Source organism: Streptomyces sp. RFCAC02, from assembly GCF_004193175.1.
Taxonomy (GTDB): Bacteria; Actinomycetota; Actinomycetes; order Streptomycetales; family Streptomycetaceae; genus Streptomyces.
This window is the reverse complement of the sequence record NZ_SAUH01000001.1, coordinates 572,204-687,546: the sequence shown is the minus strand read 5'-3', so window position 1 is coordinate 687,546 and position 115,343 is coordinate 572,204. Positions and strand designations below refer to the sequence as shown.

The following is a 115,343-nucleotide window of genomic DNA, read 5'->3' as shown; positions in this document are numbered from 1 at the left end:
CATGCTCGGCTCGATGCCGCGCACCAGTACCAGGTCGCGGCGCTTCACCGGCCCGTCCTCCGAGCCGATCCGCACCACGGACAGGCGGGTGGTGGGCCAGGTGATGCGCCGGACGCCGCCGTCCAGCCAGATGTGCGGGCGGTTGACCTGGAAGTCGTAGTAGTCCTCCGCGTCCAGCGCCGCGAACACCTCGCCCTTCCACTCGCGCTCCAGGTGGGCGACGGCCGCCGACGCGGCGTCACCCGCGTCGTTCCAGCCTTCGAACGCGGCCACCATGACCGGGTCAACCAGCTCGGGAACCCCTTCGAGCTCGATCACCCAGCGCCTCCTCCCGGCCGGGACGGGAACAGGCGCCCGACCCCGGCTGACGATGTCTTCGTGCGGCCCCAGCCTACGGCGTGACCGTTCCCGGTCCGCAGTCCTCGTACGCCTGGGGTTCCGGACCGCACGGTACGCACGGGGGGCGCGGCACCGCCGGTCAGGCGCCGAGGAGCCCGGCCACGGCCGAGCGCGCCTCCTCGGTGTCGAGGCCGCGCACCGTCAGGGTCAGGCGGCGGCGCAGCACGTCGTCGACCGTCTCCGCCCACTCGCGGTCCCGCGCGTACACCACCTGCGCGAGGATGTCCGGACCGTCCGGGTGCACGCGCGCGCCGAGCGCCGGGTCCTCGTGCACGAGCCGCGCGACGTCGAAGGCCAGCGACCCGTAGTGGGTGGCGAGGTGACGCGCCGTGTGCTCGTCCATCCCGGCCGGGGGGCGGTCGGCGAGCAGCCGGCGCGCGACGGCGTTCGGGTTGGCGACGCCCGGCAGCGGCACGTGCCGCACGAGGTCCCGGACGGGCGCCATCTCCTCGGCGACCGGGCTGCCGGGCCGCCGCGCGAGCTGCGCGAGGACGGTGCGGCCGATGTGCCGGTACGTCGTCCACTTGCCGCCGGCCACCGACAGCATGCCGCCCTTCCCCTCGGTGACGACGGTCTCGCGCCGCGCCGACTCGACGCCGCCCGGGCCGCCGGGCAGGACGCGCAGCCCGGCGTACGCGTAGGTGATGAGCGAACGGTCCAGGTGCTCGTCGCGCACCGACAGGGACGCCTCGTCCAGGATCTGGCGGATGTCGGCGTCGGTCGCGCGGACGTCCGCCGGGTCGCCCTCGTATGCCTCGTCGGTCGTGCCCAGCAGGAGCTGGTCCTCCCAGGGCAGCGCGAACGTCACACGGTAGGTGTCGACCGGTGTCGCGAGGGCGGCGCGCCACGGCACGGTGCGGCGCAGGACGACGTGGGCGCCCTTGGACAGCCGGACGCTCGGCCCGGCGCCCGGGTCCTCGAGACGGCGCAGGTGGTCGACCCAGGGACCGGTGGCGTTCAGCACGAGGCGGGCGTCGATCCCGAACTCGGCGCCGTCCAGGCGGTCGCGCACGTCGGCACCGGTGACGCGGCCCCGCGTGAAGCGCAGCCCGGTGACCTCGGCGTGGTTCAGCACCGCGGCACCGGACTCGACGGCGGCGCGCACCGTCATCACGGCGACGCGGGAGTCGTTCATCTGGTGGTCGCCGTAGACCGCGACGGCCTTCAGGCCCTCGGTGCGCAGTCCGGGGTTGACGGCCGCGGCGGCGTGCGGCGTGATGACGCGGCCCACGCCGTCGCCGAACGCGGACAGGGCCGAGTACGCGAAGACACCGGCGCCGAGCTTGGCGGCGCCGTGCGGGCCGCCCCGGTAGACGGGGAGGTGGAACGTGAGCGGGTTGACGAGGTGCGGCGCCACGTCGCGGGCGAGGACGCGGCGCTCGTGGTGGTTCTCGGCGACCAGGCGCACGGCGCCCGTCTGGAGGTAGCGCAGGCCGCCGTGGACGAGCTTGGACGAGGCGGACGAGGTGGCGCCGGCGAAGTCGCCGGCGTCCACCATCGCCACCCGCAGCCCGGACTGCGCGGCGTGCCAGGCGACCGACGTGCCGAGGATGCCGCCGCCCACGACGAGGAGGTCCCAGGTCCCCGAGGACAGGCGCTCCCTGGTGTGCGCGCGCCGGTCGGCGCGCTCCCGCGCGGCGGACGCGCCGGCGGTGGTCGTGGCGGTGGTGGTCGCGGTGGCCGGCCCGGCGGCCGGGTGCGGGTTGTTCATTCGATCAGCTCTCCTCGTCCAGCCAGCCCATCGTGCGCTGTACGGCCTTCAGCCAGTACGCGTACTCGCGGTCACGCCTCCCGGCGTCCATCTGCGGCGTCCACTCGGCGGCGCGCCGCCAGTTGTGCCGCAGGTCCTCGACGTTCTCCCAGAAGCCGACCGCGAGGCCGGCGGCGTAGGCGGCACCCAGGCAGGTCGTCTCGGACACCATGGGCCGGACGACGGGCACGTCGAGGAAGTCGGAGATGTTCTGCATCAGCAGGTTGTTGGAGGTCATGCCGCCGTCCACCTTGAGGGTGGTCAGCTCCATGCCCGAGTCCTTCTTCATCGCGTCGACGATCTCGCGCGTCTGCCAGGCGGTGGCCTCCAGGACGGCGCGCGCGATGTGCGCCTTGGTGACGTACCGGGTCAGGCCGGCGATGACACCGCGCGCGTCGGACCGCCAGTACGGCGCGAAGAGGCCGGAGAACGCGGGCACGAAGTAGGCACCGCCGTTGTCCTCGACGGAGGACGCGAGCGTCTCGATCTCCGCGGCGCTGTTGATCAGGCCCATCTGGTCGCGCATCCACTGGACGAGCGCGCCCGTGATGGCGATCGAGCCCTCCAGCGCGAAGACGGGCGGCTGGTCGCCGATCCGGTAGCCGACGGTGGTGACCAGGCCGGCGTAGGAGTTGATCACCTCGGTGCCGGTGTTCATCAGCAGGAACGTTCCGGTGCCGTAGGTGGACTTGCCCTCGCCGACCGAGAAGCACGTCTGCCCGAACAGCGCCGCCTGCTGGTCGCCCAGCGCGGAGGCGACCGGCACACCGTCCAGGGCGCCGCCCTTCGCGGTCCCGTACACCTCGGCGGAGGACCGGATCTCCGGCAGGACGGAGAGCGGGACCCCGATGGAGGCGCAGATGCTCTCGTCCCACTCGAGGGTCCGCAGGTTCATCAGGAGCGTGCGGGAGGCGTTCGTGACGTCCGTGACGTGGACCCCGCCGTTCACGCCGCCGGTGAGGTTCCAGATGACCCAGGAGTCCATGGTGCCGAACAGCAGCTCGCCGCGTTCGGCGCGCTCCTGCAGGCCGTCCACGTTGTCCAGCAGCCAGCGGATCTTGGGGCCGGCGAAGTAGGACGACAGGGGAAGGCCCGTCTGCCGGCGGAACCGGTCCTGGCCGACGTTGCGCCCGAGTTCGCGGCACAGGGCGTCGGTGCGGGTGTCCTGCCAGACGATGGCGTTGTGGACGGGTTCACCGGTGGTCCGGTCCCACAGCATCGTCGTCTCGCGCTGGTTGGTGATGCCGATCGCCTTGACGTGCTCCTTCCCGATCTTCGCCTTCGCCAGGGCGCCGGCGACGACCTCCTGGACGTTGCGCCAGATCTCGGCGGCGTCGTGTTCGACCCAGCCGGGCTTGGGGAAGATCTGCTCGTGCTCCTTCTGGTCGACGGACACGATGCGCCCGTCGTGGTCGAAGACGATGCAGCGGCTCGACGTGGTGCCCTGGTCGATGGCGGCGATGTACTCGCGCTGCTCGTTCGTCAGGGCGGGGTCCTGTGTGTCCGACATACGGCGGCTCCTGTGGAAGACGGTCTCGGGCGGGCCGGGGGAGTGGTCCTTGGATCAGAACAGCGCGGTGTGGATGCCCGCGGCGAGCGCGGCTCCGGCGAGCGGGCCGACGATGGGGATCCACGCGTAGCCCCAGTCGGAGCTGCCCTTGTTCGGCAGGGGGAGGAGCTGGTGGACGATGCGCGGTCCGAGGTCACGGGCCGGGTTGATGGCGTAGCCGGTCGGCCCGCCGAGGGACAGGCCGATGCCGACCACGGTGAGGGCGACGATCAGGCTGCCGGTGCCCGAGAGAGTCAGGCCGTCGTTGAGCCCGACGCTGAGGATGAGCAGGAGCAGGACGGCCGTACCGAGGATCTCGGTCACGAGGTTCTGCACGGCGTTGCGGATCTCCGGCGCGGTGGAGAAGATCCCGAGGACGGGACCGGGCTCGTCACGGGCGGCGGGGCGGCGCTCGTCGGTCTCGGTGACCTCGTCGAACGCCTTCGGCCCCGGCGTGCGCGATCCGCTCTCGACCTCCAGGCTCCGCAGGTGCTCCTGGAAGTGGCCGTAGTACGCGAGCCACATGAGGGTCGCGCCGATGATCGCGCCGGCCATCTGGCCGGCGATGTAGGTGGGCACGTCGTTCCACTCGCCGCTGTCGATGGCGATACCGAGGGTGACGGCCGGGTTGAGGTGGGCTCCGGAGAGCTGCGTCGAGACGTACGCGCCGGCGAGGACACCGATGCCCCAGCCGAAGGTGATCGCCAGCCAGCCGGCGTCGAAGGCCTTCGACTTCTTGAGGATCACCCCGGCGACGACGCCGGTGCCGAGCAGGATCAGGACGGCGGTTCCGACGAGCTCGCCGAAGAAGATATGGAGACTGGACACCCGCGACTCCTTTGTCCTTCGTCCAGGAGAGGTCCTGGTCGCCATCCGTCCATCGTTCGACAATGTCGACCATTGAACGGCAGTTTTCTCCCCGGAACACCCGACGTCAAGAGTCGGACGTCAGGTGAACCGCCGATGTCCCTATTTTCCTGATTTGACCTAGAAGCGCCCGGAGCCGAGGTCGCGGGACACCGCCCGCGCGCAGTCCCGCACGGCCGCCACGAGCCGCGAGCGGGGCTCGTCGCCGGACAGCACCCGCTCCACCGCCCCGGTGATTCCCACGGCGCCGACCGGCATCCGGCGGCGGTCCAGGATCGGCGCGGCGATCGAGGCGACCCCCTCCCAGGTTTCCCCCACATCGCTCGCCCATCCGCGTGACCTGACCGCGTCGAGGCACCGCTCGAAGTCGCCCGGGTCGGTCAGCGTCGCGTCGGTGATCCCGGCGAGCCCCGTCTCCGTGGCGACGTTGTGCGCCACCGGGTCGTACGCGGCGAGCACCTTGCCGAGCGCCGTGCTGTGCAGCGGGTGCATCGCCCCGACCTCGAGCACCTGCCGGCTGTCGTCCGGCCGGAAGACGTGGTGGACGATCAGCACCCCCGTCTGGTGCAGCACGCCGAGGTACGCGCTCTCGCCGCTGGAGCGGGCCAGGTCGTCGGTCCACACCAGCGCCCGCGCCCGCAGCTCGTGCACGTCGAGGTAGCTGTTCCCGAGCCGCAGCAGCTCGGCGCCGAGCTGGTACTTGCCCGTCACCGGGTCCTGCTCGACGAACCCCTCCTGCTGGAGCGTCCGCAGGAGGCCGTGCGTGGTCCCCTTGGCGAGCCCGATCGACGAGGCGATGTCGGACAGGCCGAGCCGCCGCTCGCCCCCGCGAGCAGGCGGAGCACCGCCGCCGCGCGTTCGAGCGACTGAATGGTCCGCGCCATGGGAGGCCGCCTCCTTCGCCGTCCGTCCCTCCGACGTGCTGTCGTTCACGGTCGTCTGCGTGTGCCGTACGCCATGCGCCGTCCGCGTACCGGAGCGTCGTATGACGTTCGACATTGTCGAACACCAGGGGGGTATGCCGATACCCCAGAAGCAGCCATTGAGTCTACGGGCAGCGCCGCCCCGCGCCCGGCCGTCGCACCGCGCCCCCACCCCCGCCGCGGATGCGGTTACGCTGACCTGGTGCGTTCCGTGTCCACGGACGCATAGCCGACAGCCGTCGCACTCCCGGGAGCTTCCCCATGGCCTCGTCCAGCCCTTCCGTCGCCCCCCAGGCCCAGCGGGCCGCCGCCCTCCGCGAGGCGTTCGCCTCGCGCGTCGTCGTCGCCGACGGCGGCATGGGCACGATGCTCCAGGCCCAGGACCCCTCGCTGGAGGACTTCCAGCAGCTCGAGGGGTGCAACGAGGTCCTGAACGTCACCCGCCCCGACATCGTCCGCTCCGTCCACGACGCCTACTTCGCCGCCGGCGTCGACTGCGTCGAGACCAACACCTTCGGCGCCAACCTCGCCGCCCTCGGCGAGTACGACATCGCCCACCGGGTGCAGGAGCTGTCCGAGGCCGGTGCCCGCATCGCCCGCGAGGCCGCCGACGCCCTCACCACCGCCGACGCCCGCCCCCGCTGGGTCCTCGGCTCCATGGGCCCCGGCACCAAGCTCCCCACCCTCGGCCACGCCCGCTACGCCGACCTGCGCGACGCCTATCAGCAGAACGCCGAGGGCCTCGTCGCCGGCGGCGCCGACGCGCTGCTCGTCGAGACCAGCCAGGACCTCCTCCAGACGAAGGCCGCCGTCGTCGGCGCGCGCCGCGCCCTGGCCGCCACCGGCACCGACCTGCCCGTGCTCGTCCAGGTCACCGTCGAGACCACGGGGACGATGCTCCTCGGCTCCGAGATCGGCGCCGCCCTCACCGCGCTGGAGCCCCTCGGCATCGACATGATCGGCCTCAACTGCGCCACCGGGCCGGCCGAGATGAGCGAGCACCTGCGCCACCTCGCCCGCCACGCCGGCGTACCCCTGTCCTGCATGCCGAACGCCGGCCTGCCGGTCCTCGGCAAGGACGGCGCCCACTACCCCCTGACCGCCGCCGAACTCGCCGACGCCCACGAGTCGTTCATCGGCGAGTTCGGCCTCTCCCTGGTCGGCGGCTGCTGCGGTACCACGCCCGAGCACCTGCGACAAGTCGTGGAGCGCGTCCGGGACCTCACGCCCGCGCCCCGGGACCCGCGCCCCGAGCCGGGCGCGGCCTCGCTCTACCAGACCGTGCCGTTCCGACAGGACACCGCCTACCTGGCGATCGGCGAGCGCACCAACGCCAACGGCTCGAAGAAGTTCCGCGAGGCCATGCTGGAGGGCCGCTGGGACGACTGCGTCGAGCTGGCGCGCGAGCAGATCCGCGAGGGCGCGCACCTCCTCGACCTGTGCGTGGACTACGTCGGCCGCGACGGTGTCGCCGACATGACGGAGCTGGCCGGCCGGTTCGCCACCTCCTCGACCCTGCCCATCGTGCTCGACTCGACCGAGCCGGCCGTCCTGCAGGCCGGGCTCGAACAGCTCGGCGGCCGGGCCGTCATCAACTCCGTCAACTACGAGGACGGCGACGGCCCCGACTCGCGCTTCGCCCGCATCGCCCGCCTCGCCGTCGAACACGGCGCCGCGCTGATGGCGCTCACCATCGACGAGCAGGGGCAGGCCCGCACCGCCGAGCAGAAGGTCGCCGTCGCCGAACGCCTCATCGCCGACCTCACCGGCAACTGGGGCATCGCCGAGAGCAGCATCCTCATCGACTGCCTCACCTTCACCATCTGCACCGGCCAGGAGGAGTCCCGCAAGGACGGCGCCGCCACCATCGAGGCCATCCGCGAGCTGAAGCGCCGCCACCCGGACGTGCAGACCACCCTCGGCCTGTCCAACATCTCCTTCGGTCTGAACCCGGCCGCCCGCCTCGTCCTCAACTCCGTCTTCCTCCACGAGTGCGTGGAAGCCGGCCTCGACTCGGCCATCGTGCACGCCGCGAAGATCCTGCCGATCGCCCGCATCGAGCCGGAGCACGTCGAGGTCGCCCTCGACCTCATCCACGACCGCCGCCGCCCCGGCTACGACCCCCTCCAGCGCTTCCTCGAACTCTTCGAGGGCGTGGACGCCCGCTCCATGAAGGCCGGCAAGACGCAGGAGCTGCTGGCCCTGCCCCTGGAGGAGCGCCTCCGCCGCCGCATCATCGACGGCGAGCGCAACGGCCTGGAGGCCGACCTGGACGAGGCCCTCACCGAGCGCCCCGCCCTCGACATCGTCAACGAGACCCTGCTCGCCGGCATGAAGGTCGTCGGCGAACTGTTCGGCTCCGGACAGATGCAGCTGCCGTTCGTCCTCCAGTCCGCCGAGGTCATGAAGACGGCCGTCGCCCACCTCGAACCGCACATGGAGAAGAGCGACGACGAGGGCAAGGGCACCATCGTCCTGGCCACCGTCCGCGGCGACGTCCACGACATCGGCAAGAACCTCGTCGACATCATCCTCACCAACAACGGCTACACGGTCGTCAACCTCGGCATCAAGCAGCCCGTGGGCGCCATCCTCGACGCGGCGCGCGAGCACCGCGCCGACGTGATCGGCATGTCCGGCCTCCTCGTGAAGTCCACCGTCGTCATGAAGGAGAACCTGGAGGAGCTGAACCGCCGCGGCATGGCGGCCGACTACCCCGTCATCCTCGGCGGCGCCGCCCTCACCCGCGCCTACGTCGAGCAGGACCTCCACGAGGTCTACAGCGGCGAGGTCCGCTACGCCCGTGACGCCTTCGAGGGCCTGCGCCTGATGGACGCCCTGGTCGCCGTCAAGCGCGGCGTCCCCGGCGCCACCCTCCCCGAGCTGAAGGCCCGCCGCGTCGCCCGCACGGCGCCCGCCCTGCCGGAGCCGGCCCCCGGCGAGGTGCCCGCCCGCTCCGCCACGGCGACGGACGTGCCGGTCCCCGCCGCGCCGTTCCTCGGCACCCGCGTCGTCAAGGGCATCCCGCTCAAGGAGTACGCCGACTGGCTGGACGAGGACGCCCTCTTCAAGGGCCAGTGGGGGCTCAAGGCGGCCAGGGGCGAAGGGGGACCCGACTACGCCGAACTGGTCGAGACCGAGGGCCGCCCGCGCCTGCGGGGCCTCCTCGACCGCCTGCACACCGGCAACCTCCTGGAGGCGGCCGTCGTCTACGGCTACTTCCCCTGCCACGCCGAGGGCGACGACCTCGTGATCCTCCACGAGGACGGCACGGAGCGCACCCGCTTCACATTCCCCCGCCAGCGGCGCGGCCGCCACCTGTGCCTCGCCGACTTCTTCCGGCCCGCCGAGAGCGGCGAGCGGGACGTCGTGGCGCTCCAGACGGTCACCATCGGCCCCCGGGTCAGCGAGGCCACCGCCGAACTGTTCGCCGCCGACGCCTACCGCGACTACCTGGAGCTGCACGGCCTGTCCGTCCAGCTCGCCGAGGCCCTCGCCGAGTACTGGCACGCCCGCGTGCGCGCCGAACTCGGCATCGCCGGCGACGACCCGGGGTCCCTGACCGGGATGTTCCGCACCGAGTACCGCGGCTGCCGCTACTCCCTCGGCTACCCGGCCTGCCCGGACCTGGAGGACCGCGCGAAGATCGCGGAACTCCTGCGGCCCGAGCGGATCGGCGTGACGCTCTCCGAGGAGTTCCAGCTGCACCCGGAGCAGTCGACCGACGCGATCGTGCTGCACCACCCCGAGGCCAGCTACTTCAACGCACGCTGACCCCGACCGGTCCGGGACGGCCGCCGCTGGTCCGACCGGGTGACGGTCCTCGCGACGTCCGGACCACGGAGACGTAGACTGGCCGATCCGGTTCAGGCCGGCCGCCCCCGCCGGGCGGCCGGCCTTCTGCCCCCATCACGGAGGTGCGCGGATGACGAGTTCCCCTCCCGCCGTCGACACCCGGTCCCCTCGCGGCGCCGGTCCCCAGGCCGTGCTGCTCGACATGGACGGCACGCTGGTCGACACCGAGGGCTTCTGGTGGGACGCCGAGGTCGAGGTCTTCGGCCGCCTCGGGCACGTCCTCGCCGACGAGCACCGCGAGATCGTCGTGGGCGGCCCGATGACCCGCAGCGCCGGCTACCTCATCGAGGTCACCGGCGCCGACATCACGCTGGACGAGGCCCGCGACCTGCTGAACGCCGCGTTCCTCCGCCGCCTGGAACGCGGGGTGCCGCTGATGCCGGGTGCCCGCCGGCTCCTGGCCGAGCTGGCGGCCCACCGCGTCCCGGCCGCCCTCGTCTCCGCGTCCCACCGCGCCGTCATCGACCGTGTGCTGGCGTCGGTGGGCGCGGCGCACTTCGCCTTCACCGTCGCCGGGGACGAACTGGCCCGCACCAAGCCGCACCCCGACCCGTACCTGACCGCCGCGGCCGGTCTCGGCGCCGATCCGGGGCGCTGCGTCGCCGTCGAGGACACCGCCACCGGTGTCGCCTCCGCCGAGGCGGCCGGCTGCCGGGTGATCGCCGTGCCGTCGGTCGCGCCCATCGCCGCCGCGCCGGGGCGCACCGTCGTCGCCTCACTGGAGGAGATCGACATGGCGTTCCTCCGCAGCGTCGCCGGAGCCCCCGCCCCGGCCGTCGCCGCGGACCGCGGCGCTGCGCCCGTCACCCACGCGGCTCCCCGGCCGCACGGTGTCACCGGCCCCGCCGCCTCGCCCGCGGGTCCCTGACGGGGGCCGGCGCGCGTCAGCCGCCGGGGCGCACAAGACCGCTCTCGTACGCGAACACGGCCGCCTGCACCCGGTCGCGCAGCTCCAGCTTGGTCAGCACATGGCCCACATGCGTCTTCACCGTCGTCTCGCTGACGAACAGGTCGGCGGCGATCTCCGCGTTGGACAGGCCGCGGGCCACCAGCCGCAGCACCTCGACCTCGCGCTCGGTCAGCCGGCCGAGCGCGTCGGGGAGGGGCTCCTCGCCCGACGGCAGCTTCTCCGCGTACATGTCGAGCAGGCGCCGGGTCACGCTCGGCGCGAGCATCGCCTCGCCGGCCGCGACCACCCGGATGGCCTGCACCAGCTCGGCGGCCGGCGCGTCCTTCAGCAGGAACCCGCTCGCCCCCGCCCGCAGCGCCTCCACCACGTACTCGTCGAGGTCGAACGTCGTCAGCACCAGCACCTTGGCCGCCCCGTCCTGCCCGGCGCCGGTGATGCGCCGGGTGGCCTCGACACCGTCCATGCGGGGCATCCTGATGTCCATCAGGACGACGTCGGGCTGGAGCGCCCTGACCTGTTCGACGGCCTGCGCCCCGTCGCCGGCCTCGCCGACCACCGTCACATCGGGCTCCGCCTCCAGGAGCATCCGGAAGCCGGTACGCAGCAGCGGCTGGTCGTCCACGAGCAGCACGCGAATGGGCATGGCATGAGCCTTCGTTCCGGGGACCTGGCGGGCGCGGCGCGCCGGTCACCATTCTGGCTCACGCCCCGGCGCCCGCCGCGTCCGGCGCCGTGTCACCGTCCGTCTGCGCCGGCAGGACCGGCAGCGACTGCTGGACGTTCAGCGGATACGGCGGGGGAGTGCCGCCGAACTCCGGGCACCGCTCGCGGTGGTCGCACCACCCGCACAGCTTCGTGCGCCTGGGACGCCAGTCGCCGCTCTCGGTGGCGAGCCTGATGGCCTGCCACAGCGCCACCAGCTTGCGCTCGACGGCCAGCAGGTCGGACTCGTCCGGGTCGTACGTCAGCACGTCGCCGCTGCCCAGGTAGACGAGCTGCAGGCGCGTGGGCACGGCGCCGCGCAGCCGCCACAGGACGAGCGCGTAGAACTTCATCTGGAACAGCGGCCCGTCCGCGTACTGCGGGGCCGGGGCCTTGCCGGTCTTGTAATCCACGATGCGGACCTCGCCGGTCGGCGCGACGTCCACGCGGTCGATGACGCCGCGCAGCCGCAGCCCGGAGTCGAGGCGCGTCTCCACGAACAGCTCGCGCTCCGCCGGTTCGAGACGGGCCGGGTCCTCCAGCGTGAACCACCGCTCCACCAGCGCCTCGGCCTCGGCGAGCCAGCCGGCGAGCCGCTCGGCGTCCTGTTCCTCGCCCGACCCGAACAGCGCAGTCAGCTCCGGCCGCTTCACGAGCAGCCGCTCCCACTCCCGGACGACGAGGGACCGCGCGCGCGGCGCGGCCCGCTCACCCGCCGGCGCGTCGAATACCCTTTCGAGGACGGCGTGGACGACCGTGCCGCGCGTCGCCGCCTCGCTGGGCGCCTCGGGCAGTTTGTCGATCACCCGGAAGCGGTACAGCAGGGGGCACTGCATGAAATCGGCGGCACGGGACGGCGAGAGCGAGTCCGGTGGCCTGGCGATGGGACCGGTCATGGTGCGAACCCTACGGCGCGCCACTGACACTCCGCCGCTTACCATCGACTGCGAGCCCGCAGGCACCGCACGACCGCACCGCACGACCGGCCGGCGGAGCACGGCCGCCGCCGCGTGCGGGGCCCTGGCGACGAGGGGAACTGGTGGCAGACTCCGAGAGCGACCCGAGCACGGGCGCCGGCGACGGCGAAGGCCCGCGGCGGCCGGCGTCCGACGGCCCCCCGGCCGGCGCGCCCGAGACGCCCGGCCCCGGCGGTGCCGACGGGCGCGCCCCCCGCCCGGAGGAGCGCCGGCGCACCGGTCTGACCGGCGGCATCCTCATGGGCCGCGTCTTCGGCGTCCCGGTGTACGTCGCGCCGAGCTGGTTCCTGGTCGCCGCGCTCATCACCTGGTTCTTCGGCAACCAGCTCGACCGCGTCCTGCCGGAGCTCGGCTCCGGCAGGTACCTGGTCTCCCTCTTCTTCGCCGTGGCCTTCTACGCCTCCGTCCTGGTCCACGAGATGGCCCACACCCTCGCGGCCGTCCGCTTCGGCCTGCCGGTGCGCCGCATCCAGCTCCAGTTCTTCGGCGGCGTCTCGGAGATCGAGAAGGAGTCGCCCACGCCCGGCCGCGAGTTCGTGCTGGCGGGCGCCGGACCCCTGCTGTCCCTCGTCCTCTCCGGCGTCTTCTGGGCCGGCATGCTGGTCACCGACGCCGGCACGGTCCCCGGCGTCCTGCTCGCCGGCCTGATGATCTCCAATCTGATCGTCGCCGTCTTCAACCTGCTGCCAGGACTCCCCCTGGACGGCGGGCGCATGCTGCGCGCCGTCGTGTGGAAGCTGTCCGGCAACCCGATGACCGGCACCGTCGCCGCCGCCTGGACGGGCCGCGCCCTCGCCGTCGCCGTCCTCGTCGGCTTCCCCCTGGCGACCCACCTCGGCACCGCGGACGACGGCGCCTCGCTCACCGGCCTCGAGTCCCTCACCGACGCGCTGCTGGCCGCCATCCTCGCCGCCATCATCTGGACCGGAGCCGGCAACAGCCTGCGCATGGCCCGCCTCCGCGAGCACCTCCCCGACCTCAACGCCCGCGCCCTCACCCGCAGGGCCGTCCCCGTCGCCCCCGAGACCTCCCTCTCCGAGGCCCTGCGCCGCGCGAACGACGCCGGCGCCCGCGCCCTCGTCGTCGTGGACCCGGACGGCTCGCCCCTGTCCCTCGTCCGCGAGGCCGGGATCGCCGGCGTCCCCGAGCACCGCCGGCCCTGGGTCCCCGTCGGCACCCTCGCGCAGGACATCGTCGACGGCATGCGCGTCCCCGCCGACCTCACCGGCGAGGGGCTCCTCGAACACCTGCGGGCCACCCCGGCCAGCGAGTACCTCGTGGTGGAGCCCGGCGGCGCCATCTACGGCGTCCTGTCCACCGGCGACGTCGAGCGGGCCTTCATCACCGCCATGGCGCGCCCCGGGCACACCGCGGGCCGCCCGGCCGCGGACTGAGCCCCCACCCGGGTGGACTAGGCTTACCGGCATGTCCGAACCGACCGGTGCCGCCCGCCGTCGCGGGCCCTTCCAGGTCGGGGACCAGGTCCAGCTCACCGACCCCAAGGGCCGCCACTACACGTTCACGCTCGAAGCGGGCAAGAGCTTCCACACCCACAAGGGAGCCTTCCCCCACGACGAGCTGATCGGCGCGCCCGAGGGCACGGTCGTCCGCACCACGGGGAACGTCGAGTACCTCGCCCTGCGCCCCCTGCTCCCCGACTACGTCCTGTCCATGCCGCGCGGCGCGGCCGTCGTCTACCCCAAGGACGCGGGGCAGATCCTGGCCATGGCCGACATCTTCCCCGGCGCGCGCGTCGTGGAGGCCGGCGTCGGCTCCGGTTCGCTGAGCACCTTCCTGCTCCGCGCCATCGGCGACCAGGGCATGCTCCACTCCTACGAGCGGCGCGCCGACTTCGCCGCCATCGCCCAGGAGAACGTCACCCGCTACTTCGGCGGACCGCACCCGGCCTGGCAGGTCACGGTCGGCGACCTCCAGGACAACCTGACCGACACCGACGTCGACCGCGTCATCCTCGACATGCTCGCCCCCTGGGAGTGCCTCGACGCCGTCACGAAGGCGCTGGTGCCCGGCGGCATCCTGTGCGCCTACGTCGCCACCACGACGCAGCTCGCCCGCACCGTCGAGACGATCCGGGAGCACGGCACGTTCAACGAGCCCAGCGCCTGGGAGACGATGGTCCGCACCTGGCACGTCGAGGGGCTCGCCGTCCGCCCGGACCACCGGATGATCGGCCACACCGGCTTCCTGGTCACCGCGCGCCGGCTCGCCGACGGCGTGGAGCCGCCCCGCCGGCGCCGCCGTCCCGCGCCGGGCGCGTACGGGTCGGACTACACCGGCCCCGGCTCCGCGTCGGCCTGACGGACCGTCCGGCGGGGGACCCGGCGTTCCCCGGCGATGTGAGATATGGCACGATGCCGGTCACCTGCGCGGGCCACCCGCCGCGGCGCAGGACCGGCATGGTGTCATCCGATCCCGCGTCCCAGGAGTCCCCCGCGTGCAGCTCCCGGCAAGCCCGGCCGACCCGACGTCCCCCCGCACCCGCCCCTTCCACTGGGTCACCACCGCCATCGCGCTGGCCGCCGTGGTCTGCGCCGCGGCCCTGATCGAACCGTCCGGCGCCACCGCCCGTCCGGGCACCGGCGAGGACGGCGCCGGGCGCCCCGCGGCCGGGCCGGCCGCCGATCCCCTCCCGGGCCCCGAGGCGGACGGCGCCCCGTACCCGCTGGACTGCGGGCCGCTGGCCGTGGTCGTCACGGACCGGGCGGCCGTCGACCTCGACGCGGACGGTGTCGGCGAGACGGTCGCCGTCGTCCGCTGCGACGCGGGGTCCGGCACCCCGCCGAACGGCGTGTACCTCCTGACGGCGCCGGCGGCGGACGGCGCCCCCGCCGACGTCGCGACCCTGGTCGACCCGGCGGAGGGCATGACCGTCCAGCGCCTCGAAGCCGAGGACGGGGGCGTCTCGGCCCGCCTCCTCGGCTACTCGACGCGGGACGTCCCCCGCTGCTGCCCGGACCTGGTCCGCGACGTGACGTGGCTGTGGCGCGACGGCCGCCTCGAACTGATCCCCGACCCGGCGCCGAACAGCGTCTGACGCCCGGCCCGGTCAGGCGTCGGCGTCGGGCCCGTACACCTCGGTGCGGTCGGCCACCCGCCGGACGTGGATGCACTGGCCCGGGCAGTCCTTCACGGACTCCGTCACGTCCCGCAGCAGCGGCAGCGGCACCCGGGCGGCCGCGCCCGGGGTGGTGAGCAGCTCCGCCTCCTCACCGGTTGGCACGGGCGGCTTCACGTAGGCGAGGCCGTCGATGTCCAGCTCGAAGACCTCGGGGGCGTACTGCGCGCAGATGCCGTCCCCGGTGCACAGGTCCTGGTCGATCCAGACCTCGAGCTCTTCGGTCCCCTCGCGCGTGGTCATACGCCCTGCCGTTCCTGATCGGTCCGCATCAAAAGGAGCCATCCCCGCCGGGATTGACCTTCTTCGACGATACAGCGGGCCGCTTTCCCCAGGTGTGGGGTGGGTATTCCCTGGCAAGAGGGAGTGCGCAAGGGTGAAGATCGGACACACCCCGACCGTCTTTGTGATCTAGGGGTTTCGAACTGCACCGGTCCAGGTAGGGTCTGGAAGCGTCCAGCTCCCTCTGGAGGAGGTGAGGACCGTGGTATCCCAGAACGACGACAGCAACCGCGGCGTCCGGCCCGGCAGGGGTCCCGACGACCCGGCCCGGCAGGTGGCCGATCTTGAGCAGGAGATCACCGTCCTGCGCCGAAAGCTGGCCGACTCCCCGCGCCACACGCGCATCCTGGAGGAGCGGGTCGTCGAGCTGCAGACGAATCTGGCGGGTGTCTCCGCACAGAACGAGCGGCTCGCGTCCACACTCCGCGAGGCGCGTGACCAGATCGTGGCGCTCAAGGAGGAGGTCGACCGGCTCGCCCAGCCGCCGTCCGGCTTCGGCGTCTTCCTGTCCGCCGGCGACGACGGCACCGCCGACATCTTCACCGGCGGCCGCAAGCTCCGGGTGAACGTCAGCCCCGGCATCGACCTCGACGACCTCCGGCGCGGCCAGGAGGTCATGCTCAACGAGGCGCTCAACGTGGTGGCCGCCATGGAGTACGAGCGCGCCGGCGAGATCGTCACCCTCAAGGAGATCCTGGAGGACGGCGAGCGCGCCCTCGTGGTCGGCCACACCGACGAGGAACGTGTCGTCAGGCTCGCGCAGCCCCTGCTGGACGCCACCCTGCGCGCCGGCGACGCCCTCCTCCTGGAACCGCGCTCCGGCTACGTCTTCGAGGTGGTGCCGAAGAGCGAGGTCGAGGAGCTGGTCCTCGAAGAGGTCCCCGACATCGACTACACGCAGATCGGCGGGCTCGGCGGCCAGATCGAGCTCATCCGGGACGCGGTGGAGCTGCCCTACCTCCACCCCGACCTCTTCAGGGAGCACGAGCTGCGCCCGCCCAAGGGCGTCCTGCTCTACGGCCCGCCCGGCTGCGGCAAGACGCTCATCGCCAAGGCCGTCGCCAACTCGCTGGCCAAGAAGGTCGCCGAGGTCACCGGCAAGCCAGCGGGCAAGAGCTTCTTCCTCAACATCAAGGGTCCCGAGCTGCTCAACAAGTACGTCGGCGAGACCGAGCGGCACATCCGCCTGGTCTTCCAGCGGGCCAGGGAGAAGGCCGGCGAGGGCACGCCCGTCATCGTGTTCTTCGACGAGATGGACTCCCTCTTCCGCACCCGCGGCTCCGGCGTCAGCTCCGATGTGGAGAACACCATCGTTCCCCAGCTCCTGTCGGAGATCGACGGTGTCGAGGGCCTGGAGAACGTCATCGTCATCGGCGCCTCGAACCGCGAGGACATGATCGACCCGGCGATCCTGCGCCCCGGCCGCCTCGATGTGAAGATCAAGATCGAGCGTCCGGACGCCGAGGCCGCCAAGGACATCTTCTCCAAGTACCTGACGCCCCGCCTGCCGCTGCACGCGGACGACCTCGCCGAGCACCGCGGCAGCGCGGACGCCGCGATCGACGGCATGATCCAGACGGTCGTGGAGCAGATGTACGCCGAGAGCGAGGAGAACCGCTTCCTGGAGGTCACCTACGCCAATGGTGACAAGGAAGTCCTCTACTTCAAGGACTTCAACTCCGGCGCCATGATCCAGAACATCGTGGACCGCGCCAAGAAAATGGCGATCAAGGATTTCCTCGACCACGGCCAGAAGGGCCTGCGCGTCTCCCACCTGCTCTCCGCCTGCGTGGACGAGTTCAAGGAGAACGAGGACCTTCCCAACACCACCAATCCCGACGACTGGGCCCGCATCTCCGGGAAGAAGGGCGAGCGGATCGTCTTCATCCGTACTCTCGTCACCGGAAAGCAGGGCGGCGACACCGGCCGTTCCATCGACACGGTCGCCAACACCGGTCAGTACCTGTAACAGCCGAGCCACCGGTACGGGCTTTCGGCGACGGCTGCGGGGCACGCGAGCGCGCGCCCCGCAGCCGTCGCTTTCCCGGCCGCATTCCGAGAAGGAAAACCGCCGGCGGCGGTCTCCGTATCCGCCCGCCCTCGCCTACGCTTCGACACAGCGGCGGCGGCGACGGGCCGGTGCCGGGGCTCCGCCGGGCAAGGAGGGCCGCATGACTGTACGGCGCGTGATGGGCATCGAGACCGAGTACGGCGTCTCCGTCCCCGGCCACCCGAACGCCAACGCCATGCTCACCTCGTCCCAGGTGGTCAACGCGTACGCGGCCGCCGTGCACCGGGCACGCCGCGCCCGGTGGGACTTCGAGGAGGAGAACCCGCTGCGCGACGCCCGGGGCTTCGACCTCGCTCGGGACAACGCGGACGCAAGCCAGCTCACCGACGAGGACATCGGCCTGGCCAACGTCATCCTCACCAACGGGGCCCGCCTGTACGTGGACCACGCCCATCCCGAGTACAGCGCCCCCGAGACCACGGGGCCGCGCGCCGCCCTCCTGTGGGACAAGGCCGGCGAGCGCATCATGGCGGAGGCGGCCCGCCGCGCCGCCGAGGTGCCCGGCGCCCAGCCGATCCACCTGTACAAGAACAACACCGACAACAAGGGCGCTTCCTACGGCACCCACGAGAACTACCTCATGAAGCGGGAGACGCCGTTCTCGGACATCGTGCGGCACCTGACCCCGTTCTTCGTCTCGCGGCAGGTGGTGTGCGGCGCCGGGCGGGTCGGCATCGGGCAGGACGGCGGCGAGCACGGGTTCCAGCTCAGCCAGCGGGCCGACTACTTCGAGGTCGAGGTCGGTCTCGAGACGACACTCAAGCGGCCCATCATCAACACCAGGGACGAGCCGCACGCCGACGCCGAGCGCTACCGCAGGCTGCATGTCATCATCGGCGACGCCAACCTCGCCGAGGTCTCCACCTACCTCAAGCTCGGGACGACCGCGCTCGTCCTGTCCATGATCGAGGACGGCTTCATCACGGTGGACCTCGCGGTGGACCAGCCCGTGCGCACGCTGCACCGCGTGAGCCACGACCCGTCCCTGAAGGAGCTGGTGACGCTCCGCAGCGGCCGCACGCTGACGGCCGTCCAGCTCCAGATGGAGTACTGCGAGCTGGCCCGCAAGTACGCCGACGAGCGCTGGGGCGCCGACCTCGACGAGGAGACCGCCGACGTCCTGACGCGCTGGGAGGACGTGCTCGGCCGTCTCGAGAGCGATCCGATGAGCCTTTCGGGTCAGCTCGACTGGGTCGCGAAGCGGGAGCTGATGGAGGGCTACCGCCGGCGCGACGGCCTCGGCTGGGACGCCGCCCGGCTCCAGCTCATCGACCTGCAGTACGCGGACGTGCGCCCCGACAAGGGCCTGTACAACCGTCTCGTCGACCGCGGCCGCATCACGCGGCTCCTGGACGAGCGGGACGTGGAGCGGGCCCGGGTCAGCCCGCCGGAGGACACCAGGGCCTACTTCCGGGGCCGCTGCCTGGAGCAGTACGCCGACGACGTCGCCGCGGCCTCGTGGGACTCGGTCATCTTCGACCTGCCCGGCCGCGACTCCCTCCAGCGGGTACCGACGATGGACCCGCTGCGGGGCACCCGCGAGCACGTGAAGGACCTGCTCGACCGCTGTCCGACGGCGAACGATCTGGTCCGTGCCCTGTCCGGCGGCTGATCCGGTCCCGATCCGGGAATCATGACAGTGGTCCCAGCGGTGGACGCGGAAAAAGTCGAGAAGCCGATGTCAGTCCCAGCCAGTAGGGTCTGACCTTGTCACGTCGAACCTGAACATGGGGTGAGGGAGATGGCGACCAAAGACACCGGCGGCGGCCAGCAGAGGGCGTCGCGCACCAACGAGGAAGCCGAGGAGCAGGCGCAGGACGCCGAGGTCTCCGAGGAGCTGAAGGAGCGGCAGGAGGCCCTGTCGGACGACGTCGACTCCGTCCTCGACGAGATCGACGAGGTCCTCGAGTCCAACGCCGAGGACTTCGTCCGCAGTTTCGTGCAGAAGGGCGGCCAGTAGGCGGCCCGCCCGCCGGCGCCGCGCGGTTTCCGCGGCCGATGTGGATCACCGCCGAGGGGCGGGTAGGGTCCGTGCCATAGCCTGCCGCTGCCCCGGCCGTACGCCGGCCGGGGCAGCGGACCGTCCACTCACTGGAAGGAACCCTGTGGCAGCCAACTCCCATGACCAGGGGCGACTCCCGGCGGCCTTCCTCCGGCCGGGCTCCTCCTCGTTCCTCGACTTCCTGACCGACCACGCCCCCGAGCGGCTGCCCGGCCACCGCGCGCTGCCGCCCGTGGAGGGAGTCGTGGAGACGGTGCACGGCACCACGATCGTGGCCGCCACCTTCGGCGAGGGAGTCGTGCTCGCCGGTGACCGCCGCGCCACCATGGGCAACATGATCGCCCAGCGCGACATCGAGAAGGTCTTCCCCGCCGACGAGTACTCGGCGGTCGGTATCGCCGGCACGGCGGGCCTCGCCGTCGAGCTGGTGAAGCTCTTCCAGCTCGAACTGGAGCACTTCGAGAAGGTCGAGGGGCACGTCCTGTCGCTGGAGGGCAAGGCCAACCGCCTGTCCACCATGATCCGCGGCAACCTCGGCATGGCCATGCAGGGCCTGGCGGTCATCCCGCTGTTCGCCGGGTACGACCTGGAGCGCGGCGGCGGCCGGATCTTCTCCTACGACGTCACCGGCGGCCGGTCCGAGGAGCAGGGCTTCGCCGCCGTCGGCTCGGGCTCCATCTTCGCCCGGGGCGCGCTGAAGAAGCTGCACCGCCGCGACCTCGGCGAGCGGGACACGGTGACGGCCGTCGTGCAGGCGCTGTACGACGCCGCCGACGACGACTCGGCGACCGGCGGCCCCGACCTCGCCCGCCGCATCTACCCGATCGTCACGGTCATCACCGAGGATGGCTACCGCAGGCTCACCGAGGCGGAGGTCGCCGAGGTGGTCCGCGCGGTGCACGACGGCAGGCTCTCCCAGCCCGACGGGCCGCAGGCGCCCGTTCTGTAGTGTGCGGTGCCCGGCGGCCCGAGGGCACCGGGCCGAGCGCCGAGCCCCCTGTTTCTCCAGTGACGTCGAAGGGACGAGTAGCCGGTGTCCACACCGTTCTATGTCTCACCCCAGCAGGCCATGGCGGACCGCGCCGAGTACGCCCGCAAGGGCATCGCGCGCGGGCGCAGCCTGGTGGTCCTGCAGTACGCCGACGGCATCGTGTTCGTCGCCGAGAACCCGTCGCGCGCCCTGCACAAGGTGAGCGAGATCTACGACCGCATCGCCTTCGCGGCGACCGGCAAGTACAACGAGTACGAGAGTCTCCGCATCGGCGGCACGCGGTACGCCGACCTCCGCGGCTACACGTACGACCGCGCGGACGTCACCGCCCGTGGCCTGGCCAACCTCTACGCCCAGACCCTGGGCAACATCTTCTCCAGCGCGGCGGAGAAGCCCTACGAGGTGGAGCTGCTGGTCGCCGAGGTCGGTGAGCGGCCGGAGGACGACGAGATCTACCGGCTGCCGCACGACGGTTCGATCATCGACGAGCACGGTTCGGTCGCGGTCGGCGGCAACGCGGACCAGATCAGCAGCTACCTGGGCGAGCGGCACCGTGACGGGATGAGCCTGGGGGAGGCGCTGCGGCTCGCCGTCGACGCCCTCTCCCGCGAGGCCGGCGGCGGGGAGCGCGAGCTGACGGCGGACCAGCTCGAAGTGGCCGTCCTCGACCGGACCCGGCCGCAGACGCGCAAGTTCAAGCGTGTCCTGGGCAGTCGCCTGTCGTCCCTGCTGGCCGGTGACGGCGCGGCGGACGGGGCCGCCGCCGCTGAGGAGGCGGACGGCGAGGAGGCGTAGGCCCCGCCGGGCGCAATCCAGGGACAAGTGCCCCGGGGTTCCCGCCCCGGGGCACTCCCGTGTCCGGTTCCGTCCGACGGGACGCGGGCACCCCGTCAGGCCGTGGCGGGCGGCGGTGCCGTGGAGCCGCGCCGCACCAGGTCGACCGGCAGCACGGTGGTGCCGCCCGGCCGGCCGGCGAGGACGTCGAGCAGGGCGCGCAGACCCGCGGCGCCCAGCTCCTCGGCGGGCAGGCGCACCGTCGTCAGCTCCGGCTCCACGGCGGTCGCGAGCGCCAGGTCGTCGAAGCCGGTCACCGACACGTCCTCCGGGACGCGCAGTCCCATCCGCCGTACCGCCTTGCAGGCCCCGGCGGCCATGGTGTCGTCGTCGCAGACCAGGGCGGTGGGCCGTGGCGTCGCGGCCAGGGCGCGGCCCGCGGCGGCGAGTCCTCCCGCGACGGTGAGCGGCCCCCGTTCCCGGGCGAGCAGGCGTGCGCCGGGCGCGTCGGCGAGCCGGTCCCGCAGCACCCGCGCCCGGACACCGAAGGTCCATGAGGGGACGTCGGCCGCCACGTGGGCGAACCTGCGGTGGCCGAGAGCCAGCAGGTGGTCCACGACCAGGCCGGTGCCGGCCGCGATGTCGGGGTTGACCGTCGCCGCCGCCGGTCCGCTCAGCGGCTCGCTGTCCAGCATGACCAGCGGAAGTCCCCCTTCGCTCAGTTGTTCCAGGGTCTCCACCGCCATGGAGGACGCGAGGACCCCGTCGAGGGTCGCGCTCGCCGAGGCGAACGGGTCGGGAGCCCGGCCCAGGCCCCCGGGCGACGGGTAGAGCACCACGCCCACGTCCGCCGCCGCCGCGACCCCGGACGCGCCGGCGTGCACCCGCGCGAAGAACTCGTTGGGTGCCGCCGGCACCACCACGAGGACCGTCCGGCTCCGGCCGAGCCGCAGGGAGCGCGCGGCCTGGTTCGGCCGGTAGCCCAGCTCACGCGCGGCGGCGCGCACGGCGTCCGCGCGGGCGGGCGAGACGCGGCCGTGCCACCGCTCCCGCAGCACCAGGGAGACCGCCGCCTGCGAGACCCCCGCGCGCCGGGCGACGTCCCGGCTCGTCGGCCGTCCCCCGCCGGCGCGCTGCCCGCCGGTCCCGGAGCGGTCGTCCCCGCCCGTCCCCGTGTCGCCCACGGTGCCCGCGCCTCCCTGTGCCGGTGTCCGTCCCCCGCCGTCCGCCTGTCCCGGAATGAGCGGTCCAGCAGGACGACCATCGTACGTAGAATCATGCGACGTTATACGTAACACTCGCACGCCCCGGCCCGCCGCCGCCGGGGCCTCACCAGGGACTGATGCCATGGCCACGGGCTACCGGGAACTGCTGCGCACACGCCACGCCGTGCGCCTCCTCGCGGGCACTCTCGTCGGACGCCTGCCCAACGGCACGTCCGCCCTCGCCATCGTGCTGTTCGTCCGCGCAGAGGGCGGCGACTACACGTTCGCCGGACTGCTCTCGGCCGCCTACGGGGTGGCCAACGCCGTCGGCCAGCCCGTCCTCGGCCGCCTCGCCGACCTGCACGGGCAGCCCCGCGTCATGCTGCCCGCCGCCCTCGTCTCCGGCCTCGCCATGGTGTCCCTCGCCATCGCGGGCACCGACCCGCCCGCCGTCGCCTGGGCCGCCTGCCTGATCGCCGGCCTCGCCACCCCGCCCCTGGAGGGCGGCCTGCGCGCCCTGTGGCCGTCCGTCCTCGGCAAGGGCGACATCGTCCACCGCGCCTACGCCCTCGACGCCGTGGCGCAGGAGGTCATGTTCGCGACCGGACCGCTGATCGTCATGCTCCTGGTCGCCACCTGGTCCGAGGCGGCGGCCCTCCTCGTGATCAACGTGCTCGGCGTCATCGGCGCGCTCTCCGTCGTCCTGTCGGGACCCTCCCGCCGGTGGCGCGCCGCCCCGCGCGAGGCGCACTGGCTCGGCGCGCTGCGGTCGTCCGGGCTGCTCGCCCTCCTCGCCTGCTTCTTCTTCGTCGGCGGCGCCCTCGGCTCCATCGCCGTCGCGGACGTCGCCTACGCCGAGGACCACGGCGACCAGCTCATCGCGACCTGGCTCAACTCGGGGCTCGCCGTGGGCGCCCTGGCCGGCGGCCTCCTCTACGGCGCGCGGCGCTGGGCGGGCGCGCCCGAGCCACGGCTCCGCCGCCTCACCGCCGCGCTCGCCGCCGGCTACCTCCCCTCGTGCTGGTGCCCGACAGCATCCTCCTGATGACGCTGCTGTCCGTCCTCGCGGGCGTCTTCCTCGCCCCGGCGCTGGCCTGCGCGTTCGTCGTCATAGACCGCCAGGCGCCCTCCGGCACGGTCACCGAGGCGTTCTCCTGGCTCGTGACCGCGTTCGGCGTCGGCTCGGCCGCCGGCACGGCCGTCGTCGGCCCCGTCATCGAACGCTCCTCCGTCGCCGCAGGGTTCTCCGTGACCGGCGCCTGCGGCTGCCTGGCCCTGCTCACGCTGCTCGCGACCGTCCGCGTCCTCACCGGTCGCGACCGCGCCGCCGCCCCCGTCGCGGAATCGCGAAATGATCGAAACGCCGCGCTCGAACCCGGTTTCAGAACAGGGCATCAGGCGTAATGTTCACTCATGGATCGCCGAATCTTCGGGTTGGAGAACGAGTACGGGGTCACCTGTACGTTCCGCGGTCAGCGCCGGCTGTCCCCGGACGAGGTGGCGAGGTACCTCTTCCGCCGCGTCGTGTCATGGGGCCGCAGCAGCAACGTGTTCCTGCGCAACGGTGCCCGGCTGTACCTGGACGTCGGCTCGCACCCCGAGTACGCGACACCCGAGTGCGACAACGTCGTGGAGCTCATCACGCACGACAAGGCGGGTGAGCGCATTCTGGAGGGCCTCCTCGTGGACGCCGAACGGCGCCTGCACGAGGAGGGCATCGCCGGTGACGTCTACCTCTTCAAGAACAACACCGACTCCGCGGGGAACTCCTACGGCTGCCACGAGAACTACCTCGTCGCGCGGCACGGCGAGTTCTCCCGCCTGGCGGACGTGCTGATCCCCTTCCTCGTCACCCGCCAGCTCATCTGCGGCGCGGGCAAGGTGCTCCAGACGCCGCGCGGCGCCGTCTTCTGCGTGAGCCAGCGCGCCGAGCACATCTGGGAGGGTGTCAGCTCGGCGACGACGCGCTCCCGGCCCATCATCAACACCAGGGACGAGCCGCACGCGGACGCCGAGCGCTACCGCAGGCTGCACGTCATCGTCGGCGACTCCAACATGTCCGAGACGACCATGCTGCTCAAGGTCGGCGCCACCGACCTGGTGCTCCGCATGATCGAGGCCGGCACCGTGATGCGCGACCTCACCCTGGAGAACCCGATCCGGGCCATCCGCGAGGTCAGCCACGACATCACCGGCCAGCGCAAGGTCCGCCTCGCGACCGGCCGGGAGGCGTCCGCGCTGGAGATCCAGCAGGAGTACTACGAGAAGGCCCTCGACTTCTGCGAGCGCCGCGGGATGCGCACCGGCCTGACCGAGCGCGTCCTCGAACTGTGGGGCAGGTCGCTGGAGGCGATCCGCGCCCAGGAGCTCGACAAGATCAACACCGAGATCGACTGGGTCATGAAGTACCAGCTCATCGAGCGGTACCGGGCCAAGCACAACCTGACCATGTCCCACCCCCGCGTGGCGCAGATAGACCTCGCCTACCACGACATCCACCGCCGCCGCGGCCTGTACTACCTGCTGGAGCGCAAGGGGCAGGCCGAGCGCGTGTGCAACGACCTCAAGATCTTCCAGGGCAAGTCCGTGCCGCCCCAGACCACCCGCGCGCGGCTGCGGGGCGACTTCATCCGCCGCGCCCAGGAACAGCGCCGCGACTTCACCGTGGACTGGGTGCACCTGAAGCTCAACGACCAGGCCCAGCGGACGGTTCTGTGCAAGGACCCGTTCCGTTCCGTGGACGAACGCGTGGAGAAACTGATCGCCGGGATGTGATCATCGGGCCGTCCGAGGCCGTGCCCGGGAGGTCGTAGGGTGGGGCGGGACCAGCGGGTTCCGCCCCGAACGCCCCCTATGCCGAGTTGGAAACATGACCCCCACCAAACGCGTGGGCCGCATCGCCGCGGCTCTCACCGTCCCCGCGCTCCTGCTCCCGCTGGCGGCCTGCGGCGATTCGGAGCCCAGCGGCCCGGTCGCCACCGTGTCGGGCGACGCGGGTGAACAGCCCGAGATCGACATCGACAGCAAGCAGGTCGGCAGCGACGTCGTGAGCGAGGTGCTCTCCGAGGGCGACGGCGCGGAGGTCGGCAAGGGGGACTACCTCCGGCTCGACGTCCTCGCCCGCACCACCTCCGACAACGAGGACCTCGTCAACACCTGGAGCGCCGGCACGGGTGAGGAGAGCACCGGCGGCGACAACGCCGAGGGGGACGACGAGGAGAGCGCGGACACCCCCCGGCAGCAGGTGACCGCCCAGGCCGGTGAGGACTCGCTGCTCCTCGCCACCGTCACCGAGCCGCTCGTCGGCACCCACGTCGGCAGCCGCGTCATGGTCCAGGGCCGGGCGACCGACATGATCGGGCAGGCCGCCCAGCAGATGGGCCTCGACGAGGACGAGGGCGTCGTGTGGGTCATCGACGTCGTCGCCGCCAGCTCCGTCGACCCGACCTCGCGGGTCGAGGGCGAACAGGCGCCGCCCGACGAGGGCATGCCCACGGTCGAGGCGGACGCCGCCGAGGCGGCCACCATCACGATCCCCGAGGGCGAGGACCCCCCGGAGGAGCTGCGCGACCAGGTCCTCATCCAGGGCGAAGGACCCGAGGTCGAGTCCGGCCAGGCCCTCGTCATCCAGTACACGGGTGTGACCTGGGCGGACGGCGAGATGTTCGACTCCTCCTGGGAGCGGGACGCGGCCTCCGCGTTCCAGATCGGCACGGGCCAGGTCGTCCAGGGCTGGGACCAGGGGCTCGTCGGCAAGCACGTCGGCGATCGGGTGCTCCTGGTGATCCCCCGGACCTCGGGTACGGGGACCAGGACACCAGCACGATCCCCGCAGGCTCCACACTGGTGTTCGTCGTCGACATCATCGGCGTCGCATGACGGGACGCCCCCGGGCGTTCCGCGTCATCTTCGAGCAAGCGCACAGGAGTGATTCGCACGTGAACATCGACAAGCCCGAGGTGGACTTCCCCGGCGGCGAGCCCCCGGCCGACCTGGAGATCAAGGACATCTGGGAGGGTGACGGCCCCGTCGCCGAGGCCGGTGCCCAGGTCTCCGTTCACTACGTCGGGGTCTCGTTCAGCAGCGGCGAGGAGTTCGACGCGAGCTGGAACCGGGGCGCCCCGCTGCGCTTCCAGCTCGGCGGCGGGCAGGTCATCCCGGGCTGGGACCGGGGTGTGCAGGGCATGCGGGTCGGCGGCCGCCGGCAGCTCATCATTCCCCCGCACCTCGCGTACGGGGACCGGGGTGCCGGCAGCGCGATCGGGCCGGGCGAGACGCTGATCTTCGTCTGCGATCTGGTCTCGGCCTGATCCCCGCACGGGGTACGGTGGGGCCCATCCCCTCGGGGGATGGGCCCCGCGGCGTGTCCGGCGCCGCCGCACCGGGTCCCGGGCGGAGAGGGGCGGCACACCGATGGCGATCGCCAAGGCCGAGCGGCTGATGAACCTTGCGCTGTGCCTGCTCGGCACCGGCCGTCCGCTGAACAAGCGGGAACTGCGCTCCTCCATCGAGGCGTACATGGAGATCGACTCCGAGGACGCCTTCAACCGCATGTTCGAGCGGGACAAGGAGGACCTGCGGGAACTCGGCCTCGTCATCGAGACGGTCGAGAGCGTCGACGGCGACACGGGCTACGTCGCCCGCCGCGACCGCAACCAGCTCCCGCCCATCACCCTGGACGCCGAGGAGGCCGCCGCCCTGACGCTGGCCGCCCGCGTCTGGCAGCAGGCCAGGCTCGCCGGAGCGGCCAGCGGCGCCCTGCAGAAGCTGCGCGCCGCCGGCATGCCGCTGGCGCCGGACGAGGTCGGGTCCTACAGCGCGATCGAGCCGCGGGTGCCGGCCGGCGAGGCGGCGTTCGAACCCCTGATGGTCGCCTGCCGGGACCGCAGGCCCGTCACGTTCGACTACCGCAAGTCCAACGCGGCCCGCCCCTCGACGCGCCATGTGGAGCCGTGGGCGCTGGAGTGCTGGCGCGGTCACTGGTACCTGGCCGGCTTCGACCGCGACCGGCAGGCGCAGCGCGTGTTCCGCCTCTCGCGGATCACCGGGCGCGTCAAGTCGCGGCTCGGCTCGTTCACCGCCGACGTCCCCGGGCATGTGGCGCTGCGCGAGGTCGTGGCCCGCTGGGCGGGGGAGGAGCCCACCGGCCAGGCGCGCATCCGGCTGCGCGCCGGCGCGGGCTACCCGCTGCGCGCCCGCGCGAGCGCCGTCACCGAGGCCCCGGGGCTCAGCGGGTGGGACGACCTGGAGATCCCGTACGGACACGGGCTCGACGCGTGGCTGGCCGAGTTCGGCCCCGATGTGATCGTTCTGGAGCCCGCCGAGCTGCGGGCCGACGTGGTGGAGCGGCTGCGCGCCGTCGCCAAGGGCTGACCGAGGGCCGAGAGGGAGACACGACGACCATGGCGACCAGCGCCATCGACAGGACACGGCGGATGCTGTCCCTCGTCACGTATCTGCGCGAGCGCCCCGGCGCACGCGTGGACGAGGTGGCGCGCGCGTTCGGCGTCACCGAGGACGAGCTGATCTCCGACCTGAGCGTCCTGCCCATGTGCGGCACCAGCTTCCGCGGCGGCGACCTGCTCGACATCGACACGGACGGCGAGCACATCTGGTGGCACAACGCGAACGCGGTCGGTGACGGCACCGGCCAGCCGCTGCGGCTCGCCGCCGACGAGGCCACCGCGCTCCTCGTCGCCGCCCGCGCCGTCGCGACCCTGCCGGGGCTGCGCGAGGGGGACCGCAACGCGCTGCTGCGCGCCACCGCGAAGCTGGAGGCGGCGGCCGGCGAGGCGGCGGGCGCCAGTGCCCGGCTCGCCGTCACCTTCGAGTCGGAGGGCGGCGTCTTCGCCGACGTGGACCGCGCCATCACCGAGCGCAGGCGCCTGCGCATCCGCTACTACTCACCGGGCCGCGACGAGCTGACCGACCGCGAGATCGACCCGATCCGGCTGTTCGCGGTCGGCCACACCTATGTCGAGGCGTGGTGCCACCGCTCCGAGGCGCGGCGCACGTTCCGGCTCGACCGGGTGGCGCGCATCGAGCTGCTCGACACCCCGGCCGAGCCGCCGGCCGTCGAGCCGAGGGACCTGAGCGAGGGCCTGGTGCAGCCGTCGCCCGGCGACCCCGAGGCGGTGATCGAGGTCGGCCCCGGCGGGCGCTGGGTCGCCGAGTACTACCCGCACGACTCGGCCGAGGAACTGCCGGACGGCGGGTTGCGCGTCACGCTGCGCGCCTCCGACCCGGCCATCCTGCGCCGGCTCGCGCTCCGCCTCGGCGGCGACGGGCGCATCGTCGCGCCGCAGGAGCTGGCCGACAGCGCGCGGGACGCCGCACGCGCCGCGCTCGAACGGTACGAGACCCCGGACGCGCTGCCGGGCGCCGCCGGGGGAGAGGCGGACTGAGCGTGTTCTGGCCCATGACGCAGGTCGTGCTGGCGTTCGCCGGTGTCGCGGTGCTGGGTGTCCTGGCCGTCCGGGTCGGGATCGAGGTGCGCCGTTTCGCCCGGGCCGTGGCGGACGCGTCGGAACGGATCGAGGACGCCGCGGCCGAGCTGGAAAGGGCCGCCGCCCCCCTCGCCACCGGCGGCGGCGCCGCGTACCGTGCGTACGGTGACCGGAGTGCGGGTGAATAGCCGGATGCCCTGGCATTGATTCGCGTTCACCCCGGCGCGTTAAGATTGCAGCTCGTGCGGACGGTTCGGAATGCCGCCGTCCGGCACGGCGGACGAATTTCCTCCCCGGAAGAAAGTGGACGAGACCATGGGCTCGCTCTCCGTATGGCACATCCTGCTCGTCTTGCTCGTCGTGGTGCTCGTCTTCGGCTCCAAGCGGCTGCCGGACACCGCCCGCTCGCTGGGCAAGTCCCTCCGCATCCTGAAGAGCGAGACCGCCGCCATGAGGAACGACGGCCGTTCCCAGGAGACGGACACCGCCGCGCCCGCGGACCCCGGTACCGCCTCCCGCACCATCCAGGCCGCCCCCGGTGACGTGGCGAGCGCCCGCCCGGTCGAGGAGCCCAGGGGCAGCGCCCAGCAGAACTGACACCCGTGGCCGCCCGTGTGCGCGGGCGCCGCGTGGTCGCGGGCGGGCCGGGCGGCCCGTCCCGCCAGGCCGCCGAGCGAGATGAGGACGTGGGGTGCCCAAGGGCGCGCGGAAGATGAAGGACCCGGAGGGGCGCATGCCCCTCACCGAGCACCTGCGTGAGCTGCGCAACCGGCTCGGGATCTCGGTCCTCGCGATTCTGGTGGTCACCGTCGTCGCGATGTTCTTCGCCAAGGACATCATGGACTTCCTCAGCCGGCCGGTCCCGATCTGTTCCTCGGTGAACGATCCCGATGCCGAGGCCCACCGGTGCGCCATTCTCTCGCAGAACGGCCTGACCGCCCCGTTCGCGACGTATTTCCGGGTTTCCCTGCTGGTGGGGCTGACCGCGGCGTCGCCGGTGTGGCTCTACCAGCTCTGGGCCTTCATCGCGCCCGGCCTGCACCGCCACGAGAAGAAGTACTCGCGCGCCGTCGTCGGGGTGGGGGTGCCGCTGTTCGTCGCCGGCGCCTGCTTCGCGTACTGGCTGCTCGGGCGCGCCGTGCCCGTCCTGCTGAGCTTCAGCGCCCCGGACGCGCAGAACTATGTGTCCATGGAGGAGGTCCTCGACCTCACCGTGCGGATGGCCCTGGCGTTCGGCCTCTCGTTCGAGCTGCCGCTGCTCCTGGTGATGCTCAACTTCGGCGGCATCCTCACGGGCCGGCGGATGCTGAGCTGGTGGCGGTGGATGGTCGTCGGCATCGCGGTGTTCGCCGCGGCGATCACGCCGACGGACCTGATGTCCATGGTGGCCCTCCAGGTGCCCCTCACCGGTCTGTACTTCATCGCCTGCGGTGTCGCGCTGTTGAACGACCGCCGTCGTCGCCGGCGGCTGGTCGAGGAGGAGGAACAGCTCGGCGACGACGAGGCGTCGTCCCTCGACCTCACGCCCAGCACCGTCGAGCCGGCCGAGCGGGTGTCCTCCTCGGCGCTGGACGACGGCGCCGGCGGCCGCTTCGATGACATCACCTGAGCCCCGCAGCGTCGTCCGCCGGCGGGGCGCGCGTGGCCGATGACGTCACGTTCCTGCTGAATCCGGCGGCCGGCCGCGGCCGGGCCGCCGCGCGTGCCCGGGCCGCCGTCGAGGCCCTGCGCGCGGCCGGTACGGCGGTGCGCACCGTGGTGGGGCACGACGCGCGCGACGCCCTGCGGCGGGCGCGGGAGGCCGTAGCGGGCGGCACCCGGGCGGTCATAGCGGCCGGCGGGGACGGCATGGTGTCGCTCGCGCTCCAGGCCACGGCGGCCACATCGACGCCCCTCGGCATCGTCCCCCTCGGCACGGGCAACGACTTCGCCCGTGCCTGCGGACTGCCGGTCCGGGACCCGGCCGCGGCGGGCCGCGCCGTGGCGGCGGCTATCGCGGCGGACCGGTGGCGTCCCGTCGACCTCGGGCGGGTGGGAGAGGTGTGGTTCGGCAGCGTCCTGGCGTCCGGTTTCGACGCCCGGGTCAACGACCGGGGCAACCGCATGCGCCGGCCCCGCGGGCGGCTCCGTTACGACGTGGCCCTCGTCGCGGAGCTGGCGGGCCTGCGGCCCCTGCCGTACCGGATGCGGGTGGACGGCGGGCCGTGGGAGGAGTTCCGCGCGACGCTCGTCGCGGTCGGCAACGGTCCCGCGTACGGCGGCGGGATGCGGATCTGCCCGGACGCCCGGCTCGACGACGGCCTCCTCGACATCACGGTGGTCGGTCCCTGCACGCGCCGGACCCTCGTCGGGGTCTTCCCCCGCGTCTACCGGGGGACGCACACGGCCCACCCGGCGGTCACCGTGCGCCGTGCCCGCGAGGTGGCGCTCGACGTGCCGGACGCGCACGGATACGCGGACGGGGAGCCGATCGGGCCGCTGCCGGTCTCCGCCGTGTGCGTACCCGGCGCCCTGCGCCTGCTGGTGCCGCAGCCGTGAGGTTCCCGCGGGACTCGATCGGGCTTCCCCCGCACGCCGCCCGGTGGCCGGGCGTGGGCCGTCCGGGGCAGGACAGAAATGATCACCGCACTGTCGGAGGCGGCCGGTAGGCTCGTTGGCACCATGACCGACGACATGATGTCCCCCGCCGAGCGTTACTCCGCCGCTCGCCGGCGCGCCGTCGAGCAGGCCACCGCGCTCGCCCCCTTCCGTGAGCTGTACGACTTCGAGCTCGATCCGTTCCAGATCGAGGCCTGCCGTGCCCTCGAGGAGGGCAAGGGCGTGCTGGTGGCGGCGCCCACCGGATCGGGCAAGACGATCGTCGGTGAGTTCGCCGTCCACCTCGCCCTCGCGCAGGGCCGCAAATGCTTCTACACGACGCCGATCAAGGCGCTGTCGAACCAGAAGTACACCGACCTCGTGAAGCGGTACGGTGCCGGCCAGGTCGGCCTCCTCACCGGCGACAACAGCGTGAACTCCGACGCCCCCGTCGTCGTGATGACGACCGAGGTCCTCCGCAACATGCTGTACGCCGGGTCCCGGGCGCTCGACGGCCTCGCCTACGTCGTGATGGACGAGGTGCACTACCTCTCCGACCGCTTCAGGGGCGCGGTCTGGGAGGAGGTCATCATCCACCTGCCGGAGTCGGTGACGCTGGTCTCGCTGTCCGCCACCGTCTCGAACGCCGAGGAGTTCGGCGACTGGCTCGACACCGTGCGCGGCGACACCCGGGTGATCGTCTCCGAGCACCGGCCGGTGCCGCTGTGGCAGCACGTGCTGGCCGGCCGCCGGATGCTCGACCTGTTCGAGGAGTCGGGCGACAAGCGCGAGGTCAACCCGGACCTGCTCCGTCTCGTCCGCACCGAGGGCGCCCGGGGGTACGGCGGCCGTGACCGCGTGCGGGCCTCCCGGGACCGGCGGCGGGCCGCCGACCGGGAGCGCGAGCGGCGGCAGCGGTCGCGCGTGTGGACGCCGAGCCGCGCCGAGGTCATCGACCGGCTCGACGCCGAGGGCCTGCTGCCGGTGATCACGTTCATCTTCAGCCGGGCCGGCTGCGAGGCCGCCGTCCAGCAGTGCCTGCACGCCGGCCTCCGGCTGAACGACCCGGCGGCCCGCACCCGGGTCCGCGAGATCGTGGAGCGGCGCACCGCAGCCATCCCCGACGAGGACCTCCACGTCCTCGGCTACTTCGAGTGGCTGGAGGGCCTGGAGCGCGGCATCGCGGCGCACCACGCGGGGATGCTGCCGGCGTTCAAGGAGATCGTGGAGGAGCTGTTCGTCCACGGTCTGGTGAAGGCGGTCTTCGCGACGGAGACGCTCGCCCTCGGCATCAACATGCCGGCGCGCTCCGTGGTGCTGGAGAAGCTCGTCAAGTGGAACGGCGAGCAGCACGCCGACATCACGCCCGGCGAGTACACGCAGCTCACCGGCCGGGCGGGGCGCCGCGGCATCGACGTCGAGGGCCACGCGGTCGTGCTGTGGCAGCAGGGGATGGACCCGGGGGCCGTCGCCGGGCTCGCCGGCGCGCGGACGTACCCGCTGCGCTCGTCGTTCAAGCCGTCGTACAACATGGCGGTGAACCTGGTCTCGCAGTTCGGCCGGCACCGGTCGCGCGAGCTGCTGGAGACGTCGTTCGCGCAGTTCCAGGCCGACCGGGCGGTGGTCGGGATCTCGCGCCAGGTCCGCAAGAACGAGGCCGGCCTGGACGGCTACCGCGAGGCGATGACCTGCCACCTCGGCGACTTCGACGAGTACGCGCGCCTGCGCCGCGAGCTGAAGGACCGGGAGACGGATCTGGCCCGGCAGGGCGCGGCGCAGCGCAGGGCCGCGGCGGCCGCCTCGCTGGAGCGGCTGCGGCCGGGGGACATCATCCACGTGCCGACGGGCAAGTTCGCCGGGCTCGCGCTGGTCCTCGACCCGGGCACGGGCGCGCCGGGCGGCCGGGGCCGGGGGCCGCGCGGCGGTTTCGACCAGCACGAGGGGCCGCGTCCGCTGGTGCTCACCGCCGAGCGGCAGGTGAAGCGGCTGGCGCTGATGGACTTCCCGGCGCCCGTGGAGCCGCTGGACCGCATGCGCGTCCCCAAGTCGTTCAACGCCCGCAGCCCCCAGTCGCGGCGCGACCTCGCCTCCGCGCTGCGGACCAAGGCCGGGCACTACGAGCCGGGGCGGCACCGCAGGCGGCGGTCGGACGCGGCCGACGACACGGAGATCACGCGCCTGCGCTCGGCGATCCGCGCCCACCCGTGCCACGGGTGCTCGGAGCGCGAGGACCACGCCCGCTGGGCGGAGCGCTACCACCGCCTGCGGCGTGACACCGCGCAGCTCGAGCGCCGCATCGAGGGCAGGACGAACACGATCGCCCGCACCTTCGACCAGGTCGCGGCCCTGCTCACGGAGCTGGGCTACCTGCGCGGCGACGAGGTCACCGAGGACGGGCGCCGGCTGGCCCGCCTCTACGGCGAGCTGGACCTGCTGGCCAGCGAGTGCCTGCGGGACGGTGTCTGGGAGGGGCTCGACCCGGCGGAGCTGGCGGCGTGCGTCTCCGCTCTGGTGTACGAGGCGCGCAGCGCCGACGACGCCCCGGCGCCCGAGGTCCCCGGCGGGGAGGCGCGGCGGGCTCTGGGCGACATGGTGCGGATCTGGGGGCGGCTCGACGCGCTGGAGGAGCAGTACCGCATCGGGCACGTCACGGGTGTGGGGCAGCGCGAGCCGGACCTCGGCTTCGCCTGGCCGGTGCACCGGTGGGCGCGCGGTGAGGGGCTCGACGCGGTCCTGCGGGACGCGGACATGCCCGCGGGTGACTTCGTGCGCTGGTGCAAGCAGGTCATCGACGTGCTCGGCCAGATCGCGGGCGCGGCGCCCGCCGGCGGCACGGTCGCGCGGAACGCCCGGCGTGCCGTGGACCAGGTGCTGCGTGGGGTCGTGGCCTACAGCTCGGTCGGCTGACGGGCCGTACGGGGACGCCGGCCGGCGCCCCCGTACCGCTTCCGCGGCTCCGGTCAGCGCAGCGCCGCGAGGAGCCGCGTCAGGGAACCGCCGAGGCCCCAGCGGCCGGCCAGGGCGTCGAGGGCGTCCGGGTCGCGGGGGGAGCGGGGGACGGCCGCCTCGTGGTCGGGCACGGGGATGTCCCGGGCCACGCGGACGACCCGGGGGGCCGCCGCCAGGTAGGGCGCCGCGGCGGTCAGGCGTGACCGCTGCGCGGGCGTGAGGGCCGAGCGGGGGTCGTCGACGGCGGCGATGATGCCGGCGAGGTCGCCGAAGCGCTCCAGCAGCCGGGCGGCGGTCTTCTCGCCGATGCCGGCCACCCCGGGGAGGCCGTCGCTCGGGTCGCCGCGCAGCAGCGCGAGGTCGGCGTAGCCGGGGCCGTCGACGCCGTACTTGGCCCGCAGGGCGGCCTCGTCGAAGGCGGCGAGCGTGCCCATGCCCTTGACCGGGTAGAGGACCCGGACGCCGCGCGCGTCGTCGACGAGCTGGAAGAGGTCGCGGTCGCCGGTGACGATGTCGACCGGGCCCGTGGCGCGCGTGGCGAGTGTGCCGATGACGTCGTCCGCCTCGTACCCGGGTACGCCGACGCGGGCGATGCCGAGGGCGTCCAGGACCTCCTCGATCACGGGGACCTGCGGGGTCAGGGTGTCGGGGACGGTCTCCGTGTCGGCGCCGCCGCTGTGCTCCTCGGCGACGCGGTGCGCCTTGTAGGAGGGGATGAGGGCGACGCGCCAGGCGGGCCGCCAGTCGGCGTCCATGCAGGCCACCAGGCTGTCGGGACGGTGGTCGGTGACCAGGCGCGCGATGAAGTCCAGCAGTCCGCGCACGGCGTTGACGGGCGTGCCGTCGGGGGCGCGCACGGAGTCGGGCACGCCGTAGTAGGCGCGGAAGTAGAGAGAAGCGGTATCCAGCAGCATCAGGCGTTGGGTCACCTCTGGATCATGCCGCAGCGGCCGGGGGAGCGGGGAGGCGGACATCCACGCGTGGGGCATACAAAAATACTTTTGCTATGCTAAATATTGACCCTTTCTTGACGCACGCTTGACCGACGCATGCCCCGGAGCATGCCGTGTCGGGCTGCCCCGACGCCGAGGAGGAGCCCCCTTGCCGATGACTCCGCTCATCCCCACGTCCCCTCTCCCCCGCAAGGGCGGGTGACGGCGCATGGAACACGCCGACACCCTGCTCGCCATGGGCGGTGCGTTCGTCGCCGCCGCACTGCTCGCCCGCCTCGGCAGCCGCATCGGCCTGCCGACGATCCCGCTGTTCATCCTGGCCGGCATACTCCTCGGCCCCAACACGCCCGGATACGTCCTGGTGGACGACCCGCACGAGCTGGAGATGCTGTCCGCGCTCGGCCTCGTCCTGCTGCTCTTCTACCTGGGGCTCGAATTCCACCTGGACGACCTGAAGACCGGCGGCAGGAAGATGGCCGTCGCCGGCTCCACCTACCTCGCGCTCAACGTCGGGGCGGGGCTGGCGTTCGGCTTCGCCCTCGGCTGGGGCACGTCCGAGGCGCTCGTCCTCGCCGGGGTCCTCGGCATCTCGTCCTCCGCCATCGTCACCAAGATCCTGGTGGACCTCGGCCGCATCGGGAATGCGGAGACTCGTCCGATCCTCGGCATCATCGTGGTCGAGGACATCTTCCTCGCCCTCTACCTCGCCGCGCTCCAGCCGATCATCTCCGGCACCGACGGCGCGGGTGCCATGGCCGCCGACATGGCCAGGGCGTTCGGGTTCCTGCTGCTCCTGGCCGCCGCGGCGCGCTGGGGGACCCGCCTGGTCGGCCGCCTGTTCGCGACCCGCGACAACGAACTGCTCGTCATCTCCTTCCTCGGCGCCGCGGTCCTGGTGGCCGGCATCGCCGAGAAGTTCGGTGTGGCCGACGCCATCGCCGCGTTCATGGTCGGCCTGATCCTCGGCACGACCGACTCCGGCGACCGCATCCGCGAACTCGTGCATCCGCTGCGGGACGCGTTCGGCGCGATCTTCTTCTTCGGCTTCGGCCTGTCGATCGACCCGGGCGACCTGCCCGTCGTCATCTGGCCGGTGCTCGCGGCGATCGCGGTCACCGTCACGATGAACCTCGTCGCCGGCCTGCTCACCGCCCGCGTCTACGGCTTCGGCGCGGGGCCGACCGCCAACGTGGCGACCACGCTGCTGGCGCGCGGCGAGTTCGCCCTGATCCTCGCGACGATGGCGGCCGCGGCGGGCCTCGACGACCGGCTCTCACCGTTCATCGCCGGCTACGTCCTGATCCTGGCCGTCGTCGCGCCCCTGGTCGCCGGCCGTTCCCACTGGCTCGCACGCCTGCTGCCCGGCGGCCGGACCGGCGGGGACGCGGGAGGCCCCGGCGGCGTGGCGGAGGCGGCGCCGGCCCGCGACCCGGAGACGGCACGGGCGGGCTGACCGCCACCCGGCGGGCGCGTCCGTCCGCGGGAACCGGACTCCGCCGTGGCCCGGCCGGGCGTGGTGTGAGATCTTCACGGTCGGCACACAGCGCCGCCGCCCGCACGGGCCGCGCGCACCGGGGTGGACAACGAGGAGAGTGGTCGCCATGGCTACGCCCGCCGGCTGGTACAGGGATCCGGGGTACGCCGGTCCGCCCCCGGAACCGGAGCGCTGGTGGGACGGCCGGGAATGGACGGCCACCACACGGCCGGGCGGGGCCGCCACGGCCCCGCAGGCCGCCGTCACGGCCCCCGTCCCGGCGTACGGCGGGCCGCCCGCCCCCGCCCCCGCCCCCGGGTACGGCTACGGCGACGGGTACGGCGATGGTCAGCCCGCTCCGCCCGCCCCGGCCGGGCGCCGCAAGGGACCCCTCATCGCCGCCCTGGCCGTCGTCGTCGCGCTCGCCGCGGCGGGGACCACGTACGCCGTCTTCTCGGGCGACGACGAGGACGGCGGGAGCGGCGAGGTGACCGCGCACACCTCCGCCCGCGTCGACGGCATCGCACTGCCCCTCATCGACGGCTGGGAGGAGATGTCCGTGGAGGGCGCCGCCATCGTCACCACCGGCCAGTACCCCTGCCCCGAGGACCCGGGCCTGGAGTGCCAGGCCGCCGGCGCGAGCCTCACCACCTACGCCGACACCGCACCCGACCTGGCCCAGCTCGCCACCGCCGACGCCACCGCCCTCGCGGAGAACAGCTACAGCCAGGCGACGTACGGCGAGGTCTCGGCCCCCGAGCAGGTCCTCTCCGAGCCGGTCACCGTCGCCGGCGTCGAGGGCCACCGGGTCCGCGTCCACGTCACCACCGAGAGCGGCATCGGCGGCCTGGTCGAGACGGTCGCCTTCCCCGCCCCGACGGATCGGGGACGATGCTGCTCAACATCACCCTCGACGAGATGGACGACGCCCCGCCCGCGTCGGTCATCGACCTGATACGGGACAACCTCGACGCCGCCTCCACGGGGCCCGGTACCGCCGCATGACCCGGCGACCGTAGAGTGACCCCGTCAAGCGTCGGCAGTGTGCGCCGCGGGGGCCGGGGAGTGTGCGGATGAACACCGAGCGAAGCCCATGGCGCCCCACGCTGCGCCTCATCCCGCCGAGAGCCCAGGGGCGGCCCGGCACGCCGGCGCCCCCCGGCGCCTTCGGCCCGTCCGCCCCGCCCCGGCCGTCCGCCCCGCCCCGCCCCGCGGCGCCGCCCCCGCCCGCCGCGCCACCGCCGCCGGCCGGGCCGCCCGCCGCCCCGGGACCCGCGCGACCCGCCGGCGCGCCCGCCCCGGGACCCGCGCGACCCGCCGGCGCGCCCGCCGCGGGCCGCGCGCGCGGCGCCGCCGTCAGAACCGCCGCCTCCGTCGCCTGCGTCGTCCTCGGCACCGGGCTCCTCGGCGGGGCCGCGGCGGGCGCCTGGCTCAACTCCGACGGCCCGCCCGCCACCACCGTCTTCGCCGAGTCACGCGAACTGTGGCGCGACCTCCCGGTGGACGAGCTGTTCCCGCCCGAGATCGACGCCGCGGGGGCCGGCCCGGGCGGCGCCGACCGCCACTACACCCGCATCGCCGTCGCCCCCGACAGCGACTGCGGCGACGCCTTCGACCCCCTCCTCGCCGAGGTCGTCGAACCGGTCGGCTGCCACCGCCTGATCCGCGCCACCTACACCGACGAGACGCAGACCGGCGTCGTCACCGCCGGTCTCGTCTTCACCGAGGCCGAGCCGGCGGAGATGGCCGCGCTGCACGCCCGCTTCGCCGACGAGGACCTCGCCGACCGCGCCGACCTGCTGCCCCGCACGTACGCCGCGCCCGGCACGGCGGCCGAGGACTTCGGCGACGAGCAGCGCGCCTCCTGGTCGATCGGCGTCGCCGAGGACCTGCCGGTCATCCTGTTCACCGTCAGCGGGTGGGCCGACGGCCGGCCCGTCCCCGAACCGCAGCCGGCCGCCGACGCCACGGCCGAGGGCGAGAAGAGCACCATCGCCCTCGCCGGCCTCGGCCACGACGCCGCCGCGCTCGCCGATGACCTCGACACCCGGCTGCGCGCAGCGGCCGACCGGTACGCCCCGGAGCCCTCATGACGCCCCCGCGCCCCCGCCGCGCCCGCGCCGCCCTCGCGGCGCTCACCGCCGGCGCCGTACTGCTCCCCGGCCTCCTGGTGGCCGCCCCCGCCCGCGCCGACTCCATCCGCGAACAGCAGCAGTGGGCACTCGACGCCATCCACGCCCCCGACGCCTGGGAGACCACGCGCGGTGAGGGCATCACCGTCGCCGTCCTCGACACCGGCGTCGACCCGAACCACCCGGACCTCGCCGGCGCCGTGCTGCCCGAGCACGACCTCGTCGGCATGGGGGCCGGCCCGGGCGACCCGACCTGGGCGGCCCACGGCACCGCCATGGCCGGCATCATTGCCGGCCGCGGGCACGGCGCCGAACGCGGCAGCGGCGTCATCGGCGTGGCGCCCGCGGCCGACATCCTGCCCGTCCGGGTCCTCCTGGAGGAGAACGATCCCGCGCGCGACGAGGCCCGCCGCAGCACCGAGGGCGCCCTCGCCGAGGGCATCCGCTGGGCCACCGACCAGGGCGCCGACGTGATCAACCTCTCCCTCGGCGACGACAGCGAGTCCGCCCATGCCGATCCCGAGCAGGACGCCGCTGTCCGGTACGCCCTGGAGCACGGCGTGGTGGTCGTCGCCTCGGCGGGCAACGGCGGCGACGACGGCAACCCCGTCTCCTACCCGGCGGGTTACCCCGGGGTGATCGCCGTGACCGCGGTCGACCGCAGCGGCGCCACCACCGACTTCTCCACCCGCCGCTGGTACTCCACCGTCAGCGCGCCCGGGGAGGGCGTGATCGTCGCCGACCCCGACGGCCAGTACTACACCGGCTGGGGCACGTCGGCCGCCGCCGCGTTCGTCTCGGGCTCCGTCGCGCTGCTGCTGGCCGCCCACCCGGGACTGACCCCGGCCCAGGTGCGGGACCTGCTCACCGGTACAGCGCAGAACACCCCCGAAGGCGGGCGCGACGACGCGTTCGGCGCCGGCATCGTCGACCCCGCCGCCGCCATCGAGGCGGCGGCCGGCGTCGAGCCCGCGTCCCTCGAACCCCTCGCCGAGCCCTACGGGGAGCGGTACTTCGGTCCGGGACCGCGCCCGGCCGCCGCCGACCCCGGCACCCCGTGGCTCGCCCCCGCCGCCGGCGTGACCGGCGCGCTGCTGCTGCTGACGGCCGTCCTGCTCGTCATCCGCCTCAGACGACGGACCCGGGCTCCGTGGTGGCGCCCTCATCAGTGGTGAGCGCCCCGACCGCGGCCTCGGCCGCCGCCTCGACCGCCGTTATGCCCGCGGCCTGCGTGACATGCCCGTCCGAGACGACCGCCACCAGGTACTGCTCCCCGTCGGCCGTCACGCGGCCGATGCTGTTGATGTCCCACAGGCCCGTCTGCGACCGCGGCAGCCAGCCGTTCTTCAGCTCGAAGGCCGCCTCGTCGGCCGCCGCCGACACACCCCACCGCTGCCCGTCCACGACGGTCGCCATGAGGTCCTGGACGAACGCCCGCGACTGCGCCGACAGCGGCGACGTGGTGCCGTACACGGCGGACAGCAGGGCGAGTTGATCCTCGCTCGTGGTCTGCGTCAGCCCCCAGTGCGCCTCGGGACCGCCCGCCGTCCGGGTCAGCCCGAGCCGCTCGTTCGCCGCGTCGAGGCCGTCGGCGCCGCCTATGGCGCGCCACAGCGTGTCCGCCGCGTCGTTGTCGCTCTGCCGGATCATCACCCCGGCGAGCGACTTCTCCTCCGCCGTCAGCTCACGGCCCTCGTCCTGGGCCAGGAGGAGCAGGGCGGCCAGGATGTCCACCTTCACGATGCTCGCCGTGTCGAACAGGTCCGAGCCGTACACAGCGCTCTGCCCGCTGCCGAGCGCGCATATCGCGACCGACAGGCGCGTCCCCTCGGCCGACGGCGCGTCGAGGAGCGGTGCTATCGCCTCCGCGAGCCGCAGGTCACGGCGGGCGCCGGCCGTCCCGTCCTCGTCCGTCGAGCCACGTGACGGCGGTATGTCCACCCGCTCCAGATCCTTCCCCGACTCGCCGCCCGCCTCGTCCAGGATGTCGGCGGTCCCCACCAGCGCGTCCACCCCGGACCGCACCGCGTCGCTCGTCAGACCGGCCGCGAGCAGCGTCGTCGCGAGCGCCGTGTGCACCACGGCCGAGGGTCTGAACCGGCGCCGCGGGCCGGGGGTTTCACGCCTCATGTCCGCACCGTATCCCGGCCTTCCGCGCACGTCACGGCCACCGTCGTCAAGAACGGGCAACCGGAGGGTGACGCGCCTCACAGCGCACCCGGCCCGCGCGCGGCCCGGAGCCCGGCGGCGCACGCCCCCGCGGCACTAGGCTCGTCGCGTGGCTCTCAAGAACATCCCGCAGCCCGCGTTCGCCGGCGACGACGGCTCCGCCGACCCCGCGCTGCGCCGGGCGCTCGCGGACTGGGCCGCCGACCCGTCCGCCGAACCCGCCCTCCTCACCGCCCTCACCGGCGCGCGTCTCCTCGTCCCGGTCGTCGCCGTCCTCGGCGAGGCGGAGGAGGGCCCCGACGGGCTGCGGCGCGAGAAGACCAGCGACATGGCCGTCCTCACCCTGGCCCTGCCGGACGGCCGGCGCGCCCTGCCGGTCTTCACCGCCACCGGAACGCTCGCCCGCTGGCGGCCCGACGCGCGGCCCGTCGCCGTCACCACCGACCAGGCGCTGCGCGCCGCCGTCCAGGAGAACGCGGGCGCCCTCGTCGTGGACGTCGCCGGCCCCGTCGCGTACGAACTGTCCGGCGCCGCCCTGCGCACCGTCATCACCGCCGGCACCCCGGCCGTCTCGGCGCCCGCCGTCACCGAGGCCGTCACCGCCGTCCTGCGCGGCGAACCCGCCGTGCTCGCGGCCCGGCTCGTCCCCGGCGGCACGGCGGACGGCACCCTCGCCCTCGTCCTCGACCCCGCCGTGCCCGCGGGCACGGCCGTACCGCGCGTCGCCCGCGGCCTGGCCGCCGACCCCGTGCTGCGCACCCACCTCGTACGGGGCCTCGACCTCGCCGTCCTCCCGCCCGGCACGTCCCTGCCGGGCACCCCGACGTACCGCCGCGCCACCTGACGGCCGCGGCCCCGCGCCCGTCACCCGAACGCACCCGCCCGCGTGCGGGGCGCACAGCGCCGCCGGAGACTGCCGGAGACACCCACGTCACCCACGTCACCAACTGTGTCGGCAGCAGGAGGGCGCCATGTCCGCGGAGACCGAAGCGCAGCCGCTCGCGGCCGAGCTGGTCGGAACCCTGATCCTCGTCTTCTTCGCCGTGGGCTCGGCGGTGCTGGCCGGTGAGTTCATCGGCAGTCTCGGCATCGCCCTGGCCTTCGGCTTCACCCTGCTCGCGCTGGTCCAGCTCTTCGGCCCCATATCCGGCGCGCACGTCAACCCCGCGGTCACCCTAGGCATGCTCCTGGCGGGCCGCATGGACGTGCGCACCGCGGTCGGCTACTGGATCGCGCAGTTCATCGGCGCCGCCATCGGCGCGGCGCTGCTCTTCCTCGTGGCCCACCAGGTCCCCGGGCTCAGCACCCACGGCGCGTTCGGCAGCAACGGGTACGGCGACCGCTCGGCCGTCGGGCTCTCGCTCGGCGGGGCATTCGTCTTCGAGGTGCTGCTGACGTTCCTGCTGGTGTTCGTCTACCTCAGCGTCACGCGGGGTTTCACCGCGCGCGGCTGGGACGGCGTCCCGCTCGGTCTCACCCTGGCCGTGATCAACCTCGTCGGCATCCCGCTCACCGGGGCCGGCGTGAACCCGGCCCGCAGCTTCATGCCGGCCCTCTTCGCGGTCGGTTCCGCGATCTCGCAGGTGTGGCTGTTCATCGTGGCGCCCCTCGTGGGCGCGGCGGTCGCGGTGGTCGTGCACCGCCTCGTCCACGCACAGGACGAGGAGTGGCTGAGCGACCTGTCGCGGCTGCGCGCTAGCCGAGCACGGGACCGGTGAACTTCTCGCCCGGCCCCTGCCCCGGCGCGTCCGGCACGGCGGACGCCTCGCGGAACGCGAGCTGGAGCGACTTCAGCCCGTCCCGCAGGGGCGCCGCGTGGTAGGAGCCGACCTCGGGCGCGGCGGCCGTCACCAGACCGGCGAGCGCCGTGATCAGCTTCCTGGCCTCGTCCAGGTCCTTGTGGCGCTCGCCGTCCTCGGCCAGGCCCAGGTTCACCGCGGCGGAGCTCATCAGGTGGACGGCGAGGGTCGTGATCACCTCGACCGCCGGCACGTCCGCGATGTCACGGGTCAGTCCGGTGACGTCGGGCGCTTCGGCGCCGTCGCCGGCGGTGGACGGTGCGGGGGACGGGGACGTGTCGGCGTCGCTCATGCGCCCCACCTTAAGGGGACGGTCGGGGACGTCCCGCCGCCGCTCCCCGCCGCCGTCCGCCCGCGCGGGGGCGCGCCCCCGCGCCACCGCGGTGGTATCGCACGTGGTGTAACCTGGAAGGGACCGGCCGGACACCCATGTGCCCGGCCCGCAAGTGGAGGCTCCGCGCTCCCACCTCCCGGCCCCCCGGGTCGGCAGGTCAATGGTCAGGCTGCGCCCCGCGACACACTGCGGTGGTGCTCCCGGTCTGTGGAGCCCCGCCAGCGTGCCGTCCGGGGCGTTTTCGCGTCTCTCGGGCGGCGGTCCGCAGAAGAACTACCGGCACGGCTGTCCGCCAGGCATCCGTGCGGCGCAACCGAGGAGGCCCCATCAGCGCCGAGCCCCGTATCAACGACCGGATTCGCGTCCCCGAGGTGCGACTCGTCGGTCCCAGCGGCGAGCAGGTCGGCATCGTGCCGCTTGCCAAGGCCCTGGAGCTTGCCCAGGAGTACGACCTGGACCTCGTCGAGGTGGCGGCGACCGCCCGCCCGCCGGTGTGCAAGCTCATGGACTACGGAAAGTTCAAGTACGAGTCGGCCATGAAGGCCCGTGAGGCGCGCAAGAACCAGGCGCACACGGTGATCAAGGAGATGAAGCTCCGGCCGAAGATCGACCCGCACGACTACGACACCAAGAAGGGTCATGTCGTCCGGTTCCTGAAGCAGGGGGACAAGGTCAAGATCACGATCATGTTCCGCGGTCGTGAGCAGTCCCGCCCCGAGCTGGGCTACCGGCTGCTGCAGCGGCTCGCCGAGGACGTGCAGGATCTGGGCTTCGTCGAGTCCAACCCCAAGCAGGACGGCCGGAACATGATCATGGTTCTCGGTCCGCACAAGAAGAAGACCGAGGCCATGGCCGAGGCCCGGGAGGCCCAGGCCGCCCGCAAGGCCGAGCGGCAGCAGGCCGAGCGCCAGCAGCAGGGCGAGCGTCAGCAGCAGGGCAGCGCGACAGCCTGACCCCCTGGCGCGCCCGCCCCCGCACGGGGGCGCGCACCGCAAGTGAAGAGGACGAGGAGAGAACGGCGACATGCCGAAGAACAAGACGCACAGCGGCACCAGTAAGCGCTTCAAGGTCACTGGTTCCGGCAAGGTGATGCGCCAGCGCGCCGGTCGCCGTCACTACCTGGAGCACAAGTCCTCCACGCTGACCCGCCGCCTCGCGGGCACGACGGAGACGGCCCCGGCGGACGCCAAGAGGATCAAGAAGCTTCTCGGCATGTGAGCCGGGCGCGTCCGGCGGCCGACCGTGCCGCCACGCGCCCCGCACCGACCGGGACCCATCCGTTTCCGGGCCGCGCGCACGTTCCGCGGCCCCGCTGCAAGGAGTACTCACGTGGCACGCGTCAAGCGGGCGGTCAACGCCCACAAGAAGCGCCGGGCGGTCCTCGAGCAGGCCAGCGGCTACCGCGGCCAGCGCTCCCGCCTGTACCGCAAGGCGAAGGAGCAGGTCACCCACTCCCTCGTCTACAACTACAACGACCGCAAGAAGCGCAAGGGCGACTTCCGGCAGCTGTGGATCCAGCGCATCAACGCCGCCGCCCGCGCCAACGGCATCACCTACAACCGGTTCATCCAGGGCCTGAAGGCCGCTGAGATCGAGGTGGACCGCAAGATGCTGGCCGAGCTCGCGGTCAACGACCCGAACGCGTTCGCGGTCCTGGTGGAGACGGCCCAGAAGGCCCTCCCCAGCGACGTCAACGCCCCCCGGGCCGCCGCCTGAGCGAGCGACGCCCCGCGTCGCCCCGCACCCGCACCGGACCCGCAGGCCCCCGGCCTGCGGGTCCGGTGCTTCCGGCGCCGGCTCCGCCCGCTGCCGCACCCACCAGGGAAGGTGTACGAGTCCATGGGCCGCCCGGCCGACCCGCTGATCTCCCCCCGCTCCCCGCGCGTCACCGCCGCCCGGCGCCTCGCCAAGCGCAGCTTCCGCGGCAAGGAGCGCCGCTTCCTCGCCGAGGGCCCCCAGGCCGTGCGGGAGGCCGTCGGACATCGCGCGGACGACGGGGGCGCCACCCTGGTCGAGCTGTTCGCCACCCCGGAGGCCGCCGGCCGGCACGGCGACCTCCTGGACGCCGCCGCCGCCGAGGGCGTCCCCGTGCACCTCGCCGACCCCGCCGTGGTCGACGGGATCTCGCAGACGGTCACCCCGCAGGGGCTCGTCGGCGTCTGCCGCTTCCTCGACCGCCCGCTGGCCGCCGTGCTCGCCGCGCGGCCCCGCCTGGTCGCCGTCCTCGCGCACGTCCGCGACCCGGGGAACGCCGGCACCGTCCTGCGCTGCGCCGACGCGGCGGGCGCCGACGCCGTGATCCTCACCGACGCGTCGGTCGACCCGTACAACCCGAAGGCCGTGCGCGCCTCCGTCGGCAGCCTGTTCCACCTGCCCGTGGCCATCGGCGTGCCCGTGGACGAGGCCGTGCGCGGTCTCGCCGGCGCGGGCGTGCGGGTGCTCGCCGGCGACGGCGGCGGCGACCGCGACCTCGACGCCGAGCTGGACGCCGGCGCCATGGGCGGCCCGACCGCCTGGATCTTCGGGAACGAGGCGTGGGGCCTGCCCGAGGAGACCAGGGCGCTCGCCGACGCCGTGGTCCGCGTCCCGATCCACGGCAGCGCCGAGAGCCTGAACCTCGCCACCGCCGCCGCCGTGTGCCTGTACGCCTCGGCCCGCGCCCAGCGCGCCCCCGGCGGCTGCCGTGCGACCGGGGCCTGACCCCGCCCGCCCGGTGTTCACGCCCCCGGCGGGGAAGGGATCAACGGCACCGGGGCCGCGCACCGCCGGGCACTCGCCGGCCCGCGCGGCACACACAGGGTGACCCGTACGGGGAGAGGGGCGAACGGGCATGGTTTCCGCAGCCGGCGCGGAGGAGCGCGACCTCCGTCCTGACGAGCTTCCCGACGGTCTCGTCGTCGCCGACGACCGGGGCCTGGTCACCTGTTTCAACGCGGAGGCCGTCCGGCTCACCGGCATCGCCGCCGCCACGGCCATCGGCGCGCCCATCGACCGCGCGCTGCCCCTGGAGGACCCCGAGGGACGCCGCTGGTGGCGGCTCACCGACCCGTACGGCGGTCTCGCCACGCGCTCCGGGCAGCCCGAGCGCATCCTGCGCCTCCCCGACGGCCGGACCGTGCTCGTCACCGCGCGCTACGTCCGGGTCCGCCCGGCGGGGCCGGTCAGCCGGCTCGTCGTCGCCCTGCGCGGCACGGCCGCCCGGCGCCGCTCCGAGCGCACCGAGGCCGAGCTGGTCGCGACGGTGGCCCACGAGCTGCGCTCCCCCCTCACCTCCGTGAAGGGCTTCACCGCGACGCTCCTCGACAAGTGGGACCGCTTCACCGACGACCAGAAGCGCCTGATGCTCCAGACCGTCGACAGCGACGCCGACCGCGTCACCCGCCTCATCACCGAACTGCTCGACGTCTCCCGCATCGAGTCCGGCCGCCTGGAGCTGCGCCGCGAGCCGGTCCGGCTCGACGAGTCCGTGCGCCGCCATGTGGCCGGCCTGACGGGCGGCGGCCTCCCGGCCGACCGGTTCGAGCTGCGCCTCGCCGACGGGCTGCCGTGGCTGTGGGCCGACCCGGGCAAGCTCGACCAGGTCCTCGGCAACCTCCTGGAAAACGCCTTGCGCCACGGCGGCGGCACCGTCACCATCACCGTGCGGGCACTCCCGCCGACCGACGACCGCCCCGAGGGACTGGAAACCACCGTGAGCGACGAAGGCGCCGGCATCCCGGAGGATGTCATGCACCGGGTCTTCACGCGTTTCTGGCGCGGCGGTGCGCGGGGCGGCACCGGCCTCGGCCTGTACATCGTCAAGGGCATCGTGGAGGCCCACGGCGGCACCGTGTCCGTCGGCCGCTCGGCGCGGGGCGGCGCCCGCTTCCGATTCACCCTGCCCGCGGGCCTCCCGGCGTTCCTCGCCTGACCCGGCCGCCGGCCGGGGACCGGACGCCGTGGTGGCCCCGCGGGCGGCCACCGCTTACCGAGTCCCCCGCGCCCCCGCTTAGACTCGGTCCTCGGGCACCCCGGGGCGCGCAGCGGGGCGTCAAGCCAATCGGAAGCACGGGAAGAGATGTCGGCACCCAACAAGTCGTACGACCCAGTCGAGGTCGAGGCACTGAAACCGGAACGCATCGACGCCGCGCGGGACGACGCGCTGGCCGCGTTCGCCGCGGCGGAGAGCCTCGACGCCCTGCGCGAGGCCAAGATCGCCCACACCGGCGACCGCTCGCCCCTCGCCCTCGCCAACCGCGAGATCGGCGCCCTCCCGCCGCACGCCAAGGCGGACGCAGGACGGCGCGTGGGCCAGGCCCGCGGCGCGGTCGGCAAGGCGCTCGCGGCCCGGCAGGCGGAGCTGGAGGCCGAGCGCGACGAGCGCGTCCTCGTCGAGGAGGCCGTGGACGTCACCCTCCCGTACGGCCGGCGCCCCGCCGGCGCCCGGCACCCCCTCACGACGCTCTCGGAGCGCGTCGAGGACATCTTCGTCGCCATGGGCTACGAGGTCGCCGAGGGACCCGAGGCGGAGGCCGACTGGTTCAACTTCGACGCCCTCAACATCGGCCCCGACCACCCCACGCGCACCACCCACGACACGTTCTTCATCGCGGACGGCGGCGACCCCGGCCGCGAGGGCCGCACCCCGGGCGACGAGGCGGGTCTCGTCCTGCGCACGCACACCTCGCCCGTGCAGATCCGCACGATGCTGACGCGCCGCCCGCCGCTGTACGTGATCTGCCCCGGCCGCGTCTACCGCACGGACGAGCTGGACGCCACCCACACCCCGGTGTTCAACCAGGTCGAGCTGCTCGCCGTGGACGAGGGCCTGACGATGGCGGACCTCAAGGGCACCCTCGACCACATGGTGCAGGAACTGTTCGGCAGCGGCCTGACGACCCGGCTGCGCCCGAACTACTTCCCCTTCACCGAGCCGTCCGCCGAGATGGACATGGTCTGCTTCCGCTGCCGCGGCGCCTCCGTCGGCGACCCGGACCACCCCTGCCGGACCTGCTCGAGCGAGGGCTGGATCGAGCTGGGCGGCTGCGGTGTCGTGAACCCGCGGGTCCTGGTGGCCTGCGGCATCGACCCCGACAGGTACAGCGGCTTCGCGTTCGGCTTCGGCCTGGAGCGGCTGCTGATGTTCCGCCACAACATCGTGGACATGCGAGACATGATCGAGGGTGACGTGCGGTTCACCCGGCCGTTCGGGATGGAGATCTGATGCGCGCCCCGCTTTCCTGGCTGCGCGAGTACGTGGACCTGCCGGCCGGCACGACCGGCCGCGACGTGGCGGAGCGGCTCATCTCCGCCGGTCTCGAGGTCGAGACGGTCGAGCGGCTCGGTGACGGCCTCACCGGCCCGCTCGTCGTCGGCCGGGTCCTCGCCATCGAGGAGCTGACCGGGTTCAAGAAGCCGATCCGCTACTGCCAGGTCGACGTCGGCCGGGCCAACGGCACCGGCGACCCGCAGAACATCGTCTGCGGCGCGAGCAACTTCGAGGTCGGCGACAAGGTCGTCGTCATCCTGCCCGGCGGCGTGCTGCCCGGCGGTTTCGAGATCTCCGCCCGCAAGACGTACGGCAAGGTCTCCGAGGGCATGATCTGCTCCGTCCGCGAGCTGGGCATCGGCGACGACCACGACGGCATCCTCGTCCTGCCGCCCGAGCACGAGGCCGGCACCGACGCCATCGAGCTGCTGGAGCTGGTGGACGAGGTCCTCGACATCGCCGTCACCCCCGACCGCGGCTACTGCCTCTCCCTCCGCGGCCTCGCCCGCGAGACGGCCACCGCGTACGGGCTGCCGCTGCGCGACCCGGCGCTGCTGGACGTGCCCGCGCCGAACGGCGAGGGCTACCCGGCACGCGTCGACGACCCGGCGGGCTGCGACCGCCTCGTCGTGCGCGCGGTCACCGGCGTGCGCCCCGGCGCGCGCTCGCCGCTGTGGCTGACCCGCCGCCTCCAGAAGGCCGGCATGCGCCCCATCTCGCTGCCCGTCGACATCACGAACTACGTGATGCTGGAGATCGGCCAGCCCCTCCACGCCTACGACCGCGCCCGTCTGACCGGCCCGCTCGGCGTACGGCGCGCGGCGGCCGGGGAGCGGCTGACCACGCTGGACGACGTGAAGCGCGTCCTCGACCCCGAGGACCTCGTGATCACCGACGACAGCGGCCCGGTCGCGCTCGCCGGGGTCATGGGCGGCGCCGACACCGAGATCGCCGACACCGAGCCGCTCCCCGAACCGCTCGTCGGCGGCACCGGTGTGACCGGCACCACCGACATCGTCCTGGAGGCCGCGCACTTCGACCAGGTGGCGATCGCCCGCACCTCGCGTCGTCACAAGCTCGCCAGCGAGGCGTCCCGCCGCTTCGAGCGCGGCGCCGACCCGGAGGCCGCCGCCGCTGCCGCGCAGCGCGCGGTGGACCTGCTGGTCCTCCTCGGCGGCGGCACCGCCGACCCTGGTGTGACCCAGGTCGGCGGCGCGCCGGCCGGGCGGACGATCACCGTCCCCGCCGACCACCCCGACAAGGTCGCCGGCGTGACCTACGGCCGCGAGACCGTCGTCCGCCGCCTCCAGGAGGTCGGCTGCACGGTCACCGGCAGCGACGTGCTGACCGTCGCGCCGCCGAGCTGGCGCCCGGACCTGACCGACCCGAACGACCTCGCCGAGGAGGTCGTCCGCCTGGAGGGCTACGCCGCCCTGCCGTCCCGGCTGCCGCGGCCGCCGGCCGGCCGCGGCCTGACCCCGCGGCAGCGGCTGCACCGCAGGACGGGCCGCGCCCTCGCCGGCGCCGGCTACGTCGAGGCGCAGAACTACCCGTTCGTCGGCGAGGCCGGCCTCGACGCCCTCGGCCTGCCCGCGGACGACGCGCGCCGCCGCACCGTCCGGCTCGTCAACCCGCTGGACGACACGGAGTCCGGGCTGCGCACCACGCTGCTCCCCGGCCTGCTGGAGGCCCTGCGGCGCAACCACGGGCGGGGCGCGCAGGACGTCGCCCTGTTCGAGACGGGCCTCGTCTTCCTGCCCTCGGGCAACGAGCCGCCGCCCTTCCGGCCCGCCGTGACCGCACGGCCCGGCGACGACGAGATCGCCGCCCTCGACGCCGCGCTGCCCCGCCAGCCGCGGCACGTCGCGGTCGTGCTCGCCGGCGCGCGCGAGCCGCAGGGCTGGTGGGGACCCGGCCGCCCGGCGGACTGGGCGGACGCCGTCGAGGCGGCCCGTACGGTCGCCGCCGAGGCGGGGGCCGACCTCTCCGTCGAGAACACCCAGTACGCCCCCTGGCACCCGGGCCGCTGCGCGGCGCTGTACACCGTCGTCGACGGCGAGCGGACGCTCGTCGGACACGCCGGCGAACTGCACCCGCGCGTCATCAAGGCCCTCGGCCTGCCCGGGCGGACCTGCGCGATGGAGGCCGACCTGGACGCGCTGGAGCGCGCGGGCACCGGGGCGATCGAGGCGCCGCGCGTCTCGTCGTTCCCCGTGGCCACCCAGGACGTGGCGCTCGTGGTGGACGGCTCGGTGCCCGCCGCCGCGGTCGAGGCGGCGCTGCGCGACGGCGCGGGCGAGCTGCTGGAGTCGGTGCGGCTGTTCGACGTGTTCACCGGGGAGCAGCTCGGGGAGGGGCGCAAGTCCCTCGCGTACACGCTGCGGTTCCGCGCCCCGGACCGGACGCTGACGGCGGACGAGCTGACCGCCGCGCGGGAGGCGGCGGTGGCCGTCGCCGCCCAGCGCACGGGGGCCGCCCTGCGCGGCTGAGCCGCACCGCCGTCCTCACAGCACGCCGCTGCCCCGCCGGGGTCACCGCCCGGCGGGGCAGCGGCGCGTCAGGCGCCCGGCAGCGCGCGGGCGGCGCGTCGTGTGGTGAGGGGGCGCATCAGGTCGCCGTGCGCCGCCAGGCGCGCCGGCAGATCGCCCAGCCGGATGTCGAGGTCCGCCGGGTTGGCGCAGGCGGCGACCTCGTCCCAGGTCACGGGCGCCGACACGGTCGCCGCGGGGCGGGCGCGCAGCGTGTAGGGCGCGGCCGTGGTCTTGCGGGCGGCGTTCTGGCTGTGGTCGATGAAGACCTTGCCCGGGCGCAACCGTTTCGCCATGAGGGCGACCGCGAGCTCGGGCAGCTCGGCCGCCGCCCGCGCCGCGAGGTCCTTCGCGTACGCCGAGGCGCGCTCCGACGGCACCGGGCGCAGGGCGCACAGCAGGTGGAGACCCTTGGAGCCCGACGTCTTCGGGTAGGCCGTGAGGCCGTCGGCCACCAGCCGGTCGCGCAGCCACAGGGCGACGCGGCAGCAGTCGACGATCGTCGCGGGCGCCCCCGGGTCGAGGTCGAGGACGAGCCGGTCGGCGGTGCCGGGGGCAGGTGCCCGCCACTGCGGGGTGTGCAGCTCGGTGACCATGTTCGCGACCCAGACGAGGGCCGGCAGGTCCTGTACGACGATCTGGCGCATGGTGCCGCCGCCCGACCGGGGGACGTCCGTCGTCATCACCCAGTCGGGCGTGCCGGGCGGGACGTTCTTGGTGAAGAAGCGCTGGCCGTCCGGCCCGTCGGGATAGCGCAGCAGGCTGAGCGGCCGGTCCCGGAGATGGGGGAGGAGGACGGCGCCGTGCGCCGCGTAGTGGTGGATCACCTCGCCCTTGGTGGTGCCGTCCGGATAGATGACCTTGTCGAGGTTCGACAGGGTCAGACGGCGTCCCTCGACCGTGACGACAGGCATACCCTGAGACTGGCACGAACGGGGCGAACGGGACAAACGTGCCCGCGACGGCCGGGTGGGCCGGACGGGCGAGAGGAGTCGTGTGATGCGCACGATCTGGAAGGGATCGATCTCCTTCGGCCTGGTGACGATCCCCGTCAAGGTCGTCAGCGCCACCGAGAACCACTCCGTGTCGTTCCGCCAGGTCCACACCGCCGACGACGGCCGCATCCGCTACCGGAAGGTGTGCGAGCTGGACGGCGAGGAGGTGAGCGGTGACCAGATCGGCAAGGGCTACGAGACGGCCGACGGAACCCTCGTCCAGGTCACCGACGAGGACCTGTCGATGCTGCCCCTGCCGACCGCGCGCACGGTCGAGATCCTCGGGTTCGTGCCCGTCAGCAGCATCGACCCGTACCAGCTCGACCGCTCCTACTACCTGACGCCCGACACCGGCGCCGCCAAGCCGTACGTGCTCCTGCGGGAGGCGCTGCGGCGCGCCGACAAGGGCGCCGTCGCCAAGCTCGCGATGCGGGGCCGGGAGACCCTGGCCCTGGTGCGGGCGCTGGAGGACGACGTCCTCGGCATGCACACGCTGCTGTGGCCGGACGAGATCCGGCCCGCCGAGGGGCTCGCGCCGACCGAGCGCGTCACCGTGCGCGACGCGGAGCTCGACCTCGCCGACACGCTCATGGACACCCTGGGCGAGGTGGACATGGCGGACCTGCACGACGAGTACCGCGAGGCCGTCGAGACACTGGTCGACGCCAAGCTCGCCGGTGTCGCCCCCGAGCACCCGGCGGAGGCCGCCGAGGGCGGCGGGCGGGTCGTCGACCTGATGGCGGCCCTGGAGGACAGTGTGCGGCGGGCGCGGGAGGGGCGCGGCGAGGGCGAGGGGCAGGACGAGGGCGCGGACGCCACGGTGACGCGGCTCCCCGAGGGCGGCAGGAAGCGCACGTCCGCGAAGAAGACGGCGGGCGGGAAGGAGCAGGGGAAGAAGACGGCCGCGAAGAAGAGCGGTGCGAAGAAGAGCACCGCCAAGGGCGCGGCCGGCAAGGACGGCGCGAAGAAGGCGCCGGCGAAGAAGGCCGCGAGCGGGCGGCGCCGCGCGTCCTGAACCCGGACGGCCGGGCCGTCAGCCGTACGCGTAGAAGCCGGCGCCGGTCTTCCGGCCCAGATGGCCCGCCGCCACCATCCGCAGCAGCAGGGGCGGCGGCGCGTACAGCGGCTCCTTGTACTCCTGGTACATGGACTCGGCGATCGACGCCACCGTGTCGAGACCGATCAGGTCGGCCAGCTTGAGCGGCCCCTGCGGATGGGCGCAGCCGAGCTCCATGCCCTGGTCGATCGCCTCGCGGCCCGCGGCGCCCGACTCCAGCATCCGGACCGCCGCCAGCAGGTACGGGATGAGCAGCCCGTTCACCACGAACCCGGAGCGGTCCTGCGCCCGGATCGCGTGCTTCCCCAGGACGTCGGTGACCAGGCGCTCGGCGCGCCGGACGGTCTCCTCCGACGTGGTGAGGGCGGGGACCAGCTCCACCAGGCGCTGGACCTGCGCCGGGTTGAAGAAGTGGATGCCGAGCACCTGTGCGGGGCGGGTCGTGGCGACCGCGAGATTGACCAGCGGGATGGCCGAGGTGTTGGAGGCGAGGATGGCGTCGGGGCGGGCCACCACCTGGTCGAGGAGGTGGAAGATCTCGGTCTTGACCGGCTCGCTCTCCACGACGGCCTCGATGACGATGTCCCGGTCGGCGAACTCGCCGAGGTCGGTCGTGAACGTCAGCCGCTCCAGGGCGGCGTCCCGCTCGTCCGCCGTCGCCTTGCCGCGCTCCACGGCGCGGTCCAGGGAGTTCACGAGACGGGTGCGGCCCAGTTCGAGCGCCTCCCCGGTCGTCTCCGCCACGCGCACGTCGAGCCCGGCCCGCGCGCTCACCTCCGCGATGCCGGCGCCCATCTGGCCGCAGCCGACCACCCCGACGCGTTCGATGCCGTTCACACCGTGTCCCTTCACTGCTCGTCGCCTCGGCTCTGCCGCAGGGACGACCGTACCTCCGCCGCGGGCCGGGGAGGACCGGCCGGGACCGGTCCTCCCCGGACGCGCGGTGGCGCGCGCGGCGCGTGCGGCGTGCGTCAGGGCGTGCCGCAGGGGCTGCCGTCCACCTCGAACGCGGTCGGCGCGGTGTTGCTGCCCGTCCAGCTCGCGAGGAACCCGACGGTCGCCGACGAGCCGGGGGAGAGGGTGGAGTTCCACGCCGCCGGGGTCACGGTGACGCCGGCGCCCGACTGGGTGAACGAGCCGTTCCACATCTGGCTGATCTGCTGGCCGGCGGGGAAGTCCCAGGTCAGCTCCCACGCGCTGAGGGCCGTGTCACCGGTGTTGGTGAGCGTCACCTCGCCCTGGAAGCCGCCCTGCCACGAGCCGGTCACGCGGTAGGCCACCGAGCAGGCCGCGTCGGACGGCTCCTCCGGGTCCTCGGGGTCCTCCGGGTCCTCGGGGTCTTCCGGGTCCTCGGGGTCCTCCGGCTCGCCGCCCTCGTCCGCCTCGTCCGTGTCGCCGTAGATCACGCCCCGGCCGTTGGTCGATATGTAGACGCGGCCGAACGTCTTCGGGTCGCCCGTGATCGACGCGCCCGTCCACGCCCACTGGTGCTCGTCGTCGTTGATCCGCACCCAGCTCGCCCCGGCGTCGGTCGAGCGGTAGATGCCGCGCACGCCGTCGACCACGCCGCTGCTGTACAGCGTCAGGTACGCCGCGCCGGACGCGGCCCTGCCGAAACCGATGTTGTCCGGCTCGATGTCCCCCACGCGGGTGAACGTCGCGCCCGAGTCCGTGGAGCGCCACAGGCCGCCGGCCGCGCCGGCCAGCCACACGTGGCCCGCCCTGCCCGGCACGGTCGCGAAGTACGTGCTCTCGTCCGGCAGCCCGCTCGCCGCCGACGCGGTGAACGTCGCGCCGCCGTCCGTGCTGACGTAGAACGTGCCGGCCGCGAAGCCGTAGAACACGTCCGGATCCACCCGGTCCGCCTCCACGCGGGCGCCCGCCGGGATGCCCTGGGACGCGGTCCAGGAGTTGCCGTAGCCCACGGTGTAGTGGACGCCGGTGCCCTCGGGGCTCCACACGAAGCCGCTCGCGTCGGCCGCCGCCGCGACCGTGCCGCCGTGCGCGCCGCTCGGGGCGGTGCCCTGGAACCAGTTGGCGCCGCCGTCGGTCGAGAAGCCGACGGTGGGGGCCGTGCTCTCGCTGACGTGGTTGCCGACCCGGACGACCGTGTTCGGGTTCAGCTCGGCGAAGTCCAGGCTGGTCGTCGTGCCGAACACCGGGAACTGGTCGGACGGCACCGATTCGACGTCCGTGTGCCGGAAGCCGGCGACGTCCGCGAGGCCGCTGAGCAGCTCGGCGCCGCTCGGCGGGCTGGCGAGGTCCTGGACGGCGGTCTCCTCCAGGCCGTCCACGACCGGGCGGATCGTCAGCGTCTCGTCGCGGTCCCAGTTCGTCAGCTCGTCCGTCCCGTACAGCGTCGCGCCCGTGCCGTACAGCATCCGGTCGGAGTCGAACGGGTCGATCTCCAGGCCCTCGGTCATCCAGCCGAGCTTCGGTGTCGTCTCCGGCGGCTGCGGCTGGGCGTTGAGGTCGAGCCAGGGCACCTCGGAGATGTCGATCGTGTAGCGCTTGGACTGGTTCGGGTAGCTCGTGAACTCCCAGGCGCGCGTCCAGGTGGCGCCGCCGTCCGTCGAGCGGAAGAACTGGGTGTCCGGCCACCAGGAGCTGTAGGCGCTCACCATCAGCGTGCCCGGGTTCTGCCGGTCGACGGACAGGCCGCTGAAGCCGAAGTACCGGTCGCTGCCGGCGGCGACGGGGGAGATGTCGGTCCACGCGCCGGTCGCGGTGTCCAGCCGCCAGACCTCGCCGTCCGTCCCGGCGTACGGGCCGGCGTCGTCGCTCGTGGCGATGTACAGCGACCCCGTCTCCTCGTCGAGGACGCCCTTGTGCGGCAGGAAACCGGTCGGCTGGCCGGGGACCGGCTGCCAGGTGGCGCCGGCGTCGGTCGAGCGGTAGACGCTCTCCTCCAGGTCGGCGACGCCCGCGTACAGCGTGGGCGTCGGGCTGCCGGCCGAGCCGGAACCCGGGTCGAACGTCACCCATACGACGCCGATCGGGTCGCTCTGGTAACCGGTGGTGTCGGCGGGGTCGGGGGCGTAGTCGCCGGGGTTGGGGAAGGAGGTGACCTCGGACCAGGTGACGCCCGCGTCCGTGGAGCGCCACAGGCCCTCGCCGCTGGGGGCGCCGAAGTAGAGGATGTCGTTGTCGTTGGGGTCGACGACCAGGCGCTCGCCCATGCCGCGGCCCGGCATGTTGCCGCCGACCTTGAACGGCAGGGGCGTCGTCTCCCAGGTCTCGCCGCGGTCGGCGGAGCGCAGGATGGCCCCGTTGTCCGGATCCCAGTCGTTGGTGTAGCTGCCGACGGCCGCGTACACCCGGTCAGGGTCCACGGGGTCGGTGGCGAGGGACGCGACGCCCGAGTAGCCCCAGTCGTCCCAGTCCACGTGGTCGAGGAGGGGGACCCACTCCTGCGCCGGCTCGTTCCAGCGGTAGGCGCCGCCGATGTCGGTGCGGGCGTAGACGAGGTCGGGTTCACTGCGGTTGAAGACGACGCTTGGCACGAAGCCGCCGCCCCGGATCTGGACGTTGTCCCACGTGTAGGCGGGTGCCGCGGCGGCCGTTTCCTGGACCTCGGTCCCGGCCCGGCCGTCAGCCGTCGCCGCGGGCACTCCGGCGGTGAGCAGTCCGCCGGTGAGGGCCAGGCCGGCCACCAGGGCCGCCGCCGGTCTCACTCTGCGCACGATCGCGCTCCTCTCCGTACTCGGCCGCCGCACGGCGGCAAGGGGGTGGTTGGGAGGGAAGGGAGAAGTGAAGTGCGGTGAAGAGGGGAAGGCACACTGCTTGGGAGCGCTCCCAGATGCGCGTGGCGATGATGCTAACTGTCGAATGTTGTTCGCATAAGGGGTGTGTCACACAGGTGTGACGCCGAGGTGTCCGCCACTCTGTGCGGGGTAGGGCTCACCCGACAGGACGACAGGGGGTTCACGATGCGTCATCTCACGCGCCGTCATCTCGGTGCTTCGGCGATCGGCCTGACGACCGGCGCGCTGATGCCGGGTCCGGCGCGCGCCGTCGCGCCCTCCCGGCGCCACCGCGGCTCGTCCGCCACCGCGACGCGCGGCATGTGGATCGCCTCGGTGAGCAACATCGACTGGCCCAGCGCACCCGGCCTCCCGGCCGAGCAGGCCAAGGCCGAACTGGCCGGCCTGTTCGATGTGGCGGTCGCGCGCGGGCTGAACACCGTGGTCCTCCAGGTCCGGCCGACCGCCGACGCCTTCTGGCCCTCGCCGTACGAGCCGTGGTCGCAGTGGCTGACGGGCGTCCAGGGGCGCGATCCCGGCTGGGACCCCCTGGCGTACGCCGTGGACGAGGCCCACGCGCGCGGCCTGCGGTTGCACGGATGGTTCAACCCGTACCGCGTCGCGTTCCACGCCGACCCGGGGCGGCTCGCGTCCGGGCACCCGGCGCGGGAGCACCCGGAGTGGACCGTGACGTACGGCGGCCGCCTGTACTACAACCCGGGGCTCCCCGAGGTCCGCGCCTTCGTCGAGGACGCCGTCACGGACGCCCTCGACCGCTACCCGCTCGACGGCGTTCACTTCGACGACTACTTCTACCCGTACCCGGTGGCGGGCGAGGTCTTCGACGACGACGCCGCCTTCGCCGCGCACGGCGGCGACTTCGACGACCGCGGCGACTGGCGCCGGCACAACACCGACCTCCTCGTCCGGGGCATGGCGGAGCGCGTGGCGCGGACGCGGCGCGGGGCGGCGTTCGGCGTCAGTCCGTTCGCGGTCTGGCGCAACGAGTCCACCGACCCGCTCGGCTCCGCCACCCGCGCCGGCGTCCAGACGTACGACGACCTGTACGCGGACGTGCGCACCTGGGTGCGGGAGGGCTGGATCGACTACGTGGTGCCGCAGGTCTACTGGAACATCGGCTTCGAGGCGGCCGACTACACGACGCTCGTGCGGTGGTGGTCCGACGTGGCGTGCGGGACGGGCGTCGACCTGTGGATCGGCGAGGCGGTCTACAAGGTGGGCGACCCCGCCCAGCCCGCCGCGTGGCAGGACCCGGCCGAACTCTCCCGCCACCTCGACGTGTGCGCCGAGCACCGCGAGGTCTCGGGGAACATCTTCTACTCCGCGTCGCAGGTCGCCGCCGACCCGCTCGGTGCCATGACCCGCGTCCGCGAGGACCACTACCGCCGCGGGCACTGAGCGGCGGCCCGGCGCTCCGGGGAGGCGGCCACCGGGCCGGTCCCCGCGACGGACGGCGTGGCGCCTTGGTCCGGGGCCGCCGGGGTGAACAGCGCTCGCCAGGCTGGGTCCGGGTGCGTGCGGGCGGCGGGAGGATGGGTCCGTCCGTCTCGTCCCGGCCGGCCTGTCGGCCACGGCCGCGCCGTCCGTACGCCTGTTCTGGCGCGGAGGGTGTCAGGGGGAGGCTGCCCGGCAATCGCGCCGGGTGGGATTCACGGCCAGGCCCTCCGCGCAGTCCGTGTTCCGTACGCGGAGCAGCGGCGGGTTGGCGACCGAGCGGCGTCCGCGCCTCATGGCCGCCCCCGCCGGGTCACGGCGCGCCGAGTGGTGCCAGGATCTCGTGGAACGCCCGGCGCGTGTCGCCCCTGCGGTCCAGGACGGCGAAGACCACCTGCTCGAAGACGCCCGCGAACTCGCCCCGCAGCAAGCGGGCGAACATCCCCGCCACCACGGCGGGTTCGTTGCCGAAGACGCCGCAGCCCCACGCGCCGAGCACCAGCCTGGTGTGCCCGTGGTGCGCGGCGGCCGCCAGGACGGCCCTGCCCCGGGACGCCAGGACGTCCGGCACGAGCGGCAGGTCACCGGGCCGGTCCCGTTCGAGCATGCGGCGGTTCGGCGCCGCCGCCGTCAGGAAGGCCACGGGCACCGGCGCCGGCAGCCAGCCGCCGCCGTCGTCGCGGTACACCGGCACGTCGGGCGCGTAGATCAGGCGGTCGCTGTACAGGACGTCGCGCTGCGCGCGGTGGAACGCGTAGAACTCGGGGCAGCGCACGAGCGCGTCGTACAGCGCGCCGGCACGCGCCAGGTCCTCCTCCTGCGAGCGCGCGCCGTTGAGCACGCCCCCGCCCGGGTTGCGGGCGGACGCGAAGTTCAGCGCGGCCACGGTGGGCGCCCCGGGCGGGGTCGCGGCGGCCAGGCGCCGGGCGGCGCGCAGGGTGCTCTCGTCCGTCACCTCGACACTCGTGCGGTGGCGCGGTGCGTCGGGGACGGGGAGGGCGCGCAGCTCGTCCGGGAGGTGCAGCCGGACGCCGGCGCGCATCAGCGCGAGGGGCGCCGACAGATCGACCCGCCGCCCCTCGTGGACGTACCAGCCGCGTTCGAACGCGGCACGCGTTTCGGCGAAACGTTCACGCATGGCCCGCCACGCTACCCCGGCGGCATCCGACCCGCCCTCGTTTTCCCGAACTGCCTGGTGAGCGGCCCGCGGTGATCCTTGCGAGCGCTTTACGCCGAGGCTGTGGTCCCGTCCATCGAATACTCGTACGATCCCGTCATGCTGGTGACGCTGATAGCCGCTGCCCGCACCTCCTCCGTGCTCGACGCCCGGTTCGACGACGACCGTCCGCTCGACATCGACGCCTGGCGCGGCCTGGAGCGCGCCATCCCCGCGCTCCTGCCGCTGACCACCGCCGAGCTGCGGTACTGCTCCCCCTCGCCTGCGGCCCGGCAGACCGGCGAGGCACTCGGTCTCGCGCCGCTCGCGCAGCCCGCCCTGCGCGACTGCGACATGGGACGCTGGCGCGGCCGCACCCTGCGCGAGGTGACGGAGCGCGAGCCGGCGGCCGTCGATGTCTGGCTCGCCGATCCGCGGTCGGCCCCGCACGGCGGCGAGCCGCTGCTCGCGTTCGTCTCCCGGGTCGGCGGCTGGCTCGACACGCGGCCCGTGGACTACGACCCCCGCGTCGTCGCGGTCACGGAGCCGTCGGTGCTGCGCGCCGCCGTGCTGTACGCCCTCAAGGCGCCCCCGCAGGCATACTGGCGCACGGAGGTCGGTCCGCTGTCGGTCGTCAGCCTCAGCGGCGGGCGCGGGCGGTGGAGCCTGCGGCTCGGCTGACGCCCGGGGCGGCCGGCCACTGGTCCGAACGGGTTCCCTTCCCTCCCGGGCGGCGTGTCGGTGACGCCCGGTAGTCTGCCCGCCATGACAGCACCTTCGAACACCCCGCCGGGCTGGTACGCCGACCCCCGGGGCATCCCCAACCAACTCCGCTGGTGGGACGGCGGCCAGTGGACGGAGCACACGCACGCCGGCGCAGCTCCCGGTCAGGCCACCCCGCAGGCGCCCCCGCAGAGCACCCCGGACCAGCAGGCGAGGGTCCAGCAGCAGGTCCAGCAGAAGGCCGGTCTCGTCCCGGGCGGCGTGGGCGGCGGCACCCTGTTCACCGAGCCCGTCCTCGTGGTGAACCAGAAGGCCAAGCTCATCGAGGTCACCAACGAGTACAGCGTCTTCGACCAGCAGGGCCGCACGATCGGCTCGGTCGTCCAGGTCGGCCAGGGGTTCGTGCGCAAGGTCGTGCGCGTCCTCAGCAGCCTCGACCAGTTCCTGACGCACCGTCTGGAGATCCGCGACGTCCACGGGCAGCCGCAGCTCCTGCTCACGCGTCCGGCGAAGTTCATCAAGTCCAAGGTCATCGTGACGCGTCCGGACGGCCAGCCGGTCGGCGAGATCGTCCAGCAGAACGCCATCGGCAAGATCCACTTCTCCATCGAGTCCGGTGGGCAGCAGATCGGCGCCCTCCGCGCCGAGAACTGGCGCGCGTGGAACTTCGCCGTCACCGACCACACCGGTGCCGAGGTCGCCCGCATCACCAAGACGTGGGAGGGCCTGGCCAAGACCATGTTCACCACGGCGGACAACTACGTCCTGCAGATCCACCGCCAGCTTCCCGACCCGCTGCTCAGCCTCGTCGTGGCCACGGCGCTGACGGTGGACACGGCGCTGAAGCAGGACGCGCGCGGACTGGGCTGAACCACCGGCACGTTCCCCGGCGGCCCCCACCCGGCCGGCCGCGCCTCGCGCACCTCGCACGGCGCGGGCCGGCCGCGCCGCCGTCCCACCGCTCCCGCCACCGACCGGATCGACGTGACACGCACCCGCCGGCCCGCCCCCGGCCCCCTCGGGCGATTCCTCCTGCCCGCCTACGCCGTGGGTTTCGCCGAGGGCACCTGCGCGCACGTCCTCGACCTGATCCGCGGCGGCATCCACGTGTACGCGGGGATGGCCGCGGTCATCCAGGTCCTCTTCCTCGGCCTCACCGTCCTCGATCCGCTCGTCGTCGTCCTGCTGTTCCGGCGCCGCACGCGTTCGTCCGGCGTGGTGCTGGCGGCCGTCGTCATGGCGCTCGACGTGACCGCGAACTGGATCACCTGCTGGCCCGTCGTGCGGGCGGACCCCGGGTGGCTCCTGCGGCCCGTCGGGCTGCTGCCGATCACCCTGTTCGGCCTCCTCGTCCTGGCCACGGCCGTCCCCCTGCTGAGGGAGCGGCGGGAGCCGGCCGGCCGTCCCGTCCGGTAGGGGCGTCCTTCAGCCCCGGCCGGGGCCGCGCGGCGCGGGGGAGGCTCCGCCGGCCGGCCGCACGCGGGCGAGCTTCTCCGGGTTGGTGACGATGTAGACGTCGGACACCCGGTCCCCCTCCGGGGTGAGGTCCATGACCATCACCGCGTACGGGGTGCCGTCGGCGAACACCACGGCGCCGTCGTCCCCGTTGACCCGCCGGTACTCGACGTCCATGGCGTCGGTGCGCCCGGCGGCGTGGCCGGCCAGCAGGCGCGCGGCCTTCTCCCGACCGCGCACCGGGCGCGGCCCCGCCCCGCGCCGCAGGCCCCCGCCGTCGATCCACACGGTGACATCGGGCGCCAGGGTCTCCAGCAGGGCGGCCAGGTCGCCGCCGAGCGCCGCGCCGACGAACCGTTCGGTGGCCTCCCGCCGTACGCGCGGGTGGGCGCGGTAGCGGGGCCGCCGTGCCCGGACGGCGGCGCGCGCCCGGTGCGCCAACTGCCGTACGGCCGCGGCGCTGCGGTCCAGCATGACCGCGATCTCCGTGTGCGGGTAGCCGAACACCTCGTGCAGGACGAACACCGCACGCTCCAGGGGCGTGAGCGACTGGAGCACGACCAGCAGCGCGAGGGACACGGAGTCGGTCCGCACCGCGTGGTCGGCGGTGTCGGGGGCGGAGCCGTCACCGGCACCGCCGACCAGCGGTTCGGGCAGCCACGGGCCGACGTACGTCTCGCGGCGCCGGGCGGTGGCCGCCTGCCGGGCGAGGGCGTGGTGCACCGCGACGCGCACGAGGTAGGCGCGGGGGTTCCCGATCGGCGCGGCCGACGGCCCCCGGGTGCGCCCCGACCAGGACAGCCACGTCTCCTGCAGCACGTCCTCCGTGTCGTCGACGCTGCCGAGCAGGTTGTAGGCGACCGAGAAGAGCAGTTCGCGCGCCCCGACGAAGACGGTGGTCGTGGCGTCGTCCCGGTGTGCGGTGGCGTCGTCGTGTACGGCTGCCATGAGGGCTCCTGTCGTGCGGCGGTCACACCTGAGAGGGACGCGGGCGGCCAGGATGTGACGTCCCGCGCGGGGATGTGACACACGTCACGGCGGCCCGGTCACGTCCCGCTGCCGAACGCCTCGCGCCGCAGCAGCCGGAGCAGCGTGGGCGTCCCCTGCGTCGTGCGTACGTCGAGGAACGCGCCCGCGTGGCGGTCGTCGCCGGCCTCGCGCAGCAGCGCGTGCGCGAGGTCGGCGCGGGAGGTGAAACGGCCGGGCAGCCGGCGCGTCGCCGTCTCGTAGGCGCTGACGGCCGGGGCGTCGAACAGCCCGGCGGGCCGGACGACGGTCCAGGTGTGCCCGCAGGCGCGCACGATCTCCTCCATCCGCCGCATGTCGTCGTACACCGTGCGCCCGATGAAGCGCGCGACGGACGGCTCGACGACCCGGCGGAACAGGAAGCCCTCGCCCGGCGCCGGCACGTCGAAGAGCACGGTGGAGGTGACGCAGACCAGGCGCGGTACGCCGTGCCCGGTCATGGCCCGGACGATGTGCGCGGCGCCCGGCGAATAGACGGTGACGGGGGCGCGGCCGAACGGGACGCCGAGCGTGGAGATCACCGCGTCCTGCCCGGCCACGGCGCCGTCGACGGCGGCGCGGTCCGCCACGTCCGCCCCGGCCACCCGCAGCCGCGGGTGCGTCAGGGGGAAGGCGCCCGGGCGCCGGGTGACGGCGGTGACGGTGTGCCCGGCCGCGACGGCCTGCGCGGTGACCTGGCGCCCCGTCGGTCCGTTCGCTCCGAAGATGACGAGCTTCACGTTTCGCTCCCCTCCTGCTGCGGCAGTTCCGCCATGGAGAGGGGCCGGGCGCCGTCGGGTGTGACATCCGGCCGGGCGGGTCAGCCCCTCAGGCCGAGGTGCACGCCGCCGCTGGCGTCGAGCACCTGACCGGTGATCCAGCGCCCGTCGTCCGAGGCGAGGAAGGCGACGGCGTCCGCGATGTCCGCCGCGCTGCCGAGGCGGGCGAGGGCGGTGCCGCCGGTGATGAACTCCACGAGGCCCGGGGCCTCGAAGACGGCCCCGTTCGTCTCGGTCCTGGTGGCGCCGGGGGCGACGGCGTTCACCGTGATCCCGCGGGCGCCCAGCGCGCTGGCCAGGGTCATCGTCATCGTTTCGAGGGCGCCCTTGCCCATCGCGAAGGACGTCTGGCCCGGATTGGCCATCCGGGTGGCGACCGAGGTCATGGTGATGATCCTGCCGCCGTCGCGCAGCAGCGGCAGCGCCCGCTGGACGATGAAGTACGGCGCCCTGACGTTCACTGCGAAGAGGCGGTCGAACCGCTCGGGGGTGTCCGTCTCGATCGGGCCGCCGGGTGCGGCGGCGGCGTTGTTGACGAGGATGTCCAGCGGCCGTCCGGCCAGCCCGCGCTCCAGACCGGTGAACAGGGCGTCGATGTCCCCGTCCGTGCCCAGTTCGGCCCCGACGGCGAAGGCGCGCCCACCGGCCCGCTCGATCCGGGCGACCGTCTCGCGCGCCGCCGCCTCGCCGCTGCCGTAGTGCACGGCGACCTCCGCGCCGTCGGCGGCGAGACGTTCCGCCACGGCCCGCCCGATGCCCCGCGACGCCCCGGTCACCAGTGCCGTCCTGCCGTCCTGTCCACCCATGGCGCACCCCTCATTGTTAGTCACCATCAATCTGGTAGTGACTCACAGAAAGATACGGTGTCACGCATGAATGGGGAAGGGCCGAGCCTGCGCGAACGCCGGCGGGCGGAGACGCAGCGCATGGTCCAGTCGCACGCGCTGCGCCTGTTCGCGCGCCACGGCTACGACGCGACCACGGTGAACGATGTCGCGGAGGCGTCCGGCGTCTCGGCGATGACCGTCTACCGGCACTTCCCCACCAAGGAGGACCTGGTGCTCCACGGCCGGTACGACGGGGTCGTCGCGGCCCGGGTCGCGCAGCGGCCCGCCGATGAGCCCCTGGTGCGCCGGATCGGGCGGGCGCTGGTCGAGACGGCCCGCACGGCCGCCGGTGACGGCTCCGGGGAGGGTGTGTCGCCCGAGGGGCGCCTGCTGCTCGCCCGCCTCCGGCTGATGATCGACACGCCGGCACTGCGCGCCCGTCACCTGGACAGTCAGTTCGCCACGCAGAAGGCCATCACCGGCGCCCTGCTCGGGGAGGCGCCGGACCCCGAGGCGGAGTTCCGCGCCAACGCGGTCGCCGGCGCCGCTCTGGCCGCGATGCACGCGGCCCTGGTCCGCTGGGCGCGGGAGGACGGGCGTCCGGACCTTCCCGGCCTTGTCGCCGCGGCCCTGGGTGCGGCCTTCGGCGGCGATTTCGAGTGACGCCGGCCCGCCGGTGACCGGTGCGGGGCGGCCGCACCGAGGGGCGGCGCCGCCGTCACTCGGCGGGAGCGCCGCCGACGAAGGTCCGCTCCGGCGGGGACGCCACCAGTTCGACCATGGTGCCGGCGCGGACGGTGTCGCCGAGGACCCGTACGACCGCGTCGGTGAGGCCGGCGCCGAGGCGGGCCGTGATCCGGTCGGCGTCGGGACGGTCGAACACGCCCGCCCGGACGCCGAGGACCACCGAGACGTGGGTGTCCACGGCCTCGCCGCCGTGCGCGAAGCGCCCCGCGGGGACCCCCGCCAGGCGGATGCTCACCAGATCGCGTGCCCAGGCGCCGTAGACGTCGGCGATCGCGTCGGTCAGGGCGGTGATGAGCGCGGGCTCCTTACCGGACAGCCGGTTCTCCGGGGCGTGGACGGTCATGTGCGGCATGGCGGACCCGTTCTCTTTGACAATAAAGGCTTTGGGTTGAAAGGTACGTGAAGGGGTACCGGAAGTCCAGGGGGAGGGGCGCCGATCGACGGCGCTATCGTCTGCCCGGTGGAGATCGAATCCCTTCTCGAAGACCTGGACAGCGGCGACGCCGCCCGCGTGGAGAACGCCGTCGCACGGCTGACGGAGCGGGCCGGCACCGTCGTGCCGGCGCTGTTGCGGGGCGTCGCGGGCGCGCGGTCGACCGAGGACATGCGGCCGGTCATGCGCGCCTTGCGGCACATCGGTCCGCCGGCGTTCGACGCCGTGGTGGCGGCCTGGCGCCAGAAGGAGGTGTCGGACCGGCACGCGAACTGGCTCCTCGGGGTGTTCGACGAGCGCTGTGCCGAGCAGTACGCGGCGCTGGCGGCCGATCCGGGCCGGGGTGCCTCGGAAAGCGGTTTCGAGGGGCTGACCAGGCTGCGGGTGGCGTCCGACGCCGGGTTGCGGGCGCTGGTGGGCCGCTTGGCGCCCGGCCGGTACGTCCCCTACCGCGCGTCCGCCTACGCCCGCATGCTGCACGACTCCGCCCGGCCCCGGCTGCTCGCCATGCGCCGCGACCCGGCCGTGTCCCCGGCGATGCGGCGCGGCGCGATGGCGGCGCTGGTGGCCGGCGGCGGCACCGACGCGCTCGACGACCGCGATCGTGCGGTGATCGAGAGGCTCATACGGATCAAGATCCTCGACGAGACCCCGCGGCTTCCGTCCTCGACCCTCAGCGGGTGGTGGATGGCCGTGCCGGGCGCGTCGTACGAGGGGATGTTCGATGCGCTGGGGCTGCACGACCGGCGGCCCGTCACCGCCGCCGCCGGCGTCGCGGCGGTGGAGGAGCAGCCGATCCGGGTGCCCGGACCCGGCGGCACGTCACGCGGCGTGGGCAGGGTCTTCGTCACCCCCGAACTGGACGGCTGGCGCCTGCTCTTCGGCCCCTTCGCCCTGCTCGTCGGCGCCTCGTGGGACGAGATGGTGGCGACGGTCGAGCGGGTCAGCGCCCACTGCGGCCGGGCGCAGTTCTTCTTCCTGGACGACGCCGCCGGGTCCGATGTGTGGATGGTCGCCGAGAACGGCCGCGTGATCCGTCGGTACGCCGCCGAGGACGACCCGGAATGGGTGGGCGACCCGCTGCCGTGGGAGACCCTCGCGGCCGACGACCCGGACATCGACGCCGAGTACGACGAGGCCCCGGCGGAAGCCGGCACGGCGGGCGCCAGGACCGCCTGCCGGTACCTGTCGGTCGACCCGGGCGAGGTCGGCCCGGACACCGAGGTGCGCGGCCACGGCTGGCTGGCCCTCACTGCGCCCGGCGTCGGTCACGGAGCGTTCCCCGGGATCCTCCGCATCTGAGCCGGCCCCGCCGGGCGGTGCTCAGCGGACCCGGATACGCAGCGCCTCAGCCGTCGGGCTCCGCTCCGCCCGCGGCGCGCAGACCTCCCGCAGCCGCCCCTCGGGCAGCCGCGACAGGAGTATGCCGGGGATGCTGTCCTCCCGGGTGACGAGCACCGCGCCCGAGATGTGTTCGGCGAGGGCCAGGGCGCCGGGACGGCTGAGCGGGGTGATGGACAGGCCGACGGCCTCCAGCGGGATCAGCGTGTCCACGATGTGCCAGACCCCCGCGTCGATCTCGTCGTGGACGAGCGCGCGCGGCACCAGGGGGAAGTCGGTCGTCACATACGTGTGCTCGTCCGCCGGGAACTGCGCGTGGGTGAGCCGCTGATGGTCGTCCGAGGCGGGGTCGATCCCGATGCGCGGGCGGGACGGCAGGTCGCGCCGGCCCACCACGACCAGGCTCCCCGGGGCGTAGTAGGTGCCGGGGCCGACCGGCAGGACGAGCCGTCCGGAGCCGGCCGTGACCAGGTCCTCGGCGGCGCCCGCGGACATGACGGCGATGTCCGCCTCGCCGGTGTCCACGGCGGCGAGCCGGGCCGCGGCGCCGCCCACCAGCCCGATGGTGGTGGTGGCGCCCGACCCGGCGAACACGTCGGCGACACCGCCGGCGATCGACACGGACTCCGCGGGGGACGAGGGCGGCAGCAGCACGTGCACGGGCGCGAGACGTGCCGCCGCCCACAGCCGCGCGGTGTCCATCTCGGTGACGAACGTCCCCTGGTGGCCCCGGGACACGAGACCGACCGCGCCGCCGCCCCGCAGGTCGCGGAAGGCCTTCTGCACGGTGCCCGAGCCGATGCCGAGCCGGTTCTGATACTCGGTGGTGGTGGGCAGCCGCCCCGCGACTCCGATGCGGAGGATGTCGCGGGCGATGGCCTCAAGCGGGGTGTCCCCGGCGGATTCACTCATCGATGCCAACGTTTTCCCGACCTCGCGTGGGCATCCGCGCCCGGTGTGCGCGGCGGGTCCGCTCAGGCCAGCAGCTCCTTGGCCGCGTCGACCGGCTTTCCACCGTGCACGATAGCGCTCAGCGCCGTGAGCACCTTCTCCGGCTCCGCCGCGCGGAAGACCCGGCGGCCGAACATCACACCGCCCCCGCCCGCGGTGACCGCCCGGTGGGCGAGCGAGAGCGTGTCCAGCGGGTCGTCCCCGCCCTTCCCGCCGGCGAGCAGCACCGGGACGTAGGTGCTCCCGGTGACCTCGGCCCACGCCTCCGCCGACCCGGGCCACAGCGCCTTCACCAGGTCGGCGCCGATGTCCGCCGAGATGCGGCAGTACATGCTCATCACGGCGGCGGACAGCGCCTCGGGGTCGTCGCCCTCCAGGGCCGAGCGCGGCTCGATGATCAGGCCGATCCCGAGCCGCTCGCAGTCGCGGGCGATCCGCGCGTTGCGCTCGATCTCGGCGCGCTCCAGCCGGCTGTCGCGCTGGCCGACGTAGAGGTAGGTCATGACCGCGTCCACGCCGGCCGCCGCCACCGCGTCGAGATCGGCGAGCTGGGCCAGCACCCCCTCGCCCCGCCCGTCGCGGCCGGGCGTGTAGATGCCGCGCGCGTGGTTCTTCCAGTCCAGGTGGAGGACGAGGGCGGGCCGGTCGCGGCCGGTGAACGTGTCCTCCAGCAGCGGCAGCATCCCGGGGGTGATCATGACGCCGTCGGCGGCGCGCAGGCGCGGGAAGGCGGAGCGGATCTCCGCCGTGGTCCGCAGGCCGGCCGGGGGGCCGCTGTTCACCCCGTGCGAGGCGGCCACGACGACAGCGCGTCCGCTCTCGGGGCGTACGAGACGTCCCAGGCGGATCTTCTTGCCGGTTCTGGCGTCCATGACACTCCAGGATTCGTTCGAGCGTGCAGATTGCAGAAAACTGAATACTGAGCCTAGGATGTGTCCCACCGGGTGTCAACCGACCGCCCCGCACGACGGACGCCGGCCGCGCGCCCGCCGTCCGTCCGGCCCGCCCCTCACTCCTGGAGTCACCCCATGGCCGATCTCGAAGCCGCTCTCGCCCTCATCGCCGGGGAGCTGGACGCGGAAGCCGTGCGCACCGACGCCCCGGCGCTGGCCGCGTCGAGCCACGACTCATGGCCCCTGTCCACCAAACTCGCGCGCCTCGACGTCCACGACCACCGGGCCGACGCCGTCGTCGCCGTCACCGACGCCGGGCAGATCCCCGCCGTCCTCGCCGCCGCCGCCCGCCACGACATACCGGTGACCGTCCGGGCGCTCGGCTCCTCCGTCACGGGCCAGCCGCTGCCGGTGCGCGGCGGCATCGTCCTCGACGTCTCGGGCCTCCCCGCCACCTGGCAGCTCGACACGGAGAACATGACGGTCGACGTCTCCGCCGGGTACAACGGCGGCCGACTCGAGGACGAGCTGCGCACCCGCGGCTGGACCCTCGGCCACTCGCCCCAGTCACTGCACCGCTCCAGCGTCGGCGGCTGGCTCGCGACGCTCGCGACCGGCCAGTTCTCCTCCTACTACGGCGGCATCGAGGACCTCGCGGTCGCCTACACCGTGGTCCTCGCCACCGGCGAGGAGCTGCGCCTGTCCGCCTCCCCGCGCGCGGCGATGGGACCCGACCTCCGCCGGCTCTTCCTGGGGTCGGAGGGCACCCTCGGCGTCATCACCGCCGTGCGCCTCAAGGTCTTCCCCCTGCCCGAGACCCGCCTGCTGGAGACCTACGAGCTGCCCGACGTGGCGCAGGGCGTCGCCGTGCTGCGCGCGCAGGCGGCGGCCGGGCTCCGCCCGTTCCTCCTGCGCCTCTACGACCCGGCGGAAGCCCGGCACGCCCTGCGGGACGAGACGCTCACCGCGCCCGTGCTGTTCGCGGGCACGCAGGGCCTCACCGACATCGCACGCGCCGAACTGGCCGCCCTCACCCGCATCGTCGAGGAACACGGCGGCAAGGCCGTCGGCGCCGGAGGCGCCGAGGCGTGGATGGAGCGCCGCTTCGACTTCTCCGGCGTCGAGAACCTGCTGGCCGAGGACGGGGGCTTCGCCGAGACCATCGAGGTGGCCCACACCTGGAGCCACGTCCTGCCGCTGTACCGCGACCTGACCGAGAGCCTCGCCCCCCTGGCCGACGAGGTGCTCGCCCACTTCTCCCACGTCTACACCCAGGGCACGTCGCTCTACCTCATCCTCCGCGGCCACGCCGCGGACGACCGCGCGGCCGTCGAGCGGCTGCGCACCGTCTGGGCCACCGCCATGGACGTGTGCCTGCGCCACGGGGCGGAGCTGTCCCACCACCACGGCGGCGGTCTCGCCCGTTCCCCGTACACCCGCCGTTCGCTCGGCGCCTCCCACCTGCTGCTGCGCAGGCTGAAGGCCGCCCTCGACCCCAACGGCACCCTCAACCCCGGAAAACTCGGGCTCTAGGAAGGCGCCAAGAACAATGTGGTTCCTTGGTATCGACATCGGTACGACGCACGTGAAGGTCGTCGGCGTCACCGCTGACGGCACCGTGCTGCCGGCCGAGCGCCGCCGTACCCCCGTCAGGCTCCACGGCGGGCTCCCGTTCCACCACGCCGAGGACGTGTGGCGCGAGACGGCCGACCTGGTCGCCCAGTACGCGTCCGGCACGGCCGCTCCGCACGGCGCCCTGGGCGGCGCCTGTGTCGCCTCCTTCGGCCAGGAGGAGTCGGTGGCCGTGGACGCCGCCGGCCGCGAGGTCCACCCCTCGCTGGCCTGGTGGGAGACCGGGCACGGCGGCGCCCTCGCCCCGGGCGTCGCCGAGTGGTTCGACTCGCCCGAGCACTACGCCGTCTCCGGCATGCGGCTGCGCCCGAACCAGACCCCCGCGCGTCTCGCGCACCTGCGCGCGCACGACCCGGACGCCTGGGCACGGACCGCCCGCTGGGTCGACTTCGGCACCTACACCATGTGGCGCCTGACCGGGCGCTGGGCGGCCGCCTCGTCCCAGATCACGCACAGCCAGCTCTTCGACCTGGCCGGCCTGGTCCCCGACCGGCCCAGCATGGACGCGCTCGGCGTCGAACCCGGCCTGTTCCCCGACGTCCTGCCGACCGGCGCGCCCCTCGGAGAGATCACGCCCGGCGCGCTGGGGGTGCGCCTCGCACCGGGAGCCACCGTGCACGTCGGCGGGCACGACCAGGTGATCGCCGCCCGGGCCGTCGCCGCCGCGCTGGCCGACGCGGAGGGGGCCGGGGAGGCTCCCAACGTCTTCGACTCCATCGGCACCTCCGAGTACCTGATGGTCACCACCGGCATCTGCCGTCCCGGCCGCCGCGCCTACGACCTGGGAGTCGACCACGAACGCTCCTGGCTCGCCGACGGCTACGTCCTCGGTCACCCCGTCCCGTCGGGCAAGATCATCCAGCTCCTCGCCGAACTCTTCTTCGCCGGCGACTTCGACGCGCTGTTCGGCACCCTCGGCGGTGAGGCACGCGCCCTGCCGTCGCTGCGGATGACCGTCTCCGCCATGGACGACACCGACCAGGGGCTGCTTTCCCTCGACGGCATCCCCGCCGGGGCCACCCCCGCCGACATCGCCCGCCTGTGCCTGGACACCATCGGCGACCGGGTGCGAGGCACCGTCACGGCGCTGTGCGAACTGGCCGGCACGCGCCCGCGGTCCGTCGCCCTCATGGGATCCCTGTTCCGCAGGCCCGAGATGGTGGCGCACCGCAGGTCCCGGTGGGACACGCCCCTGCGCGTGAGCGAGCTGGCCGAGCCCGTCGCCACCGGAGCCGCGCGCATCGCCCTGGAACGCGCCACCGACCGGGAAGGTGCCCGATGACCGTCGCCATCGCCTCGCTGAACACCGCCGTCGAACGGCACCTCACCGTGGACGGGCACCGGCCCGGCAGCGTCCACCGCCTCGCCGCCGACCGGACCCTGGCCGGCGGCAAGGGCGTCAACGTCGCACGCGTCCTCACCCAGCTCGCAGCGGCGGGCGCGCCGCCGGCCCGGCCGCACCTCTTCGGCTTCCTGGGCGGCCCGACCGGGCGCCTGGTCGCCGAACTGCTCGGCGGCGAGGGCCTGGAGGGCACCTGGCGCCCCAGCGCCGGGGGCACCCGGATCTGCGAGGTGCTCGTGGACCTCGCCGACCCCGAGGGCGCCACCGTCTACAACGCGTCCGGGCCGCGCATCGCGGCCGCGGAGCTGGCGGACCTCGAAGAGACGGTCGCGCCCCTGATCGCCGATGCCGGCGCGCTCGTCTGCACCGGCAGCCTGCCGCCGGGAGTCCCGGACGACTTCTACGGCCGGCTCATCACCGCGGCCCGCCGCTCGGGGACCCTCAGCGTCCTCGACGCCCACGGTCGGGTCCTGCGCGCCGGCGCCGCCGCCGGGCCCGACATCGTCAAGGTCAACCGCGACGAACTCCTCGGCGCGGGCGGCGGATCGGAGCACGGCCCGGTGCCGGGCTGGCTCGGCGCCGGCGTCCGGTGCGTCATCGTCACCGACGGCGCGCGCCCGACCCGCGCGCTCACCCCCGACGGGTGGTACGAGGTGACGGCCCCCGCCGTCCCCACCCGCAGCGCCGTCGGCTCCGGGGACGCCTTCTGCGCCGGCCTCGTCCACAGCCTGGTCACCGGAGATCCCGGCACCCCCTGGCGGGACCACCTGCGGTTCGCCGCCGCCTGCGGCGCGTCCAACGCCGCGTCCCTGACCGCCGGGCTGGCACCCGACCAGCCCCCCGCGGCCCTCATCGCCCGCGCCGGGATCACCGGCACGCCACCGGGCACCGACGGACCGGCGGCCTTCCTCGCGCCGCCCCGGCCCTGACCCCACCGCGCCCCGCGCGGAGCCACGGAACAACGCCGTTTCGGCCACTCACCTCGGAGGTCATGGTGGACAGCACCACCCGGTCACGGACCGGCCACATGAAGAACGTCGTCCTGATCACGCTCATCACCGCCGTCGGCGGATTCCTCTTCGGATTCGACAACGGTGCCATCTCCGGCTCCACCGGCTTCCTCCAGGAACGCTTCGGGCTCGGCTCCGGCGGCATCGGCTGGGTCACCTCCTGCATCATCGTCGGCTGCATCATCGGGGTCGTCGTCGCCGGCCGGCTCAGCGACCTCGTCGGCCGCAAGAAGGTCCTCCTCGCCACCGCCGTCGTCTTCCTCGTCGGCGCCGTCGGCGAGGCACTCGCCCCGAACGTGGACATGCTCGTCGCCGCGCGGATGCTCGTCGGGATCGGCATCGGCATCGAGACCACCATCGCCCCGCTGTACATAGCGGAGGTCGCGCCCTCCCACCTCAGGGGCCGCATGGTGTCGTTCAACCAGTTGTTCAACACCGTCGGGAACCTGGTGGTCTTCACCGTCAGCGCCCTGATCTCCCGGGCCAACAGCGAATCCTGGAACGTCGAGCACGGCTGGCGCTACGTCTTCGGCGTCGGTGTCGTCCCCGCCGTGCTGTTCTTCTGCCTGCTGTTCATCGTCCCGGAGAGCCCCCGCTGGCTGATCGGCCACGGCAGGGAGGACCTCGGCCGCGCCGTGCTGAGGAGGATCAACCCCACCGACCGGGACGCCGACCGGCAGTTCGACGAGATCAGGGCGACCCTCGGCCAGGAGGGCGGCGCCGGGCTGCGGGACCTGTGGGCGCCCCGGCTCAGGAAGGCCCTCGTCATCGGCTTCGGCGTCGCGCTCTTCCAGCAGATCACCGGGATCAACGCGATCTTCTACTACGCCCCCGAGGTCTTCAAGGACGCGGGCCTGGAGACGAACGACGCGCTCTCCAGCACCGTCCTCATCGGGGTGACGCTGGTCCTCGCCACCCTGGTGTCCCTGTGGATCGTGGACCGGGTCGGACGCCGCACCCTGCTGCTGTTCGGCGCCACCGGCATGACCATCACGCTGGCGTGCACCGGGCTCCTCTTCCGCGCCGCGTCCCCCAACCCCACGCTGCTGCTGGTCTTCATCCTCGGGTACGTCGCCGTCTTCGCGGTGTCCTTCGGCACCGTGGCCTACATCATCATCTCCGAGATCTTCCCGAGCCATGTGCGGGGAGTCGCCGCTTCCGTGGCCACCTTCGCCCTCTGGGGCGGCAACTACCTGGTCTCCCAGTTCTTCCCGGTGCTGGTCGACCACATAGGTTCCTCCGGGACCTTCTTCATCTTCGCCGGCACCTCGCTGGTCGCCCTGGTCTTCACTTTCAGCATGGTCCCGGAGACGAAGAACAAGACGCTGGAGGAGGTCGAGCGCGAGCTGTACGGCACGGGGCCGGCCCTGCCGGCCACCGGGACGATTCCCAGGCAGCCCTGACGAGTCCGGGGCGGGAGACCTCTCCCGCCCCGACCCCGGGGGCGGCGGGACCGTGGCGGGGACCGCAATGTCGATTGCATAAAACTGTGGCGCTACGTATAGTCATGCCATCGATTGCGAAGGAGGCGATGGCAGTGCGTGCTGCGGTGGCGGGAGCGAGCGGCTACGCGGGGGGCGAGATCCTCCGTCTGCTGCTCCAGCACCCCGAGGTCGAGATCGGTGCCCTCACGGCACACTCCAACGCCGGCGCGGCCCTCGGGGCCAGTCAGCCCCACCTGCTCCCGCTGGCCGACCGCGTCCTCGAACCCATGACCGCCGACACCCTCGCCGGCCATGATGTCGTCTTCCTCGCTCTCCCGCACGGCCAGTCCGCCGCCGTCGCGGAACAGCTCGGCGACGGGGTCCTCGTCGTCGACTGCGGCGCCGACTTCCGGCTGCGGGACGCCGCCGAGTGGGAACGGTTCTACGGCTCCGCGCACGCCGGCACCTGGCCGTACGGCCTCCCGGAGCTGCCCGGCGCCCGCGACGCCCTGCGCGGCACCCGGCGCATCGCCGTCCCCGGCTGCTACCCCACCTCCGTCACCCTCGCCCTGTTCCCGGCCTACGCCGCCGGGCTCGCCGAGCCGGAGGCCGTCGTCGTCGCCGCGTCCGGCACATCGGGCGCGGGCCGCGCCGCCAAGCCGCACCTGATCGGCAGCGAGGTCATGGGCGCGATGAGCCCCTACGGAGTCGGCGGCGTCCACCGGCACACCCCCGAGATGAGCCAGAACCTCTCGGCCGTCGCGGGCGAACGCGTCACCGTGTCGTTCACGCCCACCCTCGCGCCGATGCCCCGCGGCATCCTCGCCACCTGCTCCGCCAAGGCACGGCCGGGGGTCACGGCGGCGGCGCTGCGCGAGGCGTACGCGAAGGCGTTCTCCGGCGAGCCGTTCGTCCATCTGCTGCCCGAGGGGCAGTGGCCGACGACCGGCGCCGTCGTCGGCTCCAACACGGCGCACGTCCAGGTCGCGCACGACGCGTCCGCCGGGCGCGTCATCGTGATCTGCGCCATCGACAACCTGACCAAGGGCACCGCCGGCGGCGCCGTCCAGAGCATGAACATCGCCCTCGGCCTCCCCGAGGAGCTGGGCCTGCCCGCGACCGGGATCGCCCCGTGACGGTCACCGCCGCCAGGGGCTTCCGGGCCGCGGGCGTGGCGGCCGGTCTCGCGGAGGGCGGCGTCCCCGACCTCGCGCTCGTCGTGAACGACGGCCCCGGCTCGGCCGCCGCCGGCGTGTTCACGGCCAACCGGGTCCAGGCGGCGCCCGTCCTGTGGTCCCGGCAGGTCCTGGCCGGCGGCCGGGTCACCGCCGTCGTCCTCAACTCCGGCGGCGCCAACGCCTGCACCGGCCCCCTCGGCTTCCAGGACACGCACGCCGCCGCCGAGCACGCCGCCGCCGTCCTCGGCCACAACGCCGCCGAGACCGCCGTCGCCTCCGCCGGCCCGCTCGGCGTCCGCCTGCCCATGGACCGGCTGCTGCCCGGCATCGACCAAGCCGCCGCCGCGCTGTCCCCGCACGGCGGCGACCGGGCCGCCCTCGCCATCCGCACCACCGACGCCGTCCCCAAGACGGCCGTCGCCGAACGCGACGGCTGGACGGTCGGCGGCATGGCCAAGGGCGCGGGGGCACTCGCCCCCGCGCTCGCCACCCTCGTCGTCGTCCTCACCACCGACGCCGACATCGACCCCCCGGCCCTCGACCGCGCGCTGCGGGCGGCGACCCGCGCGACGTTCGACCGCGTCGACGCCGCCGGCTTCGTCTCCACGAACGACACGGTCCTGCTCCTCGCCTCCGGCGCGTCCGGCACGATTCCGGACGAGGACACGTTCGCCGAGGCCGTCCTCGCCGTGTGCGCCGACCTCGCGCGGCAGATCGTCCAGGACGCCGATGGCGCGGGCAAGCACCTCCGCGTCGAGGTGACGGGCGCCGCCAGCGAGGACGACGCGGTCGAGGCCGCCCGCGCGATCGCCCGCAGCGGCGGCGTCAAGAGCGCCGCCCACCGCGAGGAGACGGGCGGCGGCTGCGTCCTCGCGGCCATCGGCACGGCGTCCGCCGCGTTCGAACCGCACCGCCTCGCCGTCGCCGTCAACGGCGTGCCGGTCTGCCGCGACGGGCAGGTCGTCCCCGGCCACCCCCCGGTCGACCTGCGGTTCCGCGAGGTCCGCATCACCGCCGACCTGGCAGCGGGCGACGCGTCCGCCACCGTCCTGACCAACGACCTGACCGCCGACCACGCCCAGGAGAACGGCGCCCACCGCTCATGACCGCAGCCGGTACCACCCGCAAGCACACCGCCCTCCCCAAGGCACGGATCCTCATCGAGGCCCTGCCCTGGCTCACCCGCCACCACGGCAGGACCGTCGTCATCAAGTTCGGCGGCAACGCCATGGTCGACGAGGAGCTGAAGGCCGCGTTCGCGCAGGACGTCGTGTTCCTCCGGCACGCCGGCCTGCGGCCCGTCGTCGTCCACGGCGGCGGTCCCCAGATCAGCGCCCAGCTCGACCGCCTCGGCATGACCTCCGAGTTCAAGGCCGGCCTGCGCGTCACCACGCCCGAGACGATGGACGTCGTCCGGATGGTCCTCGCCGGCCAGGTGCAGCGCGAACTCGTCGGCCTCCTCAACCGCCACGGCCCCCTCGCCGTCGGCATGACCGGCGAGGACGCCCACCTGATGACCGCCGTGCGGCGCTTCGCCGACATCGACGGCGAACGCGTGGACATCGGCCGCGTCGGCGACATCACCGCCACCGACACCGGCGCCGTCGAGGCGCTGCTCGCCGACGGCCGCATCCCCGTCATCTCCTCCATCGCCCGCAGCGCCGACGACCACCACGTCTACAACGTCAACGCCGACACCGCGGCCGCCGCGCTCGCCGCCGCCCTCGGCGCCGAGACGCTCATGGTGCTCACGGACGTCGAGGGCCTGTACGCCGACTGGCCCGCGAGCGACGAGGTCATCAGCCGGCTCACCGTCGGGGAGCTGGAGAAGCTGCTGCCCGACCTGTCCAGCGGCATGGTGCCGAAGATGGAGGGCTGCCTCCACGCCGTGCGCAACGGGGTCCGCACCGCCCGCGTCATCGACGGGCGCGTGCCGCACTCGATCCTGCTGGAGATCTTCACGGACGAGGGCATCGGCACGATGGTCGTCCCCGACGAGCCCGCCCCCGCCACCGACGCCATCCACGAGAACGGAGCCGAGCCGTCATGAGCAACGAGTCGCTGACCGCGCGCTGGCAGGGCGCGCTGATGAACAACTACGGCACCCCCCGCATCCCTCTCGTGCGCGGCGAGGGCGCCCGCTTCTGGGACGCCGACGGCACCGAGTACACCGACTTCGTCGGTGGCATCGCCGTCAACTCCCTCGGTACGGCGCACCCCGCGGTGGTGCGGGCGGTCTCCGAGCAGGTCGCCACCCTCGGCCATGTCTCCAACCTGTTCATCGCCGAGCCGACCGTCGCCCTCGCCGAGCGGCTCATCGCCCTCACCGGCCGCGCCGGCCGCGCGTTCTTCTGCAACTCCGGCACCGAGGCGCTGGAGGCGGCCTTCAAGATCGGCCGGCTCACCGGACGCACCCACATGGTCGCCACGCAGGGCGGCTTCCACGGCCGGACGATGGGCGCTCTCGCGCTCACCGGCCAGCCCGCGAAGCAGCGGGGCTTCCAGCCGCTGCCCGGCGACGTCACGCACGTGCCGTTCGGCGACGTGGCGGCCCTGCGCGCCGCCGTCACGACGGACACCGCCCTCGTCGTGCTGGAGCCCATGCAGGGCGAGAACGGCGTCGTCGTCCCGCCCGCCGGCTACCTGACGGCCGCACGCGAGATCACCCGGGCCACCGGCACGCTCCTCGTCGTGGACGAGGTGCAGACGGGCATCGGGCGCACGGGCCAGTGGTTCGCCTGCCAGGCCGAGGGCGTCGAACCCGACGTCATCACCCTCGCGAAGGGCCTGGCGGCCGGCATGCCGATCGGTGCCGTCCTCGCCTTCGGCGACGCCGCCGACCTCATCGCGCCCGGCGGTCACGGCACGACCTTCGGCGGCAACCCGGTGTCCTGCGCCGCCGCCCTCGCCGTCCTCGACACGATCGAGTCCGAGGGGCTGCTCCAGCATGTGAAGCGGACGGGCGAGCGTCTGCAGAACGGGATCAGGGACCTCGGCCACCCGCTGGTCGCCGGCGTCAGGGGCGCGGGCCTGCTGATCGGTATCGTGCTGTCCGAGCCCGTCGCGCCGCAGGTGCAGCAGGCGGCCCAGGACGAGGGTTTCCTCGTGAACGCCGCCGTGCCCGGCGCCGTACGGCTCGCGCCGCCCCTGATCATCGGCGACGCGGAGGTGGACGCGCTGCTCGCGGCGCTGCCCGGCATCCTGGACCGGGCGGCCCACGCGGCGAACGGCAGATGACCCGGAGGGGGAGCATGAGCGAGGATCGGCGGCCGGTGGAGGACACACCCCGGAACCCTGCGGCCGGCGGCCCGGCCGTACCGCAGACGCGGGCGGCGAGGCACCGCCGGATCGTGGACATCCTCAACCGGCTGCCGGTGCGGTCGCAGAGCCAGCTCGCCAAGCTCCTCGCCGACGACGGGCTGAGCGTCACCCAGGCGACGCTCAGCCGCGACCTCGACGAACTGGGCGCCGTCAAGATCCGCAACTCGGGCGGCGAGCTGATCTACGCCGTCCCGAGCGAGGGCGGTTTCCGCACGCCCCGCGCGCCGCTGGGGGAGTCGGCGAAGGAGGAGCGGATGGCCCGCCTGGCCGGTGAACTCCTCATCTCGGCCGAGGCGTCGGCGAACCTGGTGGTCCTGCGCACGCCGCCGGGCGCGGCGCAGTTCCTGGCCTCGGCGATCGACCAGGCGGAGGTGCACGACATCCTCGGCACGATCGCGGGCGACGACACGGTGCTGCTGATCAGCCGCGACCCGCTGGGCGGCCAGTCGCTCGCCGACCACCTGCTGCGCCTGGCGCAGCGGCAGAAGGAAGAGCCCGTGCCCTGACGGGCGGCCGCACGCGCTGCCCCGGCGGCGGACGGTCGTCACCCCGCCCGTCCCGGGGGCCGGTGCACGGCGTGACGTCCGCCGCGCGGCGCCCCTGCGGTCCGGATCCGGCCGGAGCCGGGGACCGTGGCGTCCGTGCCATGCACCGGGGGCGAGCGGGTCCTCCTGCGCGGCACGCCCGAACATGTCCGACACCGGCATCCCGGCCGGGCGGCGCCGCGATGACGGCTGCCCCGTGCGGTCCGCGCGGGGCTTCCGAACGACCCGGCGGCCGGGAACCGGGGCGGACGCGAGGACCGGCCCGTCGCCGCTCCGCCGGGCGCGGACCGGCCGCATGGCACGCACCAGAACGTATGGCCGCAGCCATGACGCTTCTTCGCCCGGCGGTGGTCGGGGCTCCCGGGCGGGTCAGCATTCGACGGGCCTCCCGCCCGGTCGCGGTGCGGCGCGCCGGCGCGGGGGTGAGGGGCGGGGCCGGCCGGGACGCGTCTTCCTCGTGGGCCGCCCGGGCGGCAGGGTGCCCGCGCCCGCCGGTCAGTGGTCCCGCCGGGTCGCCAGGCGGGCCAGCGCCGCCAGGCGTTCGCCGGCCGCCGGTTCCGGGGCCGCCGAGGCCAGGTTCTCGAGCGCGAGCCCCAGCTCCTCGCCCGCGGCCTTCTCGGCCCAGGCGCGGCCGCCCGCCTCCTCGACCAGCGCCGTCAGCTCCGCGACCTCCGCGGCGTCGGGCTCCGTCCCCCGGTCCGCGGCGGGGAGCGCGTACCGCTCGGCGAGCCGGCGGCCCGCCGCCGTCCCGAGTCGAGCGCCGCCACCACCGGCAGGGACTTCTTGCGCACCGCGAGGTCGGCCCCGGCGGGCTTGCCGGTCACCCGGGGGTCGCCCCAGATGCCGAGCAGGTCGTCCGCGAGCTGGAACGCCATCCCCAGGTGCGTGCCGAACCGCCGCAGCGCCGCCACCTGCGCCTGCGTCCCGCCGCCCCACAGCGCCCCGAGCGCGCACGAGCAGCCCAGCAGCGACGCCGTCTTCCGCTCCGTCATGGCCAGGCACTCGGCGAGGGTCACGTCCGCCCGGGTCTCGAAGTCGATGTCGCTGCGCTCGCCCTCGATGAGCTGCATCGTGGCGTCCATCAGCCAGCGCAGGCCGGTGATCTCGCGCTGTCCCGCGCCCTCGTCCGTCAGGACGCGGCCGGCGTGCGTGAGCAGCGCGTCGCCGGCGAGGAGCGCCGCGGGGGACCCGAAGACCGTCCACGCCGTGGCCCGGTGCCGGCGCGTCGTGTCGCCGTCGAGGATGTCGTCGTGGAGCAGGGAGAAGTTGTGCACCAGTTCCACCGCCACGGCCGGGGGGAGCGCCGCGCCCGCCTCGCCGCCGACCGCCTCGGCGCACGTGAGGACGAGGGTCGGGCGCAGCGCCTTGCCGCCGGGGTCGTCCGTCGGGCGGCCCTCGGCGTCCGTCCAGCCGAAGTGGTACGACGCGACGCGGGCCACCGGCTCCGGCAGGCGCCCGACCCACGTCCGCAGGGCGGGGTCCACGAGCGCGCGGCCCTGCGACAGCGCGGCCCGTGCGGCGGCCTGCGGCTCCTCGGCGGTGTGCGGTGCTGTGGTCATGACGAGACCTCGTTTCCTGGCGATCCCGGCCCCCGCGCGGGACCGGCAGGGTGGCGTCGCCGCCCAGACTGGCCGGTCCGCCGCCGCGCGGGAACGGTGCGCGCGCCGGCCCGTCCCGTCCCGTACGGCGTCGGCGCGGCCCGAGCGGCCCGCCCCGTGCGCCGCTGACCAGGAGATCCCCGGTGGCCATGGCACGCGGCCAGACGTCCGCGCCCCTCACCGAAATCACCCGTACGGATGAGCGCGCGGGGCCGCTTCCGCGCGCCCGCCGTCCCGGCCGTCACATGGGCGGCTGGTGCAGCCCGAAGGGCGACCCCTGGTCGTCGCGGCACAGCACGAACCGCCCGAAGCGCGACTGGGATCCGGGGTCGCCGTCCATCGCCGAGCTCTCCACGGAGCCGCCGAGGTCCGCGACCTTCGTCAGCGCGGCGTCCATGTCGTCCACGGGGAAGAAGACGACGGGCGCCGCGCCCGCCTCGCCGCCGTGCAGCCCGCCCGGGACGCCCATCCCCGACACGATCAGTCCGTCCCCGCCGGGGCCCGGCACGAAGCTCCAGCCGAAGAGTCCGGCGTAGAACGTCCGGGCGCGCGAGACGTCCGCCACGCCGAGTTCGATGAACGGGACCCCACCGGGCATGTGAGGGCTCCTTCCGCCCGCGCTTCATGACGGGAGTCACATTAACCAGCACGCACGGTGATCGACCCGGGGACGCGCGCCCGGCACGGGTGGCCGGATTGACGAATCATGCAGAGCGCCGCATACTTATTCTGGTCAGTGCATGAATGCTAAGGAGAGACCCGTGACCGAGCGCGTCGTCCTCGCCTATTCCGGCGGTCTGGACACCTCTGTCTGTATCGGCTGGATCGCCGAGGCGACCGGGGCCGAGGTCGTCGCCGTCGCCGTCGATGTCGGCCAGGGCGGCGAGAGCCTGGATGTCATCCGCAAGCGCGCACTGGCCTGCGGCGCCGTCGAGGCGGAGGTCGTCGACGCGAAGGACGAGTTCGCGGCCGAGTACTGCCTCCCCGCGATCCGCGCCAACGCGCTCTACATGGACCGCTACCCGCTGGTCTCCGCGCTCTCCCGGCCGCTGATCGTGAAGCACCTCGTGGCCGCGGCCCGGAAGCACGGCGCCGGCACCGTCGCCCACGGCTGCACCGGCAAGGGCAACGACCAGGTCCGCTTCGAGGCGGGCATCTCCTCCCTCGCCCCCGACCTCACGTGCATCGCCCCCGTCCGCGACTACGCGATGACCCGTGACAAGGCCATCGCGTTCGCCGAGGACAAGGGCCTGCCGATCGCGACGACCAAGAAGTCCCCGTACTCCATCGACGCCAACGTCTTCGGCCGCGCCGTCGAGACCGGCTTCCTCGAGGACATCTGGAACGCGCCGATCGAGGACATCTACGAGTACACCGAGGACCCCGCCGCCGCCCGTGAGGCCGACGAGGTCGTCATCACCTTCGCGCAGGGAGTCCCGGTGGCCGTCGACGGCCGCGCCGTCACCCCGCTCCAGGCCGTCCGGGAGCTGAACGAACGCGCCGGCGCCCAGGGCATCGGCCGCATCGACATGGTCGAGGACCGGCTCGTCGGCATCAAGTCCCGCGAGGTCTACGAGGCTCCCGGCGCCATCGCCCTCATCACCGCGCACCAGGAGCTGGAGAACGTCACGGTCGAGCGCGAACTCGCCCGCTACAAGCGCCAGGTCGAACAGCGCTGGACCGAACTGGTCTACGACGGCCTGTGGTTCTCGCCGCTCAAGCGCGCCCTCGACGGCTTCGTCGACGAGGCGAACCGGCACGTCAGCGGAGACATCAGGATGACCCTGCACGGCGGCCGCGCCGTCGTCACCGGCCGGCGCTCCGAGGAGTCCCTGTACGACTTCAGCCTCGCCACCTACGACACCGGCGACACCTTCGACCAGTCCCTCTCCAAGGGCTTCATCGAGATCTTCGGCCTCTCCGGCAAGATCGCGGCCCGGCGGGAGCAGGGCCGGTGAGCGGCGACGTCCGCCTCTGGGGCGGCCGGTTCGCCGACGGACCCGCCGCCGCGCTCGAGGCACTCAGCGCCTCCGTCCACTTCGACTGGCGGCTCGCCCCCTACGACATCGCGGGCTCCCGCGCCCACGCGCGCGTCCTGCACCGCGCCGGGCTCCTCACCGGCGACGAGCTGACCCGCATGCTGGAGGGCCTCGACCGGCTGGCCGCCGACGTGGCCGACGGCTCGTTCACCGGGACCGTCGCCGACGAGGACGTCCACACCGCGCTGGAACGCGGCCTGCTGGAACGCCTCGGCCCCGACCTCGGCGGCAAGCTGCGCGCCGGCCGCTCCCGCAACGACCAGGTCGCCACGCTCTTCCGCATGTACCTGCGCGACCACGCGCGGGTCATCGCCGGGCTCGTCGCCGACCTGCAGGAGGCGCTGGTCGCGCTCGCCGAGGCCCACCCCGGCGTGGCCATGCCGGGCCGCACCCACTTCCAGCACGCGCAGCCCGTCCTGTTCGCGCACCACGTCCTGGCGCACGTCCAGGCGCTGTCCCGCGACGCGGAACGGCTCCGGCAGTGGGACGCGCGGACCGCCGTCTCCCCGTACGGTTCGGGCGCGCTGGCCGGCTCCTCGCTCGGCCTCGACCCGGAGGCGGTCGCCGCCGACCTCGGCTTCGAGGGCGGTTCGGCCGCCAACTCCATGGACGGCACGGCCGCCCGCGACTTCGTCGCCGAGTTCGCGTTCATCACGGCCATGATCGGCGTGAACGTCTCCCGGATCGCCGAGGAGATCATCGTGTGGAACACGAAGGAGTTCTCCTTCGTCACGCTGCACGACGCCTTCTCCACCGGCAGCTCGATCATGCCGCAGAAGAAGAACCCGGACATCGCCGAGCTCGCGCGCGGCAAGTCGGGCCGCCTCATCGGCAACCTGACCGGGCTGATGGCCACCCTCAAGGCCCTCCCGCTCGCGTACAACCGCGACCTGCAGGAGGACAAGGAGCCCGTCTTCGACTCCTGCGACCAGTTGGAGGTCCTGCTGCCGGCCTTCACCGGCATGCTGGCCACCCTCACGGTCAACACCGAGCGCCTCGAACAGCTCGCCCCCGCCGGCTTCTCCCTGGCCACGGACATCGCCGAGTGGCTCGTACGGCAGGGCGTCCCGTTCCGCGACGCCCACGAGATCGCCGGCGAGTGCGTCAAGGTCTGCGAGACCGAGGGCATCGATCTCGACGGGCTGACGGACGAGCAGTTCGCGAAGATCTCCGCCCACCTGACGCCCGAGGTGCGCTCCGTGCTCACCGTCGAGGGCTCCCTGGCGGCGCGCTCGGCGCGCGGCGGCACCGCGCCGTCCGCCGTCGCCGTGCAGCTCGGCGAGGTGAAGGACGACCTCGCGGCCCAGCGCGCCTGGATCGCCGCCCGGCCGCCGCTGGCCGGCCCCGCGGCCTCCTGAGCCGCGGGGCCGACCGGCCCGCACGTCACGGCCTGCGCCGCTCCCCGGGGTAGCGCAGGCCGATGCGTTCCCGCGCCGCGTCCAGCGTGCGCATCACCGCGAGGGTCCCCTCCAGCGGGACGAGCGGCGACTCCGTCGCACCGGCCCGCAGGCAGCGCCCCACCTCGGCCGCCTCGTGCACGAACGAACCCGCGGGCCCCTCGCCCGTGAACTCCTCCGGCGCGCGGCCCGGCCGGTGCAGCACGAACCGCTCCGGGTGGAAGAAGCCGCGCGGGATCTCGATGCGGCCCGCCGAGCCGGTGACCGCGGCCACCTGCGCCGTGTCGGCGACCAGCGAGCACGTCAGGGCCGCGACCGCGCCGCTGTCGTACCCGAGGAGCAGGCCCGTGTTCGTGTCGACGCCGTCGCGCAGGTGCGCCCATGCCGTCACCTCGGCCGGCTCGCCGAGCACCAGGTGCGCGAACGCCACCGGGTAGACGCCGAGGTCGAGCAGCGCGCCGCCGCCGAGCGCCGGGTCGTACAGCCGGTGCGCCGGGTCCCACGGCACGTCGATGCCGAAGTCGGCGTGCACCGACCTGACCTCGCCGATCGCCCCGTCGCGCACGAGCTCCGCCATGCGGCGGATCGCGGGGTTGCAGTGCATCCACATGGCCTCCATGAGGAAGACACCGCGCTTCCGGGCCAGTTCGACCAGCGCGACGGCCTCGGCGGCGTTGAGCGTGAACGGCTTCTCGCACAGCACCGCCTTGCCCGCCTCCAGACACAGGCGCACCGCGTCGTGGTGCGCGCTGTGCGGCGTGGCGACGTACACCGCGTCGACGGACGGGTCGGCGGCCAGTCCGTCCCAGCCGCCGTACGCCGCCGGTATCCCGAACCGCTCGGCGAACGCCCCGGCCGACGCCGCCGACCGCGAGGCGACCGCCACGAGTTCCGCGTCGCCCTCGGGCAGTTCGGCCAGTTCACTCGCGAACTTGGCCGCGATCCCGCCCGTCGCGAGAATCCCCCACCGCACCGGCCGCCCCTCCGCGACCACGCCGTTCACACCCACGCGCACCTCTCCCGCACCGGCCACCGGACCGATTGTCAGTGGCGTCTCCTACAGTTTCGATCATCGCAGGGAAGCACGAGCCTCAGGGGAGGGCCGGCATGGGCTGGATCAGGGCGGGCGACTACGAAGTGGCCGTCGACGTGGGGGAGGAGGGCGCGTCGGCGGCGCGCCTGATGTGCCGCAACCGTGCCGGCCGGCTCCTCAAGTCCGTCCCCGCGAAGATCGCCGACGACCCGGCCGTCGCGCAGCTCCGCTCGCTCACCGAGTGGCTCGCCCGGCACGAGCGCGAGTGCCTCGCCACCGCGGAGCGGTGGATGATCCGCTCCCTCCCCGTGCCCACCGCCGTCCTGGTCCGTGTCTGGCCCGACCCGGCCTGGCGTGCGGCGCTGCGCGACCTGGTGGTCACCGACCCCTCGGGGACCGTCACCGGGTTCCTGCGCGACGCCGACCCGGAGCGCGGCGTCGGCCTGGTCGATCCGGACGGCGACACCGTGCGGACCACCGCCGAGACCCTGCGCATCCCGCACCCCGTCCTCCTCGACGACCTGGAGGACCTGCGGGAGTTCGCCGCCGAGCTCGATGTGCGGCAGGGCGTCGGGCAGCTCCACCGGGAGGTCTGGCGCCGCGAGAGCGTCGACCCGGCCGCCACCGCCGTCACCACCTGGGCGGGCGCCCGCTACACCCAGCTCCGCTTCCTCACCGGCCGCGCCGTCTCCCTCGGCTACCGCGTCCGTGGCGGCGAGGCCGTCTGCACCGTCCACGAGGACGGCCGCACCGTCGAGGCCCGCGTCTGGATCGGCGACTACGAGGGCTACGGCGAGACCGAGACGGGCGCCCTCACCTGGACCACTCAGGACGGCACCGCCGTCCGCCCCGCCGAGGCCGGCCCCGTCGCCTGGTCCGAGGGCATGCGCATGGCCGCCGCGCTGCACGCCGGCCGCGACACCGACACCCCGGAGGACGCCCGATGAGCGCCACCCATTCCCTCGACGCGGGTGCGATCCTCCCGGCGGACGCCCCCGGGGACGACGACACCGACACGCTGACCGCCCGCGCCTACCGGCACCCCGCGCTCGGGGAGCGGACCGTCGTGCGCCTCGTCCCCGAAACCCTGGGCGAGGCCGAGGACCTCGCCCTCGACTTCCTCGGCCTCACCCGCGAGGGCGCGGCGCCCCCGGTCGGCCGGGTCCGCCGCGAGTCGCTCGGCTTCCCCGCCTGGGCACTCGTCAACGACCCCGCCAACGGGCACCACGCCCTCGCGCTCGTCCAGGACATCGAGCGCCTCTCCCGCCTCGCCGCCGGCCGCGCCGGCGCGGCCAAGGACGGCTTCGACGAACTGGCGGAGCGCCTCGGCAGGTCCGCGCCCCATTTCCTGCCCACCTTCCACGAGCAGGCGGCCCGCGTCTTCCTCGCCCACGACAACACCCGGTACGCCGCCACCTTCTTCGCGAAGGCCCGCACCGCGGAGCGCGTCCACGGCCTGCCCGTCGACGAGGAGCGCCAGCGCGCCGTGTTCCTGGAGTTCGCCCACGCGGGCGCGCTCACGGCGGGCGCGCTCAAGGACTACGTGCGGGGCCTCGGCGAGCGCCTCACGCCGGCCGCCGCCTGGGAGCAGTTCCGCCGCCTCACCGTCGAGCGCTGCGCCACCGGGCTGCCGCCGTACGCCTCCCTGCCGGCCGACGCCCGCAGGCTCATGCGCGCCGCCGGTCTCGACATCGCGGCGGAGGAGCGCGCCCTGGCCGCCGACCTCGTCGCCTCGCCGGCCGCCGAACCGGCCCCGCGATCCTTCTGGGAGGGCTACCGCCACCGGATCGCCGAACTCGGCGCCGACCGGCCGGACCTGCGCGCCCGGCTACTGCGGATCACCCCCTCCGGCCTCACGTCGGAGGCCGACCGCGGGGACGCCCTGTGGCTCGGCATCCTCGCCGACAGCGGCGCCGAGGCCCTGCTCACGGACGCCCCGGCGCCGGCGGAGGCCGCCGGGGACACCGCCCCGGCCGCCGCCGAATGGCTCGCCCGCTGGGCGGGCCATCTGGCCGGAGGCTGGTCGACGCCGCCCCGCTCACCGCTCACCCACGCCCTCGCCGGCCGGATGGCCGCCCGCCTGCGCGCCGAGGGCCGGCCGGTCGACCTGGTCCACGGACGCGCCCGGCACGCCGTCGACATCGAGCTGCTGGACATCTGCCTGGCGGCCGGTGTCCCCGTGGCCGATCCGCGGCCCGGCCTGCGCCTCACCCTCGACCGGTGGTTCGACGCCCCGCCGGGGGAGCGGCGCGACCTCGCGGCGGTCGCCGCCGACCCCCGGTTCGCGCCCCTGCTGTCCGAGGCCGTCGGCGACACCGCCGGGCACCGCGAGCGGGCGAGGACCATCGCCGCCCACCCCGTGCTGCGCGGCGTCCTGCACGACTGGCTCGCCCGCCGCGTCGCCGAGGCGGAGGCCGCGCGCGGCCTGCCCGGCGCACGGGCCGCCGTCGACACGGTGCTGTCGTTCGCGTCCGTCGCCGCCGAGGTCAACCCGGAGGCCGTCGCCTCGCTCACCGCCCGCGACCTGACGCCGCTCCTCACCAGGACCCTGCGCGCCGGCATCGCGGACGAGCTGGGCTGGCCCGCCCTGGAGGAGGCCCTGACCCGGTTCGGACCGGCTCCCCGCTTCGGCCACGGCCAGGGCGCCGTCGCCGTGACGGAGGCGTGGCCCGCGCTGATCCTCGGCGACACCACCAGGGCCGTCGTCGTCGGCCCCGACCGCGTCCTCCTCGACCACGAGGTCCGCATCCCCGACCCCCTCACCTGGGAGCGGCCCGCGTTCCACTGGGCCGGCGGCGAACTCCTCGTCACCTGGTGGCACCGCGGCGAGCACCGGGCCTACTGGTCGGCCCGCCCCGACGACGTCTTCCCCCTGGGTGAGGGAGGGCGCCACGGCGGCGCCGGCACGTCGGTGTCCCTCCCCCTGCCGGACGGCGGGCGCACCACCGGCGGCAGGCCCCTGCACCCGGGCGACACCACCCTGCCGGAACGCCACCCCGTCATGAGCGACGGCACCGGGCACTGGCTGCTCGCCCCGGGGGAGCGGGCCACCGGCTGGCGGCGCGAGTGGCAGGAGTTCGATCCGGCCACCGGTGCGCGGGGGCGCGCCTCCCTGCCCGCCTTCATCGCCGGCGGCGTCGCGGACGGCGAGCAGCTCGTCCCGGAGGACTGCTTCCTCGTCCCCCTCCCGCCGGGATACGAGCACACCCCTCTCGGCACGGACGGCCGCCTCATCGGCCGGTGGGTGCGGCGCCACCCCTCCGGCACGCTCACGAGCACGGGAGTCGACGGCACGACCGTCACCCTGGCGGGGCGGCGCGGCGCCGGCAGCCGCGGCCCGACCCCGGTCGGCCGGCTGCGGCTGCCGGGCGGCGCCGAGCCGGTCCTCACCGTCGGCGGCACCGCCGCCACCCTCCTGGCCGGGGCCGACGCGGCGGACGGCGCCGTCGGCAGCCTGCAGATCGGCTCCCCGGGCGGGCAGTTCGCCGCCGGGACGCCCCTGGTGCCGCCCCTGCCCTTCTGGAACGCGCTGCGGCACAGGGACGAGGCGGGCTCCTCGGCCCTGCGCGCCCTCACCGACCGGGACAGCGAGCGGCTCGTCGCCGCCGTCCGCGACGCCGCGGCCGCGCGTGACCGCGCCGAGCGCGAGGCGCGGGAGGCCGGGCGGGACATCCCGCCGGCCGAACGCACCGCCGCCCGCGAGGAGGCGCTGTGCGCGGCGGTCGCCGCGGTCCTGCCGGCCGTCACGCACCCCGCGCTCCGCCTGGGCGTCGCCGGCATCGCGGTCGTCGCCCTCCGCCTGCAGGAGGCCGTCGGCAGGCTCACGGCCCCCCGCGGCGCGGCACGGCCCGCCGTGACCGGCATGTTCGAGGAGCACCGCCCGCCGCACGGCACGAACGACCTGATCAGCGCCGCGGCGGGGGGCCTGGTCGGCGGCGGCCTCGCCGGCTACTGGAGCCGCGGCGGATGGCAGGTCATCCAGCAGGCGCTGGCCACCGCCCGCATCCTGTCCGGCGACCCCGCGACGGGCAGACCGCTCCCCGAGCGGCACCGGACCGACGTCCGCGCCGGCGGCTGGCGCACCGACGAGGGGACCGGCCCCGCCACCGGCGCGGACTGGCCGCCGCTCCTCGCCTCGCTCCCGGCCCTCGCGTACCGGGCGACCGCCCCGGGCCTCCCGGACGACCAGCGCGAGGCCCTGCTGCTCCTGCTGTCCGCCTGCGCCGGCGCACCGCTCGCGGGCGATGCCCCGCTGCGCGCCGTCGACCTGGCCGAGCCAGGCACCGCGCACCAGCGCGGCGGACAGGTCCTGCGCCACGGCGACCGCACCGTCGTCATCCTCAGCGCCCGCCGCACCGACCGCCTGGGCGACCGGACGGTCTGGTCCGCGCTCGACCACGACCCGAGCGGCGCCTTCGGACCCGTCGCGCACTTCTCGGTCGCCGCCGAGCGCAGATTCGCACCCCGGCCGTCCGCCGAGCGGCTCGCCGGCACCGTCCGTCTCGTCCGGGACAAGGGGCCGGCGCCGTGGCGCCCCGACGCGGTGGACCGCCTCGCCGGGGCCACCGGCCTGGGCGTGTGGCAGGCCACCCTGCTGCTCGCGGCGCTCCCGCAGGAGGCCCCCGCGCCCGTCCTCGCCACGTTCGGCCTGAAGGCCGGCCAGGCCGACACCGCACGCCTCCTCCTGAACGGCTTCGCGGCGGCGGTCGTGGAGTCCGTCGGGGCCCTCCTGCCGGCCGATCCGGAGGAGCTGTGGCGCACCGGCCCCGACACGGCCGCGGCCGCCCGGGCGTGGCGTGAGCATGCCGGGGACGGCGTCGCCGTCCCCGAGGAGGCCGCGCTGGAGCTGCGCCTCGACGGCACGGCCGCCGCCGTCCTCAACCCGGCCGCCACACCCTGGCTCAGCCGCACCAGCCGCCAGCGCATGGCGGACCACGCCACGCCCACCGCCGATGACCCGGCGGCGATACCGGGGCGCGGTCAGTTGGCCGGCGCGGTGCGGGCCATAGCGGGCCTCGCCTACGCCCTGCCGTACGGCCACCCGGCGCGCGCGGCCCTGCCCGGTGCCCTCGACGCCGTCCGCCGCAGGCTGTCGGACCCCGGCCTCGTCCTGGACCTCGACATCGAGTGGACCGACAAGGGCGCCCCGACGGCGCCGCACCTCCGGGCGGCCCACGGCCTGCCCGGCACGGGCGGCGCCGCCACCGACGGGCTCACCCCTGTCGGCGAGGCGTTCGTCGTCTTCCCCTGGCACAGCGGCACCGAGGCCACCTGGCTGCGCCCCGCCGGCATCACCGGTCCCGACGACCCGGCGCTCGGCCTCATCGAGGGGCTCATCGGCCCGCACAGCAGGGCGCACGAGGCGCTCGGCGCCCTGCGCGCCCTGCTGGGTGACGACCTGGAGGCCGCCGTCCGGGCCGACGCCGGTCCCGGCGTGCCCGGGGGCCATGCGCAGGACCCGACGCTCAGCGTTCCCGAGCTGGTCGCCGAGGTCGCCGCCACGCACGGCATCGGCGAGGACGCCGCCGCCCTCTACCTCCAGCTCCTCGCCCTGCCCGACCCCACGGACCGCAACCGCGCCCGCTGGACCGGCTGGCGCCCGGCCCGCGCCCGGCGCGCCGCCGCCGAGCTCGCGGAGACCGACCTCGTCGTCACGGCCCAGCGGTCCCGCGCCGGCCGCCGACTCTTCCTGCCCGGCGGCTGGCTCGACCTCCGCGCGCCGGCCCTCCCGCTGGAGACGTGGAAGTCCGCGCTCCACCCGGTCCCCGCCTCGGCACGGGCCGTCCCGCTCATCCCGGTGCCCCGCCTGTTCGCCCGCGCGTGGGAGCGCGTCACATCCGGCGACGCACCCGCCTACGAGGAACTCGTCACCCGCGCCACCCGGAAGGCCCGCCGATGACCACCGCCGCCACCACGACCGGCCCCGTCCGGCAGAACACGCCCCCCGAGGAGCGGTACGCCGCCGAACTCGCCTTCCTCGCCGCCCACGACACCGGCGCCCGGCCCCCCGGGTGGCGGCTGACGCCCCGCGCGGTCGTCACCTTCGTCATGGGCAGCGCGGGCGAGGCGCTGACCCTGCCCGCCGGCGCACCGGCGGGCGGGGACGTGCCCGGGCGCATGGAGATCGCGCCGAAGTTCGTCGGCGACCGTGCCCTGGTCGAGCGCTGCGTCATCACGCTCGCCGGGGAACGCGGGCTCCTCCTCGTCGGCGAGCCGGGCACCGCCAAGTCGATGCTCTCCGAACTCCTCGCGGCCGCCGTGTGCGGCACCGGCGCCCTGACCGTCCAGGGGACCGCCGGCACGACCGAGGACCAGCTCAAGTACGGCTGGAACTACGCCCTCCTCCTCGCCCAGGGGCCGTCCCGGCGCGCCCTGGTGCCCTCGCCCGTCCTCTCGGCCATGACCTCGGGCGCCGTCGCCCGCGTCGAGGAGATCACCCGCTGCCTGCCCGAGGTGCAGGACGCCCTGGTCTCCCTCCTGTCGGAGCGCCGCGTCGCCGTCCCCGAGCTGGCGGGCACCGACGACGCGCACGTCCACGCCGCCCCGGGCTTCACCCTCATCGCCACGGCCAACCTGCGGGACAAGGGCGTCTCCGAGATGTCCGCCGCCCTCAAGCGCCGGTTCAACTTCGAGACCATCGGCCCCATCGCCGACGCGGACGCCGAGGTGGCCCTCGTCCGCCGTCACTCGCGGGCCGCCGTCGCCCGCTCCGGCGCCCCCTACCAGGTGGACGACGCGGTGCTCGAAGCCCTCGTCACGGCCTTCCGCGACCTGCGCGACGGCCGTTCCGCCGAGGGCTGGGACGTCGAGCGCCCCAGCACCGTGATGAGCACGGCCGAGGCCGTGGCCGTCGCCGGCTCGCTCGCCCTGGCCGCCGCCTACTTCCCGAGCGAGCGGGACGTCCTGACGCTCCTGCCCGGCCACCTGCTGGGCGTGGTCCGCAAGGACGAGCCCGCCGACGCGGCCCGGCTGCGCGGCTACTGGGACTCCGTCGTCCGCCGCCGCGCCGAGCACGGCGCCGCCACCTGGCGCACCCTGTGGGACCTGCGCGCCGCACTGGAGGACTGACGGCCCATGACCACAGCCGAGAGCCCGGCGGGGACCGGCAGCACCCGGGCCGCCGACCCCGGGGCACTGCCCGGGACGGCGGACGAGGCCCTGCGGGACCTCACCGACCCGGCCGGACCCCACCTCATCGGCGTACGGCACCACGCGCCGTCGCTGGCCGCCGTCATGCCGCACCTGCTGACCGCCGCCGCACCGGACGTCCTGCTCGTCGAACTGCCCGCCGAACTCCAGGAATCGCTCGGCTGGCTCGCGCACGAGGAGACCCGCGCCCCGGTCGCCCTGGCGGCCGTCCCCGACGGCGGCGGGGCGCAGGACCCGGCGTTCTACCCGTTCGCCGACTTCTCGCCCGAGCTGGTCGCCCTCCGCTGGGCCGCCCGGCACGGGGTGCCCGTCGTGGCCGCCGACCTGCCGCTGGCCGACCCGGCCTGGCGCCGCCCGCCCGGCACGGGCGCGCCGCCGGACGGGTCCGCCGCGACGCGCCCCGGGCTGCGCCAGGCGCTCGGCGCCCGCCTCACCGGCCGCCGGGGCGACGACCTGTGGGACCGGCTCGTCGAGGTGGCCGCCCCCGGCTCCCGTCCCGAGGCCGTGCGCCGCGCCGCGCTGCTCACCGGCTGGGCGCTGCGCCGCGACACCCTCCACGGCCCCGGCCACGACCCGCTCGACCTGCACCGCGAGCGGTGGATGCGCGAGCGCGTCACCGAAGCGGCGGCGGGCGGCCGCCGCGTCACGGCGGTGGTGGGCGCCTTCCACGCGCCGGCGCTCACGGCGCGCGCCCTCGCCCGGCACACCGCGCCCGACCCCGTACCGCCGGCGCCGTCGACCGTCTCGCTCATCCCGTACACCTACCCGCTCCTGGACGAACGGTCCGGCTACCCGGCCGGTATCCGCGACCCCGAGTGGCAGCACCTCGTCCTCGACGCGGCCGGTGACCCCGCGGCCCTCCACGACGCCCTCACCCGCACCGCGGTCCGCGTCTGCGCGCGGCTCCGCGCCCGGGACCACCCCTCGGGCCCGGCCGACGCCACGGAGATCACCCGGCTCGCGACCGACCTGGCCGCCCTGCGCGGCCTGCCCGCCCCCGGTCGCGGGGAGCTCGTCGAGGCCGTGCAGACCGTCCTCGCCCAGGGTGAGCCCCTCGGCCGGGGACGCGCCGTCTCCGCCGCCCTGGAGGACGTCCTGGTCGGCACCCGCACCGGCACCCCGGCGCCCGGCACACCGCGCGGCGGGCTCGGCCCGGCCGTGGAGGCGGAGCTGACCGAGCTGGGACTGCCCACCACGCCCGCCCCGGACACGGGCCGCGACATGCGGCTCGACCCGGCCCGCTCCCCGCTGGACCGCCGCCGGGACACACTGCTGCGGCGCCTGGCCGTGTGCGGCGTCCCCTACGCGGAGGAGCGCCAGGTCACCGGCCCCGGCGGCACGGAGGCCCTGACGACCCGCTGGCAGATCCGCTGGACGCCGGCGACCGAGGCGATGCTGACGGTCGCCTCGGTGCGCGGTGTCACGGCGGCCCAGGCGGCGGAGGGCACCCTGCGGGAACGCCGCCGCGCCGAGCTGGAGGCCGGCGGCCCCACGGCCGAGCAGGTCCTCACCGGGCTCGACCTGGCCGCCGGCTGCGACCTCGGCCCCCTCACGGCCGAACGCCTCACGGAGCTGCGCACGGTCCTGCCGGCCACCGGCACCCTCGCCGAGCTTCTGACGGCCCTGTCCCTGCTCGACCGGCTCACCGCCGCGGGCCGCGTCCCGGCCGGCCGCGACGGCATCGCCGACCTGCTGACCACCGCCGCGATCCGCAGCCTTCCCGGCCTCGCCGGCTCGACGGATCCGGCCGACGCCCGCGCCCTCGTGGAACTGGCCCACCGCGCCGACACGTTCGGCGGCGGGCTGCGTCTCGGCGGGGAACTGGCCGCGCTCGCCACCGACGGTTCCCCCCTGATGCGCGGCGCGGCCGGCGCGGTGCGCGTCCTGCTGGGCCTGCACACCCCGGCGGCCCTCGGCGGCCGCGTCGCGTCCTGGGTGGACGCGGCGACCGACGCCGACACCCGTGCCGCCCTCACCCAGCGCCTCACCGGGCTGCTCACCGCCGCGGGACCGCTGCTGGAGACGGCCCCCGCCGCCCTGGAGCCCCTGCTCGGCCGTGTCGCGGAGCCGCCCGACCCGTACTTCCTGTCCCGGCTCCCCGCGCTGCGCGGCGGTTTCGACACGCTGAGCCCGGCCGCCAGGGACCGTCTCCTGCGGACGGTGGAGGAACGCGTCGGCGGATCCCTCGTCCCCCTGACCGGGACGGACCCGGCGGCGCTCGAACAGTGGACCCGCGCCGACCTGGCGGCCCGCCGGGCGCTGGCCGCGCTCGGCCTGCTGCCGGCCACGGCGGACGGGCCTCCGGCGGAAGCGGGTGAGCACGGGGCGGCCCCCGGCTCGTCCTGTGCGCCGGCCGGCGTGCCGCGGACCCCCGGCGGGGGGGAGCCGCCGGTGCCCGGGGAACGTCCGGCGGAGCCCGACGGGCCGCCCGGTCGGACCTCCGGACGCCAGGGGGACGAGGGTCCGCCGCACGCGGTGTGCGGCCCGGCCCGTTCGGCGACGGCTGAGGTGCCGGCCGGTGCCGGCGCGTCCGCCGGTCCGGCGCATGAGCGCCTGCCGGACGGGGACGCGCGTGCGGCGGTGTGCGGCCCGTCCTCGCCGGCGGCGGGGGAAGCACCGGCCGGTGAGGAGCCCGGTTCCTTCGGGCCGGCCGGTCCGGCGCGCGGGCGCCTCCCCGGCGCGGTCCCGGCAGCCCGCCCTCCGCACGGCCCTTCGGCTCCCGGGGCCGTGGTGGCGGGGGAGGTGCCGGAGCGTCAGGAGACCGCCGCCGGCGACGTCCTCGCCGGCCCCCGCGTCCTCGCACCGCCCGATCGCTGGCGGCTCGTCCTCGGCCGCGGCTCCGACCGGCTCGCGCCCGCCGCCGCGCCGTTCGCCACGGCACTCGACGAGCTGTACGGCGCCGGCCGCGGCGAGGGCGCGCGCGGCGACCTCGGGTACGGCCGGGGCGGCGGCCGCGAGGCCCCGTACCCGGGAGTCCGCGCCTGGGCCGAGGAACTGACGGCCCTCTTCGGCCCAGGCGTCCGCGAGGAGGTCATCGCCGCCGCGGCCGCCGCCGGCCGCGGCGACGCCGCCCTCGCCCTCGACCCCGACCACGTGCGGCCGTCGGTCGCCCTCCTGCACACCGTCCTGCGCCAGGCAGGCGGCCTCCCCGAGGCCCGTCTCGCCGCGCTCCGTCCCCTGGTCCGCCGCCTCGTCGACGGCCTCACCCGCGAGCTGGCCACCCGGCTGCGCCCCGCCCTCACCGGCGTCACGCTGCCCCGCCCGAGCCGCCGGCCGGGCGGCCGGCTCGACCTCGCCGGCACCCTGCGGGCCAATCTCCCCACCGCCCGCCGCGACCCCGACGGAACGGTCCGGATCGTCCCGGAGCACCCCGTCTTCCGCACCCGCGCCGCCCGCTCCGCCGACTGGCGGCTCATCATCCTCACCGACGTGTCGGGCTCCATGGAGCCCTCCACCATCTGGTCCGCCCTCACGGCCGCCGTCCTCGCCGGCGTCCCCGCCCTCAGTACCCACTTCCTGGCCTTCTCCACCGAGGTCGTCGACCTCACCGGACATGTGCACGACCCGCTCGCCCTTCTCCTGGAGGTACGGGTCGGCGGCGGCACCCACATCGCCGCCGCCCTCCGCCACGCCCGCACGCTGATCACCGCGCCGGCCCGCACCCTGGCCGTCGTCGTCAGCGACTTCGAGGAGGGCTACCCCCTCGCCGGACTGCTCGCCGAGACCCGGGCGTTCGCCGGCACGGGCGCCCACCTCCTGGGCATCGCCGGCCTGGACGACACCGGCTCGCCCCGCTACTCCACCGCCGTCGCGTCCCAGCTCGTCTCCGCCGGCATGCCCGTGGCCGCCCTCAGCCCGCTCGAACTCGCCCGCTGGGTCGGGGAGAAGATCCGATGAACGCACCCACGCCCGCTTCCCCGCCCACCGCGGCGCCACTGCCCGCCGTCACCCCGGAGGTGACCGCCGCCCTCGTCGCCGCACTGTCCCCCCGGCTCCGCAAACGCCTCGACGCCGCCGCCGCGAGGATCGGCGCCCGGCCGGTCACCCGTGACGGCGACACCGTGCGCGTCGCCGTGGACGACGAGGTCACCCTCACCCTGCACGCCCCCACCGGGACGGTGACCGCTCCCGAGGCGATCCGGTGCGGCTGCCTCCTCGCCCCCGACTGCGTCCACCGCGCCGCCGTCGCCACCGCCGCGCCCCTCGCGCACGACACGGCCGGCCCGCCCGCCGACGGCGGCGGCGCCGACCCGGCCCCCGCCGACACGGCCGCCACCGCTCCCGAGGAGACGGCCACGCCCGCCCAGGCCGCCGCGGCCCGCGCCCTGTGGGACGCGGGGAAGGCCGCGCTGGAAGCCGGCATCGACGGCGCCGGCGCCGTCCTCCAGGCCGAACTCCTCGGCGCCGCCCACACCGCGCGCCTCGCCGGCCTCCACCGCCCGGCCACCGCCGCCGTCACCGTCGTCGGCCGGCTCCGCGCGGCCCGCGCGGGCGACCCCGCCCACCGCCTCGCCGACCTCACCACGGCCCTGCGCGACCTCCTGCTCACCGCCCACGGCGTCCCCGGTGCCCGGGGCGCCGGCCTCGCCGCCCTGCGCGGCACCGCCCGCCGCCCCTACACACCGAAGGGCTCGCTCCGCCTCTACGGGCTGTTCACCGAGCCGGTCGTCGCCGACACCGGGCACGCGGGCGCCGTCACCTGGACGGCGGACGCCGAAGGCCGCCTTTTCAGCGTCACCGACGTCCTGCCCGGCGGCCCCGAGCGCGCCGTGGCCGCCGCCGCCCGCACCGTACGGCTCGGCGACACGGCCCTCACCCACGCCGAGCTGTCCCGCGCCGGCCTGATCGTCTCCGGGGCCACGGTGTCCCCGGACGCCCGGCTCGGCGCCGGCGCGGCCGTCCGCGCCGCGCGGGCGGCGGGCGCCGGCTGGGCCGCCCCGCCGCTCGACCGGCTGTGGTCCGAGCCGCCCTCGGCGCAGGCCGGACGCGCCCTCGCCGCGCTCGCCCTCCCCGAGGGCGAACGGCCGCCGGGCGCCGGGCTCCTGTTCCTCGACGCCACCGTCCTCGGCCCGCTGCGCGAGACCGGCGGTGACGTCCTGGCCGTCGCGTGCGGCGGCCTGACCGTCCGCGCCGTCCCCGCCACGGGCCACCCGTCGCTCGCCGACCGCGACAACCTCCGCCTCCTCGCGTCCGCGCCCGGTCTCGGCCTCCGGATCATCGGCCGCCTCGTACCGGCCGACCACCCGCGGCTGGCCCTGCTGGCGTTCGGGGTCCCGCCCGGTGGTGGCACGGCCCTGCGCACGCCCGACCCCGAGGCGCGGTTCAACGCGGGCCACGACCGCCTCGTCCGCGGCGACATCCCGCAGACCGTGCCCGCCGCGCCGCCCCTCGCGACACGGAGCGACCGGCCGCCCCTGCACGTCCTCACCCGCAGGACGGACCAGGCCGTCACCGCGGGCCGCCGCACCCTCGCGCTCCCCGGACGCGACGGCGCGGACGCCCGCGCGCTGCGTGCCGCGGGGCTGGCCACCGGCGCCCTCCTCCTCGACGAGCTGCTCGACGCCGCGACGCACCGCGGCCGTGACGTGTTCGGCCGCCTCCTCCCGGCCGACGCCGACCGCTTCGCCCGCGCCTGGCTGGCCGCCGCGGCCTACGCGGACGAGACGTCCCGCGCCCTGTGCGCCGCCTCCTGGGCGGAGCCGGCCTAGCCGCGGGCGGGGGGGCGGCCCCGACACGGCCCCGCCCGCCCCGGGTACGGTGAACGCGCAGTACCACCGCCCACAGCAGAGGTCCCCATGGCGTTCTCCCGTTTCCGTCCCGAGGCCACCCCCACCGCCCGGATCGGCCTGGGCCTGGCCGCGGTCGGCCGTCCCGGCTACATCAACCTGGGCCGCGCCCGGGACCTCCCCGCGGACCGCACCCCCGGGGCCATGCGCGACCGCGCCCACGCCCTGCTCGACGCCGCGTACGCCCAGGGCGTGCGCTACCTGGACGCGGCCCGCTCCTACGGCCGCGCCGAGGAGTTCCTCGCCGGCTGGCTCGCCGCACGCCCCGACGCCGCGGGGGACGTCGTCGTCGGCAGCAAGTGGGGCTACACCTACACCGCCGACTGGCGCGCCGACGCCGAGGTCCACGAGGTGAAGGACCACGGCGCCGCGACGTTCGACCGGCAGTACGCGGAGACCGGCCAGCTCCTCGACGGCGCGCTCGACCTCTACCAGATCCACTCCGTCACCCCGGACAGCCCCGCCCTGACCGACCGGGCCGTCCTCGGCCGCCTGACCCGGCTCGCCGCGTCGGGCGTCACGGTGGGCCTGTCCACGAGCGGCCCGGCGCAGGCCGACGCGATCCGCGCCGCGCTGGAGGTCACGGTGGACGGCCGCCCGCTGTTCGGCACGGTGCAGTCCACGTTCAATGTCCTGGAGCCCTCGGCCGGCCCCGCCCTCGCCGAGGCGCACGCCGCCGGGCTCACCGTGATCGTGAAGGAGGGCATGGCCAACGGGCGCCTCGCCGCCGACAGCGCACCGCCCGAGGTGCGCCGTGTCGCCGAGGCGCACGGCACCGGCCCCGACGCCGTCGCGCTGGCCGCGGTGCTCCACGAGCCGTGGGCCGGCGTCGTGCTGTCCGGTGCGGCGACGACCGGCCAGCTCACGGCGAACCTGGCCGCCGCCCGCCTGCGCCTCACCCCGGACGAGCGGGCCGCCCTCACCCGGCTGGCGGAGCCCCCGGCCGCCTACTGGCAGACGCGCGCCGCCCTGCCCTGGACGTGATCCCGGGGAGGACGGCGCGGCGGCACGGCGTGCCGGTGGACGGCGGGGGAGAGGCCCAGCGCCCGGTCAGGCGGCCTTCGCCTTGGTGGCGTACATGTCGACGTACTCCTGGCCGGAGAGCCGCATCACCTCGGTCATCACCTCGTCGGTGACGGCGCGCAGCACGTAGCGGTCGCGGTCCATGCCCTCGTAGCGCGAGAAGTCCAGCGGCTGCCCGAAGCGGACGGTGATCCGGCGGCCCCGGCCGATGCGCGGCAGCCCCTTGCCGCCCGGCTGCACCCGGTCGGTGCCGATCATCGCGAACGGCACCACCGGCGCGCCCGTCATCAGGGTGAGGCGCGCGATGCCCGTACGCCCCCGGTACAGGCGCCCGTCCGGCGAGCGCGTGCCCTCGGGGTAGATGCCGAAGACGTGCCCCTCCTCCAGGACGCGCCGGCCGGTCATCAGCGCCGCGACGCCGCCGTGCCCGCCGTCCCGGTCGACGGGGATCATGCCGGATGCGGTGAAGAACCACGCCATGGCCCAGCCCTTGAGGCCGCGCCCCTTGACGTACTCGTTCTTGCCGATGAAGAAGACCTGCCGCTTGCTGATGAGGGGCAGGATGACGGAGTCGATGAACGTGAGGTGGTTGCCCGCGAGGATCACGGGGCCGTGGCCCGGTACGCGTTCGATGCCCTCGACCCGTGGGCGGAAGAGCAGCCTCAGCAGCGGGCCGACCAGCACCTTCATGAGGACGAATCGGGACAACTTCCCCTCCGGGTCTTTCCTGTGCGCACGCGGCACGGTGTGCCACCAGGACGATACTCGCGCGTCCGCCCGTCTCGCGCACGGGGTTCACGCGGTTGATACTCGATTTCGCAGCCGACGTGTCCGGTCTGTAGCGGTATGTCGGGCACGTGCTCACGCCACGGGGAGTCCCATGAGCGCTCACCGCCCCCGCCGACGAGCCGTCCTCGGCGCCGCACTCGCCGGCACCGCCGCCGCCCTGACCGCGGCCCGCACGTCCGCCCCCGCGGCGGGCGGCCCGCCGGTGCCGGCCGGCCCGCCCGGCCGTGACCCGGACCGCACCGGTCTGGCCACCCTGCGCACGCCCGCCGTCGTCGCCCACCGCGGCGCCTGCGGCTACCGCCCCGAGCACACCATCGCCGCCTACACCCTCGGACTCGATCTCGGCGCCGACATGATCGAGGTGGACCTCGTCGCGACGAAGGACGGCCGCCTCGTCTGCCGCCACGAGAACGAGATCGGCGGCACCACGGACGTCGCCGAGCACCGCGAGTTCGCCGGCCGCCGCACCACCCGCACCGTGGACGGCGAACGCCTCACCGGCTGGTTCACCGAGGACTTCACGCTGGAGGAGCTGAGGACCCTGCGCGCGGTCGAACGCCTCCCCGGCCGCCGCCCGGGCAACACGCGGTACGACGGCCGCTGGCCCGTCCCCACCTACGACGAGGTCCTCGACTGGGCCGCCGACGAGGGCCGCCGCCGCGACCGGCAGGTGTGGGTGTGCACCGAGACCAAGCACTCCGCGTACTTCCGCTCGCGCGGTCTGGAGATCGAGGAGCCCCTCGCCCGCACCCTGCGCCGCCGCGGCCTGGCGGGCGCCGACGCGCCCGTGGTCGTCCAGTCGTTCGAGCCGGCCGCCGTCCGCCGCATCGCACGCCTCACCGACAACCCGCGCGTCCTCCTCATCGACGGCGAGGACGGCGAGGGCGGCCGCGGCGGCGGTGGGAGCACGGACGACCCCACGACGCCCGAGGCCCTGCGCCGTACCGCCCGCTGGGCCCACGCGATAGGCCCCTCCCTCGACCTCGTCCTCCCGCCCGGCGACGCCGACGGCACCGGCCGCCCCACCCGCCTCGTCGCCGACGCCCACGACGCGGGGCTCCTCGTCTTCGGCTACACCCTCCGCGCCGAGAACGCCTTCCTGCCCCCCTCCTTCCGCCGCGGCGACGACCCCGACCGCCACGGCGACGCCCTCCGCGCCGCCCGCGCCTACTACGCCACCGGCATCGACGGCCTCTACGCCGACCAGCCCGACACCGCGCTGCTGGCCGCCACCGACCTCCGCCGTTCGCCCGAGTCGTGAAAGTCACAGGTGAGTTGGGGCCGACGCATTCCCTCAGCGACCGGTTGCGAGCAGAATGCTCACGGCGCAGGTCAGCACCGCGCCGTCAGGGCAGCCGCCGGCCGAACGCGTCACCCTCGATTCCCGCACGGCCGGCCCGGACACCTCACTTGGAGGCGTGCACACACATGGGCATGAGCGTCACGATCGACACCGCCACCGACCAGGACGCGGAGCAGATCCTCAAGCTCCAGTACCTCTGCTACCAGCCGGAGGCCGAACTGCGCGGCGACTACACCATCGAACCGCTGACCCAGACCCTCGCCGCGCTGCGCGCCGAGATGCGCGGGACCGTCGTCCTGGCCGCCCGCCTGGGCGCCGAGGTCGTCGGATCCGTCCGGGGCACGGTCGACGCGGACGGCACCGCCGCCATCACCCGCCTGATCGTCCACCCCCGCATGCAGCGGCACGGCCTCGGCGGCCGGCTGCTCGTCGCGATCGAGGACCGCCTCGCCGCCGAACGGGCCGCGGCGCGCTACCGCCTGCGCACGAGCCACCGCGGCGCCGACAACCCCCGCCTGTACCGGCGGCTCGGCTACGTACCGGTGGCCACCGAGGAGGTCGCCCGCCACCTGCGCAGCGTGACCATGGAGAAGGAGGTCACGCTCGCCGCCGCCTGACCGGCTCCGACTCACGAGGCCCGCCGCACTCCGGCGGGCCTCGGTCGTTCACCGCGCGGCGTCGGCCCGTTCGCCGGTCCTGCCGCCCGCCGGCGCCGCGGCTCCCGCCCGACGCAGCCACAGAAGCCCCGCCACCGGCAGCACCACCGGCAGGAACAGGTAGCCGCGCCCGTAGTCCGACCACACGGTGGCGTCGGGGAACGCGGCGCCGTCCACCAGCGTCCAGGTACCGACGGTCAGGACGCCCACGAGTTCCGCCGCGCAGCACACCAGCGCGAGCCGCCGCGCCCCCTCGCCGCCCCGCACGAGCGACACGGTGATGAACGCGTACACCAGCGCCGCGACCGCCGACAGCACGTACGCGAGCGGCGCCTCGTCGAACTGCGCCGACAACTGGAACGCCGAACGCGACGCCGCCGCGACCGTGAACACGCCGTACAGCGTCACGAGCAGCCGCCCGGGGCCGGTCGCCAGCCCGGCCCGCGCCGCCGGGGCGCCAACGCCGTTCTCAGCCACCGCTCACACCCCCCGCCCAGATGTCGCCGAGCCGGATCTGCAGCACCGCCAGCACGAGCGCGCCCGCGGCCACCGTGGCGGAGCCCCACCGCGTCCGCTCGCTCAGCGACACGATCGCCACGACCGGCAGGCACAGCACCACCGCGACCAGGTACGAGACGAACACCGCCGTCGAGTCCCCGTCCGGACGCTCACCGCGCGCGAGCTGCACCGCGGCCACCCCGAGCTGCACCAGCGTCAGCAGCAGCACCACGGCCATGCCGATGTAGTGCCAGTCCTTCACGGCCTGGTCCCTGACCGCCGCGTACGCGCACCACGCGGTCAGCAGCAGCGCGGCCACGGCGACCGCGACCGTCAGCGGGGCAATCATGCCCCCGACTCTACGGGGCACCCGGCCCGCCGCCGCGCCCGGGTCCCGCCTCCCACCGGCGCCCACGTGGTGTTGACCACAGCCCCGGGACCGGGCACCTGCCCCAGGGGGAACGTCTGTTTTACTGGGGGGCATGACCACGACGAGCACACGTCAGCAGACGGCCGAGGCAGCGCTCATGCCCGGTGCTCGTTGTATGTGTCGAATGTGCGGCTGCTGAGGTCACGCCTTCCCCCAGGCCCGCGCGCCCCTCGCCGGCGCCCCTCACCCCATGCCCCGCAAGCACGGCCCCGCCGTGCCCCGGTGCGCCTTCCCACGCCCGCCGGGCCGCCCCGCGACAGTGACGGACATCCTGTGATCACCACCACGGACCTGACGAAGGTCTACCGCTCGCGCGACCGCGAGGTCACCGCCCTGGACGGCGTGAACCTCCATGTGCGCCCCGGCGAGGTCTTCGGCGTCATCGGCCGCAGCGGAGCCGGCAAATCCACCCTCATCCGGTGCCTCAACCTGCTGGAGACCCCGACCTCCGGCACCGTCACGGTCGACGGCCAGGACCTGACCGCGCTCGACACCCGCCGCTCCCACCGCGCGGGCCGCCCCCTGCGCGAGGCGCGCACCCGCATCGGCATGATCTTCCAGCACTTCAACCTGCTGACCTCCCGCACGGTGCGTGGCAACGTCGAACTGCCCCTGGAGATCCTCGGCCTCACCCGCCGCGAGCGGGCCCGCAAGGCCCATGAACTTCTCGACCTGGTCGGTCTCGCCGACAAGGCCCGCGCCTACCCCGCCCAGCTGTCCGGCGGCCAGAAGCAGCGCGTCGGCATAGCCCGCGCCCTCGCCGGCGACCCGAAGGTCCTGCTGTCCGACGAGGCGACCTCCGCGCTCGACCCCGGGACCACCCGCTCCGTCCTGCGGCTCCTGCGCGACCTGAACGAGCAGCTCGGACTCACCGTCGTGCTGATCACGCACGAGATGGACGTCGTGAAGGCCGTCTGCGACTCGGCGGCCCTCATGGAGGGCGGCCGCGTCGTGGAGTCCGGCACCGTCACCGACCTGCTGGCCACGCCCGGCTCCCGCCTGGCGCACGAGCTGTTCCCCGTCGCCGGCGGCAGCGCGCGCGCCGCCGACGACGCGGCCGGGACGGACGACGCCGGCACGGTCGTGGACATCACGTTCCACGGCGAGTCCGCCGGCCGGCCGGTCATCTCGCAGCTCTCCCGGACGTTCGACCTGGACGTCTCGATCCTCGGCGCCGCCATGGACACGGTCGGCGGCCACCAGGTCGGCCGGATGCGCATCGCGCTGCCCGGCACCCCCGGCGACAACGCCCCGGCCCTCGCGTTCCTGCGCGAACGGGGTCTCACCGTCGAGCGGCCCACCGGGACCGCGGACCTTGCCCCCACGCCGGCCGAGGACGTGCGCGACACCGCCGAAGAAGAGGGAACGACCCGATGACCTGGGACGAGATGCGGCCCCTGCTCGAACAGGGCACGATCGACACCCTCTACATGACCTTCTGGTCCACGCTGATCGCCCTCATCGGCGGCCTCCCGCTCGGCGTCCTCCTCGTCCTCACCGACCGGGGCGGCCCGCTGCGCAACGCCGTCGTCAACAAGGTCATCGGCGTCGTGGTCAACATCGGCAGGTCCCTGCCGTTCATCATCCTCATGGTCGCGCTGATCCCCGTGACCCGCTCCATCGTCGGCACGGCGATCGGCCCGACGGCCGCCATCGTGCCGCTGGCGATCGGCGCCATCCCGTTCTTCGCCCGCCTCGTCGAGACGGCCGTGCGCGAGGTCGACCACGGCCTGGTCGAGGCCGTCCACGCCATGGGCGGCGGCACCTGGACCGTCGTGCTGAAGGTCCTCCTGCCGCAGTCGCTGCCGTCCCTCGTCGCCGGCCTGACCACGACCTTCATCGCCGTCATCGGCTACTCCGCCATGGCCGGCGCGGTCGGCGGCGGCGGCCTCGGCACCCTCGCCCTCGTCTACGGCTACCAGCGCTTCGAGGAGGGCTTCACGCTCATCACCGTCGTCGTCCTCGTCGTCATCGTCACGGCCGTCCAGCTCATCGGCGACGGACTCGTCCGCCTCCTGGCACGCCGCGAACGGACCTCCTGACCGGCACCACCCGGGCGCGACCCGCCCCCACGACCCCCGTTCCCTCACCGATCCATCCACGGGACAGAAAGGCACTTTTCGTGCGTACCTCCATCAAGAGCGCCCTCCTCGGCACCGCCGCGACCGCCCTCACCCTGAGCCTCGCGGCCTGCGGCACCGACTCCGACCCGGACACGGGCGGCGGCGACAGCGGCTCCGGCGGGCAGAGCGACCTCTCCGAGCCCCTGACCGTCGCGGCCACCCCCGTCCCGCAGGCCGAGATCCTCGAATTCGTCCGGGACAACCTCGCCGAGGACGCCGGCCTCGACCTGCGCGTGCAGGAGTTCACCGACTACGTCCTGCCCAACACCGCCGTCGAGAGCGGCGAGGTGGACGCCAACTTCTTCCAGCACAAGCCGTACCTCGACGACTTCAACGCCAACCAGGGCACGGACATCGTCCCCGTCGTCAACGTGCACCTCGAACCGCTCGGCCTCTACTCCAACTCGATCACCTCCGCCGACGAACTCTCCGCCGGCGACACCATCGGCGTGCCCAACGACGCCACCAACGAGGCCCGCGCCCTCCAGCTCCTCGCCGACAACGGCGTCATCGAGCTGGCCGAGGACGCCGGCGCCGACGCCACCCCGGCCGACATCACCGACGACCACGGCATCGAGTTCGAGGAGATCGAGGCCGCCTCGCTGCCCCGCTCCCTGGACGACCTGGACGCCGCCGTCATCAACGGCAACTACGCCATCGAGTCGGGCCTCGCCCCGGCCGAGGACGCCCTGGTCCTGGAGGCCGCCGAGGGCAACCCGTACGCCAACTTCCTCGCCGTCAAGAGCGGCAACGAGGACGACCCCCGCATCCAGGCCCTCGCCGAACTCCTCAACTCCGACGAGGTGAAGCAGTTCATCGAGGACACCTACGACGGCTCCGTCATCCCGGCGTTCGGCACCCCCGCCTCCTGACCCCGTCCCCGCCCCGGCCGCCGGCACACCCGGCCGCCGGGGCGGGCACCCGGCGCCGCGCCCGTCCCGGCCATGCTGCATGCTGTCCCCTCAGACCCAAGGCCATGGAGAGGCGCATGACTTCCACCTTCCCCGACATCTCCATCAGCACGGAACGGCTCGTGCTGCGCCCGTTCGAGGAAGCCGACGTCCGCGAACTCGTCGACATGATGAACGACGAGCTGACCGTCTCCTGGACCTCCGTCCCCCACCCGTACACCCTCGACGAGGCGCGGCTGTGGATCACCCGCGTCGCCCCCTCCGAACGCCTGGAGGGCCGCGGCATCGTCCTCGCCGTCACCGAGCACCTCACCCACCGCCTCGTCGGCGTCATCCACCTGTCGAACACCAACTGGCGCGCCCGCACGACCGAGGTCGGCTACGTCGTCGGCCCGTGGGCGCGCGGCGAGGGCTACGCGGCCGAGTCCGTCCTCGCCGTCGTCGAGTGGCTCTTCCGCGACCAGCACTTCGAGCGCCTCGAACTCCGCACCGCCGCGGGCAACACCGCCTCCCAGCAGGTCGCCCAGAAGGTCGGCTGCATCAGCGAGGGCATCCTGCGCAACGCGGCCATAGTCCGCTCCCGCACCGAGGACGGCGGCTGGGCCGACATCCGCACCGACCTCATCGTCTGGGGCCTCCTGCCCGAGGACCTGGAGGACCACCCGGTCGCCTGACGCGGCGCGGTAGGCTTCGGGCCGACCCCGCCCGCGACGCCCCCGGGAGCTGCCCGCCCATGGCCGACCGCGTCACCGTGATCGGATGGGACGGCGCGCCCCTCACCCCGGCCGCACACTCGGCCCTCCGCGCCGCCACCCTCGTGGCGGGCGCACCCCGCCACCTCGCCCTCCCCGACGTCCCGGCGCACGCGGAACGCGTGACGCTCGGCAGTGTCGCCGTCGCGGCCCGCCGCGTCGCCGCCCACCGGGGCACCGCCGTCGTCCTGGCCGACGGAGACCCAGGCTTCTTCGGCGTCGTCCGCGCCCTGCGCGACCCGGTGCACGGCCTGGAGGTCGAGGTCGTGCCGGCCGTCTCCTCCGTCGCCGCAGCCTTCGCCCGCGCCGGGATGCCCTGGGACGACGCCCGCGTCGTCACCGCGAACCGCCGCACGCTCCGCCGCGCCGTCAACGTCTGCCGCGCCCACTCCAAGGTCGCCGTCCTCACCTCACCGGGCGCGGGTCCCGCCGAGATCGCCCTGCTGCTCGGCCCGGTGCACCGGACGTTCGTCATCTGCGAGGCCCTCGGCACCGACCGCGAACGTGTCTCCGTCCTCACCTCGGACACCGTCCCGCGGCGCCAGTGGACCGATCCGAACGTCGTCCTCGTCATAGGGGGCGCGGGCGTCGGCCGCGAGGGCGACGGGAGCTGGCTCGCCGGTGCCGATCCGGCCGCCGTCCCCGAGCCGCGCGGCTGGGGGCTCGCCCCCGCCGCCTACGGCCCCCTCGCGGCGCCGCCGCCCCGGCTCCCCGGCACGCCCGGCGGGGACTTCGCCGACCGGCCCGGTGACAGTCCCCGCCTGCGGGCGCTCGCCCTCGCCGCGCTCGGGCCGCGCACCGGCGACCTGATGTGGGACATCGGCACCGGCGACGGGCTCGCCGCCGTGGACGCCGCCCGCTTCGGCGCCGCCGTCGTCGCCGTCGACCGGGACGCGCGGGCCTGCGACCGCGCCGACGCGCTGGCCCGCGCCCTCGGCGTCCACCTGCACGTCGTCCGGGGTGCAGCGCCACAGGTGCTCCAGGACCTGCCCGAGCCGGACATCGTCCGCGTCGGCGGCGGCGGCCCCCGCACGCTCGCCGCCTGCGCCGACCGGCGCCCGCAGCGCATCGTCACCCACGCCGTGACGCGCGACGGCGCCGAGGTGGCCGACCGGGTCCTCACGGGCGCCGGGTACGCCGTCGAGTGCACGCTGCTGCAATCGGTCGAACTCTCCACCGGCGACTGGTCGGAACGCGGACGCGCCGTCTGCTTCCTGCTCACCGGCGCCCGCCCGTCCGGCTCCCGTCGGGCGCCCGCGCACCCGTGACCGGGGCGCCGTCCATCCCGGGTAGGCTGATGGACTGTTGTGCCGCCGACCGGACGTGAGGGATTCGCCCGCCGATGTCCGGTCGGGGGAGACCGCGTGAAATGGGCCGAATGAGGCGCCGTGTGAGGGGCCGTGTGACAGGCGAGGTGGACGCGTGACGGACTCCGGCCGGCTTCCCGAGGGGGGAGCGCAGGAGCAGCCGGGCAGCCGGCCCGGGCAGAACGAGCAGCCGGTGGTCCCGGCCGCCCCGTTCTCCTTCCCCGGCCACCCCGACGAGGCGGTCGACGCGGACGACGAGGAACTCCTCATGCCGGGTGCCGCCGGCGCCTGGGGCGATGCCACGGTGGCTCCGCGCCCCGTGACGCAGGCCGTTCCGCGCCCCGTCGCGCCCAGGACCGCGATGCCGACCGAGCCGGAGTACCTCGATGTCGCCGCGGCGGCCGAGGCGGGTGCGTGGCAGCAGCAGCCGGCCGGCGGGCAGCAGGATGCCGCGGCGCCGACCGCCGTACGGCCGCCCGCCGTCGCGCAGCCGTCCGTCCCGGAGCCGGTGTCCGCCGCACCGGAGCCCGTGCCGTCCGTCCCGGAGCCGGTGTCCGCCGTGCCCGAGCCGGTGCCCGCGCCGGTGTCCGCCGCACCGGAGCCGGTCCCCGCCGTGCCCGAGCCCGTGCCGTCCGTCGCGGAGCCGGTGTCCGCCGTGCCCGAGCCGGTGCCCGCGCCGGTCCCCGCCGTGCCCGAGCCGGTGCCGTCCGTCGCGGAGCCGGTGCACGCCGATGCCGAGCCGCCCGCCGAACCGCAGGCCCAGCGGACGCCGTTCGTCATGCCGCCCGCGCCCGCCGAATCGGTTCCCCAGCCCCAGCCCCAGCCGGTGGTGCCGGTGGCCGAGCCGGAGCCGGGGGACGCGGCGATCGCGTTCGCCCCCGCCGCGCCCGAGCCCGTGCCGTCCGCCCCGGAACCGGTCGTGCCGCCCGCCCACGAGCCGCCGCCCGCCCCGGAGTTCGCGGCCGGACCGGTCCCCGCCGAGCAGACCGCCGTCGCGCAGGAGACCGCCGCCGAGCCGGTCGGTGTCCCGGAGCCCGCTCCCGTGGCCGTGCCCGCCCCGGAGGCGACCGCGGCCGAGGCACCCGTCCCCGAGCCGGCGCCGGCGCCCGTGCCGCAGCAGCAGCCCGACGAGCAGCCCGAGCCGGACCCGGCCCCCGTGCCGCCGGTCGTCCAGGTGCCGGCCCCCCGGGCGCCGGAGCCCGCCCCCGAGCAGCCCGCGGCGCCCGCGGACCCGGCACCCGCTGCCCCGGCCACGGCCGACACCCCGCGCCCCCCGGCGCCCGGCTACCCGGCGTCGGAACGCGACGCCGTCCACCGCCTCATGCGCGAACGCCGCGACATCCGCGACGGCTTCCGCCCCGACCCCATCCCGCACGACGTGCTGCTGCGCGTCCTCGAAGCGGCGCACACGGCCCCCACGGCCGGACTCGCCCAGCCCTGGGACTTCGTCATCATCCGCTCCGAGGAGACCCGCCGCGCCGTCCACGAGCTGGCCGTCCGCCAGCGCGACGCGTACGCCAAGTCGCTCCCCAAGGCGCGGGCCAAGCAGTTCAAGGAACTGAGTGTCGAGGCCGTCCTCGACACCCCCGTCAACATCGTCGTCACCGCCGACCCCACGCGCGGCGGCCGCCACACCCCCGGCCGGGACGTCCAGCCCCAGCTCAGCCCGTACTCCTCCGCCCTCGCCGTCGAGAACCTGTGGCTCGCCGCCCGCGCCGAGGGGCTCGGCGTCGGCTGGGTCGGCTTCTTCGACGAGACGGAACTGGTCAGCACCCTCGACCTGCCGGGGCACCTGGAGATCGTGGCCTACCTGTGCGTCGGCTACGTGGACGCCTTCCCGGAGGAGCCCGAGCCGGCCGCCCCCGGCCGCGGCGCACGCCGCCCCCTGTCGTGGGCCGTCCACGAGGAGGCGTACGGCCGCCGCGCCCTGCCCGGCGCCGAACCGCACGATCTGCTCAGCGAGACCCTCGCCGAGATCCGCCCCCTCGACGCCCAGGCCCTCGGCGAGGCGTGGGAGCGGCAGAAGCGGATGACGAAGCCCGCCGGCGCGCTCGGCGCCCTGGAGATCATCTCCGCGCAACTGTGCGGTCTGTCGCGGAGCTGTCCGCCGCCGGTCCCCGAGCCCGCCGCCGTCGCGATCTTCGCCGGCGACCACGGGGTCCACGCCCAGGCCGTCACGCCGTGGCCCCAGGAGGTCACCGCCCAGATGGTGGCCAACTTCCTCGGCGGCGGCGCCGTCTGCAACGCGTTCGCCGCCCAGGTCGGGGCCGAGGTGTGCGTCGTGGACGTCGGCGTGCGCGGCGACCTGCCGGGCGCGCCGGGGCTCCTGCCGCGCAAGGTGCGGCCCGGGACGGGTGACATCACCGCGGGACCCGCCATGTCGCGCGAGGAGGCGCTGCGCGCCGTCGAGGTGGGCATCGAGACGGCCCGCGACCTCGTCGCCGCGGGCAACCGCGCCCTCCTCACGGGGGAGATGGGCATCGCCAACACGACGGTCTCCGCCGCCCTCATCGCCGCCTTCACCGGCGCCGAGCCGGCCGAGATCACCGGCCGCGGCACGGGCATCGACGACGACACGCACGCCCGCAAGGTGGACGTGGTCCGCCGTGTCCTCCAGCTCCACCAGCCCGACGCCGCCGACCCGATCGGCACCCTCGCGGCCGTCGGCGGCCTGGAGCACGCCGCGCTCACCGGGTTCATCCTGGGCGGCGCCTCCCTGCGGGTCCCGGTCATCCTCGACGGCATCACGGCGGGCGCCGCCGCGCTCGCCGCGCGTGCCCTGTCGCCCGAGGCGGTCGCCGTGTGCGTCGCCGGCCACCGCAGCGCGGAGCCCGGCCACCTCGCCGCGCTCACGGCACTCGGCCTGCGTCCGCTGGTCGACCTCGACCTGCGTCTCGGCGAGGGCACCGGCGCTCTCCTCGCGCTGCCCGTCGTGCAGAGCGCGGCCCGCGCGATGCGCGAGGTCGCGACGTTCGACTCGGCGGGCGTGACCGACAAGAACTGATCCTCCCCGCCCCGCCGTAAGGTGGGGCAGCAAGCCGCTCCGACGCCGCAGCGGCGTGTGGCCCGCCCGCGCCGCTCCGGCGTCCCGCGCCGTGGCGGGCAGCCGACCGGAACGAGCCGCCAAGGAGCCGCACCACCGATGTCCGAGCATCCCGCCTACCCCGTGGGGCTGCGCCTCGCCGGCCGCCGCGTCGTCGTCCTCGGCGGCGGCACCGTCGCCCAGCGCCGCCTGCCCGCGCTGCTCGCCGCCGGCGCCGCCGTCCGGCTGATCGCCCCGGAGGTCACCCCGTCCGTGCAGGCGATGGCCGACGCGGGGGAACTCGACTGGCAGGCCCGCGGCTACCGCGACGGCGACCTCGCCGACGCCTGGTACGCCCTCGTCGCGACGGACGATCCCGCCGTCAACGCCGCCGCGTCCGCCGAGGCCGAGCGGCACCGCGTGTGGTGCGTCCGCAGCGACGACGCGGGCGCCGCCACCGCGTGGACGCCCGCGACGGGCCGCAGCGAGGGCGTCACGGTCGCCGTGCTCACCGGCCGCGACCCCCGGCGCTCGGCCGCCGTCCGCGACGCCGTCGTGGAGGGGCTGCGCGACGGCACCATCGGCGCGCCCCGCCACCGCGACCGCGTGCCCGGCGTCGCACTCGTCGGCGGCGGACCCGGCGACCCGGACCTCATCACGGTCCGCGGCCGCCGCCTGCTCGCCCGCGCCGACGTCGTCATCGCCGACCGCCTCGGCCCCCGCGACCTCCTCGACGAACTGCCGCCGCACGTCCGGGTGATCGACGCGGCGAAGATCCCGTACGGCCGCGCCATGGCCCAGGACGCCATCAACGCCGCCCTCATCGAGCACGCCCGGGCCGGCCGCAGCGTCGTGCGCCTCAAGGGCGGCGACCCGTTCGTGTTCGGCCGGGGCATGGAGGAGGCGGCGGCGCTCGCCGCCGCCGGGGTGCCCGTGACCGTCGTGCCGGGTGTGACGAGCGCCGTCTCCGTGCCCGGCGCGGCCGGCATCCCGGTGACGCACCGGGGCGTCGCCCACGAGTTCACGGTCGTCAGCGGCCATGTCGCGCCGGACGACCCGCGGTCCCTCGTGGAGTGGCCCGCGCTCGCCGCCCTGCGCGGCACCCTCGTCGTCCTCATGGGCGTCGAACGGCTCGGCGCCATCGCCGACACCCTGATCCGCCACGGCCGTTCGCCGGCCACCCCGGCCGCCGTCGTCCAGGAGGGGACCACCCCGGCCCAGCGGCGCGTGGACGCGCCCCTGTCCGAGATCGCGCGCCGCGCGGCGGACGCGGGCATACGGCCGCCGGCGATCATCGTGATCGGCGACGTCGTGGCGGTCGGGGCATGACCGGCCCCGTACGGGTCACCGACCCGTCCGATCCCCGCCTCACGGACTACACCGATCTCACGGACGTCGCCCTGCGCCGCCGCAGGGAGCCCGCCGAGGGCCTCTTCATGGCCGAGGGCGAGAAGGTCATCCGGCGTGCGCTCCAGGCGGGCCACCCGATGCGCTCCATGCTGCTGACCCCGCGCTGGGCGGACGCCATGGGTGATGTCATCGACGCGGCCGGGGCGCCCGTGTACCTGGTGGAGCCCGAGGTCGCCGAGCGCGTCACCGGCTACCACGTGCACCGCGGCGCGCTGGCCGCCATGGGCCGCCGCCCGCTGCCCGAGCCGTCGGCCCTGCTGGCGTCGGCGCGCCGCCTCGCCGTCCTGGAGGCCGTGAACGACCACACCAACGTCGGCGCCGTGTTCCGCGGCGCAGCCGCTCTCGGCCTCGACGGCGTCCTGCTGTCCCCGGACTGCGCCGACCCCCTGTACCGCCGCGCGGTGAAGGTGTCGATGGGGGCCGTCTTCTCGCTGCCCTACGCCCGCCTCGACCGGTGGCCGCAGGGCCTGCGGGACGTGTCCGCCGCCGGGTTCCAGGTGTTCGCGCTCACGCCCGCGCCGGACGCCCGGGACATCGCCGAGGTCGCGGCCCGCACGCGGGGCGAGCGCGTGGCCGTGCTGCTCGGCGCGGAGGGGCACGGGCTCACCGACCGCGCCCTCGCGGCGGCCGACGCCCGGGTCCGCATCCCCATGGCGCACGGCATCGACTCGCTGAACGTCGCGGCGGCCGCGGCCGTCGCGTTCTACGCCCTGGGGGCCGGGGCGGCCTGATCAGCCCGCCGCCCGGCCCGGCTCACATCGGCCCCTGGCACCCCTGCGCCGCGGCGATGCCGAGGGCCACCAGGATCGTCACCGTCACGAAGACCACGAGACGCTGCCGCAGCAACCGCCGGTCCGCTCCCGCGCCGGGGCGCGGCCGGGGCTGCGGCCGCTCCGGGCGGCGCGGCCCCGGCGCCGGCGCGGGCCGGTCGGGCCGCACGCGCCCCGCCGGGACGGCGACCCGCCGGCCCGTGCCGCGGGCCTCCCGCGTGGCGATCTCCTTCAGCCGCAGCGAAAGCTGGAGGGTGCTGGGACGTTCCTTCGGCGACTTGGACAGGCAGGCGCGCAACAGCGGGGCCAGGGCCGCCGGTACGCCCTCCAGGTGCGGCTCCTCGTGCACGACGCGGTACAGCATCACCTCGGAACTGCCCTGCCCGAACGGCGAGTCCCCGAGCGCGGCGTACGCCAGGGTGGCGCCCAGCGAGAAGACGTCGGTGGCGGGCGTGACGCCCTGGCCGCGGACCTGCTCGGGCGCGAGGAAGCCGGGGGAGCCCACCGCCGTGCCGACGTGCGTGAGGGTGCTGGCGCCGGTGGCCCAGGCGATGCCGAAGTCGATGATCCGCGGCCCCTTGGGCGACAGCAGGATGTTGGACGGCTTCAGGTCGCGGTGCACGACGCCGGCCTCGTGGACGGCGACCAGGCCCTCGGCCAGCGCCGCCCCGACCGCGGCGGTCTCGGCGGCGGACAGCGGCCCGTCCTCGGCCACCTTGTCGTGCAGGGAGGGGCCGGGGACGTACTGCGTCGCGAACCACGGTTTGGGCGCGTCGAGATCGGCCGCCACGAGCCGTGCCGTGCACCCGCCGCGGATGCGCCGCGCCGCCGACACCTCCCGGGCGAACCGCGACCTGAACTCCTGGTCCTCGGCCAGTTCCGGTCTGATCACCTTGAGCGCCACCCGCTGCCCGCGCCGGTCGGAGCCGAGGTACACCACCCCCATGCCGCCGGCCCCGAGCCGCCGATGCAGCCGGAACGCGCCGATGACGCGCGGATCCTCGCGCCGGAGCCGCACCATCGCCATGTCCACCTCGCTGCCCCGTCCTTGTGATGTGCCACAGCTTACGGACTGTGCGGGCCGAGCAGCGATAAGGCCGCGCGCGGTGAACCCCGACGCGCGCCCCCGGGGGAACCCGGAGACACCGGCGGACGTGTCCACCCTGGGGAGTAGCCCCGTGGACGCCGACTCATCCTGGGGGAGGCCCGTGATCGGTACGCGGGACTGACGCCCCGGCAGTGCCCGTGCGCCTACTGTGGTGATCACGCGGCGGGCGCAGCACTCGTCCCCCGAGGTCACCCGCCCGCCGCCCCGATTCGACGACAGGAGAGGCGAGATGGCACAGACCGCGGTCGGCGCCGGCACCGGCCGGGCGCCCCGGCGTCACCCCCTGGTGGCGGCGGCGATGGTGCTGCCGCTCGCTCTCGTCCTGGCCGTCATGACCGGCGGCGCACAGGCCGTCGTCACACAGGCGTCGTCCGTGGCCGGCTCGCTGGGGCGCTGAGCGCGCCCCGGGGCCCGGGAGAGCGGCCCGGGCCGGGGACACCGGTACGAACCCCGTGGGGACGGGGGTAACGGCGGACGGCATATGTGCCCGGGGTGGCTGGGGAGCCACCCCGGGCACAGCGTTGTGCTCCGGGCGCGCTGCCCGGGGAGCGGACATGGCCGTGGGGCCGGAGGAAAGCTTCCCTCCGGCCCCACGGCCATGCCTCACTGTGCTGATGGTGCGCGATACTGGGATTGAACCAGTGACCTCTTCCGTGTCAGGGAAGCGCTCTCCCGCTGAGCTAATCGCGCGGGTGGACCCGAAGGTCCCGTGGACGATACTGGGATTGAACCAGTGACCTCTTCCGTGTCAGGGAAGCGCTCTCCCGCTGAGCTAATCGTCCTCCGAGGTGGAGACGGGATTTGAACCCGTGTAGACGGCTTTGCAGGCCGTTGCCTCGCCTCTCGGCCACTCCACCGCATGGGGGTCGGACCCCCTTCGAGCGGACGACGAGACTCGAACTCGCGACCCCCACCTTGGCAAGGTGGTGCTCTACCAACTGAGCTACGTCCGCAGGTACTGCCGTCACCCGGGCCGTTTCCGCGGCCCCCGGCGACAGTCATGAACTCTAGCGGATTCACCGGGAAGCTCAAACTCGGTACCCTCCCGGCCACCTAGACTCGCACGCGTGATCGATCTTCCGCCGCTCGCGCGGCTCGGCGGCCGTGTCGCCACCGGACTGCTGGACGTCACCCGGGACCCGGCGGCCCTGGAGTCCCGCGGATGGTGGGCGGTGGTCGCCGGGGACGACGGGCCGCCCGTGTGCGCCCGGTTCGCCGACGTACG

Annotated in this window: 97 protein-coding genes, 4 tRNA genes and 2 pseudogenes (2 of these 103 running past the window's edge); 70 read left to right on the top strand and 33 right to left on the bottom strand. The window is 74.6% G+C overall.

The genetic code is table 11. The annotated features are described in order from the left end of the window. From EMA09_RS02985 to EMA09_RS02965, 5 genes and pseudogenes are all read right to left on the bottom strand, one after another. Nucleotides 1–318, bottom strand: the beginning of a protein-coding gene (locus tag EMA09_RS02985) for a PAC2 family protein (RefSeq protein ID WP_129838611.1). 675 nt of this gene lie to the left of the window's left edge; only the first 318 of its 993 coding nucleotides appear in the window; its start codon is at nt 316–318; its stop codon lies off the left edge, out of view. Between the two features lie 160 nt (nt 319–478). Next, nucleotides 479–2,110, bottom strand: coding sequence for a glycerol-3-phosphate dehydrogenase/oxidase (locus tag EMA09_RS02980; protein ID WP_129838609.1), 1,632 nt, complete (start codon nt 2,108–2,110; stop codon nt 479–481). A 4-nt stretch (nt 2,111–2,114) separates the two neighbouring features. Beyond that, nucleotides 2,115–3,659 (bottom strand): glycerol kinase GlpK, encoded by a 1,545-nt coding sequence (gene glpK / locus EMA09_RS02975; protein WP_129838607.1) that lies wholly within the window; start codon nt 3,657–3,659, stop codon nt 2,115–2,117. A gap of 54 nt (nt 3,660–3,713) precedes the next feature. Further along, a complete protein-coding gene (locus EMA09_RS02970; protein WP_129838606.1) occupies nt 3,714–4,526 on the bottom strand; it encodes an MIP/aquaporin family protein in 813 nt (270 codons plus the stop codon). A 159-nt stretch (nt 4,527–4,685) separates the two neighbouring features. Continuing rightward, nucleotides 4,686–5,449 (bottom strand): annotated as a pseudogene (locus tag EMA09_RS02965) (IclR family transcriptional regulator). 300 nt (nt 5,450–5,749) lie between these two features. Between EMA09_RS02965 and metH the strand changes: the two are divergent. Together metH and EMA09_RS02955 are read left to right on the top strand one after the other, a co-directional pair. After that, nucleotides 5,750–9,262: a methionine synthase gene (gene metH, locus EMA09_RS02960; RefSeq protein WP_129838604.1), complete on the top strand. Its 3,513-nt coding sequence runs from the start codon at nt 5,750–5,752 to the stop codon at nt 9,260–9,262. A gap of 151 nt (nt 9,263–9,413) precedes the next feature. Next, a complete protein-coding gene (locus tag EMA09_RS02955) occupies nt 9,414–10,211 on the top strand; it encodes an HAD family phosphatase (RefSeq protein ID WP_129838602.1) in 798 nt (265 codons plus the stop codon). 16 nt (nt 10,212–10,227) lie between these two features. On the opposite strand, the gene EMA09_RS02950 is transcribed toward EMA09_RS02955, so the two are convergent. Next, nucleotides 10,228–10,896, bottom strand: coding sequence for a response regulator transcription factor (locus EMA09_RS02950; RefSeq protein WP_129838600.1), 669 nt, complete (start codon nt 10,894–10,896; stop codon nt 10,228–10,230). 58 nt (nt 10,897–10,954) lie between these two features. Beyond that, nucleotides 10,955–11,851, bottom strand: coding sequence for a RecB family exonuclease (locus EMA09_RS02945; RefSeq protein ID WP_240796207.1), 897 nt, complete (start codon nt 11,849–11,851; stop codon nt 10,955–10,957). 143 nt (nt 11,852–11,994) lie between these two features. On the opposite strand from EMA09_RS02945, the gene EMA09_RS02940 reads away from it, so the two are divergent. The 3 genes from EMA09_RS02940 (at nt 11,995) to EMA09_RS02930 (ending at nt 14,987) form a co-directional block, all read left to right on the top strand. Then, on the top strand, nt 11,995–13,326 hold the full coding sequence (locus EMA09_RS02940; protein WP_240796206.1) for a site-2 protease family protein: 1,332 nt from the start codon (nt 11,995–11,997) through the stop codon (nt 13,324–13,326). Nucleotides 13,327–13,357: 31 nt separating this feature from the next. Further along, entirely contained in the window at nt 13,358–14,251 is an 894-nt protein-coding gene (locus EMA09_RS02935; RefSeq protein ID WP_129838596.1) for a tRNA (adenine-N1)-methyltransferase, read from the top strand. Nucleotides 14,252–14,387: 136 nt separating this feature from the next. Then, the gene (locus EMA09_RS02930; RefSeq protein WP_129838594.1) at nt 14,388–14,987 is read left to right on the top strand and encodes a hypothetical protein; all 600 of its coding nucleotides are present in this window, start codon (nt 14,388–14,390) and stop codon (nt 14,985–14,987) included. Nucleotides 14,988–14,999: 12 nt separating this feature from the next. Here the strand turns inward: EMA09_RS02930 and EMA09_RS02925 are convergent, their stop codons facing one another. Continuing rightward, nucleotides 15,000–15,311, bottom strand: a complete 312-nt coding sequence (locus EMA09_RS02925; protein ID WP_129838592.1) for a ferredoxin — start codon at nt 15,309–15,311, stop codon at nt 15,000–15,002. A gap of 241 nt (nt 15,312–15,552) precedes the next feature. On the opposite strand from EMA09_RS02925, the gene arc reads away from it, so the two are divergent. The 5 genes from arc to prcA all read left to right on the top strand — a co-directional run bounded on the left by arc (nt 15,553) and on the right by prcA (nt 21,209). Then, nucleotides 15,553–17,319: a proteasome ATPase gene (gene arc / locus EMA09_RS02920; protein WP_129838590.1), complete on the top strand. Its 1,767-nt coding sequence runs from the start codon at nt 15,553–15,555 to the stop codon at nt 17,317–17,319. Between the two features lie 202 nt (nt 17,320–17,521). Further along, entirely contained in the window at nt 17,522–19,033 is a 1,512-nt protein-coding gene (dop, locus tag EMA09_RS02915; RefSeq protein WP_129838588.1) for a depupylase/deamidase Dop, read from the top strand. A gap of 129 nt (nt 19,034–19,162) precedes the next feature. Then, entirely contained in the window at nt 19,163–19,381 is a 219-nt protein-coding gene (locus EMA09_RS02910; protein WP_129838586.1) for a ubiquitin-like protein Pup, read from the top strand. 145 nt (nt 19,382–19,526) lie between these two features. Beyond that, nucleotides 19,527–20,372, top strand: a complete 846-nt coding sequence (prcB, locus tag EMA09_RS02905) for a proteasome subunit beta (RefSeq protein ID WP_129838584.1) — start codon at nt 19,527–19,529, stop codon at nt 20,370–20,372. An 84-nt stretch (nt 20,373–20,456) separates the two neighbouring features. Beyond that, a complete protein-coding gene (prcA, locus tag EMA09_RS02900; RefSeq protein WP_129838582.1) occupies nt 20,457–21,209 on the top strand; it encodes a proteasome subunit alpha in 753 nt (250 codons plus the stop codon). Between the two features lie 95 nt (nt 21,210–21,304). Here prcA and EMA09_RS02895 read toward each other — a convergent pair whose 3' ends face one another. Continuing rightward, nucleotides 21,305–22,372: a LacI family DNA-binding transcriptional regulator gene (locus EMA09_RS02895; RefSeq protein WP_240796205.1), complete on the bottom strand. Its 1,068-nt coding sequence runs from the start codon at nt 22,370–22,372 to the stop codon at nt 21,305–21,307. Between the two features lie 163 nt (nt 22,373–22,535). Between EMA09_RS02895 and EMA09_RS02890 the strand changes: the two are divergent. The 11 genes and pseudogenes from EMA09_RS02890 (at nt 22,536) to EMA09_RS02840 (ending at nt 34,323) form a co-directional block, all read left to right on the top strand. After that, a pseudogene (locus EMA09_RS02890) lies at nt 22,536–23,797 on the top strand (MFS transporter). Nucleotides 23,798–23,806: 9 nt separating this feature from the next. Next, complete coding sequence (pafA, locus tag EMA09_RS02885; protein ID WP_129838578.1) at nt 23,807–25,168, top strand: Pup--protein ligase; 1,362 nt, start codon at nt 23,807–23,809, stop codon at nt 25,166–25,168. Nucleotides 25,169–25,262: 94 nt separating this feature from the next. Continuing rightward, nucleotides 25,263–26,324, top strand: coding sequence for an FKBP-type peptidyl-prolyl cis-trans isomerase (locus tag EMA09_RS02880; protein WP_240796204.1), 1,062 nt, complete (start codon nt 25,263–25,265; stop codon nt 26,322–26,324). Nucleotides 26,325–26,331: 7 nt separating this feature from the next. Beyond that, nucleotides 26,332–26,703, top strand: a complete 372-nt coding sequence (locus EMA09_RS02875) for an FKBP-type peptidyl-prolyl cis-trans isomerase (protein ID WP_129838576.1) — start codon at nt 26,332–26,334, stop codon at nt 26,701–26,703. 103 nt (nt 26,704–26,806) lie between these two features. Further along, nucleotides 26,807–27,766: a WYL domain-containing protein gene (locus tag EMA09_RS02870; protein ID WP_129838574.1), complete on the top strand. Its 960-nt coding sequence runs from the start codon at nt 26,807–26,809 to the stop codon at nt 27,764–27,766. Nucleotides 27,767–27,795: 29 nt separating this feature from the next. After that, nucleotides 27,796–28,797: a WYL domain-containing protein gene (locus EMA09_RS02865; RefSeq protein WP_129838572.1), complete on the top strand. Its 1,002-nt coding sequence runs from the start codon at nt 27,796–27,798 to the stop codon at nt 28,795–28,797. Between the two features lie 2 nt (nt 28,798–28,799). Continuing rightward, complete coding sequence (locus tag EMA09_RS02860) at nt 28,800–29,027, top strand: hypothetical protein (RefSeq protein ID WP_129838570.1); 228 nt, start codon at nt 28,800–28,802, stop codon at nt 29,025–29,027. Between the two features lie 127 nt (nt 29,028–29,154). Further along, nucleotides 29,155–29,436, top strand: a complete 282-nt coding sequence (gene tatA / locus EMA09_RS02855) for a Sec-independent protein translocase subunit TatA (protein WP_129843795.1) — start codon at nt 29,155–29,157, stop codon at nt 29,434–29,436. 94 nt (nt 29,437–29,530) lie between these two features. Beyond that, entirely contained in the window at nt 29,531–30,448 is a 918-nt protein-coding gene (gene tatC / locus EMA09_RS02850; RefSeq protein ID WP_129838568.1) for a twin-arginine translocase subunit TatC, read from the top strand. Nucleotides 30,449–30,480: 32 nt separating this feature from the next. Continuing rightward, nucleotides 30,481–31,377: a diacylglycerol kinase gene (locus EMA09_RS02845; RefSeq protein WP_129838566.1), complete on the top strand. Its 897-nt coding sequence runs from the start codon at nt 30,481–30,483 to the stop codon at nt 31,375–31,377. Between the two features lie 123 nt (nt 31,378–31,500). Further along, nucleotides 31,501–34,323 carry a DEAD/DEAH box helicase gene (locus EMA09_RS02840; protein WP_129838564.1) on the top strand — a complete coding sequence of 941 codons (2,823 nt, stop codon included), beginning with the start codon at nt 31,501–31,503 and terminating at the stop codon, nt 34,321–34,323. A gap of 53 nt (nt 34,324–34,376) precedes the next feature. Here the strand turns inward: EMA09_RS02840 and EMA09_RS02835 are convergent, their stop codons facing one another. Beyond that, nucleotides 34,377–35,294, bottom strand: coding sequence for a 5'-3' exonuclease (locus tag EMA09_RS02835; RefSeq protein WP_129838562.1), 918 nt, complete (start codon nt 35,292–35,294; stop codon nt 34,377–34,379). Nucleotides 35,295–35,553: 259 nt separating this feature from the next. Between EMA09_RS02835 and EMA09_RS02830 the strand changes: the two genes are divergently transcribed. From EMA09_RS02830 to mycP, 4 genes are all read left to right on the top strand, one after another. Continuing rightward, entirely contained in the window at nt 35,554–36,771 is a 1,218-nt protein-coding gene (locus EMA09_RS02830) for a cation:proton antiporter (protein ID WP_129843794.1), read from the top strand. A 148-nt stretch (nt 36,772–36,919) separates the two neighbouring features. Then, nucleotides 36,920–37,747, top strand: a complete 828-nt coding sequence (locus EMA09_RS02825) for a DUF2510 domain-containing protein (protein ID WP_129838560.1) — start codon at nt 36,920–36,922, stop codon at nt 37,745–37,747. A 118-nt stretch (nt 37,748–37,865) separates the two neighbouring features. Next, entirely contained in the window at nt 37,866–38,885 is a 1,020-nt protein-coding gene (locus EMA09_RS28160; protein ID WP_168220628.1) for a hypothetical protein, read from the top strand. After that, nucleotides 38,882–40,099 (top strand): type VII secretion-associated serine protease mycosin, encoded by a 1,218-nt coding sequence (gene mycP / locus EMA09_RS02820; RefSeq protein WP_129838559.1) that lies wholly within the window; start codon nt 38,882–38,884, stop codon nt 40,097–40,099. Before EMA09_RS28160 ends, mycP begins: the two co-directional genes overlap by 4 nt. Here the strand turns inward: mycP and EMA09_RS02815 are convergent. Next, the gene (locus tag EMA09_RS02815) at nt 40,053–41,054 is read right to left on the bottom strand and encodes a serine hydrolase (protein ID WP_129838557.1); all 1,002 of its coding nucleotides are present in this window, start codon (nt 41,052–41,054) and stop codon (nt 40,053–40,055) included. The two genes, mycP and EMA09_RS02815, sit on opposite strands and share 47 nt — an antisense overlap. 148 nt (nt 41,055–41,202) lie before the next feature. Between EMA09_RS02815 and EMA09_RS02810 the strand changes: the two genes are divergently transcribed. Then, the gene (locus EMA09_RS02810; protein WP_129838555.1) at nt 41,203–41,937 is read left to right on the top strand and encodes an SseB family protein; all 735 of its coding nucleotides are present in this window, start codon (nt 41,203–41,205) and stop codon (nt 41,935–41,937) included. A gap of 127 nt (nt 41,938–42,064) precedes the next feature. Next, nucleotides 42,065–42,811: an aquaporin gene (locus EMA09_RS02805; protein WP_129838553.1), complete on the top strand. Its 747-nt coding sequence runs from the start codon at nt 42,065–42,067 to the stop codon at nt 42,809–42,811. On the opposite strand, the gene EMA09_RS02800 is transcribed toward EMA09_RS02805, so the two are convergent. After that, complete coding sequence (locus tag EMA09_RS02800) at nt 42,789–43,184, bottom strand: DUF1844 domain-containing protein (protein ID WP_206305886.1); 396 nt, start codon at nt 43,182–43,184, stop codon at nt 42,789–42,791. The two genes, EMA09_RS02805 and EMA09_RS02800, sit on opposite strands and share 23 nt — an antisense overlap. A 344-nt stretch (nt 43,185–43,528) precedes the next feature. Between EMA09_RS02800 and infC the strand changes: the two genes are divergently transcribed. From infC to pheT, 7 genes are all read left to right on the top strand, one after another. Continuing rightward, nucleotides 43,529–44,179: a translation initiation factor IF-3 gene (infC, locus tag EMA09_RS02795; protein WP_129838551.1), complete on the top strand. Its 651-nt coding sequence runs from the start codon at nt 43,529–43,531 to the stop codon at nt 44,177–44,179. A gap of 70 nt (nt 44,180–44,249) precedes the next feature. Continuing rightward, nucleotides 44,250–44,444 carry a 50S ribosomal protein L35 gene (rpmI, locus tag EMA09_RS02790; protein WP_086161503.1) on the top strand — a complete coding sequence of 65 codons (195 nt, stop codon included), beginning with the start codon at nt 44,250–44,252 and terminating at the stop codon, nt 44,442–44,444. Nucleotides 44,445–44,555: 111 nt separating this feature from the next. Next, nucleotides 44,556–44,942 carry a 50S ribosomal protein L20 gene (gene rplT / locus EMA09_RS02785; protein WP_052850732.1) on the top strand — a complete coding sequence of 129 codons (387 nt, stop codon included), beginning with the start codon at nt 44,556–44,558 and terminating at the stop codon, nt 44,940–44,942. Between the two features lie 123 nt (nt 44,943–45,065). After that, nucleotides 45,066–45,926: an RNA methyltransferase gene (locus EMA09_RS02780; protein WP_129838549.1), complete on the top strand. Its 861-nt coding sequence runs from the start codon at nt 45,066–45,068 to the stop codon at nt 45,924–45,926. A gap of 130 nt (nt 45,927–46,056) precedes the next feature. Next, nucleotides 46,057–47,136 carry an ATP-binding protein gene (locus EMA09_RS02775; protein WP_129838547.1) on the top strand — a complete coding sequence of 360 codons (1,080 nt, stop codon included), beginning with the start codon at nt 46,057–46,059 and terminating at the stop codon, nt 47,134–47,136. A 147-nt stretch (nt 47,137–47,283) separates the two neighbouring features. After that, the gene (gene pheS / locus EMA09_RS02770; protein WP_129838545.1) at nt 47,284–48,429 is read left to right on the top strand and encodes a phenylalanine--tRNA ligase subunit alpha; all 1,146 of its coding nucleotides are present in this window, start codon (nt 47,284–47,286) and stop codon (nt 48,427–48,429) included. Beyond that, nucleotides 48,429–50,963, top strand: a complete 2,535-nt coding sequence (gene pheT / locus EMA09_RS02765) for a phenylalanine--tRNA ligase subunit beta (RefSeq protein WP_129838543.1) — start codon at nt 48,429–48,431, stop codon at nt 50,961–50,963. The genes pheS and pheT overlap by 1 nt, the downstream gene beginning before the upstream one ends. A gap of 68 nt (nt 50,964–51,031) precedes the next feature. On the opposite strand, the gene ligD is transcribed toward pheT, so the two are convergent. Next, a complete protein-coding gene (gene ligD, locus EMA09_RS02760; protein ID WP_129838541.1) occupies nt 51,032–51,916 on the bottom strand; it encodes a non-homologous end-joining DNA ligase in 885 nt (294 codons plus the stop codon). An 85-nt stretch (nt 51,917–52,001) separates the two neighbouring features. Between ligD and EMA09_RS02755 the strand changes: the two genes are divergently transcribed. Continuing rightward, on the top strand, nt 52,002–53,012 hold the full coding sequence (locus tag EMA09_RS02755; RefSeq protein ID WP_129838539.1) for a Ku protein: 1,011 nt from the start codon (nt 52,002–52,004) through the stop codon (nt 53,010–53,012). 18 nt (nt 53,013–53,030) lie between these two features. Here the strand turns inward: EMA09_RS02755 and EMA09_RS02750 are convergent, their stop codons facing one another. Both EMA09_RS02750 and EMA09_RS02745 read right to left on the bottom strand, forming a co-directional pair. Beyond that, nucleotides 53,031–53,891, bottom strand: a complete 861-nt coding sequence (locus tag EMA09_RS02750) for a 3-hydroxybutyryl-CoA dehydrogenase (RefSeq protein ID WP_129838537.1) — start codon at nt 53,889–53,891, stop codon at nt 53,031–53,033. 134 nt (nt 53,892–54,025) lie between these two features. Beyond that, entirely contained in the window at nt 54,026–56,740 is a 2,715-nt protein-coding gene (locus EMA09_RS02745) for a cellulose binding domain-containing protein (RefSeq protein WP_346655864.1), read from the bottom strand. A 243-nt stretch (nt 56,741–56,983) separates the two neighbouring features. Here EMA09_RS02745 and EMA09_RS02740 point away from each other — a divergent pair, with 243 nt between their 5' ends. After that, a complete protein-coding gene (locus tag EMA09_RS02740) occupies nt 56,984–58,216 on the top strand; it encodes a family 10 glycosylhydrolase (protein WP_129838535.1) in 1,233 nt (410 codons plus the stop codon). 349 nt (nt 58,217–58,565) lie between these two features. Here EMA09_RS02740 and EMA09_RS02735 read toward each other — a convergent pair whose 3' ends face one another. Continuing rightward, nucleotides 58,566–59,390 carry a TIGR02452 family protein gene (locus EMA09_RS02735; RefSeq protein ID WP_129838533.1) on the bottom strand — a complete coding sequence of 275 codons (825 nt, stop codon included), beginning with the start codon at nt 59,388–59,390 and terminating at the stop codon, nt 58,566–58,568. A 138-nt stretch (nt 59,391–59,528) separates the two neighbouring features. On the opposite strand from EMA09_RS02735, the gene EMA09_RS02730 reads away from it, so the two are divergent. From EMA09_RS02730 to EMA09_RS02720, 3 genes are all read left to right on the top strand, one after another. Beyond that, nucleotides 59,529–60,089, top strand: a complete 561-nt coding sequence (locus EMA09_RS02730; protein ID WP_129838531.1) for a histidine phosphatase family protein — start codon at nt 59,529–59,531, stop codon at nt 60,087–60,089. A gap of 84 nt (nt 60,090–60,173) precedes the next feature. Further along, the gene (locus tag EMA09_RS02725) at nt 60,174–61,001 is read left to right on the top strand and encodes a phospholipid scramblase-related protein (RefSeq protein ID WP_129838529.1); all 828 of its coding nucleotides are present in this window, start codon (nt 60,174–60,176) and stop codon (nt 60,999–61,001) included. Between the two features lie 114 nt (nt 61,002–61,115). After that, nucleotides 61,116–61,547, top strand: a complete 432-nt coding sequence (locus EMA09_RS02720) for a hypothetical protein (RefSeq protein WP_129838527.1) — start codon at nt 61,116–61,118, stop codon at nt 61,545–61,547. A gap of 9 nt (nt 61,548–61,556) precedes the next feature. On the opposite strand, the gene EMA09_RS02715 is transcribed toward EMA09_RS02720, so the two are convergent. The 3 genes from EMA09_RS02715 to EMA09_RS02705 all read right to left on the bottom strand — a co-directional run bounded on the left by EMA09_RS02715 (nt 61,557) and on the right by EMA09_RS02705 (nt 64,176). Next, a complete protein-coding gene (locus EMA09_RS02715; protein ID WP_129838525.1) occupies nt 61,557–62,534 on the bottom strand; it encodes a sigma factor-like helix-turn-helix DNA-binding protein in 978 nt (325 codons plus the stop codon). Between the two features lie 98 nt (nt 62,535–62,632). After that, a complete protein-coding gene (locus EMA09_RS02710) occupies nt 62,633–63,331 on the bottom strand; it encodes an SDR family oxidoreductase (RefSeq protein ID WP_129838523.1) in 699 nt (232 codons plus the stop codon). A gap of 80 nt (nt 63,332–63,411) precedes the next feature. After that, on the bottom strand, nt 63,412–64,176 hold the full coding sequence (locus EMA09_RS02705; RefSeq protein WP_129838521.1) for an SDR family oxidoreductase: 765 nt from the start codon (nt 64,174–64,176) through the stop codon (nt 63,412–63,414). 66 nt (nt 64,177–64,242) lie between these two features. Between EMA09_RS02705 and EMA09_RS02700 the strand changes: the two genes are divergently transcribed. Further along, nucleotides 64,243–64,860 (top strand): helix-turn-helix domain-containing protein, encoded by a 618-nt coding sequence (locus EMA09_RS02700; protein WP_129838519.1) that lies wholly within the window; start codon nt 64,243–64,245, stop codon nt 64,858–64,860. 55 nt (nt 64,861–64,915) lie between these two features. On the opposite strand, the gene EMA09_RS02695 is transcribed toward EMA09_RS02700, so the two are convergent. Further along, nucleotides 64,916–65,296: a hypothetical protein gene (locus EMA09_RS02695; protein ID WP_129838517.1), complete on the bottom strand. Its 381-nt coding sequence runs from the start codon at nt 65,294–65,296 to the stop codon at nt 64,916–64,918. A 108-nt stretch (nt 65,297–65,404) separates the two neighbouring features. Here EMA09_RS02695 and EMA09_RS02690 point away from each other — a divergent pair, with 108 nt between their 5' ends. Beyond that, entirely contained in the window at nt 65,405–66,679 is a 1,275-nt protein-coding gene (locus EMA09_RS02690) for a hypothetical protein (protein WP_129838515.1), read from the top strand. A gap of 21 nt (nt 66,680–66,700) precedes the next feature. Here EMA09_RS02690 and EMA09_RS02685 read toward each other — a convergent pair whose 3' ends face one another. Continuing rightward, nucleotides 66,701–67,630, bottom strand: a complete 930-nt coding sequence (locus EMA09_RS02685; RefSeq protein WP_129838513.1) for a YhfZ family protein — start codon at nt 67,628–67,630, stop codon at nt 66,701–66,703. 62 nt (nt 67,631–67,692) lie between these two features. Next, nucleotides 67,693–68,541: a hypothetical protein gene (locus EMA09_RS02680; RefSeq protein WP_129838511.1), complete on the bottom strand. Its 849-nt coding sequence runs from the start codon at nt 68,539–68,541 to the stop codon at nt 67,693–67,695. Between the two features lie 156 nt (nt 68,542–68,697). Between EMA09_RS02680 and EMA09_RS02675 the strand changes: the two genes are divergently transcribed. The 9 genes from EMA09_RS02675 (at nt 68,698) to EMA09_RS02635 (ending at nt 78,975) form a co-directional block, all read left to right on the top strand. Then, entirely contained in the window at nt 68,698–70,095 is a 1,398-nt protein-coding gene (locus EMA09_RS02675; RefSeq protein ID WP_129838509.1) for an FAD-binding oxidoreductase, read from the top strand. Between the two features lie 16 nt (nt 70,096–70,111). Continuing rightward, on the top strand, nt 70,112–71,476 hold the full coding sequence (locus EMA09_RS02670; protein WP_129838507.1) for an FGGY family carbohydrate kinase: 1,365 nt from the start codon (nt 70,112–70,114) through the stop codon (nt 71,474–71,476). Then, a complete protein-coding gene (locus EMA09_RS02665; RefSeq protein ID WP_129838506.1) occupies nt 71,473–72,465 on the top strand; it encodes a PfkB family carbohydrate kinase in 993 nt (330 codons plus the stop codon). Before EMA09_RS02670 ends, EMA09_RS02665 begins: the two co-directional genes overlap by 4 nt. Before the next feature lie 62 nt (nt 72,466–72,527). Next, complete coding sequence (locus tag EMA09_RS02660; RefSeq protein ID WP_129838504.1) at nt 72,528–73,949, top strand: sugar porter family MFS transporter; 1,422 nt, start codon at nt 72,528–72,530, stop codon at nt 73,947–73,949. Between the two features lie 128 nt (nt 73,950–74,077). After that, nucleotides 74,078–75,106 carry an N-acetyl-gamma-glutamyl-phosphate reductase gene (argC, locus tag EMA09_RS02655; RefSeq protein WP_129838502.1) on the top strand — a complete coding sequence of 343 codons (1,029 nt, stop codon included), beginning with the start codon at nt 74,078–74,080 and terminating at the stop codon, nt 75,104–75,106. Next, entirely contained in the window at nt 75,103–76,254 is a 1,152-nt protein-coding gene (argJ, locus tag EMA09_RS02650) for a bifunctional glutamate N-acetyltransferase/amino-acid acetyltransferase ArgJ (protein WP_129838500.1), read from the top strand. Before argC ends, argJ begins: the two co-directional genes overlap by 4 nt. Further along, the gene (gene argB / locus EMA09_RS02645) at nt 76,251–77,198 is read left to right on the top strand and encodes an acetylglutamate kinase (protein WP_129838498.1); all 948 of its coding nucleotides are present in this window, start codon (nt 76,251–76,253) and stop codon (nt 77,196–77,198) included. The genes argJ and argB overlap by 4 nt, the downstream gene beginning before the upstream one ends. Continuing rightward, on the top strand, nt 77,195–78,385 hold the full coding sequence (locus EMA09_RS02640; protein ID WP_129838496.1) for an acetylornithine transaminase: 1,191 nt from the start codon (nt 77,195–77,197) through the stop codon (nt 78,383–78,385). The genes argB and EMA09_RS02640 overlap by 4 nt, the downstream gene beginning before the upstream one ends. A 14-nt stretch (nt 78,386–78,399) precedes the next feature. Then, nucleotides 78,400–78,975, top strand: coding sequence for an arginine repressor (locus EMA09_RS02635; protein ID WP_129838494.1), 576 nt, complete (start codon nt 78,400–78,402; stop codon nt 78,973–78,975). Nucleotides 78,976–79,670: 695 nt separating this feature from the next. On the opposite strand, the gene EMA09_RS02630 is transcribed toward EMA09_RS02635, so the two are convergent. Continuing rightward, entirely contained in the window at nt 79,671–80,573 is a 903-nt protein-coding gene (locus EMA09_RS02630; protein WP_240796203.1) for a polyprenyl synthetase family protein, read from the bottom strand. A 280-nt stretch (nt 80,574–80,853) separates the two neighbouring features. Then, complete coding sequence (locus EMA09_RS02625; RefSeq protein ID WP_129838492.1) at nt 80,854–81,210, bottom strand: VOC family protein; 357 nt, start codon at nt 81,208–81,210, stop codon at nt 80,854–80,856. A 163-nt stretch (nt 81,211–81,373) separates the two neighbouring features. On the opposite strand from EMA09_RS02625, the gene EMA09_RS02620 reads away from it, so the two are divergent. After that, nucleotides 81,374–82,570 (top strand): argininosuccinate synthase, encoded by a 1,197-nt coding sequence (locus EMA09_RS02620; RefSeq protein ID WP_129838490.1) that lies wholly within the window; start codon nt 81,374–81,376, stop codon nt 82,568–82,570. Beyond that, nucleotides 82,567–84,009 carry an argininosuccinate lyase gene (argH, locus tag EMA09_RS02615; protein ID WP_129838488.1) on the top strand — a complete coding sequence of 481 codons (1,443 nt, stop codon included), beginning with the start codon at nt 82,567–82,569 and terminating at the stop codon, nt 84,007–84,009. The genes EMA09_RS02620 and argH overlap by 4 nt, the downstream gene beginning before the upstream one ends. 25 nt (nt 84,010–84,034) lie before the next feature. On the opposite strand, the gene EMA09_RS02610 is transcribed toward argH, so the two are convergent. Further along, nucleotides 84,035–85,081, bottom strand: a complete 1,047-nt coding sequence (locus EMA09_RS02610) for a Gfo/Idh/MocA family oxidoreductase (protein ID WP_240796202.1) — start codon at nt 85,079–85,081, stop codon at nt 84,035–84,037. Between the two features lie 74 nt (nt 85,082–85,155). Between EMA09_RS02610 and EMA09_RS02605 the strand changes: the two genes are divergently transcribed. From EMA09_RS02605 to EMA09_RS02580, 6 genes are all read left to right on the top strand, one after another. Then, complete coding sequence (locus EMA09_RS02605) at nt 85,156–86,028, top strand: DUF4132 domain-containing protein (RefSeq protein WP_129838486.1); 873 nt, start codon at nt 85,156–85,158, stop codon at nt 86,026–86,028. Continuing rightward, nucleotides 86,025–90,980: a hypothetical protein gene (locus tag EMA09_RS02600; protein ID WP_129838484.1), complete on the top strand. Its 4,956-nt coding sequence runs from the start codon at nt 86,025–86,027 to the stop codon at nt 90,978–90,980. The genes EMA09_RS02605 and EMA09_RS02600 overlap by 4 nt, the downstream gene beginning before the upstream one ends. Continuing rightward, nucleotides 90,977–92,149, top strand: a complete 1,173-nt coding sequence (locus tag EMA09_RS02595; protein WP_129838482.1) for an AAA family ATPase — start codon at nt 90,977–90,979, stop codon at nt 92,147–92,149. The genes EMA09_RS02600 and EMA09_RS02595 overlap by 4 nt, the downstream gene beginning before the upstream one ends. A 6-nt stretch (nt 92,150–92,155) precedes the next feature. After that, nucleotides 92,156–96,127, top strand: coding sequence for a DUF5682 family protein (locus tag EMA09_RS02590; RefSeq protein ID WP_168220627.1), 3,972 nt, complete (start codon nt 92,156–92,158; stop codon nt 96,125–96,127). After that, entirely contained in the window at nt 96,124–97,938 is a 1,815-nt protein-coding gene (locus EMA09_RS02585; protein ID WP_129838480.1) for a hypothetical protein, read from the top strand. Before EMA09_RS02590 ends, EMA09_RS02585 begins: the two co-directional genes overlap by 4 nt. Before the next feature lie 87 nt (nt 97,939–98,025). Further along, nucleotides 98,026–99,000, top strand: coding sequence for an aldo/keto reductase (locus EMA09_RS02580; protein ID WP_129838478.1), 975 nt, complete (start codon nt 98,026–98,028; stop codon nt 98,998–99,000). A 66-nt stretch (nt 99,001–99,066) separates the two neighbouring features. On the opposite strand, the gene EMA09_RS02575 is transcribed toward EMA09_RS02580, so the two are convergent. Further along, entirely contained in the window at nt 99,067–99,747 is a 681-nt protein-coding gene (locus tag EMA09_RS02575) for a lysophospholipid acyltransferase family protein (RefSeq protein WP_129838476.1), read from the bottom strand. 172 nt (nt 99,748–99,919) lie between these two features. Here EMA09_RS02575 and EMA09_RS02570 point away from each other — a divergent pair, with 172 nt between their 5' ends. After that, nucleotides 99,920–101,089 (top strand): glycerophosphodiester phosphodiesterase family protein, encoded by a 1,170-nt coding sequence (locus tag EMA09_RS02570; protein WP_129838474.1) that lies wholly within the window; start codon nt 99,920–99,922, stop codon nt 101,087–101,089. Nucleotides 101,090–101,256: 167 nt separating this feature from the next. Continuing rightward, nucleotides 101,257–101,748: a GNAT family N-acetyltransferase gene (locus tag EMA09_RS02565; RefSeq protein WP_129838472.1), complete on the top strand. Its 492-nt coding sequence runs from the start codon at nt 101,257–101,259 to the stop codon at nt 101,746–101,748. 48 nt (nt 101,749–101,796) lie between these two features. On the opposite strand, the gene EMA09_RS02560 is transcribed toward EMA09_RS02565, so the two are convergent. Next, complete coding sequence (locus EMA09_RS02560) at nt 101,797–102,264, bottom strand: hypothetical protein (protein WP_129838470.1); 468 nt, start codon at nt 102,262–102,264, stop codon at nt 101,797–101,799. Further along, nucleotides 102,257–102,634 carry a hypothetical protein gene (locus EMA09_RS02555; RefSeq protein WP_129838468.1) on the bottom strand — a complete coding sequence of 126 codons (378 nt, stop codon included), beginning with the start codon at nt 102,632–102,634 and terminating at the stop codon, nt 102,257–102,259. Before EMA09_RS02555 ends, EMA09_RS02560 begins: the two co-directional genes overlap by 8 nt. A 354-nt stretch (nt 102,635–102,988) precedes the next feature. Here EMA09_RS02555 and EMA09_RS02550 point away from each other — a divergent pair, with 354 nt between their 5' ends. From EMA09_RS02550 to EMA09_RS02515, 8 genes are all read left to right on the top strand, one after another. Further along, entirely contained in the window at nt 102,989–104,092 is a 1,104-nt protein-coding gene (locus EMA09_RS02550) for an ATP-binding cassette domain-containing protein (RefSeq protein ID WP_129838466.1), read from the top strand. After that, nucleotides 104,089–104,757, top strand: coding sequence for a methionine ABC transporter permease (locus EMA09_RS02545; protein WP_129838464.1), 669 nt, complete (start codon nt 104,089–104,091; stop codon nt 104,755–104,757). Before EMA09_RS02550 ends, EMA09_RS02545 begins: the two co-directional genes overlap by 4 nt. An 80-nt stretch (nt 104,758–104,837) precedes the next feature. Further along, a complete protein-coding gene (locus EMA09_RS02540; protein ID WP_129838462.1) occupies nt 104,838–105,710 on the top strand; it encodes a MetQ/NlpA family ABC transporter substrate-binding protein in 873 nt (290 codons plus the stop codon). Between the two features lie 116 nt (nt 105,711–105,826). Continuing rightward, nucleotides 105,827–106,423 (top strand): GNAT family N-acetyltransferase, encoded by a 597-nt coding sequence (locus EMA09_RS02535; RefSeq protein WP_129838460.1) that lies wholly within the window; start codon nt 105,827–105,829, stop codon nt 106,421–106,423. Between the two features lie 59 nt (nt 106,424–106,482). Then, the gene (gene cbiE, locus EMA09_RS02530) at nt 106,483–107,769 is read left to right on the top strand and encodes a precorrin-6y C5,15-methyltransferase (decarboxylating) subunit CbiE (RefSeq protein WP_129838458.1); all 1,287 of its coding nucleotides are present in this window, start codon (nt 106,483–106,485) and stop codon (nt 107,767–107,769) included. Nucleotides 107,770–107,923: 154 nt separating this feature from the next. Beyond that, nucleotides 107,924–110,812 carry a nicotinate-nucleotide--dimethylbenzimidazole phosphoribosyltransferase gene (cobT, locus tag EMA09_RS02525; protein WP_240796201.1) on the top strand — a complete coding sequence of 963 codons (2,889 nt, stop codon included), beginning with the start codon at nt 107,924–107,926 and terminating at the stop codon, nt 110,810–110,812. A 138-nt stretch (nt 110,813–110,950) separates the two neighbouring features. Then, nucleotides 110,951–112,159 carry a uroporphyrinogen-III C-methyltransferase gene (cobA, locus tag EMA09_RS02520; protein WP_129838456.1) on the top strand — a complete coding sequence of 403 codons (1,209 nt, stop codon included), beginning with the start codon at nt 110,951–110,953 and terminating at the stop codon, nt 112,157–112,159. Continuing rightward, a complete protein-coding gene (locus EMA09_RS02515) occupies nt 112,156–112,971 on the top strand; it encodes an RNA methyltransferase (RefSeq protein ID WP_129838454.1) in 816 nt (271 codons plus the stop codon). The genes cobA and EMA09_RS02515 overlap by 4 nt, the downstream gene beginning before the upstream one ends. Nucleotides 112,972–112,993: 22 nt before the next feature. Here the strand turns inward: EMA09_RS02515 and EMA09_RS02510 are convergent, their stop codons facing one another. Then, a complete protein-coding gene (locus EMA09_RS02510; protein ID WP_129843788.1) occupies nt 112,994–114,037 on the bottom strand; it encodes a serine/threonine-protein kinase in 1,044 nt (347 codons plus the stop codon). A 310-nt stretch (nt 114,038–114,347) separates the two neighbouring features. Between EMA09_RS02510 and EMA09_RS28155 the strand changes: the two genes are divergently transcribed. Continuing rightward, a complete protein-coding gene (locus EMA09_RS28155) occupies nt 114,348–114,515 on the top strand; it encodes a hypothetical protein (RefSeq protein ID WP_168220626.1) in 168 nt (55 codons plus the stop codon). Nucleotides 114,516–114,733: 218 nt separating this feature from the next. On the opposite strand, the gene EMA09_RS02505 is transcribed toward EMA09_RS28155, so the two are convergent. The 4 genes from EMA09_RS02505 to EMA09_RS02490 form a co-directional block, all read right to left on the bottom strand. Beyond that, nucleotides 114,734–114,808 (bottom strand) — tRNA-Val (locus tag EMA09_RS02505). Between the two features lie 20 nt (nt 114,809–114,828). Then, nucleotides 114,829–114,900, bottom strand: a tRNA-Val gene (locus EMA09_RS02500). 4 nt (nt 114,901–114,904) lie between these two features. After that, nucleotides 114,905–114,975: transfer RNA gene (locus EMA09_RS02495), tRNA-Cys, on the bottom strand. A 23-nt stretch (nt 114,976–114,998) separates the two neighbouring features. Further along, nucleotides 114,999–115,071: transfer RNA gene (locus EMA09_RS02490), tRNA-Gly, on the bottom strand. Between the two features lie 114 nt (nt 115,072–115,185). On the opposite strand from EMA09_RS02490, the gene EMA09_RS02485 reads away from it, so the two are divergent. Next, nucleotides 115,186–115,343 carry the 5' end (the start) of a chorismate-binding protein gene (locus EMA09_RS02485; protein ID WP_129838452.1) on the top strand. It continues 928 nt past the right edge of the window, so only the first 158 of its 1,086 coding nucleotides appear in the window; it begins with the start codon at nt 115,186–115,188; its stop codon lies off the right edge, out of view.

Coding starts and splice junctions, on each gene's coding strand:
- EMA09_RS02980 (WP_129838609.1), bottom strand. CDS start 2,110: ATGAACAACCCGCACCCGGCCGCCGGGCCGGCCACCGCGACCACCACC.
- glpK (WP_129838607.1), bottom strand. CDS start 3,659: ATGTCGGACACACAGGACCCCGCCCTGACGAACGAGCAGCGCGAGTAC.
- metH (WP_129838604.1), top strand. CDS start 5,750: ATGGCCTCGTCCAGCCCTTCCGTCGCCCCCCAGGCCCAGCGGGCCGCC.
- EMA09_RS02955 (WP_129838602.1), top strand. CDS start 9,414: ATGACGAGTTCCCCTCCCGCCGTCGACACCCGGTCCCCTCGCGGCGCC.
- EMA09_RS02950 (WP_129838600.1), bottom strand. CDS start 10,896: ATGCCCATTCGCGTGCTGCTCGTGGACGACCAGCCGCTGCTGCGTACC.
- EMA09_RS02945 (WP_240796207.1), bottom strand. CDS start 11,851: ATGACCGGTCCCATCGCCAGGCCACCGGACTCGCTCTCGCCGTCCCGT.
- EMA09_RS02935 (WP_129838596.1), top strand. CDS start 13,358: ATGTCCGAACCGACCGGTGCCGCCCGCCGTCGCGGGCCCTTCCAGGTC.
- EMA09_RS02925 (WP_129838592.1), bottom strand. CDS start 15,311: ATGACCACGCGCGAGGGGACCGAAGAGCTCGAGGTCTGGATCGACCAG.
- dop (WP_129838588.1), top strand. CDS start 17,522: ATGACTGTACGGCGCGTGATGGGCATCGAGACCGAGTACGGCGTCTCC.
- EMA09_RS02910 (WP_129838586.1), top strand. CDS start 19,163: ATGGCGACCAAAGACACCGGCGGCGGCCAGCAGAGGGCGTCGCGCACC.
- pafA (WP_129838578.1), top strand. CDS start 23,807: ATGGATCGCCGAATCTTCGGGTTGGAGAACGAGTACGGGGTCACCTGT.
- EMA09_RS02880 (WP_240796204.1), top strand. CDS start 25,263: ATGACCCCCACCAAACGCGTGGGCCGCATCGCCGCGGCTCTCACCGTC.
- EMA09_RS02870 (WP_129838574.1), top strand. CDS start 26,807: ATGGCGATCGCCAAGGCCGAGCGGCTGATGAACCTTGCGCTGTGCCTG.
- EMA09_RS02865 (WP_129838572.1), top strand. CDS start 27,796: ATGGCGACCAGCGCCATCGACAGGACACGGCGGATGCTGTCCCTCGTC.
- tatA (WP_129843795.1), top strand. CDS start 29,155: ATGGGCTCGCTCTCCGTATGGCACATCCTGCTCGTCTTGCTCGTCGTG.
- EMA09_RS02840 (WP_129838564.1), top strand. CDS start 31,501: ATGACCGACGACATGATGTCCCCCGCCGAGCGTTACTCCGCCGCTCGC.
- EMA09_RS02830 (WP_129843794.1), top strand. CDS start 35,554: ATGGGCGGTGCGTTCGTCGCCGCCGCACTGCTCGCCCGCCTCGGCAGC.
- EMA09_RS02825 (WP_129838560.1), top strand. CDS start 36,920: ATGGCTACGCCCGCCGGCTGGTACAGGGATCCGGGGTACGCCGGTCCG.
- EMA09_RS28160 (WP_168220628.1), top strand. CDS start 37,866: ATGAACACCGAGCGAAGCCCATGGCGCCCCACGCTGCGCCTCATCCCG.
- mycP (WP_129838559.1), top strand. CDS start 38,882: ATGACGCCCCCGCGCCCCCGCCGCGCCCGCGCCGCCCTCGCGGCGCTC.
- EMA09_RS02815 (WP_129838557.1), bottom strand. CDS start 41,054: ATGAGGCGTGAAACCCCCGGCCCGCGGCGCCGGTTCAGACCCTCGGCC.
- EMA09_RS02805 (WP_129838553.1), top strand. CDS start 42,065: ATGTCCGCGGAGACCGAAGCGCAGCCGCTCGCGGCCGAGCTGGTCGGA.
- EMA09_RS02800 (WP_206305886.1), bottom strand. CDS start 43,184: ATGAGCGACGCCGACACGTCCCCGTCCCCCGCACCGTCCACCGCCGGC.
- rpmI (WP_086161503.1), top strand. CDS start 44,250: ATGCCGAAGAACAAGACGCACAGCGGCACCAGTAAGCGCTTCAAGGTC.
- EMA09_RS02780 (WP_129838549.1), top strand. CDS start 45,066: ATGGGCCGCCCGGCCGACCCGCTGATCTCCCCCCGCTCCCCGCGCGTC.
- EMA09_RS02775 (WP_129838547.1), top strand. CDS start 46,057: ATGGTTTCCGCAGCCGGCGCGGAGGAGCGCGACCTCCGTCCTGACGAG.
- pheS (WP_129838545.1), top strand. CDS start 47,284: ATGTCGGCACCCAACAAGTCGTACGACCCAGTCGAGGTCGAGGCACTG.
- pheT (WP_129838543.1), top strand. CDS start 48,429: ATGCGCGCCCCGCTTTCCTGGCTGCGCGAGTACGTGGACCTGCCGGCC.
- ligD (WP_129838541.1), bottom strand. CDS start 51,916: ATGCCTGTCGTCACGGTCGAGGGACGCCGTCTGACCCTGTCGAACCTC.
- EMA09_RS02755 (WP_129838539.1), top strand. CDS start 52,002: ATGCGCACGATCTGGAAGGGATCGATCTCCTTCGGCCTGGTGACGATC.
- EMA09_RS02740 (WP_129838535.1), top strand. CDS start 56,984: ATGCGTCATCTCACGCGCCGTCATCTCGGTGCTTCGGCGATCGGCCTG.
- EMA09_RS02735 (WP_129838533.1), bottom strand. CDS start 59,390: ATGCGTGAACGTTTCGCCGAAACGCGTGCCGCGTTCGAACGCGGCTGG.
- EMA09_RS02730 (WP_129838531.1), top strand. CDS start 59,529: ATGCTGGTGACGCTGATAGCCGCTGCCCGCACCTCCTCCGTGCTCGAC.
- EMA09_RS02725 (WP_129838529.1), top strand. CDS start 60,174: ATGACAGCACCTTCGAACACCCCGCCGGGCTGGTACGCCGACCCCCGG.
- EMA09_RS02715 (WP_129838525.1), bottom strand. CDS start 62,534: ATGGCAGCCGTACACGACGACGCCACCGCACACCGGGACGACGCCACG.
- EMA09_RS02705 (WP_129838521.1), bottom strand. CDS start 64,176: ATGGGTGGACAGGACGGCAGGACGGCACTGGTGACCGGGGCGTCGCGG.
- EMA09_RS02700 (WP_129838519.1), top strand. CDS start 64,243: ATGAATGGGGAAGGGCCGAGCCTGCGCGAACGCCGGCGGGCGGAGACG.
- EMA09_RS02695 (WP_129838517.1), bottom strand. CDS start 65,296: ATGCCGCACATGACCGTCCACGCCCCGGAGAACCGGCTGTCCGGTAAG.
- EMA09_RS02685 (WP_129838513.1), bottom strand. CDS start 67,630: ATGAGTGAATCCGCCGGGGACACCCCGCTTGAGGCCATCGCCCGCGAC.
- EMA09_RS02680 (WP_129838511.1), bottom strand. CDS start 68,541: ATGGACGCCAGAACCGGCAAGAAGATCCGCCTGGGACGTCTCGTACGC.
- EMA09_RS02675 (WP_129838509.1), top strand. CDS start 68,698: ATGGCCGATCTCGAAGCCGCTCTCGCCCTCATCGCCGGGGAGCTGGAC.
- EMA09_RS02670 (WP_129838507.1), top strand. CDS start 70,112: ATGTGGTTCCTTGGTATCGACATCGGTACGACGCACGTGAAGGTCGTC.
- EMA09_RS02665 (WP_129838506.1), top strand. CDS start 71,473: ATGACCGTCGCCATCGCCTCGCTGAACACCGCCGTCGAACGGCACCTC.
- EMA09_RS02660 (WP_129838504.1), top strand. CDS start 72,528: ATGGTGGACAGCACCACCCGGTCACGGACCGGCCACATGAAGAACGTC.
- argC (WP_129838502.1), top strand. CDS start 74,078: ATGGCAGTGCGTGCTGCGGTGGCGGGAGCGAGCGGCTACGCGGGGGGC.
- argB (WP_129838498.1), top strand. CDS start 76,251: ATGACCGCAGCCGGTACCACCCGCAAGCACACCGCCCTCCCCAAGGCA.
- EMA09_RS02640 (WP_129838496.1), top strand. CDS start 77,195: ATGAGCAACGAGTCGCTGACCGCGCGCTGGCAGGGCGCGCTGATGAAC.
- EMA09_RS02635 (WP_129838494.1), top strand. CDS start 78,400: ATGAGCGAGGATCGGCGGCCGGTGGAGGACACACCCCGGAACCCTGCG.
- EMA09_RS02630 (WP_240796203.1), bottom strand. CDS start 80,573: ATGACCACAGCACCGCACACCGCCGAGGAGCCGCAGGCCGCCGCACGG.
- EMA09_RS02625 (WP_129838492.1), bottom strand. CDS start 81,210: ATGCCCGGTGGGGTCCCGTTCATCGAACTCGGCGTGGCGGACGTCTCG.
- EMA09_RS02605 (WP_129838486.1), top strand. CDS start 85,156: ATGGGCTGGATCAGGGCGGGCGACTACGAAGTGGCCGTCGACGTGGGG.
- EMA09_RS02600 (WP_129838484.1), top strand. CDS start 86,025: ATGAGCGCCACCCATTCCCTCGACGCGGGTGCGATCCTCCCGGCGGAC.
- EMA09_RS02595 (WP_129838482.1), top strand. CDS start 90,977: ATGACCACCGCCGCCACCACGACCGGCCCCGTCCGGCAGAACACGCCC.
- EMA09_RS02590 (WP_168220627.1), top strand. CDS start 92,156: ATGACCACAGCCGAGAGCCCGGCGGGGACCGGCAGCACCCGGGCCGCC.
- EMA09_RS02585 (WP_129838480.1), top strand. CDS start 96,124: ATGAACGCACCCACGCCCGCTTCCCCGCCCACCGCGGCGCCACTGCCC.
- EMA09_RS02580 (WP_129838478.1), top strand. CDS start 98,026: ATGGCGTTCTCCCGTTTCCGTCCCGAGGCCACCCCCACCGCCCGGATC.
- EMA09_RS02570 (WP_129838474.1), top strand. CDS start 99,920: ATGAGCGCTCACCGCCCCCGCCGACGAGCCGTCCTCGGCGCCGCACTC.
- EMA09_RS02565 (WP_129838472.1), top strand. CDS start 101,257: ATGGGCATGAGCGTCACGATCGACACCGCCACCGACCAGGACGCGGAG.
- EMA09_RS02555 (WP_129838468.1), bottom strand. CDS start 102,634: ATGATTGCCCCGCTGACGGTCGCGGTCGCCGTGGCCGCGCTGCTGCTG.
- EMA09_RS02545 (WP_129838464.1), top strand. CDS start 104,089: ATGACCTGGGACGAGATGCGGCCCCTGCTCGAACAGGGCACGATCGAC.
- EMA09_RS02535 (WP_129838460.1), top strand. CDS start 105,827: ATGACTTCCACCTTCCCCGACATCTCCATCAGCACGGAACGGCTCGTG.
- cbiE (WP_129838458.1), top strand. CDS start 106,483: ATGGCCGACCGCGTCACCGTGATCGGATGGGACGGCGCGCCCCTCACC.
- cobA (WP_129838456.1), top strand. CDS start 110,951: ATGTCCGAGCATCCCGCCTACCCCGTGGGGCTGCGCCTCGCCGGCCGC.
- EMA09_RS02515 (WP_129838454.1), top strand. CDS start 112,156: ATGACCGGCCCCGTACGGGTCACCGACCCGTCCGATCCCCGCCTCACG.
- EMA09_RS02510 (WP_129843788.1), bottom strand. CDS start 114,037: ATGGCGATGGTGCGGCTCCGGCGCGAGGATCCGCGCGTCATCGGCGCG.
- EMA09_RS28155 (WP_168220626.1), top strand. CDS start 114,348: ATGGCACAGACCGCGGTCGGCGCCGGCACCGGCCGGGCGCCCCGGCGT.